Genomic DNA, 115,343 nt, shown 5'->3' on the forward strand with positions numbered 1-115,343 from the left:
CAAACGGGTAATCCATACCACCGCTGATTTTGAATATGCGGATAATCTGATATTCTCCCCCCATGCCGTCAGGGAAGGAATGAGGGCATTAAAGGAAGGCGTCCGAATCATTACGGACACCAACATGGGAATGGCCGGCATTAATAAACCCACCTTAAAACGTCATGGCTGCACCGTCAACTGCTTCATGTCGGATGAGGATGTAGCGGAACAGGCCAAGCTTCACCACACCACCCGTGCCTGTGCCAGCATGGATAAAGCCGCAGGGCTTTCAGAAGATTGTATTTTTGCAGTAGGAAATGCGCCCACCGCCCTGGTACGTCTTTATGAATTGATAAAAGAAGGGAAAATCCATCCCAGGCTTATCATCGGAGTTCCTGTGGGCTTTGTCAATGTGGTCCAGTCAAAGGAAATGATCATGTCCCTTTCCGATATCCCCTTTATTGTAGCCAGGGGAAGAAAGGGAGGAAGCAATGTGGCAGCGGCAATCGTAAATGCCCTGCTTTATCAGATATAGCAGCAGCAACACGGTTTATTGCCCATAGTTCGGGACATAAAGGCACACCCGGAAGGATTTTCAGAGGGGAAGAACAGCATGGAATTATACAGCATAATTTTAGTAGATGACGAAGAAGAAGTGCGTAAAAGCATTATAAAGAAGATTGAATGGCAGGCAGCCGGATTCCGAGTGGTGGGGGATGCGGAAAATGGAGAAGACGCCATGGAAAAGATCGAGGTTTTGGAACCGGATGTAGTCTTAACGGATATCCGGATGCCCTACATGGATGGCCTGGCCCTTGCGGAAAAAGTGAGACAGCGGTATCCTTCCATGAAGGTGGTGATCTTTTCCGGCTACGATGATTTTGAATATGCCCAGAGAGCAATCAAGCTGAATGTAACGGAGTACATTTTAAAGCCGGTCAATGTGGAAGAACTGACCTCCATATTAAAAAGGATCAAGGGGAATCTGGACCAGGAAATAGAAGAAAAAAGGAATTTAAGCCGCCTTAGGGAAAATTACCGGAAAAGCCTCCCCATCATCAGGGAGCAGTTTTTCAATGACCTGGTGCACAAAGATCTTTCAGAGGAGCTGGTAGAACAGAAGCTTAAGGAATATGGCGTGCCAGTCATGGGGGCAAGGAAATGGATCATCGTTGCCATTGATGTGGAAAAGGGAGAGGTCAGGGAAACTCTTTCCCTTCACAATGAGGAGGAGCTGATCCCTATTTCTGTTATGCAGATCGTAAGGGAAAAATTAGAAGGTTATTGTAGGTTTGCCCTTTTCCAGTCTGTTTCAGAGGCGGAAATGGTGGTGATCGTGGCTCTTGATGATGACAACTCCACCACAGGGCTGATCGATGTTCTTGGAGATATCTGCAGAGAAACAAAGAGGATTCTGGAGGTTCCGGTCACCATGGGTATCGGCAAAAGCTTCCGGGAGCTGTCCGGTTTCCGGGAAGCCTACCAATCCTCCATTGATGCCCTGGGCTATAAAGCCATAGCCGGCAGGGGGACCACCATTTATATCAATGATATGGAGCCGGTGGGAGTAGGAAAACTGGAATTTGACAGTGTGACAGAAGCGGACCTGATCTCAGCCATAAAATTCGGTCCCAGCGAAAAGATCGAAGCAGCGGTTACCAGGATCATTGAAAAGATGGAATCAGCAAAAGTACATTACCGCCAGCAGCAGGTGTATATGTTCGGCGTTTTAAACAGTGTCCTTCAGATGATGCAGCAGTATGACCTGGCCCCCACGGACATTATGGGCGGGGAACTTAAGGGCATGGAGATCTTTGACAAGATTAAGAAGAAAGAGGAGTTCGGTCAGTGGATTTATAAAATTGCAGGAAAAATGAACCAGTTCATTAATCAGGAGCGCGATTTTACCACACGCCAGGTAATCCAGGAAGCAAAGCAGTATATTATGGACCACTACCAGAATCCGGATTTGTCTGTGGAAATGATATGCCGCCACCTTCATATGAGCCCTGCATATTTTTCCACCTTGTTTAAAAAAGAAACCGGGCAGGCTTACATCGCATATTTAACAGATGTCCGTCTTAATAAAGCGGTGGAACTGCTTAATAAAACCGATGATAAGACCTATGTGGTGGCAGCAAAGGTGGGGTACCAGGAACAGAACTATTTCAGCTATGTATTCAAGAAAAAATTTGGAGTATCACCGACTAAATTCCGCGGAGCCAGGTAATGGAAACACCCTCCGGGTATCCCTTTACACCCGGTGCCCGATAAAGTGGGGCAGGCTCTAAAGCGGGTGGCCCTGTCCAAAAGGATGGACGATAATATGGAAAGAAAGAATATCAGCATTCGTTATACTATTTTTGTATATTTTACCGTGACTGCCTTAGCAGCCAGTCTTTTGATCACTTTTTCCTTATACCAGCGCCTTTCCACCCAGGTGGGGGAGATGGTGCAGGAGGAAAACCAGAGCCTCATTCACCAGGTAGCCAGGTCCGTGGAGTCCTATCTGCTTACGGTCATGAAGCTGTCGGATTCCCTGTATTACGGAGCCGTGAAAAATGCCGATTTATCCTCGGAATCCATTAATAACGAAATCACGCTCCTGTATGATAACAACAAGGATAATGTGGACAACATCGCACTCTTTACCCAATCAGGCACTATGGTGGAAGCGGTTCCTGCGGCAAGACTTAAAAGCGGTCTTGACGTGACCAGGGAGAACTGGTTTTTAAATGCTTTGGAGAAGACGGAAAACCAGCATTTTTCCTATCCCCATGTCCAGTATATTTTTGACAGCAACGAAAACCAGTACCGGTGGGTGATATCCTTATCAAGAGCCGTGGAGCTGACAGAGGGCACCTCTACCACCCAGGGCGTGCTATTGGTTGATTTAAGCTACTCCAGCCTGGAACATCTTTTTGACGGGGTGACCACAGGAAAGGGCGGCTATGTCTATTTAATCAGCAATGACGGGCAGATCCTGTACCATCCCAAGATCCAGCTCATCGACTCCGGGCGGATGCAGGAGAACAATATGGTGGCAGCCGGCTATAAGGACGGAAACCACCGGGAGGAATTTCAAGGGGAGACCCGGATCATTACAGTAAAATCCATTGGTTATACAGGCTGGAAGATCATTGGAGTGACACCTAAAAATGTGGTTTCCTTAAATTCCATTAAGACCAGGCTTTTTATCGTCTTCCTCATAACCCTGATCCTGTTCATACTTGCCCTGATCAACTCCTATATTTCATCCCGTATCACCAATCCCATCAAGGAGCTGGAAAAATCTGTGGGAATTCTGGAAGAAGGAAATTTGGAAACCCCTATTTCCATCGGGGGTTCCTACGAAATCCAGCATCTGGGGAATTCTATTAAAAATATGGCAAAACAGATCCGGGTTCTGATGGATGATATCGTGGCAGAGCATGAGGCGAAGAGAAAACAGGAATTTGACACCTTACAGTCACAGATCAATCCTCATTTCCTTTATAACACCCTTGATATAATTGTATGGATGATTGAAAACGAGCAAAAGACAGAGGCTGTCAAAGCTGTGACGGCCCTGGCCCGGTTTTTCCGGATCAGTTTAAGCAAGGGAAAGAGCGTTATCACGGTTAAGGATGAATTGGAGCACGTGCGGAATTATCTGATGATCCAGCACATGCGTTTTAAGAATAAGTTCTCCTATGTGATCGATGCATCTGAGGAATGTATGGAGCTTGCAAGCTTAAAGCTGGTATTGCAGCCCCTTGTGGAAAATGCCATTTATCATGGAATGGAATTCATGGATGGGGACGGAGAAATTATTTTAAAGGTCTGGAAAGAAGGAGATGACCTGTGCTATATGGTAAAAGACAATGGCCTTGGAATGACAGAAGACCAGGTGGCAGGCTTATTTTCCGATCAGGTCCATGTCACTTCAAAAAAGGGCTCAGGGATCGGCGTAAAAAATGTCAATGAGAGGATCAAGCTGTATTTTGGAGAAAAGTACGGCCTGACTATTGAGTCAGAGCCTGACGAAGGAACGGTGATCACCATCCGCCTTCCTGCGGTTCCCTATAGCACTGCCTCTGTGCCCGTTGAAACGGGGCGGACCCTGCCCGAAAAGCATGGGCAATGAAAAGGAAACACCCTACGGGTATACCTCTATGCCCAAAGGACATGGGCAATGAAAAGGAAAGTAGATTATGACAAAACAGGAAAAATTATTGTGGACACTGCTGGCGGGAGTGCTTGTGTTCCTGTTTCTTTTATCCTCCACAGATTTGATCATCAAGGAGAAGAAAACAGAAATATATCCGGTTTCCGTCATCATCGGGGATACCTCCGATGACTATTATGTAAATTTCAGAAAGGGTGTGGATAAGGCAGCTGAAGAATACAATGTAGATGTCAGCTTTATTACACTCTATGAGAAGGGAGATGCCGATCAGCAGATAGAACTGGTTCAAAGGGAAATAGGTGATGGTGCATCAGTAGTGGTTCTGATCCCCGTAAAGCCGGTGGAATGTGTAAAAAGGATGGATGATATGGTTTTAAACAGCCCTGCCATCATTCTGGGAAGCTTACCTCCCAATGACCAGGTAAAGAGCGGCATATCACCGGATTATGAAGAGGAAGGAAGATTGCTGGGGCAGGCAATTGCAGCGGAGAATTCCCCGGACATTCCAGTATGGATCTTTACAGACGGGCTTGAGTACGGGTATAACAGGGAGGCATATGACGGGCTGGTATCTGTTCTTTCAAAATCCGGATTTTCCATGAAGCTTTATGAGAAAAAAGCAGAAGGGATCTTCCGGGAGGCCATCCAGGGCATGGTTTATCCCGGAAGCCAAAAAGCGGTCATTGCAGCGATTGATGTCAGAAGCCTTGATGAAGCCGCTGATATCATTTCCGGCAGCACGGTATATGGCAATGCAGTGAAAGGGCTTTACGGAATCGGCAGCACGACCAAACTTTTAAAGGAACTGGACAATGGAATCATTAAGGGACTGGTTGTAAGCGACCAGTTTGATGCGGGCTATATGAGCATCGAAAAGTCCGTGGAAGCGGTCCATGGGGGACTTCAAAGAACACAGATAGTTTTAGATTCTTACTATATTCAGAAGGCCAATATGCGGGAAAGCAAATTTGAAAGGATTTTGTATCCAATTGATTGAGATGGGGGATGGAACATGAAGAAACGATATGGTATTCTGGCAGCGGCGGTTATTCTGCTGCTGGCACTTTGGGGAGTGTTTTATCAGAGTCGTAAGGAGGGAGAAAAGGAAGAAAAAAAGTCCATACGCATTGGAGTGACCTTATACCGTGGGGATGATTCCTTTATCAATACGCTCAGGGGAAATATTGAGGAACAGGCCAAGGAATATGAAAAGGAAACAGGCATTAAGGTTGTCATGGAAATTGTGGATGCCAAGGGGAACCAGAATACCCAGAACAGTCAGGTAGACCGTTTCATTTCTCTGGGCTATGATGCCATCTGCGTGAATATTGTGGACCGCTCCGTGGCCTCCAACATCATCAGCAAGGCAATGGATGCCAGCCTGCCGGTGGTGTTCTTTAACCGGGAGCCGGTGGAGGAGGATATGCGCCGCTGGGAAAAGCTTTACTATGTGGGAGAAAATGCAAAAGAGTCTGCAACCCTTCAGGGAAACATTCTGGTGGAGGCTTATAAAACAGATCCCGCCTCCCTTGACTTAAATGGAGATGGAAAGGTCAGCTATGTTCTTTTGGAAGGTGAAAACAGCCATCAGGACTCCTTGATCCGCACGGAATGGTCCATTCAGACCTTAAAGGATGGCGGAGTGCCCTTAGAAAAGATCACCGGAGGAATTGCCAATTGGGACAGAAGCCAGGCATCCGCCTGGATGGAGCAGTGGCTTTTGGAGTACCCGGATGAGGTGGAAGTGGTGATCTGCAACAATGATGACATGGCTTTGGGAGCGGCCGATGCACTGGAACGGAAAAGGGACATGAGGCCGGTTAAAATTGTAGGGATTGACGGTACGCCCCAGGGGCTTGAAGGGCTGCGTACGGGAAAGCTGTTTGGAACGGTTCAATGTGACAGCCAGGAATATGCAAATGTTATTTTTGAAATCGCTGCAGCGGAATCTCTTGGTCAAAATGTACAGGAAATTGTAAAATTGGACAGGGATAAGTATTATGAATGCAGACAAAAGGCTCTGACCGCCCAGTAATGGGCGGTCAGTTGTGCATTGTGAGTAAAAATATCGAATTTTTTTGATGGAAAAAGGAACAATCTAAAAAAATCGATACATATCCAAAAAAAATTATATGGAAAACTGCACAAAAGAAAGCTATAATGTGCATATCGGTAAGGTAAAAACACCAATCGATAACAATATAATGATAAGGGAGGATTTATCATGAGATTACTCAAAAAAGTATTAGCAGTAGGCCTTGCGTCAGCAATGGTATTTTCCATGGCAGGCTGTGGAGCAGGTGCCAAGGAAACAACGGCGGCCGCAACAGAGGCTTCTACGGCAGCAGAGACTAAGGAGGAGGCAGGGGCAGAGACCACCGCAGAAGCAGTAAAAGATGCTGTTGGCGGAGATGTAGCGGACAAGAAAGTCGGTATCTCAATTTACAAATTTGATGATAACTTTATGACACTTTACCGTACAGAACTTCAGCGCTATTTGACAGAAGACTTAGGCTTTAAAAAAGAAAATGTTGTAATCCAGGATGGTAAGGGTGATCAGGCTGAACAGACCAACCAGATCCAGAACTTCATTACCCAGAAATACGATGTATTGATTTTAAATCTTGTTCAGGCTTCTTCTGCTCCGGAAATCACAGATATGTGTAAGGAAGCAGGAATCCCGGTTGTTTTCATCAACCGTGAGCCAGATGCCCAGGAAGAACAGAGATGGAAAGATGAAAAAATTAACGCTACTTATGTAGGTTGTGACGCAAGACAGTCCGGTACCTATCAGGGAGAAGAAATTCTGGAAACTTCTACCAAGGGCGATATTAACGGTGACGGCGTTGTTTCTTATATTATGATCCAGGGTGACCCGGAGAACGTAGATGCTCAGTACAGAACAGAATTCTCTGTTAAGGCTCTTACTGATTCCGGTATGCAGGTAAAAGAACTGTTAAAGCAGCGTGGTGACTGGGATCAGGCGAAAGCTCAGCAGATCGCTCAGGATGCTTTAACACAGTATGGTGATCAGATTGAAGTAATCTTCTGCAACAACGATGCTATGGCACTTGGTGCTCTTCAGGCAATCGAGGCAGCAGGACGTACCGTAAACAAAGACATCTATTTAGTAGGTGTTGATGCTCTGACAGAGGCTGTTCAGAACGTTCTCGACGAAAAGCAGACAGGTACTGTATTCAATGACCACTTCTCACAGGCTCGTACAGCAAGCGATATGGCTGTTAAGTACATCATGGGTGAATCAGTTGATAATGTAAATATGGTAGACTATATCAAGGTAACTATGGATAATGCTCAGGAAGTTCTTGATAAATTAAAATAATTTCCAGCAGCCGGTAAACGAAGAAAAACACGGGTGTGTCAGTAAGGCACACCCGATTTTTAAAGGTATCTGCAGACATGGGCAATAAATAGGAAACACCTTAACAGGTATCCCTTTATGCCCAGAAAGCATGGGCAATAAATAGGAAAGGAGAAACGGGATGGCAGAGGAATACAGACTGGAAATGATAGGGGTCAGCAAATCCTTCCCTGGCGTTAAAGCGCTTGACAAAATCAACTTAAAAGTACGTCCCGGTACCGTTCACGCCTTAATGGGTGAGAACGGAGCAGGTAAATCGACCCTTATGAAATGCCTTTTCGGCATTTATAAAATGGATGAAGGAAAGGTTCTTATTGACGGGAAAGATGAGAACATCGCAAATCCCGATGATGCCCTTCACAAAGGGCTTGCCATGGTGCACCAGGAGCTGCAGCCCGTTCCGGCGCGTTCCATTGCGGAAAATATGTACCTTGGAAGGTATCCCTTAATAAAAATAGGTCCTTTAAAGATTGTTGACCATAGGACCATGAACCTGGAAGCGGAAAAGTGGTTAAAAGATGTAAAAATGAATTTTAATCCCAGGGCAAAGCTTGGGACACTATCAATCGGACAAATGCAGTCAGTGGAAATTGCAAAGGCAGTGAGTCAGAATGCAAAGCTGGTAATTTTGGATGAACCGACCTCATCACTGACTGATAATGAAGTGGAAGCGCTGTTTCGAATTATCAGGGATTTGAAAGCCCGGGGCGTTTCTATGATATATATCAGCCATAAGATGGCAGAGATCCGGCAGATTGCTGATGACATAACAATCATGCGTGACGGAACATATGTAGGTTCCTGGGAGGTAAAGGACATTTCAGATGATGAAATCGTTAAGCAAATGGTCGGCCGGGAATTAAGCAACGTTTATCCGCCAAAAGAAGATTTCAGGACAGATGAGACGATCTTAAAAGTAAGCCATGTAAGCAGCATCCACCCGCGCTCCTTCCGGGATTGTTCTTTTGAATTAAAGAGAGGAGAGATTTTGGGATTTGGAGGCCTGGTAGGCGCCCAGAGAACAGAATTGATGGAAGCAATTTTTGGAATGCGCCACATTGCAAGCGGGGAGATTGAGGTTCTGGGTAAAAAGGTGACGATCAAACGTCCCCAGGATGCCATTAACGATTCTGTGGGAATGATCACAGAGGACAGACGGGGGACCGGCATTATAGGATGCTTGAGCATTGCGGATAACACGGCCATTGCCTCTTACCGGAATTATACCAAACTCGGAACCATTAACAGCAAAAAGGTGGGCCAGGTAGTAAAGGACAGCATCGCAAAGCTGAGTATCAAGACACCAAATGACAGGACCCTGATACAATCTTTATCAGGAGGAAACCAGCAAAAGGTGATCATTGCCAGATGGCTGGCTAATAACCCGGATATTCTGATCATGGATGAACCCACCAGAGGAATTGACGTTGGTGCAAAATATGAGATATACCAGATCATGATAGATCTGGTAAAACAAGGAAAATCGATTATCATGATTTCTTCCGAAATGCCGGAACTGATCGGTATGTCAAACCGGATTATCGTTATGTGTAACGGCCATATTACCGGAGAGCTGGAAGATGATGAGGCAACTCAGGAGAGGATCATGGCATTTGCCACTAAATTTGATTTAGACGATAAGGTAACAGAAAATTTCACACAGGAGGTTAAATCATGACATCGAAGAAGGCTAACGCCAAGGATTTACCTATGCAAACAAAAAAAGTTAATATGAAGGATTTACTTATTAATAATGGAATCATCGTTGTTCTCATCATGCTGGCGATTTTTACTGTAATTAAGCGGCCGGCCTTTGGTTCCTTTGATAACCTGAAAAACATTGCTTTAAACGTAGCGCCCCGCTTTATCATTGCCTGTGGTGTATCCGGGTGTCTGATCACCAGAGGTACGGATCTTTCTGCCGGACGTATGGTAGGTCTTTCTGCCTGCCTTGCAGGTACTTTGCTTCAAAAGCCCGGGTACAGCGGAAAGTTTTTCCCCAATCTTCCTGATTTCGGAATCTGGTGGGTATTTGTGGTGCTGTTGATCTGTATCGCTGTTTGTGCAATTTTCGGTCTCATCAATGGTATGGTCATTTCTTTTCTTCAGGTTCCGGCCTTTATCGGAACCCTGGGCATGCAGCTGATCGTTTACGGTGTCTGCCTTGTTTATACCAATGCAACCCCCATCGGCGGTTACCGCGCTGCTTATACAGAGGTGGCAAAGGGCAGGCTTTTAGGAGCCATCCCTTATCTGTTCTTAATTGCTCTTGCAATCGGGCTTGTGATCTGGTTTGTCTATAACAAAACACCTCACGGCAAATATATGTACGCTATTGGAGGAAACGAACAGGCAGCGGAAGTTTCCGGCGTTAATACGAAGAAAACGAAAATCATTATTTATGTAACAGCAGCAGCGCTTTATGCGTTGGGAGGTTTCCTTGTAGGCGCGAAATCCGGAGGTTCCTCCGTTAATATGGGAATGGGCTGGGAGCTGGAAGCCATTGCAGCATGTACCATCGGAGGTGTATCCGTTAACGGCGGTATTGGTAAGGTATCCGGTGTCCTGATTGGTGTACTGGTATTTGAGATTCTAAAGACCTGCCTGCAGTATCTGGGCGTTGACCCCAACTATCAGTATATTGCGCAGGGAGTTATTATCGTAGTTGCCATTGCGCTGGATATCAGAAAGTATATTGCAAAGAAGTAATTCCTCTTCAGATTGATGTTATTTATTTTTTAAAAGGAAAAATGAAAAGGCGAGCCGTAAGAGTCTGAAAAAAGGGTATTTTTTTGGACTCCTGCGGCTCGTCTTTTCCGGATGTTATGGAAGCTGGCTCAGCCTGCTGTTTTGATATTCTCCTGAAAAGGTTACATCTTCTCCAAACCAGGAAGGAGGGGTGAAGCATTCAGCTTCTTCTCTTTTTGGAAATTCCACTTCAGCCAATATAAGCCCTTTAAAACGCCCTTCAAAAACATCCAGCTCTATGGTCAGATGGTCAGAACCTTCCAGGGGAATCAGATACCGCCTTTTCGTAAGGATATGGCCGTCCGCCTTTTTGATCAGGTGTTCATAGGATTCTGGCGTCAAAGGGAGATTATATTCCTCCCGTTCTAAAAGCCCCTTTGATTTGTAGGTAAGGTAAAAGGATTCATCCTCCCTGCGGATGCGGACAACAGGGTCTGTTGACAGATATCCCTGCTCTATTAAGTGATAGGGGTATGCGGTGTAATCAGCCGGCGGCTGGGATATGAGATATTTACGTTCTATTTCCATGAAAAATCCTCCTGCTTTCATATTTTGTATTGCTGTATGTGTCAGTATATCACATATAAGCAAAAATAGAAGGCTCACCTTTTTTGTTTGTGAATCAATGGGGTATGAAGACGGATCCTGTTGATTCATTAGTATACAAAAAAGGGAAAACGTGGTAATATGGGGAAAACAGTGAAAATTCAGGAGATTAAGGACATGAGACGGTTTAGTAAACGGATGTTTGTGTTTTTTCTGATCCTCTGGACTGTTTTCCTGGTTCATGGCTGTGCTCCCCGGGAGCAGGCGGAGGATACCAGGGAAAGCTCCAAATCAGAAGCAGGCACGGAGGGGGTCCGTGAGGAGAGAGGACCAAAGATCGGGGTAAGTATCTACCGCTATGACGATACATTTATGAAGCTGTATCGTTCCCAACTAAAGCAATACCTGGAAGAAACTTACCACGCGGAGGTGATCATGCGCAATGCCGGGGGAGATCAGGAAGAGCAGAACCGGCAGATCAGCCAGTTTATTTCAGATGGGTGTGACGGGATCATTGTAAATCCGGTGGAGGTATCTGCTGCGGCCGGGCTTGTTAATACCTGCGGCCAGGCGGGGATTCCTTTGGTTTTCATTAACCGGGAACCAAAGGAAGAGGAACAGAGGCGGTGGCATGAAAACAACATGGCAGTGTCGTGCGTTGGAACGGATTCCAGGCAGGCCGGGACTTATCAGGGAGAGATTATACTGGAACTGCCTGATAAAGGGGACATAAACGGCGATGGGGTAGTGTCTTACGCTATGCTCATGGGAGAAGAAGGCAATGAGGACAGCCGTTACCGGACGGAATATTCCGTAAAAGCCCTGGAAGAAGGGGGAATGAAGACGGAAAAACTGTTTTCCGGCAATGGAGACTGGAGTAAGGACAAAGGGAAAAAGCTTGCCCAGGAGGTACTGACTACCTATGGCAGCAGAATTGAGGTGATATTCTGCAACAATGATTCCATGGCAAACGGCGCTTTGGAAGCTGTGGAAGAGGCAGGCCGTGTGCCTGGAAAGGATATTTATCTTGTAGGGGTAGATGCCCTTCAGGATACGGTAAAATATATAAAAGAGGGAAAAATAGCCGGGACTGTTTTAAATGATCATGAGGGACAATCCCAAACAGCTGCCGATACTTTGACAAAAATGATTGACGGGGAAGATGTGGACACAAGGTATCTGGTGGATTATATCAAGGTTACTGCAATCAGTACCTTTCAAACGTTAAAAGGAGAGGATTAAAATGGGAAAAGTATTTGCGTTTTTAGCTGACGGATCAGAGGAAGTGGAGTTATTGGCTGTTGTGGACATTTTAAAAAGGGGTGGCCAGGAGGTGACCCTTGTTTCTGTTACAGGAAAAAAAGACGTGGTAGGTGCCCATCAGATAAAAATCCAGGCGGATTTTGAATTCTCAGAGGTTGACTGTAAAAATGCCGATGTTCTGTTTCTTCCAGGCGGGATGCCGGGGACCAGGAATTTAGGAGCTCACGGGGGACTGATAAATTCTTTAAAGGAAGCCTATGGAGAAAACAGGAGAATCGCTGCAATCTGTGCGGCACCAAGCATTTTGGGAAGGCTCGGTATGCTGGAAGGGAGAAAAGCAACCTGCTTTCCAGGCTTTGAACCGGAGCTTAAGGGAGCCTTGTATACAAAACAGGGGGTAGTTACGGATGGGAATATAACGACTGCCAGAGGTCTTGGCTATGCACTGGATATGGGGATTGAACTTCTGGGTCTTCTGACGGATGAGAATCATGCCCGCCAGGTAAAGGAGGCCATCCAGTACGATCATATTTCCGTGTAATGGGCAGGTGATTGTATGAAAAGGAGATGGGTGTTATCGTTTCTTGCGGTTGTTTTTATCAGCCTTCTTACCGGATGTGAGAAGAAAGATCCGTACGGATTGTCGGAAAAGAATCCGGTCACCATTACCATCTGGCATTATTACAATGGCGTCCAGAAGGAGGAATTCGACCGCCTGGTGCAGGAGTTTAATGAAAACGAAGGAAGAGGAAAAGGGATCATCGTCAAGGCCTTTAATAAGGGGAGCATTGATGAATTAAGTACTCTGGTCAATGAAAGCATCGAAAAAAAGATTGGATCAGAGCCTCTGCCTGATGTATTTTCCGCTTATGTGGATAAGGTTTACGAAGTGGATCAGATGGGACTGGCGGCAGATTTAAGCAGCTATCTGACCTCGGAGGAAATATCGGAATATGTGGATGCCTATATAGAAGAAGGCAAATTTGACAGCACCGGAGCAATCAAGGTGTTTCCCATCGCCAAGTCTACGGAGATCCTTACGGTGAACAAGACGGACTGGGACAAGTTTGCAGAGGCAACAGGAGTGACAGAGGAGGCCCTTTCCACCTGGGAAGGGATTACCCGGGTGGCGGAGTCCTACTATAAATGGACAGACAGCTTGACAGAGGCACCGGATGATGGAAAGGCTTTTTTTGGAAGGGATGCCTTTGCTAATTATATGATCATCGGCAGCCTTCAGCTTGGCCATGAAATTTTTAAGACAGAGGATGGAAAGGTTGTCCTGGATTTTGATAAGCAGATCATGAGGAAGCTGTGGGAAAATTATTATGTACCCTATGTAAACGGGTATTTTGGTTCCTACGGGAAATTCCGGAGCGATGATGTAAAGACAGGACAGCTGGCGGCTTTTGTTGGGGCGACCAGCGGAATTGCTTACTTTCCGGCTTCAGTGACCCTTGAGGATGGGACCAATTATGCCATAGAGAGCAAGCTTTACCCTCTTCCCAATTTCCAGGGCACCGTTCCATGTGCCGTTCAGCAGGGAGCCGGCATGATGGTGTTTAAATCTGAGGAAAAAAGGGAGTATGCTGCTACTCTTTTCTTGAAATGGTTTACAAGCGTGGAGCAGAACATGGAATTTGCCATTGGCTCCGGTTATCTTCCGGTAAAGAAGGCTGCCGGAAATCAGGAAATGTTAAAGCCCTTCCTGGAGGGAACCGGTGAAAACAGCGGAGCATCACAGAATCTTTTAATAGGGCTTGATACAGCCAATGAATACAGGCTATATACTTCTAAACCATTTAGAGGCGGGGACCGTGCCAGAAGCGTGCTGAATTTAACAATGGTTTTAAAAGCAAAGGAAGATTATGAAGAGATATGTGCCCTTATGGCACAGGGAGTCAAACGGGAAAATGCAGTTGCAAATTTTGTGACAGAGGAAAATTTTAATAACTGGTACAAGGATACAATGGAGCAGTTGGAAGCGATTGTTGGAGAGTGATTTATGAAGAACAAGAGAAGTGAATCCATTCGCACCCAGCTTCTGGGACCATTGCTTATCCTGCTGGTCTTACAGGCTGTGGTCATTGCAGGGCTGGTACTGTTTGGCGGAGTTTCCATTAAGCTGAAAAATAATGAGATACATATATTAAGTGAAAATACGGAAAGCACAAAGCTGAGCCTTGAAAAGGAAACCATTCACCACTGGATCGTTATGTTTAACAATTCCGACTTCATAACTGCCGGAATCCAGCAGGTGCTGGATATTGAGAAGCGCCGGCCAAAGGATATCTCTACGGATTATGTCCTAAATAGGAAAATCGTTGAAGCGGTTATGGAAAAGTCCATAGAAATGCTCCACCTAAGCCATGCAACAGGCGTCTTTATGGTCTTAAACGGCCCTGCGGCCAAGAACAGTCCGGTTGATATGAAGGCAGGCTTTTATGTCCGGAATTCCAATTCAGGAGGGTATTTAAAGGATAATTCTTCTCTTCTTATGGAGAGAGGATTGCCATCCATAGCGGAAAAGTATGACATCCCTTTGGATTCCTTCTGGGAGCTTGGCTTTCAGGAAAGCGAGGATAAGAAAGCCTTCTCTTTTTATAAAAAGCCGTATCTTATAGCAGTTCAAAACCAGGCGTCCCATGATGATGTTATGAAATATGCTTATTTAAGCCCTCCCTTCCGCTTAAGCCCCAGGGATATGGAGGTAGTGACCTACTCCATCCCAATCATCCTTAATGACGGGACTGTTGTGGGAGTATGCGGGCTGGAACTAACCTTAAACCAGCTTGAGCAGATTATGGGAGATGACCACACAAGCGGCAGCTATGAAGAATGCTGGCTTTTAGGCATACGGAACAAAGGGACAAAGACCATTGTTCCAGTGGCGTATTCCGGATATCTGTATAACCAGTATTTTAACGAGAGCCAACGAATCAGTTATGTGGATAATGAGGAAGAAAACATCAGTGAGCTGACGTCCTCGGAAGGAACCAGGTGGTATGCCAGCATAAAAAGTCTTGATGTCTATGGAACCAACGGGCCCTTTGAGGGAGAAGAGTGGGTATTGGCAGGTATCGCACGTCAGAAGGATCTGCTGTCTTTTTATAATGCAATCCGGCGCATGCTTCTCTGTTCCATGGCAATCCCGCTTATATTCAGCCTGTTGGGAGCGTTTGTCATAGGAAAGATCATGACAGAGCCTATCCGCAGGCTGGTCACGGAGTTAAGAGGGCAATCAGGAAGAAGTGGACTCTCTCTTAACAGAGTATATATCAGAGAAATCGATGAGCTGACAGAAACCATTGAACAATTAAACCGGGATGTAGAAAGAGCGTCGTCAAAGATTTCAAGCATCCTGGAACATGCCAATGTCCTGATCGGCGTATTTGAATACGAGGAAGAGGCTGACCGTGTGTTCTGCAGCCGGTCTTTGTTCGAGATGCTGGGCTGGGGGCATATGGAGGAACCCTACTGCTACATAAAAACGGCAAAATTCAAGAAATACATGGAGAAGACTTTTATCGGGATTAAAATAAAAGGAGACCGTATTTTGCAGTCCCTGGAAGGTCCCCAGGGAACGCGGTGGGTGGAATTTATTCTGGACGGATCAAAAAAAGGGACCATACTCGGCGTGTGCTCGGATGTGACTGCTGATGTAGAAGAGAAGGAAAAGCTGGAGAGGGAGAGAAATTATGACCTGCTGACGGATATTTACAACCGGAGGGCATTTCGAGAGCAGGTCGTAGCTGCCATGAAGAGGCAGAAAGGAAAGGTCTCTGCACTGGTCATGTGGGATCTGGATAATTTAAAATATATCAATGATACCTACGGGCATGACGAAGGAGACCGCTACATTGTCCTCTTTGCCAGCTGCTTAAAGATATTTTCAGAAAAGGGAGGAATTGTAGCCAGATATTCCGGAGATGAATTTGTTACCTTTCTGGAAGCAGATGAAAAAGAAGAGATCAGAAAGAAAATCCAGGAATTCATGAAGCATATTCAGAAGTTTTCACTGAATACGGGAGGGGGATACCAGTTCCCAATCCGTGTGTCAGGAGGGCTTTCCTGGTGCCCTGATGATGCAAAAGACTTTGATACCCTGTTTAATCATGCGGATTTTGCAATGTATATGGTGAAGCACAGCGTAAAAGGGATTGTTAAGGAATTTGATTTCAACGAATATACCCATAATTCCTATATGCTTGCCGGCAGTGAAGAATTTAACCGGATGCTGGACAAAAAAGAGGTTCGTTTTGCGTTTCAGCCCATTGCAACAAGGGAAGGATCTATCTATGGCTATGAGCTGCTGATGCGTCCGGACTTTGCCAATATGAAGGGGATCAGTGAGGTCTTAAATCTGGCAAGAGCTCAGGCAAAGCTTCCCCAGATGGAGGCTCTCACCTGGTTTTCAGGCCTTAAGGCAGTTATGGAACAGGCTTTGGCCGGGCAGCTGGGACCGGATGAAAAGCTGTTCGTCAATTCCATTGCCAGCGTATGCTTAACAGAAGCAGAGCAGAGGGAACTGGAAGAGAACTATGGAGAGCTGCTCCACCGGATCGTCATTGAAATGACAGAAGGCGAACCGGCAAGCCATGACTTCATGCACCGCAAGATCGATATGGCGAGACAGTGGAAGGGGCAGGTCGCTATTGATGATTTCGGAACAGGATATAACAGTGAGGCCATTCTCCTGCGCATGAGGCCGGATATCATTAAGGTGGATACCAATCTGGTAAAACGGATCCATGAAGATCCTAACCGCCAGATCATTTTAAGGAACCTTTTGGATTTTGCAGTGCAAAATAACATCACTGTTCTGGCAGAGGGAATAGAGACTCCGGAAGAGCTGGAATTTCTCATGAATTGCGGGGTTTCCCTGTTCCAGGGATATTATATTGCCAGGCCTCAGATGGAGATCAGACCCCTTGACCCCTACATCGTGAAGCGATTGCAGGAGTTTTCAGGAAAAACCTGATTTAATCATAAATAATACTGGAATTTGCGGGACGAGTATGTTATAATGCTAAATTGAAGTGTAACGCCCTGTTGATTTGGCGGTTCACATATATTTCAAGGAGGAACCCTTTAATGAGTTTACAAGTAGAAAAATTAGAAAAGAACATGGCAAAATTAACGGTAGAAGTGTCGGCGGAAGAGTTTGACAAGGCTCTTACCGCAGCTTACAATAAGAATAAGGGCAGATTCAATATCCCTGGTTTCAGAAAAGGGAAAGCTCCTCAGGCCATGGTTGAAAAGATGTATGGAGCAGGCATTTTATATGAAGATGCAGTAAATGAGGCTCTTGACGCAACCTATGGTGATGCAGCAGAAGAAAGCGGACTGGACATTGTTTCCAGACCTGAAATTGACATTGTACAGGTAGAAAAGGGAAAGACCCTGATCTATACTGCAACTGTTGCTGTTAAACCGGAAGTGACTCTTGGCGAGTATAAGGGATTAGAAGTGACCAAGTCAACTGCTGAAGTGACAGAGGAAGATATTGATGCTGAATTAAAGAGAGTTCAGGAACAGAATTCCAGACTGATCACCGTAGAGGACAGAGCCGTAGAGGATGGCGACCAGACTGTTATCGATTTTGAAGGCTTTGTAGACGGAAAGCCATTTGAAGGCGGAAAGGGTGAGGATTATCCTCTTACCATTGGTTCCCACTCTTTCATTGATACCTTTGAAGAGCAGCTGATCGGCAAGAACATCGGCGAAGAGTGTGATATCAACGTAACCTTCCCAAATGAGTATCATGCAACAGAACTGGCAGGAAAGCCTGCATTATTTAAGGTGACTGTAAAGGAAATCAAGAAAAAAGAACTTCCTGAGTTAAACGATGAGTTTGCAAGCGAAGTTTCTGAATTTGAGACATTGGAAGAGTACAAGAACGACATCAGGGAAAAGGTTTCTTCTAGAAAAGAGAAAGAAGCGGCAACAGAGAACGAAGACCGTGTGGTAGAGAAGGTTGTTGAAAATGCCGCCATGGAGATTCCTGAGCCGATGATCGACAGCCAGGTGAACAACATGGTCAATGACTATGCAAGAAGAATGCAGAGCCAGGGCCTGTCTCTTGACCAGTATATGAAATTTACAGGTATGACTCTTCAGTCCTTAAAAGAGCAGATGAAGCCACAGGCTCTTAAGAGAATCCAGACAAGACTGGTACTGGAAGCAGTTGTAAAGGCAGAGAACATTACAGCTTCTGACGAAGCGGTTGAGAAAGAAATTGCTGGCATGGCAGAAGCTTACAAGATGGAGGTCTCACTGGTGAAAGAATCTCTTGGAGAGAACGGCATCCAGCAGATGAAGGAAGATCTGGCAGTTCAGGAAGCAGTAGATTTTCTTGTTGCAGAAGCAAAATTAGTTTAAAAAGTATTACCTGAATAGATTCCTGGCATTTTTGTCCGGAGTCTATTCCGCTTTGATAAGAGATATCCTGGGGGTATCCCTTTATGCCCGGAAAACGTGGGCAGAATATAGGAAAAAACAGACAGGAGGAAGACAGATGAGTTTAGTACCTTATGTCATTGAATCAACCAGTAAGGGCGAACGTTCTTACGATATTTATTCCAGACTTCTTAAGGAGAGGATTATTTTCCTTGGGGAAGAGGTATCCGATGTATCAGCAAGCCTTGTTGTGGCCCAGCTGTTGTTTTTAGAGGCAGAGGATCCCAATAAGGATATCAACCTCTACATCAACAGCCCCGGCGGTTCCGTTACCGCAGGCATGGCAATTTATGATACCATGAACTATATTAAATGTGATGTTTCTACTGTTTGTATGGGCATGGCAGCCAGCATGGGAGCATTTTTGCTGGCCGGCGGAGCAAAGGGAAAACGGTTCGCTCTTCCAAATGCGGAGGTTATGATTCATCAGCCATCCGGCGGAGCAAAGGGCCAGGCCACTGAGATCCGGATCGTAGCTGAGAATATACTGAAGATAAAGAAGCGTTTAAATGATATCCTGTCAGCAAACACTGGTCAGCCTTATGAGGTCATTGAACGTGATACGGAACGTGACAATTATATGAATGCGGAAGAGGCAAAGGCATATGGCTTGATCGATGATATCATCTACAGCCATGACCGATAAACCTTTACGCCTAAGCAGCCAGGACGATTGATAGAAAACACCCTGCGGGCATACCCTTATCCCCGATGAAGCGGGGGGCACTTTGCTCAAAGGGTGTGGGCAAGAATTAGGAAAGAATGAGGTGTGTATATGCCGGTCAGAACAGACGACAAGATCCGATGCTCTTTTTGCGGAAAGACCCAGGACCAGGTAAAGAAACTCATTGCCGGTTCCAATAATGTCTACATCTGTGACGAATGCATTGATTTGTGCGCGGAGATATTAGAGGAAGAATTTGACAGCCGTGAGGAAGAAGGACCTGATTTTGGTGATATCAACCTGATGAAGCCAAAGGAAATCAAGACTTTTTTAGATGATTATGTCATTGGTCAGGACGACGCAAAAAAGGTATTGTCTGTAGCAGTCTATAACCACTACAAGAGAATCACTTCCAGAAAGAAAATGGATGTGGATGTGCAAAAGAGCAATATTCTGATGTTAGGTCCTACCGGCTCCGGTAAAACCTATCTTGCACAGACATTGGCAAAGGTCTTAAATGTTCCGTTTGCCATTGCAGATGCCACCGCTCTTACAGAAGCCGGTTATGTGGGCGAGGATGTGGAGAACATCCTTTTAAAACTCATTCAGGCGGCTGATTATGACATCAGCAGGGCAGAATATGGAATCATCTATATTGATGAGATTGATAAAATAACAAAGAAGTCGGAAAATGTTTCCATTACCAGGGACGTTTCCGGTGAAGGCGTACAGCAGGCTCTTTTAAAGATCCTGGAAGGTACGGTTGCAAGCGTTCCGCCTCAGGGTGGAAGAAAGCATCCCCACCAGGAACTTTTACAAATTAATACGACCAACATTCTGTTCATCTGCGGCGGTGCCTTTGATGGATTGGAAAAAATCATTGAACGCCGGTTAAGCGCTGGTTCCATCGGCTTTAATGCGGAAATTGTAGATAAGAATAAGATGGATATTGATGATCTTCTGAAAAAGACCCTTCCTCAGGATCTGGTGAAATTCGGATTGATACCGGAGTTTATCGGCCGGGTGCCGATTACCGTATCCCTGGAGCTCCTGGACCGGGAAGCACTTGTGAAGATTTTAACAGAGCCGAAGAATGCCCTGGTCAAACAGTATCAAAAGCTGTTTGAACTGGATGATGTGAAACTTGAGCTGACAAAAGAAGCGGTTGAGCGGATCGCTGAGCTGGCAGTGGAGAGAAAAACAGGCGCCAGAGGCTTGCGTTCCATTATGGAAAGCGTAATGATGGAGTTGATGTACGAAATTCCATCTGACAGCAGCATTGGAATCTGCACGATTACCAGGGAAGTTGTAGATAAAAAGGGTGAGCCGGAGCTGATTTATCGGGATACGGCAGTTCCCAGAAAATCACTGGCTCAGAAATTAAGAAAAGATAAGACAGGCGAGATCGCATAGGTCCCTGCATGAGTCGGGAAGGTGTTACAGCGAGAAAAATCTGCTGGAACACCTTTTTGAATGCAAAGGAGAGAACACAATGGTGGATAAGACAATCACAATGCCAGTTATCGCCCTGCGAGGCATGACTGTTCTTCCCAAAATGATGCTGCATTTTGACATCAGCCGGACAAAATCCATTGCGGCTGTGGAGAAGGCGATGGTAGGAGAACAGAAAGTATGTCTGGTTACCCAGAAGAATTCTGAGGAAGCTGACCCTGGAATCGAAGATTTGTATCAGGTCGGCACAGTGGCTCTCATCAAGCAGCTTGTAAAGCTGCCTGGTAATGTGATCCGCGTTATGGTAGAAGGCGTGGAACGGGTGGAGCTCTTAACTCTTGACAGTGAGGAACCCATGCTGGTGGGAGAGGTTATAAAGACCCTGGAAGCAGATGATTCCATTGAATATATCACCAAACAGGCTATGATCCAGATCATTCAGGAAAAGCTGGAGGAATACGGCAAGGAGAACCCCAGGATTGCAAAGGAAGTACTTCCTAATCTTATGGTGCTTACAGACCTTGGCGAGCTTTTGGACCAGATTGCCGTACAGCTTTCCTGGGATTACCGGGTACGCCAGCAGGTGCTTGAAAGCATTCTTTTGGAGGACCGGTATGCGCTGGTCATGAAGCGGCTGATAACGGAGATCGAGGTCACAAAGGTAAAGCGGGAATTACAGTCCCACGTAAAGGAACGGATCGACAAGAACCAGAAGGATTATATCTTAAGGGAACAGCTTAAGGTGATCCGGGAGGAACTGGGAGAAGACAACCCTCTGTCCGATGCAGACGATTATTTGAAAAAGCTTAAGGCTTTAAAGGCAGATAAGGAGACTAAGGATAAGATCCAGAAGGAAATTGACCGCTTTAAGGCCATGCCTGGCGGAAGTCAGGAAGCCAATGTGGTCCGCATGTATCTTGAGACAGTCATGGAACTTCCGTGGAAGAAGCTTTCTAAGGATAATAACAGCATTACTCATGCAGAGGAGATCTTAAATGAGGATCATTACGGCCTTGAAAAGGTAAAGGAGCGGATTCTGGAGTATCTGGCAGTCCGCGTGCTTACAAAGAAAGGATCCAGCCCAATCATCTGCCTGGTAGGACCTCCTGGAACGGGAAAAACTTCCATAGCCAGATCCGTGGCAAAGGCCTTAAATAAGGAGTATGTAAGAATCAGCCTGGGAGGAATCCGGGATGAAGCGGAGATACGCGGACACCGGAAAACCTATGTGGGCGCCATGCCAGGCAGGATTGTGGAGGCCTTTAGGCAGGCCGGAGTCAGTAATCCATTAATGCTTCTTGATGAAATCGACAAGGTCAGCAGTGATTATAAGGGTGATACTTCTTCCGCCCTTCTGGAAGTGCTTGACAGCGAACAGAATGTGAAATTCAGGGACCATTATGTAGAGATTCCCATTGATTTATCCAATGTGCTGTTTCTTGCAACGGCTAATACCACGACCACCATACCGGGGCCGCTTCTGGACCGTATGGAAGTAATTGAAGTAAATAGCTATACGGAGAATGAAAAATTCCATATTGCAAAGAATTACTTAGTAAGAAAGCAGCGGGAAAAGAATGGACTTACTGAAAAGCAGGTGTCCATATCGGACAAGGCTCTTGAAAAGATCATTCACCACTATACCAGAGAGGCCGGAGTCAGGAATTTAGAAAGACGGATCGGAGCTGTTTTCAGAAAAGCAGCAAGAGAATTTCTGGAAGATGAAAAAAGTACGATAGAGATTTCGGAAAATAATCTGGAGAAATATTTAGGCAAAGAAAAAGTACAATTTGAAGATGTAAACGAGGAAGACCAGGTGGGAATCGTAAGAGGCCTTGCGTGGACCAGCGTCGGAGGAAATACTCTTCAGATCGAAGTCAATGTCATGCCGGGAAAGGGAACCCTTCAGATGACCGGACAGATGGGCGATGTCATGAAAGAATCCGCCCAGACGGCTTTAAGCTATGTCAGGTCGGTTTGCCCGGAATTTAAGGTGAAGGATGATTATTTTGAAAAACATGATATCCACCTTCACATTCCGGAAGGAGCCGTACCAAAAGATGGCCCGTCGGCAGGAATCACCATGGCAACGGCCATGCTGTCCGCAGTTACCAATAAGAAAGTAAATGCCAGGGTGGCCATGACCGGAGAGATTACACTTCGCGGCCGTGTTCTGCCTATCGGAGGCCTTAAGGAAAAGATCCTGGCTGCCCGTATGGCCCACATAGAGAAGGTCCTGGTTCCGGACAGGAACCGCCCGGATATTGCAGAACTGTCAGAGGAGATCATCGGAGACCTTGAAATCATATATGTGAAGAACATGTCTGAGGTTTTAAAAGAAGCCTTCATCCAGAAATAGAAATGCCTTTACAGGTATGTCACTATGCCCTAAAAGCGGCTTTTATGCCCAAAAAGCATGGGCAGGAAAGAGGAATCATATGATCATTAAAACAGTAGAACTGGAGACTGTGTGCGGAATAACCAGCAAGCTTCCGGAGAATACAAAGCCGGAGTTTGCCTTTGTGGGCAAGTCCAATGTGGGAAAATCTTCTCTCATAAACGCCCTGATGAACCGCAAATCCTTTGCAAGAACCTCGTCCCAGCCGGGAAAGACCCAGACCATTAATTTCTATAACATCAACGATGCTTTATACTATGTGGATCTTCCGGGCTACGGCTATGCCAAGGTATCCGTGGAAGTAAAGGCAAAATGGGGGAAAATGATAGAAAACTATCTTCATAAGTCCCCCATGCTCCGGTGCGTGTTTTTGCTGATTGATATCCGCCACGAGCCTTCTGAGAATGATAAGACCATGTACGACTGGGTCGTATACAACGGCTATCAGCCTATCATCATTGCCACCAAGCTGGACAAGATCAAGAGGAGCCAGGTACAGAAATCCTTAAAGACCCTTCGCACAGGGCTTGGAATCGGAAGTGATGTTATTGTCATTCCCTTTTCTGCTGAAACCAAGCAGGGCAGGGAAGAGATATGGGAGATAATTTCAGAATCCGTAAATAGTCTTGACAATGAGTAAAAATCTTTTTATAATGAACCTATTTATTACATAGAGTTCATTTTAGCAGGAAGAGGAGAAAACAGTTATGAAAAAGACAATAAGAAAAATCGTATCAACTCTTATGGCAGCAACCCTGGCAGCGTCCTTTCTGACTGCCTGCGGAGGCGGAAATGCCGCCACAGGCACGTCTGCGGCAGCCGGCAAGGAAGCAGGAGATAAAAAGGTGTTAAAGGTTGCCATGGAGTGCAGCTACGCACCATACAACTGGACTCAGCCCACAGATGCTAACGGAGCCGTTCCTATTTCAGGAAGCTCTGATTACGCTTATGGCTATGACGTTATGATGGCTAAGAAGATTGCGGATGAGCTGGGCTATGGACTGGAAATTGTTAAGCTGGACTGGGATTCTCTTGTTCCTGCAGTTCAGTCCGGAAAGGTTGATTGTGTCATTGCCGGTCAGTCTGTTACAGCAGAACGTATGCAGTCCGTTGATTTTACAGATCCTTACTACTATGCAACCATTGTTACTCTGGTGAAAACCGGAGGCAAGTATGAGAATGCAAAGAGCGTTGCCGATTTTTCCGGGGCAACCTGTACTTCCCAGTTAAATACCATCTGGTATGATAACTGCCTGCCTCAGGTTCCTGATGCAGATATTCAGCCTGCCCAGGAATCCGCACCGGCCATGCTGGTATCTTTAAGCTCCGGCAGATGCGACCTGGTGGTAACAGACAAGCCTACCGGTCAGGCAGCGCTGGTTGCTTATCCTGACTTCAAACTCCTTGATTTCACCGGAACAGAGGGCGGGTTTAAGGTTTCTGATGAAGATATCAACATCGGCATCTCATTGAAAAAAGGAAATACGGAATTAAAGGATGCCATGAACGGAGTACTTGCCAAAATGAGCAAGGATGATTTTGACCAGATGATGGAAGAAGCAATATCCGTTCAGCCATTATCAAAGTAATTCGGGTAAATACCTACAGGCAGCAGCCACAGTCAAGCAGGCTTGACCTTGGCTCTTTGCCTTTACGGGAATAAAGAATAGAATCAGGGCTTGCGCAGGCACGGAACAAGAGTGTTCTTATTTCGTGCCGCTTGTTCTGTTTCCACGAAGTACGAGAAGGAGAAGGTAGTATATGTCTTTGCCATCAGATTTTTTTGGAAGAATTGTATTTATACTGCAGCATTATGGCCCTTCCTTTTTAAGCGGGGCAGGAAAGACGATGGCAATTGCCATTGTCGGTACATTCATCGGCTGCATCATTGGTTTTGCCGTAGGAATTATCCAGACAATTCCGGTATTAAAAAGTGACAATCCCATAAAAGGGTTTTTATTAAAACTAGTAAAAGTAATTTTAAATATTTATGTAGAGGTATTCCGCGGAACTCCTATGATGGTTCAGGCCATGTTTATATTCTACGGCTCTTCCGTGCTCTTTGGCATTAACATGTCCATTGTTTTTGCTGCCTATTTTATTGTATCCATTAATACAGGAGCCTATATGGCTGAGACCGTGAGAGGCGGAATCCTTTCCATTGATCCGGGACAGACCGAGGGCGCAAAGGCCATTGGCATGACCCACTTTCAGACCATGGTCAACGTTATCATGTCTCAGGCGCTGCGCAATATCATGCCTCAGATCGGCAATAACCTGATCATCAACATCAAAGATACCTGCGTGCTTTCTGTTATCGGCGTAGTGGAGCTGTTCTATGCCACAAAGGGCGTTGCAGGTGCGTATTATACCTATTTTGAAGCATTTGGCGTTACCATGGTCATTTATTTTATCCTGACCTTTACCTGTTCCAGAATTCTCCGTTACTGGGAGAAGAGGATGGATGGTCCTGACAGCTACGATCTGGCGACCACGGATACTCTGGCTTACACCAGCGGCCTGGTAAAATTCCCAGATCCCAAAGAGAAGGAGGATAAATAAATGACAGGCGGAAAAGTTTTAGAGATTCATCATTTAAGCAAGACCTTTGGGACCAATGTGGTGTTGCGGGACATTGATTTTTCTGTTAATGCCGGGGATGTGACCTGTATCATCGGAGCCTCAGGTTCCGGAAAGTCAACGCTGCTGCGCTGCATCAACTTACTGGAGACTCCTACCACAGGCGAGATCCTGTACCACGATGTAGACATTACGGACCGGAAAATGAACGTTCCTTCCTACCGTACCAAAGTAGGCATGGTGTTCCAGAGCTTTAATCTGTTTAATAATATGACTGTTTTGGAAAATTGTCTGGTAGGCCAGGTCAAGGTGCTGAAAAAAGATAAGGAAGAAGCCAGAAAGAAAGCGATGATGTATCTGGAGAAAGTAGGCATGGCTCCATACATCAATGCAAAGCCAAAGCAGCTTTCCGGCGGACAGAAGCAGAGGGTGGCCATTGCAAGAGCTCTGGCAATGGAACCGGAGATCCTCTTGTTTGATGAGCCGACCTCCGCACTGGATCCTCAGATGGTAGGAGAAGTGCTTGCGGTTATGAGGACTCTGGCAAAGGAAGGCCTTACCATGATCATCGTGACTCATGAAATGGCATTTGCCAGGGACGTATCTAACCGAGTGGTCTATATGGCAGACGGTGTTATTGAAGAGGAAGGCGCTCCGGCCGATATATTTGGCAATCCAAAGAAAAATTCAACAAAAGAATTTTTAAACCGGTTTATGCAGGGATAAGAAAAAGCTGATTCAGGATTATGACACTGGATCAGCTTTTTGCAATTCCGTATAAAATACCATTTCATACGGCCTTTTTCCTATCAATTAAAGTGAGAACCCTTTGACAAAATCCTTTCATCAATACGGCGCACAACGCCATGGGTATAAGCTGTAAAATATTTTGACCAAAAACCATATGCAGCTGGATTGATGCTCTCAAAGTCTACGCCGAGGTGGGTGTAACCCTCTGCTTTCAAAGTTTTTATTACATAATTCAGAAGACTCTGATATACTCCTTTGCCTCGATGTTCCTCAAGACAGAAGGCACCGGTGATGTGGCGGTAATTTGGATTTTCAGTGATAAAGGTTTCACCAGATTCCGATATTTTTAAATAAGCGCATATTTTGCCTTGGTATTGAGAAACAAAACATCGTTCATGATCCCTTACACAGGTTTCACAAAATGTTTCACATGTTTCTTGTTTTCGGTTCATAAAAAAAGGGCTGTTATTATAATGTTTGTTTAACAATAAATCAAGTGAATATGCTAAGGAATACTCACTTGATGCAAGTTCTGAAAACTTATATTCTTCACAAGTCCTGCAATGAAATGGTTCCATAGGGCGGATTGAATCGATGCAGCGCAGGCCAAAGCCGTATTTGAAAAATTGCTGTTGGGCAATTTCGTCATGGGCATATAGGCAAATACCATGACTGACTGCACCTGCACCCACCCACTTGCGGGCAGCAGCCTGATACATGGCAGCATAAATATCTGCTCTGTTCTTAAGCGTTGCCGCATTGGCCCACATGGGAGAAAACACACCTCTCACGTCAGTAGATTGAAACGCATTGTCAAATGGCATAATGCTGCACAGAAATCCAACCATTTCACCATTTTCAAATGCTGCAACACCCAGACCGTTATCAGCAAAATGGGTCAAGTCAGGGAATGCATTGACATTTGGCAGAGCCGGTACCTGACAACGTTCTTCTTTGTAGCTGGCAAGTGCCAGGTCGTTTGCCTTGTTAATATGTTCCCTGGTAAAATCAACTACAATCATCTTTTCATTACTCCTCTTTTCGTTATGGGTAATGGACACTGGTATAAATTTATTTGGGCGCATCGGAAACCCGCTGCGGATGAATCATTTCCTCTTCAACCGGCACTCCCTGAATGGGAACCGGCACTTCCGGCTTCTCGGATACACTGTCATGAACCGGTTTGGCAAAAAGATTTCGTACTTTGATCCGGATAAAGGTTTTTGCCACTTTGATGGATATTGCAAAAATAATAAATGGAAGAATGATGGTTAAAAACAGCCTTACCTTAAAACGGAACTTTTTTTTCTTAAATTGTTTTATATGGAGCTGATATTGGTCATTTATTTTTGGAAACAATGTTTTCTTTGTCTGAATTTTATTCAAGATGAATCCCCCTTATGTTTCTGCTGGATGAAATATTAAGAGCCGCTCATCAGTGCCTTCATGGCAAATGCATAAATTTCCTGACTCCTTGACTTCCAGTGATCACACATGATTTCCGCCTGATCCTTGTCCGGTACAGACAGTTCTAAGTTTATCAGGCAGCTTTTTCCTTCCCGGACCTGGCAGTGGACAATGTAGTCATGGCTGGTGGACTTATAGAAATCAGCAGTTACGCCTACCTCATTGCGTAGCCGGAACTTGTTCTCCTTTAAATATTCATCCATATCATTGATGATTGCCGGTGAAATTTTGCTACCGAAAAAGGAAAGGGTTTCTTCCCCTTCCTTGGTAATTTCGTACCGGCTGCTGTTATGGTTAGTTTCCACATTAAGTAGTCTGGCCTCCAGCAGTTCATTCAATGCCTGATTGAGCGTAAAATATGTGGTATATTCGTGCTCCAGAAAAAAGTTTGACAGTTGTGCGCTTGTCAGGGGGAAATTAACCTGTTTAAGCATGTATAAAATCATAAGTTTGTACAGGGTCATAGGTTCTGACAGCATAGTTACCTCTTTCCTGCCCACGCTTTTTGGGCATAAAGGTATACCCGTAGGGTGTTACCTCTTTCCTGCCCACGCTTTCTGGGCATTAAGGTATCCCTGTAAGGGGATACCTCAAGTGATGCGCTTGCTGCGCCGTAAATTCAAGGATAGTGAAAGCAGTTTTTCACTGGATCCTCCATGTTTATTACTGCCGGATAAGGTTTTTGACTGCCTGGCTCACGACAGACGCAACACGGGGGTCAAAGGCTTCAGGCAGGATATTGTTTTCGTTCAGTTCTGAAGGCGGTACCAGGTCAGCAATGGCAGATGCGGCAGCAAGCTTCATTTCTTCCGTAATAGCGGCAGCCCTTCCTTCCAATGCACCTTTAAAGATGCCGGGGAACACAACCACATTATTGACCTGGTTTGGAAAATCCGATCTTCCGGTTCCAACCACTTTTGCCCCGGCAGATTTTGCAAGATCAGGCATGATCTCAGGAACCGGGTTTGCCATGGCAAACAGGATGGCATCAGAATTCATGGAAGCGACCATCTCCTTTGTAACGATTCCAGGGGCGGATACTCCTACGAAAATATCGCTGCCCTTCATGGCATCAGCCAAAGAACCACGTATTCCTTCCAGATTCGTCACATCCATCATCTTTTCCTGCATCCAGTTCAAGCCTTCCATGCCCTTTGCCAGGATTCCCACCCGGTCACACATGGTGACATGGGTAAAGCCATAGGTCAGAAGAAGCTTTGTAATGGCGATTCCGGCAGAGCCTGCACCGTTTACAACGACCCTGCATTCCTCTTTTACCTTTCCGGTCACCTTTAAGGCGTTTATAATGCCTGCAAGAACTACTATGGCTGTACCGTGCTGGTCGTCATGGAATACAGGGATATCAAGAAGCTCTTTCAGCCGTTCTTCGATTTCAAAACAACGGGGAGCGGAGATGTCCTCCAGATTGATCCCGCCGAAAGCAGGCGCAATATTTACCACGGTCTTTATGATCTCCTCAGTATCCTGGGTATCCAGACAGATCGGGATGGCATTGACTCCCCCGAACTCCTTAAACAGCACTGCTTTTCCTTCCATGACCGGCATGGCGGCCAGGGGACCGATGTTGCCAAGTCCAAGAACTGCGCTTCCGTCAGAAACAACAGCAATGGTGTTTGATTTGATGGTATACTTGTAGGCAGCCTCTGGATTTTCGGCAATAACCTTGCAGGGTTCCGCTACGCCTGGCGTGTAGGCAAGAGCCAGATCTTCCCTGCTTTTTACCTTTGCTTTGGAAGTTATTTCCAGTTTTCCCTTCCATTCTTCGTGCAGCGATAAAGCTTTTTCATTGTTTGTCATGATCGTTCATCCCTTTTTCACAGTTTTTATTTTATCATACCAATTTTAGGGTTTTAAATCAATAGAAAATATGTTAGAATACAACTTATCTGGACTTGCAGCGCAGGTGAAGATAAAATTGAATTCAAACAAGCTAATAAGATAAGGAAATTAAAGATACAGGTGGTACTATGAGAGAACGGATCAACAGGCTGGCAAAGGGCATCATTGATTCAGAGATTCCAAAGATTAAGGTTACGCCGTGGGAAATTGATGATGTGGTCCGTTCAGGCGGAGCCACCAGGCGGGAACTTGTCGTTACCAGTGAGAATAATTTACATATAAAAGGACTTGCATATTCCTCCAACTTCCGTGTCAGGCTCATAAGCGGAGCGTTTGGCGGAACATATAACCATCTGGTCTATGAGATAAACAGTAGTTACCTGGAAGATGGAGATGTGATTAAGGGCTCTTTTTATCTGGTTACCAATGGCGGCGAGAGAGAAGTCCCTTATTCTTTTTGCGTGGAACTAAGTACATCAGGGAAAGCGCTGAGTGATTTAAAGACAGCAGAAGATTTTGCAGATACTGCAAAAAAAGATATGGACACGGCTCTTCGTTTGTTTGAGTACCGGGATTTTGCCACGGCTCCCTTTATGCAGGACCTCCATGTAAGGGCGGTCTACGACGGATTAAAAGGAAGGCCTGACAGAAGAAAGGAACTGGAAGAGTTTCTGACCGCTTTAAAGGTAAAAAAGCCGGTCCAGCTATGGGCGGAAACCGGGGAGCGGAGATTTGGAGAACTGGAGGAAGTTGTAACAGACTGGGTGGTCATAAAGCGAAGCGGCTGGGGCTATGTGAACCTGGAAGTTACAACGGATTGTGATTTTATAGAGCTGCCAAAGAAAAACATCGGGGAACAGGATTTTGAAGGAGAGGAATGCAGGGCAGCCTTTCTGGTCCATCCCGAACGCATGCATCAGGGAGAGAATTCCGGAAGAATTCTCATAACCGGAATCGAAGAACGCTTTGTTATCCCTGTTATGGCGGTCAACAACCCTGGAGGAGGGGTATCCGCAGAAAATGCTTTTGCAAAAGAAGCTTTTAGCCGGTTTTTGCGGCTTCGCCTGGAAGAAGAATACGGGCAGAAGGACATAAATAGTTTATATGATGAGATGGGAAAGGCCCTTGATGAGGTAGAACTGATGAAGGGTGAAAGCAGTCTCCTTAAGCTGCTACGCACTGAGATATTCCTTGGCCAGGGAAATCCTTCCAAGGCGGCGCTGCTCCTTGACGAGTGCAGGGATGAAATCCTTAAGGAACGTCAGGAAAAAAGGGAGATTTACTGTTATTACCAGTACCTGCGTTTAAAGGTACAGCCGGATGAGTACCAGAAGGAATCCCTGATCCGCCTCATGAAAAAATATCTGGAAGAAGACAGACGGCTCTTCTGGCTTTTTTTGTTGCTTATAGAATTGGATGACAAGCTGTTTGAGAACCTGCCGGCCTTGCTGTCCATGATGAAAAAGCAGTTTCATATGGGCGTCAGAAGCCCGTTTTTCTATGTCTGGGGCTGCAGGGTGCTAAACCGTTCACCGGAGATCATAAGGGCCATAGGTCCTATGGAGCTTCAGATCCTTTCCCACTGCGCCGGAAAAGGGATTGTGGATCAAAAGCTGGCTGTGGCTATATCCAGGCTTACCCTGGCGGAAAAGCATTTTAACAGGCTTCAATACCGGATGCTGGTTAAGCTTTATGAGGAGCATCCCATAAAAGAGGTCCTTGAGGCGATCTGCGCCCTGCTGATCAAAGGGGAATGCCGCATGGCAGAGGCTTTTGCCTGGTACGAAAAAGGGGTAAAGGCCGGAATCAGCCTGACCCGTCTGTATGAATATTATTTGTATGCTCTGCCGGGAAATTACTGTTATCTTCTTCCAAAGGAAGTGCTCCTTTATTTTTCCTATGGAGGAAATGAGCTGGATCTTCACAGCAGAGCAGTCCTTTATAAGAATGTCCTGGTTTATTTAGAGCCGACCGACCCGCTGTATCAGGCCTATGAGCGGACCATCGAGAAGTTTGCTACGGAGCAGCTGTTTGAATCACGGATCGACAAGCAGCTGGCCGGGATTTATGAACGGATGATACTAAAGGATGTGATCGACCTTCCCATGGCAAAGGTGCTGCCCTCTATTCTCCGGTCCTACCGGGTGGAATGCAGCAATAAAAACATGAAGTATGTCATTGTCTGCTATGAGGAAATGACAGAGGAGGATGCATTCCTTCTTGATAATGGTGTTGCCTATGTGCCCTTGTTTTCGGAACACAGCATATTGCTTTTCCAGGATGCCTTTGGCAACCGGTATGCCACCATTCCCTATAAAAAGGAGCCGGTCATGGACCGTCCGGAACTGGAAGAACGCTGTTTTGAAGTGTATCCGGAGCATTCCATGCTCCGGCTTCGGGCATGTGAAAGGATTCTGGCTGACGGAGCTTCGGATTTGGAAGAAGTAAAGATCCTGGAAGGCACATTGGATGATAAGAAGCTGCGGCCTCTTTATCAGAAACTCCTTCTTTCCAAGGTCATTGAATTTTACAGCAGACAGGCTTCTGACGGCCAGGAGGGAGAGGAAGGAGCCGGGTATCTGCTTAAGCTGGATAAAAAAGTTCTTTCCAAAAAAGAGCGGATAAGCGTCTGCGATACGCTCATCCATAACAACCACATGGAAGAGGCCTTCTTAATGATCCGGGAATTCGGCAGCGAAGGAACCGGGACGGAGCGGCTTTACGAGCTGTGTACGAAAATGATACTTAAGAACCTCTTTGACGAGGATCCTTTGCTTTTACATCTGGCTTATGATGTTTTCAAAGAAGGAAAAAGTGACGGCGTGATCCTTGATTACTTATGCGAGCATTTTAACGGCTTAACGGAGCAGATGTATCAGGTGCTTATGAAGGGCGTTTCCGAGCATGTGGAAACATACGATCTGGAAGAACGCCTGACGGCTCAGATGATGTTTTCCGGATGCAGTTCAAAGCTTGACAAGGTATTCGGCCTTTACCGGAACCGCAAGGAAACCGGTGATATGATCGTAAAGGCTTATTTTACCATAAAATGTACAGAGTACTTTATGGAGGACAAGGAGCCGGAGGAAAAGGTTTTTGCATATCTAGAAGGAACGGTCAAGGCAGCTTCTGTAAAAGGCCGTCTCCCCACCATTTATTTGCTGGCCATAACAAAGTATTATTCTGAACTTCCTGCTCTTGATGAAGAGCAGCAGGAGCTGTGCCGGAATACGGTTTCCTTCCTTTTGGAAGAAGGTCTTGTGTTCCCGTATTTTAAAGCCCTGTCAAAATATGTTCCCATGCCGGAGGATATTATGGATAAAGCCATGGTCCAGTACTGTGGTGACCGGGATTCCAAGGTGGAGTTGCAGGTCAGAATTCTTCCTGATGAAGAGGAATTCCACAGTGAGGATATTCCCCGGATGTACCAGGGGATTTTCGTCAAGCAGAAGATATTGTTTGAAGGCGAGATCATGGAATATCAGGTGAGAGAGCTGATAGAAGAAGCATGGGTCTTAAAAAAGGAAGGCAGCGTCAGCTGCGATACAGGAGTCTCCCGGGAGGCTTTAGACAGCAGGTTTGCCTGCTTAAATGAAATGAGCCTGTCCTTAAGCTTAAAGGATGAAAACGGGCTCAAAAATCGGATGCAGGAGTATTTAAAGAAGAATGCTGCTGCGGAAGAATTATTTCCACTGATGTAAGATAAGGGGGCTGTCAATGGACGGACTGATAATAGGGCTTGACCTTTGCGATGCCTATACCCGCATATGCTGCCATGACAGGGAAAAATCATGGTGTTTTCCTACAGTGATCTGCAGGAAAAAGGATGAAGATGCCTGGTTTGTAGGAGAAGAGGCTTATGCCTATACTCTTGTAGGCGAGGGCATCATTGTAGACAAGCTGATAAAAATGGTTAGGAAAGAAGGAACCGCGACCCTGGGCGGAATCAAATATGAAGGTCTTGACCTTCTGAAAATGTTTTTAAAGAAAATATTAAAGCTTCCCATGGAAGAGTTTTTCTGCGATGAGGTGAAACAGCTGGTGATAACCTTGCAGAAGGTGGACGCAAAGCTGATGGATGCCCTTATGTATTGCGCGGATTACCTGGAGATTCCCAGGGAACGGGTGCACATCATAAGCCATACGGAAAGCTTTGTATACTATGTCCTCAGCCAGAAAAAAGAGGTTTGGAGCAATCAGGTAGGTGTATTTGACTTATCGGAAGACTCTTTTCACTATCATGAACTCAAGGTACAGAGAGGCCTTCGGAAGATGGTGGTGATTGCGGAGGATGAGGCTTTGGAGGAAAGCTTTAATCTGGATATTTTAGAAACGCCTTCCGGAGGAAAGCTGGCGGATAAGATCTTAAGCTCCTGCGTGGACAGGCTTCTCCAGAAGAAATTATTTTCATCTGTATTTCTGACGGGAAAGGGCTTTGAGCGCCACGACTGGGCGGGAGATTCCATGAAGATACTCTGTTCCCGGAGGAAGGTATATATGGAGCCGGAGCTGTTTGCCAGGGGCGCGGCTTTTAAGGGAATGGATTACCTTCAGGATAAGACCTCCTATCCCTTTACCTGCATCTGCGAGGGGCGGCTTCATTCCACCATTTCCATGAAGGTGCTTCATAAGGAACGGGAAACCCAGCTGGTTGTAGCTGCTGCTGGGGACAGCTGGTATGAAGCAAAGAGCAGCGTGGATTTAATTGTGGATCATCAGGATTACGTGGAATTCATGGTAACGCCCATGGACCCAAAGCAGAAACGGCTGGTAAAGATCCCGCTGGAAGGATTTCCGGACCGGAAGGACAAAAACCTGAGGATAGGGATCAGTTTTGGGTTTCTGGATGAAAAAACCATGGCAGTAGTACTAAAGGACAAGGGCTTTGGTGAAATATTTCCGGCCACGGATGCCGTCATAAGGCAAGAGGTTATGCTATGAGTCTGATTCTTTGCCGGCAGGAGCCGGTCAAACACCCCTTTTATTTTGAAGGCCTGGGAATCCGCCTGTTTTCCTCCCAGGAGCTTTGCTATGTGATTTATAATAATCCCCTTTTGGTCATGGATCAATTTGTGGATAATAGTCTGATTCAGTTTATCAGAGAGGATCTGGATATGGCTTTTCTGGCTGCCAAGCTGGAAAAATGGCAGGAAAGCGGAGAGGAACCGGATGAGCTTCTTGTCACGATCCTTCACGAATGTGATTACTATACTGCTTCTGAGGTCGGCCGGTTCCGGCAGAGTCTGACTGCATACCGCCGGATGCCTGCCCAGGAGTTTTTAAAGACAAAGGCGGATTACCTGTTCTCCAGAAAACAATATGGAAAGGCTATCGCAGAATACGGTCAGATCCTGGATCTTCCAAAAGGGAACCGGGGGGATGACGCCTTTCGGGCTAAAATCTATAATAATCTGGGAGCGGCCTATGCCAGGCTGTTTATGACTGATAAAGCCTGCCAGGCCTACCAAAAATCCTTTGATCTGGTGAAAAATGTTGAGATTTTAAAAAGAATATGCCATCTGGCCCAGTGGAATCCGGGCCTGATGTTAAATGAACGGTTTCAGGCTCTTATTACAGATGAAATGAGGCAGGAATGCGAAACAGAAAAGGAAAAGGCAGAAGCGCTGGCGGCTGAGGCAGACAGCTTAAAAGAGCTTGAGCAGCTGTTTCAAAAGGACCCGATCAAACGTTTACAGGGAGCCGGCGAGCTTATCCAGAGATGGAAACAGGAATACCGGAATATTATGTCTTGACAAATCTGTAAAAAGCCACTATCATTACATGGTATAAAGAAACACCCTGTATGCCAAAAAGCATGGGCAGGAATAAGGAAAAGGTAGAGAAGAAGAGGAGTACGCTTATAACCCTGAAAGAGAAAACCGTTCACCGGCTGAAAGACGGTTAAGGAAGTGTATGCGGAAGGTAGCTTCAGAACCGGAAGGCTGAAATTTAAAGTTCAGTAGGCTTTCACGCGTGGCTGCGTTACAGGCTATATGAGATATGGCAAAATCTGCCATATGAATAAAGGTGGTACCGCGTTGATTCGCCCTTTGCATCCTGGTGATGCAGAGGGCTTTTTGTATACCTGGAAGTTTCTTTGAAATGCCCTGATATACGAAGGCGTTCCATATGGATGCGCAACTCCGCCCATGGGTAAAATTTGAAACCCGGAACGCACGGTGGTGAGAAGGAAGGAGAACATGATGAAAGAATTAGAGAAGACCTATAATCCGGCAGGGATTGAAGGCAAGCTTTATGAGAAATGGCTGGATAAGAAGTATTTTCATGCAGAACCAAATAAGGATAAAAAGCCCTTTACCATTGTAATGCCGCCTCCCAATATTACGGGACAGCTTCATATGGGGCATGCCTTAGACAACACCATGCAGGATATTCTTATCCGCTATAAGAGGATGCAGGGTTACGAGGCCTTGTGGCAGCCGGGTACGGATCATGCGGCCATTGCGACAGAAGTCAAAGTTATTGAGAGCTTAAAGAAACAGGGAATTGACAAGGAGGACCTTGGCAGGGAAGGCTTTCTGGAGAAATGCTGGGACTGGAGAAAGGATTATGGCGGCCGGATCATCAACCAGCTTCATAAGATGGGATCCTCTGCTGACTGGGACAGAGAGCGTTTTACCATGGATGAAGGCTGTTCGGCAGCCGTACAGGAAGTTTTTATCAGGCTCTATGAAAAAGGTTATATTTATAAAGGCTCCCGTATTGTAAACTGGTGTCCGGTATGCCAGACTTCCATTTCTGATGCGGAAGTGGAGCATGAGGACCAGAACGGCTTCTTCTGGCACATCAATTATCCCATCGCAGGAGAAAAAAGCAGGTTTGTGGAGATTGCAACCACCAGGCCTGAAACCCTTCTTGGAGATACTGCTGTGGCAGTAAACCCGGAAGATGAGCGCTATCAGGACCTTGTCGGCAAGATGTTGGAGCTTCCCCTTACAGGACGGGAAATACCGGTGGTAGCAGATTCCTATGTAGATAAGGAATTTGGAACCGGCTGTGTGAAGATCACCCCGGCCCACGATCCCAATGACTTTGAGGTGGGAAAGAGACACAGCCTTCCTGAAATCAACGTCATGAATGACGATGCCACCATCAACCTTCCCGGCAGCAAATACCATGGCATGGAACGTTATGAAGCCAGAAAAGCTATTGTAAAGGACCTTGAGGAGCTGGGCCTTTTGGTAAAGGTGGCTCCCCATACCCATGCGGTAGGAACCCATGACCGCTGTAAGGCCACAGTAGAGCCTATGGTAAAGCAGCAGTGGTTTGTCAAGATGGAAGAGATGGCAAAGCCAGCAATTGAGGCGCTGAAAACGGGAGAACTGAAATTTGTTCCGGAAAGATTTGATAAGACCTACCTTCACTGGCTTGAAAATATCCGTGACTGGTGTATTTCCAGACAGCTTTGGTGGGGACACCGCATACCGGCCTATTATTGTGACCAGTGTGGGGAGATTATCGTGTCAAAAGAAGTTCCCACAGTATGTCCCAAATGCGGTGGAACCCATCTGATTCAGGATGAGGATACCCTTGACACCTGGTTTTCCTCTGCTCTCTGGCCTTTCTCCACCTTAGGCTGGCTGGAGGAAACAGAGGACTTAAAATACTTCTATCCAACCGATGTGCTGGTTACAGGCTATGACATTATTTTCTTCTGGGTAATCCGCATGGTATTTTCCGGTATCGAGCATACCGGAAAGCTTCCCTTCCACACGGTGCTGATGCATGGCCTGGTAAGGGATTCCGAAGGCCGTAAGATGAGTAAATCCTTAGGAAACGGAATCGATCCTCTGGAGGTCATCGAAAAGTACGGTGCCGATGCCCTGCGCATGACCCTGATCACCGGCAATGCCCCTGGTAATGACATGCGTTTCTACTGGGAGCGTGTGGAAGCCAGCAGAAATTTTGCCAATAAAGTATGGAATGCTTCCCGTTTCATTATGATGAATATAGAGAAAGCGCCGGAGGCAAAGGCAGAGCTTTCAGAACTTACTCTTGCGGATAAATGGATCTTGTCCAAGGTTAACTCTCTTGCAAAGGATGTAACTGAAAACCTGGATAAGTATGAACTGGGAATTGCACTTCAAAAGGTTTATGACTTTATCTGGGAGGAATTCTGCGACTGGTATATTGAGATGGTAAAGCCAAGGCTTTGGGACGATCAGGACAAGACAAAGGCAGCGGCCATCTGGACCCTTAAAACCGTGCTTATTAACTCCTTAAAGCTTCTTCATCCTTATATGCCGTTCCTCACCGAGGAAATCTTCTGCAACCTTCAGGATGAAGAAGAGTCCATTATGATTTCCAACTGGCCGGAGTACCGGAATGACTGGAACTTTGAAACTGAGGAGCATGCGGTGGAGACCATCAAGGAGGCTGTAAGAGGAATCCGGAACGTACGGACTTCCATGAACGTTCCGCCAAGCAGGAAAGCAAAGGTTTATGTTGTTTCTGAGAATCAGGAGATTCTTGATATCTTTGAACGCAGCAAGGTATTTTTTGCTACTCTGGGTTATGCCGGTGAAGTATATTTGCAGAAGGATAAGAATGGAATAGCAGAAGATGCAGTATCAGCGGTTATTCATCAGGCTGTCATCTACATGCCTTTTGCTGAACTGGTGGATATTGAAAAAGAAATAGAACGGTTAAAGAAGGAAGAAGAGCGCTTAAGCAAGGAGCTGGCCCGTGTTGAGGGTATGCTTAGCAACGAAAAGTTCGTAAGCAAGGCTCCGGCGGCCAAGATCGAAGAGGAAAAGGCAAAGCTTGAGAAATATGCTCAGATGATGGATCAGGTAAAGGAAAGGCTTTCCCAGCTCTCTTAAATCCCCATCATGAAAAATCGACAATCTTAAATAGAATGTGAAAAACAGTCGAACATGGCAGAATATGCTGTGTCCGGCTGTTTTTTGTTGCACAGCACAGGGAACGCCTCCTTTTCTATATTTGTCCATTTGTCAGGAAGAGAGGAGGAAGGGACAAAAGGGGAACATGCGGTCTGTAAGAATCTGTCGGCAAATGCCGTGTCAGGATGGAAAAAGGCGATAAAAAAATGGAATTATCCCCATGGTTTTGACAAATTCCGAATGGCTTACTGGCTATAATGTTCGTACAGGGCGGGAGGTGAAAGCGGCGACGGAAATAAACCTGTATATTGATGTGTTGTTCTTAACTAATTTTGCCATGGATTTTCTGGTATTATCCATTGTAAGACGGGGGATGAAGTATCGTCTCATATGGTGGAGAATGATTCTTGGGGCTATTTTAGGGGCAGCCTGGGCTGTGTTTGCTGCCGCCTTTCCATTTTTACCCCTGTGGCTTGAGATGGTAATTACCTATCTGTTGGTGAGTACCCTGATGGTAATGACGGCTTTCGACGTAAAAAGACCAAAGGAAATAGGGAAAGCAATAGGAGCACTTTATCTGGCTGCAGTTACAACGGCAGGCATTATGGATGCCCTATATCAACATACGAAGGCCGGCTATTATATAGAACAGATTCTTAGAGGAAATGGTCAGGAAGCCATGCCCTTTTACCGGTTGATTTTTTTAGGAGCGGGTACTTACTTTGGAATCCGCTGCCTTCTGCGACAGATTTCCGCCATGCTAAAGGGAAAGAACAATTTTTATGAAGTTACCATGCATTACAGAGGAAAGAAAAAGGTAGTAACGGCCCTGCTTGATACAGGAAACAGGCTGTATGAACCGGTAAGCCGCCGGGCCGTCCATGTTGTGACCTATGAGGCTGTCCGGGAGCTTTGCGAAAGCGTGTCGGAAGTCGTCTACATTCCCTATGGAAGTGTAGGGAAAAGTGACGGCGTGCTGCCCGGAATCTTTTTAGACGAGATGGAGGTACGTCAAGGGGATGAAGTAAAGGTGATTGAGAGGCCTTTGGTGGCCGTATGCAAAAAAGCATTATCCAGAAGTGGAGAATATCAGATGCTTTTGCATGAAGAGTGAGTGAATGATGTAAAGGAGAGAGTATCGCATGATTATAAAAGTATCCGTACCAAACCGTTTTCAATTTAAGGCAATTCCAACATTTAAAGCGTTGATGATGCCGTCACAGGGGGAGGTCCATTACATAGGAGGAGCAGACATCCTTCCTCCGCCCTTGGACAATGAAAAAGAGGCGCAGATTATTGCACTCCTTGGCAGTGATGAAGATCAGAGAGCAAAATCAGAATTGATTGAACATAATCTCCGTCTTGTAGTATACATAGCGAAGAAGTTTGATAACACCAGTGTTGGGGTGGAGGATTTAATTTCCATAGGTACCATCGGACTCATTAAGGCCATCAATACCTTTAATCCCAATAAAAACATCAAGCTGGCCACCTATGCTTCCCGCTGCATTGAAAATGAAATACTCATGTACCTGCGCCGGAACAACAAGACTAAGATGGAGGTTTCTATTGATGAGCCTTTAAACGTGGACTGGGATGGCAACGAACTCCTTTTATCAGATATTCTAGGAACAGAGGAAGATGTCATTTATAAGGATTTGGAAACCGAGGTGGAACGGAATCTGCTTAATACCGCTATCAGCCGTTTAAGCCCAAGGGAGAGAAAGATCGTGGAACTGCGGTTTGGATTAACGGATGAGGAAGGAGAGGAAATGACCCAGAAGGAAGTGGCGGATTTATTGGGCATTTCCCAGTCCTATATATCCAGGCTGGAAAAAAAGATTATGAAGAGGTTGAAAAAAGAAATTGTACGGTTTGAGTAATGTTTGTGGCTGAAAAAGGGAAGGCTCTGGAGAGTCTTTCCTTTTTTTGTAAAAAATGAAACTTTTTTGAGTTATAATACGTCTAATAGATAGAACCCCAGAGAGGAGGAAGAAATGAAACAAAAGATTGAAGAAGAAGCAGAACGGATCCTTCTTAAAAATTATGAATCCTATTACCGGCTTGCGTACAGTTATGTAAAAAATGAACAGGATGCGTTGGATATCGTTCAAGAAAGCGCATACCGGGTAATAAAGGAATGCAGGAAAATGAGAGAAGAAGTCTATCTCTCGACCTGGATCCACCGGATTGTCATTAATGCCTCCATTGACTTTTTAAGGAAACAGAAAAAGGAAAGCGTGAGCTTTGATGAGGTGGAGATTCCCCATGAAGACAGCTATAAGGAGGATGATCCCCTGGAGCTTTTAAGTTCCTTAGAGGAAAAGGACCGTACAATCGTGATTTTAAAATATATGGAGGAGTGGAAACTGGAAGAAATTGCTGAAATTCTGGAAATGAATGTGAGCACTGTCAAAGCAAGGCTTTACCGGGCCTTAAAGAAACTGAAGATTTTGCTGGAACCGGAGGTTACTTAGGATAGAAAGGAGCTGTTAATATGGAACACAGTGATAAGGAAGAACTGATAAGGATGAAAAACAGATACCATAATATTCCTGTGCCGGAGACTGCCCGTGCAGGTGTGGCGGCAGGAATTGAGAGAGCAAAAACAGAAAAGAGGAGAACACAGATGATGAAAATGACAAAAAGAACAGGAATAACAGCGGCAGCAGCAATGGCAGCAATTGTAATTATGGCAAATGCCAGTCCCGTTACCGCAAATGCAATGGAAGAAATCCCGGTTTTAGGTGCAATCGCAAAGGTTGTTACATTCCGTACCTTTGAGGATGCCAATAACAATTATGAGGCTAAAATAGATATTCCAAAGGTATCCATCAATGAAAAGGATAACTACAAAGTGAACCGTTCCATTGAAGATTATGCCAATCAGCTGATTGCAGAATATGAAAAACAGGTAGCAGAAGACCAGGCAGGCGACGGCCACTATTCCGTGACTTCCAGCTATGATGTTGTGACAGACAATGATCAGTACCTTTCCCTGAGGATCAATACAACGGTTGTCATGGCCAGCGGAGCGGAGTATGTAAAGATCTTTACCATTGATAAGGAAACCGGAAATGTGGTGTCTTTAAAGGATCTGATGAAAGATAAGGCCGACTACATTACTGCGATCAGTGATAACATCAAAAAACAGATGGAAGAACAGATGGCCGCGGATGACTCCAAGATATACTTCTATAATACGGGTGATGATTACGTGGATGAATTCAAGCAGATCACCGGGGATGAAAGCTATTACTTTAATGAGAATGGAGAAATCGTGATCGTATTTGACGAATATGCAGTAGCGCCGGGATACATGGGCGCAGTGGAGTTTACCATACCAAAAGCTGTAACCGGATTTTAAGCGGGAGTTTAACTTGCAGTACCAAACATTTTGACTTAAGTATAGGGATGCTGTACAATGACGCGAAATCTTTATGATTTCCTATCATTGAGCAGCATCCCCTTTGTCTGCCTGCTGCCGGAAGCTCCGGCATGAAGGCCGTCTCCCGCATAAGGATGGTTCCCGTCTTCCGCATTAAGTCTGATGAGCCGTGCAGACTACGGCGTATCGTTTTCCGATACGGCTGTTTCAAGAGTGTGCCACGGCATAGCCGCACATTTTACCCGTGCGGGCAGATTAGAAATACTTTTTAATGCGGCGGCTTCTTCAAGGGGCTCTAGGTCCTGGTCATTTGTTATTTTGCGCTGTATCATCGCGGTAAACAATTCCGCAAGACATTTTGCCTCGGAGAGAGACTTTCCTTTTATCAAGTCAATCATCATTGAGGTTGATGCCTGAGAAATCGCACAGCCTGTGCCGGTAAAGGAAGCGTCCGTGATCCGGCCGTGCTCGATCAGCAATTCGAGTTCTATTTCATCTCCGCAACTGGGATTTTTCCCTGCCAGACTAACGCTGGCCTGTTCCAGATGATGGCGGTTTCTAGTGGAAGTGCTGTGTTCGGTAATGATTTCTGTATAAATCTCATTTAGCTCCAAGTTTCAACACCTCCCTGACCTTGCATATGGATTCAATCAAAACGTCTATATCGTCTTTGGTATTGTAAAAACATAAGCTGGCCCGGCAAGCAGCGTTCACGCCCATATGCCGCATAAGCGGATGAGCGCAATGATGCCCTGAACGTATCGCCACGCCGTCTGCGCTTAAGATTGTAGAAACATCATGAGGATGTGCTCCGTCAATATTAAAGGAAATGACACCCGTGCGGTCATGGCCGTTTTCCTGACCGTAAATGGTAACATGCGGAACGGAATGAAGCCGTGCAAGTGCATACTCAGTCAGCTCATTTTCAACCCGCCCAATCTGCTCATAACCGATATTTTCCAGATAATCAATTGCTGCGTGCAGGCCGACCGCACCTTCCACATTTTGCGTGCCGCCTTCGAATTTAGCGGGGCCTTCCGTGTAAGTGGTGGTCTGTTCGCTCACATCGTCCACCATCCCGCCGCCCAACAGCAATGGGCGCATGTTGATCAAATGCTCTTTTTTCGCGTACAATACGCCAATGCCCATGGGAGCATACAGCTTATGGCCCGAAAATGCCAGAAAATCCACATCCAGTGCTTGCACGCCGACTGGCATATGGGGAATGCCCTGTGCCGCGTCCAGTACGACAACTGCGCCGGCCTCATGCGCCTTTTTGACGATTTCTACAATCGGATTAATGATCCCCAATACGTTGGAAACCTGCGCGACAGCAACGATCCTGGTCCGTGCGGTTATTTTTGCGGCAATTTCTTCCGTCGTCAGCTTCCCGTTTGCATCCGTGTAAAGATATTTAAGCTTAGCGCCTTTTGCTTTTGCCACGGTCTGCCACGGGATTAAATTGCTGTGATGTTCCGCAATGGAGATCAAAATTTCATCGCCTTCCTGGAGGTTATCCATGCCATAAGAACCCGCTATAAGATTGAGGGATTCGGTGGTTCCTTTCGTAAACACGATTTCCTCCGGACTTCCCGCACCTATAAAGCCTGCAACCTTTTCCCGCGCGGTTTCATAAGCTTCCGTTGCTTTCTCGCTTAAGGGATATGCCCCGCGGTGGGGGTTGGCGTTGTACTGTTCGTAATAGTTTCTCACGGCTTCAATCACCTGCGCAGGCTTTTGGGTGGTAGCCGCATTATCGAGATAAACCAATCTTTTTCCGTTTTCTGCGCTGTTTTTAAGCAGTGGAAAATCATCTGCGTAGTTAGTCCGCATCGCCCAGCACCTCCTGAATAAATGAGGAAATTTCTTCCTGAAGGCTGTCTGGCTCTATTTTTTCCAAAACAGAATTGAATGACGCCAGCGCAATCAGTTTCCGCGCCTCACTTTTTCTTACCCCGCGGCTCATTAAGTAAAAGAGCTTGTTTTCGTCGAGTTTTCCGGTGGTGGTGGCGTGCTGTCCTTCCACATCATCCTCGCCGCACAAGAGCAGCGGTGCGGAACGGTTGACCGCATCAGAGCCAAGCACCAGTACGCTTTCTTCTTCCCGTCCTTTTGCTCCTGCCGCGCCTGGAAGAAAATCAAGGGTACTTTTTGCCACTTTGCGCGCCTTGTCCAGCAGCACGCCCCGGACGTTTATATTACCCTGGGTGTTTTCCGCCTTGTATTCAATGCGGTAATTAAAATCAAGCTCCCTTTCCCGGTTGACAGCGTAAGCGCCGTCCAAATCAGCGGACGCGCCGTTTCCTGCAAGCTGTATGCTGCAGCTGGAAACGGATTTTTGTGATCCTGCTTCAATCAGGATCACATGTGCGGCTGCCCCTGTATCAACGTTTATCTCTGTCGCGTCAACACCTGTATGATTCTCAGCCAATCGTTGCGCTTTTACCAGTCTGATATTTGCGTCTGCTTTCGCATGAAGCTTTGTGTATCCACAATGGAAACAGTTTGCGTCCTCGTCCGATGCATACCGCAAAACCACTGTTGCGCTGCTTCCGGCTTCCGCGCTGATGAACAGCTGATCCGACAGCAGAGCGCTGCCCGCGCCTAGATGAAAGTCCAGCACAACCGGCTCTTTTGCTGTAAACCCTGCCGGGATCGTAATATGCAGGCGGTAATTGCAAAGCGCCGCCGCGTATTCCCGGATATCCCGAAGGATGACGGGAGAAGTTTCCGTTACCTCCAATGCGGGTTCAAGGCTGAACTGAATCCCTGAATATTCCTTTTGCAGTGGATTCCCGCCATATGCGGGCATTCCGTCAAGATCTATCGTTACGGCTGTATCGTTTATTTTAAGCATGCTCCATGTTGGAAGCTGCAGCCTGTTAAGCTTTTCTAGGGTAGTATTCATGCCAACCTCCTTCTAACCGATGCCGCCCTCAAATTCAAGAGCCACCAGCCTGTTCATTTCCACGGCGTATTCCAAAGGAAGCTCCTTTGTTATGGGTTCCACGAAACCACGGACAATCAGCGCCTTAGCTTCATTTTCGCCAATTCCCCGTGTCATCAGGTAAAAAACAGTTTCTTCGCTGATTCGCCCGATCTTTGCTTCGTGCCCGATATCCACTTCGTCATTGCGTATATCCATCACAGGAATTGTGTCGGAGCGGCTCTCCCGGTCCAGCATGAGGGATTCGCAGCTTACGCTGGACTTGCTGTTTTTTGCTTCGGGCAAGACAGTAACAGCGCTGCGGTAGATGGCCTTCCCGCCGCTTTTGGAGATGGATTTTGACGATACCGTGGATGAAGTATTCGGAGCGGCGTGAATCACTTTCGTGCCAGTATCCAGCTCCTGCCCCGCGGCGGCAAAGGTGATCCCCGTAAACTCACTTCTGGCCCCGTCTCCCCGCAAAATACTGCTGGGATACAGCATGGTGATGTGGGAGCCAAATGTGCCGGACACCCACTCGATTGCACCGTTTTTTTCCACTGCCGCGCACTTTGAATTGAGGTTCATCATATTTCTCGACCAGTTTTCAATGGTAGAATACCGAAGCGTCGCGTTCTCACCCACATAAAGTTCCACACAGCCAGCGTGCAGATTCAGAGCGTTATACCGCGGCGCGGAACAACCCTCAATGAAATGAAGCCGCGCGCCTTCCTCCAGAATAATCAGAGTATGTTCAAACTGCCCGGCTCCCGGCGCATTAAGCCGGAAATAGGATTGCAGCGGCATATGGACCTCCACATCTTTTGGCACATAGACAAAGGATCCGCCTGACCAGACCGCTCCGTGAAGCGCCGCGAATTTATGTGCAGTGGCAGGAAGAAGTTTCATAAAGTGTTTTTTTACGATATCCTCATACTCATGGAGCGCGGTATCCATATCGGTGTAAATCACGCCCTGCTGGCGCATCTCTTCTTTAATGCTGTGATAAACGACCTCAGAATCATATTGTGCTCCCACGCCGGAGAGCGCCAGTTTTTCCGCTTCAGGGATACCCAGCCGGTCAAATGTCTGCTTGATTTCTTCGGGAACCTCGTTCCAATTATCCGTCATCGCCATATTTGGGCGGACATAGGTGACGATATGGTTCATATCCAATTCGTGAAGGCTCGGTCCCCAATTTGGAAGAGGAAGCCGTTCATAAACGGCAAGGGATTGTAACCGGTGTTCTAACATCCAGCCCGGTTCGTTTTTTTCGGTGGAAATATCGGTAACGATTTCCGCAGTCAGCCCTTTATCTACCTTGTACGCGGCGTTTTCCGGGTTTGCAATGTCATAGGCGTCACGGTTGATTTCCTCAACCTGTGTTTTTTTACGTTCCATCATGTCACCTCCTCGATCGCTTTGGCAGGTGAGAGAGAAGTGAAGCCGCAGCGATTCACCTCATCAATCAGCGATTCATCTCCGGTTTTGATAATCTGCCCGTCAATCAAAATGTGTACCATATCAACATTGATATTTTCTAAAATTTTCGTGCTATGGGTGATGATCAGCAGTGCGTTTTCTTCATTTTTATAGCCTCGTACACCCTCAGATACCGTTTTGACGGCGTCAACATCCAGGCCTGAATCGGTTTCATCCAAAATAGCCAGCTTTGGGTGAAGCGCCAGCATCTGCAATATTTCATGTTTCTTCTTTTCCCCGCCTGAAAACCCGACGTTTAAATACCTTGTGGCGTAACTTTCGTCAAAATCCAGACGCGCCATAAGCTCTTTTAATTCCTTGTGGAAGTCCCAGGCCCGCTCGTTGTTACCGGTAACCGCATACCGGGCCGTGCGCAGAAAGCTTTCCACAGTGATCCCGTCTACTTCCTCAGGATTTTGAAATGTCATAAAGATGCCGTTTCTCGCTCTTTCATCTGTTTTGGTATAGGTGATGTCTTTTCCTTCAAATGCGATGCTGCCTCCCGTCACCGTATAGTCCGGATGTCCCATGATGACACTCGCCAGCGTAGACTTTCCTGCGCCGTTTGGTCCCATGATCACATGGGTCTCTCCTGGATTTATTGTTAAATCTACTCCCTTGAGGATTTCGTTATCACCTGCACAAGCCCTTAATTTAGAAATAGTAAGCATGTCTTATTCCTCCTTCCTTTCCATAGCTCTTCCGCAGCTGCCGCCTGATTGACAGGCAAACTCACTGATAGGCATACATTCCTTTACTTTTTCAAAAAAATCCAGAATAACCTTTGCGCTGGCATCGCTGAGAGAACAGAAATATTGACACAGCTTTTGGTTGGCTTCACTATGGTATTCCTGATGTTTCAGCCTTGCCTGCTTCCCCTCCGCTGTAAGCCTGTAATATTTTTCTTTCTTATTCCCGGGCATTTTATATCCTTCAATCAGTTTCTTTTCTGTCAGTTTTACCGTCATCTGAGTAATTGCGCCTTGCGTAACGCCCATAATTTCCGATAACATACGTGCATTTGCATGGGGATGGTCATAAATCGTGTCAATCAGGTTCAGTTCTGCGTGATAAAGCAAATTAGACTCGCTATATATTTGAGGGATTCTCTGCTCATCCGTGATCATAGCTATAACTTCAAATAAGTTACCAATTAATTTACATTCCATGTTCTTTTTCCCTCCAATATTTTACGAAACAATGGCTGATTTTGGTTTTAATTGCGAATTTAGTATAGCACCTAAAGAATCTGCTGTCAATATACTTTAGCTACTAAAGAATATTGGCGGATTCTTATCTGATGGGCGAGGGGATGTGCATCTCTTTATTGTTCTTTGTTAAACCAAATAGTTACAATGCCTTGGCTGCAGCTTCGATTATATAATCATAATACAAAGTGATGAAGCTACACGGAAATGATTATATGCGGATTTAAAAATGTGTAATCTTGTGGAAAATGTATTTTAAGAGATAATAAGTTTTATATAAATGAAAAATATGCATAAATAAATAGTGTAAAAATATATAAAATGCACAAAATATTTAAAACGAACATATAATACATAAACGGTCATTTAACGCTCTTGAAAAACTTGTAATGTAATGATATTATCTAGTTGTAAAGAGAAAATGAACATAATCGATCATAAAACGATCATAAAAAGCAAGGGAGGATGTTTGGATGAGCAAAGTGGAAGAAATCACAAGGGAAAGCTGGATCATGAGTACGTTTCCTGAATGGGGAACCTGGCTGAATGAAGAGATTGAAAATGAGACAGTGGAACCTGGAACAGTGGCTATGTGGTGGCTGGGCTGTACAGGTATGTGGTTTAAGACACCGGGCGGCTGCAATATTACTGTGGATTTGTGGTGCGGCAACGGAAAGCGTACTCATGGTAACGGAAAAATGGCTGTGGGCCATCAGATGGCAAATATGTGCGGCGGAAGAAAGATGCAGCCTAATTTAAGGGCAGTTCCTTTTGTACTCGATCCGTTTGCCGTTAAACATGTAGACGCGGTTCTGGCAACCCATTACCACCAGGATCATATGAGTGCGGAATATGCAGCCCATGTGATCCAAAGCAACATAACAACAGTGGATGAGAATGGAAAAGAAATACCGGTTCCTTTTATCGGTCCTAAGAAATCCGTTGAGCTGTGGCAGAAATGGGGTGTTCCGGCAGACCGCTGCATTACGGTAGTGCCCGGAGACAGCATCAGGATAAAGGACATTGAAATTGTGGCACTGGATTCCTTTGACAGGACCTGTCTTGTAACAACGGATTCCACCGGCCCGGACCGGGAGGAGCTGACAGGAACGTGTCCTATGGATATGGATGAAAAGGCGGTAAATTATCTGATCAAAACTCCTGGCGGAAATATTTACCACAGCGGCGATTCCCATTACTCCATTTATTTTGCAAAGCATGGAAAGGATCATGACATTGATGTGGCTTTTGGTTCTTATGGAGAAAATCCGGTGGGAATGGCTGATAAGATGACTTCCTGCGATATCCTCCGCATGGCTGAGGCCTTAAGATGTAAGGTGGTAATCCCTATTCATTATGATGTTTGGACCAATTTCATGGCGGATGTGAATGAAATCAGGGTACTATATCATATGAAGAAGGATCGGCTGGATTATAAGTTTCATCCGTTTTTCTGGGAAGTAGGCGGAAAATACGTTTATCCCAGAGATAAGGACAAGCTGGCTTATCACCATGAAAGAGGCTTTGAGGATTGCTTTGAAGCACCTCAGAATATTCCGTTCCGTTCACTTTTGTAATCAGGAAAAAGGAGAAAACATGCTGAGAGATTTTGTGGAGAAGAAACATTATAAATTTGCCAGAGAAGCAAAGGATTGGGAGGATGCGGTCCGGATGAGCTGTGAATGCCTGGAGGAGGATGGGACGGTAGAAGGAAATTATAAGGAAGAAATCATTGCCTGTATTAAAAAATACGGCCCTTATATCATTATTTTACCGGACATAGCCATGCCACATTCCCAGGAGGGAGCAGAAGGCGTACACAAGACCAGTATCGCCTTTATGAAACTGGATAAGCCGGTCAGCTTTGATGCGGATGACCCGGAAAAGGATGCACAGCTTTTCTTTACGCTGGCCTCCTGCAATCCGGATCAGCATCTGGATAATATGACCCGGTTATCGGAGCTGCTTAGCAATGAGGAAGTACTTGCTGAACTGAAAAAAGCCAAAAATTCAGAGGATTTGCTGCGGATTCAGGAACGATATTTGGATTAAGAAAAAGGGGAGAATACAATGGATATTTTAATGAAGGTATGGACTTTTTTTGCCACAAACGTATTACAGCAGCCGGCGTTTATGATTGGTCTGATCGTTATGATTGGCTACATCTTACTGAGAAAACCGTGGTATGATATACTTGCAGGAACTTTAAAAGCGATCGTGGGCTATCTGATCTTAATGGTTGGTTCCGGCGGACTGGTCAACAATTTCCGGCCGGTATTGGTAGGCTTAAAGGACAGGTTCCAGATGGATGCCATGGTAATTGACCCTTATTTTGGCCAGAATGCTGTAACAGCAGGCGTAGGGGAAGTGTTTGGAAAAGGCTTTGGCGATGCGATGATCCTGTTGTTCATTGCATTTATCGTCAACATTCTTCTTGTCCGTTTTTCAAAATACACCAAGCTTCGGGCGCTGTTTACCACCGGTAATGTTCAGGTCCAGCAGGCTGCCACAGCATACTGGCTGATCATGTTTGCCTGTCCATTCCTGTTAAATGCAAGAGTTGCCATGCTTGTGGTAATGGCTCTTCTTTTAGGAGCTTACTGGGCAGTAGGTTCTAACCTGACAATCAAGCCATGCCAGGAGGTTACGGATGGAGCCGGTTTTTGTCTGGCCCATCAGCAGATGTTCGGCGTTGCAATCAGCTACTATCTTGCAGGCAGGCTGTTTGGAAAAGAAAACAAGAAAAACAGTGGGAAAGAAATTAAAAAGATTGAAGATATTGAACTGCCTGGCTTTATGTCCATTTTTAACGACAATATGGTATGTACTTCCATCTTAATGGTTATCTTTTTCGGAGCGATCCTCTGTATCCTTGGCAGGGATTACCTGATTGAAGGACAGTTTATGAAAGAGGGAGCCAGCATGTTTTTCTATGTCCTTCAAACCTGCTTATATTTTGCAGTGTACCTGGCAATTCTGCAATTAGGTGTACGTACCTTTGTGGCGGAGCTGACAGCTTCTTTCCAGGGAATTGCAGACAGAATTCTTCCTGGCTCTGTCCCGGGAGTGGACTGTGCCGTAATCTTTGGTTTTGGTGCGGCCAATGCCGTGACTCTGGGATTCTTAGCTGGTTTTGCCGGACAGATTCTGGCCATTGTGGCCCTGATTCTGTTAAAGAGTCCGGTGCTCGTAATATGCGGATTCGTTCCTGTATTCTTTGATAATGCTACCATCGGTGTTTTTGCAAATGAAAAGGGCGGATTTAAAGCTGCTCTGATCCTTCCCTTCGTATCCGGCTTATGCCAGGTATTCGGTTCTGCCTTAATTGCAGGCTGGGTAGGCATGGCAGCCTATGGCGGATACCTGGGAATGTGGGACTGGGCGGTCATATGGCCGGTATTTACCGTTATCATGAAATATTTAAGCTACATTGGTATTGGAATTGTACTGGTTGCACTGCTTGCTATTCCGCAGATCCAGTACTGGAAAGATAAAAAGGGTTATTTCCTTATGACAGAGGATTATGAAGCGTATAAAGAATTAAAGGCAGACAAGGAATAAATGTGATTAAGGAGGGTTATGGTCATGGCTGGTAAAAATTTAAGCTTTTTGGTATGTTGCGCAAATGGGGCAGGCTCAAGCCTGATGGCACAGATGACTTTGGAGAAGGTGCTGAAGAAATTTAATATCAAACCGTCAAAGGTTCATCATTGCGCCCTTTCAGAAGGAAAAGGGTCAGCGCCCCAGTATGATGTGGTGATTTGCGCACAGAACTTTAAGGATATGTTTGCAGATGCCGAGAAAAAAGGCATTAAGGTGGTTGGACTTAAGAATGTGATGTCTGCTCCTGAGATTGAAACCAAGTTAAAAGAGCAGGGAATCATTCAGGAAGGTTAATAAGTAATTTTCGTCTGCCGGATTGTTTTTATCCGGCAGACAGTATCTAATAAACTGTGGATCCAGGCAGTGATCAAATATTGATAAAAGTGCAGGTGAGCCGATGAAAAGAGAATATGCCCTTGTGGAGGAAAGAAGAGAGCGTATATTAGATATTGTAAGAAACAGTCCCAAAGTGTCCGTGAACAGTTTGGCAGAGCAATGCGGGACTTCTGTCATAACAGCCCGGAGAGATTTACAGTATCTGGAAGACAGGAAGCTTTTAAAGCGCTGTCATGGCGGTGCCCTTCCCATTGAAAAAGGCCCTGCGGAAGCAAATGAAATATTACTTTACAGACGGCTGATTGCCAGCTATGCTGCAACGTTGGTAGAAGATAATGACACGTTGTTTATTAACACCAGCAGTACTGCCCTGCAGATACTGGAATACATCAAGAGCAGGAACGTCACAGTCATAACCAACAATGGAAAAGCGATTAGCAGTGAACATGGGTCCGGAGTAAATATCATTCTCACCGGCGGCGAGCTTCGCTATCCCAAAGAAGCTATGGTGGGGGATCTTGCGGTAAGGAATCTTCAGAACATATATGCCAAAAAGGCATTTATGGGGTGTTCCGGCATTTCCGTTATGTCCGGAATGACCACCGAGATCATGAACGAGGTATGCTTAAACGAATTAATGATCGAACACACAAGATCCGAACTGTACATCCTGGCCGACCATACAAAAATAGGAAAGAACAGCAGCTTTTCAAGCTGCAGCATAGGTAAAGTTCAGCATTTGATTACTGATGAAAAAGCGCCTGAAGAGATTTTAAAAGAATTCAGGAAGGCTGGAGTGCAGATCCACCAGGTGAAAAAAGGAGGTTTTTAAATGAAAACCTATACCCTTGGGTTGTATGAAAAGTCAATGCCGGCTGAATTAAGCTGGAAAGAAAAGCTGGAAGCTGCAAAGAACGCCGGTTTTGATTTCCTGGAAATGAGTATAGATGAAACAGAGGAAAAGCTGGGACGTCTTGAAATGACTTCACAGGAACGGCTGGAGCTGCTGGAATTGACAAAGACCGTTGGCATTCCTATAGGTACCATGTGTTTAAGCGGACACCGGAAGTATCCCCTGGGAAGCCATGACCCGGCAATCAAGGAAAAAAGCATGGAAATCATGAAAAAGGCCATAGAACTGGCGTCGGATCTGGGAATCCGGATTATCCAGCTGGCCGGGTATGATGTGTACTATGAAGAATCCGATGATGAAACCAGGCAGTATTTTATCGACAACTTAAAAAAGGCTGCTGAAATGGCCGCATCAGCCGGTGTGGTACTTGGATTTGAAACCATGGAGACCGGATTCATGAATACGGTGGAAAAAGCCATGGAATACGTGAAGCAGGTTTCTTCTGTCTACTTAAATGTTTATCCCGATATAGGGAACATAACAAACGCTGCGTTCACCTATGGAACCGATGTATTAGAGGATTTAAAGCTTGGAAGCGGGCGGTTGGCTGCTATGCATTTAAAAGAGACGAAACCAGGCATATTCCGTGAGGTTCCTTATGGAGAGGGCCATGTGGACTTTAAAAAGGCCATTGAGACAGCCTGGAAGCTTGGAGTAAGGAAATATGTGGCGGAATTCTGGTATACTGGGAACCCCTCCTGGAAAGAAGATCTGGTTACGGCAAATCTTAAAATGTCGGAAATATTGAGGGAACAGGAATGAAAGGGGTAAAACATAATGAAGATTGAAAAAAAGGTGATGGGGAATCTGACGAAGTGCTATTCCATAGCCCCGCTTCGTTACAAGGGAACCGATCACATCCTGGTTGCGGCGGAAAAAGTCGACCGCTGCCTGCTATTTGACACAGAAGGCAATTTAGAAGACACCATTTGGACAGAGCCTGGCGGCGTGATGACCATGGTTCAGGTTCCCGGTTCTGACGGACAATTTCTGGCAACTCAAAAATTCTATTCTCCCAATGATTCCAAAGAAGCAAAAATTGTCATAGTGACTCCTGATGAAGAGAAGGGCTGGGAGGTACGGACTTTGGTGGAGCTGCCCTTTGTCCACAGGTTTCATATTGTGGAACGGAACGGTACCAACTATTTGATTGCATGTACCTTAAAATCAGGCCATGAGTTTAAAGATGACTGGTCTTCCCCGGGAAAGGTATACGGGGCGGTTCTGCCTGAGGATTTAAGCGTATTTAACGAAGAGAATCAGATCCAGCTGAAAGTGATTAAGGATGATATGCTGAAAAACCATGGCTATTATAAGGTGGACGACGGTGGTCTCCAGGCCAGTATCATATCCTGTGACAGCGGTGTATACCAATTTATCCCGCCGGAAAACCCAGCCGGAGAGTGGGAGATTTGCCGGCTGATAAAAGAGGCGGCCAGTGATGCGGTGCTGGTGGATTTTGATGAGGATGGAGAAAAGGAATTAGCCATTATTTCCCCATTTCACGGAGATAAAATCAGTATTTGGAAAAAAACAGACGGGGAATACAAAGAGGTCTATGTGAATGATAAGACGGCTGAGTTCAACCATGCCATTTTCGGTGGAATGCTTTGCGGCAGACCGGCCCTGGTAATCGGGCACCGGAAGGGAGAACGCAATCTTTTAGCCTTTACCTATAATCCGGAACAGGGTTCTTATGAGGTACAGATCATTGACCGGGATTGCGGTCCTGCTAACGTATACAAGTATACAAAAGATGGGAAGGACATCATCATATCCACCAACCATGGGATTGATGAAATTGCCATGTATACACTTATGCCATGAGTGCAAGTGAGCTTATGAGCTTGCTCTTATAGCCAGCGACGAATGTTGATCATGTGCTTTTTTGCACATGATACCATAGGAGGTAAAACATGTTAGAAGCCTTAAAGCAGCTTGTTTACGAAGCCAATATGGAACTTCCCAGGTACGGGCTTGTCACCTTTACCTGGGGCAATGTCAGCGCCATTGACCGTGAAAAGGGCATGTTTGTCATTAAACCCAGCGGCGTGGATTATAGCGAGCTTAAGCCGGAAGATATGGTGGTTATGGATATGGAAGGCAGAAAGGTGGAAGGAAGGTATAACCCTTCTTCTGATACCCCTACCCATCTGGAACTTTATAAGGCATTCCCAAAGATCGGCGGCATCGTGCACACCCATTCTTCCTGGGCAACCAGCTGGGCCCAGTCCGGACGGGGGATTCCCTGCTATGGAACTACCCATGCGGATTACATGTACGGAGAAATTCCCTGCCTGCGCTGCCTGACAAAGGAAGAGATTGAAGAAGGGTATGAGAAAAATACAGGACTTCTGATCGCGGACTATTTTAAGGAGAAAGAATATATGGCGGTACCAGCCTGCCTTTGCAAAAATCATGGTCCTTTTACCTGGGGAAAAGATGCTAAGGAGGCCGTGTATAACGCAGTGGTTCTGGAAGAGGTAGCCAAGATGGCTCTCCGGTGTGAACAGATCAATACGGAGGTTGCTCCTGCACCTAAAGAGCTGCAGGATAAGCATTATTTAAGAAAGCATGGAGCCAATGCTTATTATGGTCAAAAAAATGGATAGCATGGTGAGCGTTCTGAAAATTCTAGGAGGAATGAGAAATGAGATTTTTTTTAGACACAGCAAATGTTGAAGAGATCAGGAAGGCCAATGACATGGGAGTGATCTGCGGAGTGACCACCAATCCTTCCCTGATTGCAAAAGAAGGAAGGGATTTTAATGAAGTGATCAAAGAGATCACCGGGATTGTGGACGGGCCCATCAGCGGTGAAGTAAAAGCAACCACCACCGATGCAGAAAGCATGATAAAGGAAGGCAGGGAGATTGCTGCCATTCATCCCAACATGGTGGTTAAGATACCAATGACTGTGGAAGGGCTGAAAGCCACAAAGGTGCTGTCTTCTGAGGGGATTAAGACAAATGTAACTCTTGTATTTTCAGCCGCCCAGGCTCTTTTGGCAGCCAGGGCAGGAGCTTCTTATGTTTCTCCGTTTTTAGGGCGTCTTGATGATATTTCCATGCCGGGAATTCATTTGATCGAAGAAATTATGGATATCTTTCAGATGCACGATATTAAGGCTCAGATTATTGCAGCCAGTGTGCGCAATCCCATTCATGTCACTGACTGCGCAAAAGCAGGGGCAGACATTGCAACGGTTCCTTACAGCGTCATCCTACAGATGACAAAACACCCTTTAACAGACCAGGGGATTGAAAAATTCCAGGAGGATTACCGTAAGGTATTTGGGGAGTAAAAGCATCAGGGATGTTAAGAATTGATGGGGCTTATGAGATGAATTAGTCTTTTTAATATGGTGTTATTATGTAAAAGCCTGCCTTCCTGGACGGAAAGGTGGGCTTGTATTTTATAAGAAAGTCCGTTTCGCCTGATGGCTTGCCGGTGTCTAAGAAAGGTAATTTTTCATGGTCTTTAACGCATTTTTTTCCAGACGGCTTACCTGTGCCTGGCTGATATGGATTTCTTCCGCTACTTCGGTCTGGGTCTTTCCTTCAAAAAAACGCATGTCAATGATGTGGCGTTCCCTTTCGGGAAGGCGTCTCATGGCCTCATTTAAGGAGATATCCTCCACCCAGTTTTCCTCCAGGTTTTTTTTGTCACTGATCTGGTCCATGACAAAGAGGGGATCACCGCCGTCGGAATAGACCGGCTCATAAAGGCTGACCGGGCTTTGAATGGCATCCAGGGCATAGGTGATGTCCTCTTTGCTGACTCCAATTTCATTGGCGATCTCCATAAGGGTCGGTTCCTTTAAGTTCTTCTTCATTAAATTTTCTTTGGCATAAATTGCCTTATAAGCGGTATCACGCAGGGACCGGCTGACGCGGATGGAATTATTATCCCGAAGATAACGCCGTACTTCGCCCAGAATCATGGGCACCGCATAGGTGGAGAACCGGACGTTCTGCGTAATATCGAAATTATCAATGGCTTTGATTAAACCGATGCAGCCAATCTGAAATAAGTCGTCTACGTTTTCGTTGCTGCCGGAAAAACGTTGTATGACACTGAGAACCAGTCTTAAGTTTCCCTTAATGTAATCTTCTCTGGCCTTTTTATCTCCATCAAGAATCCGTTTGAACAGAACTTCCTTCTCTTCGTTGCTAAGAAGAGGAAGCTTGGAAGTATTGACACCACAAATCTCTACTTTGTATCCAGACATATCTTTCCCTCCGCATCATTCATTATTCTCATAAAGAAATGATGTACTCAATCGAGGGCTTTTATACGATAGCCGGATCAAAATTAATTTCCAGTTTTTAGGGCATTATTAATCCTGCTTATTTTTTTCATAGAGAATCAGCAGTCCCTTTAATAGCAGAACGTCGTCATAATGAATTTTATGACGGCAAAGCGGGACGACGGAGGAAGCCAGACCTCCGGTTGCCACAAGACTGGCAGAAGTACCAAGTTCTTCCTCCATTCGGTCGATGACACCATCGATCATGGCGGCGTTGCCGTAAAGGATTCCGTTTTTCATACAGTCAATGGTATTTTTGCCGATTACCCTGGTGGGTTTGTTTAATCCGATATATGGAAGCTGCGCTGCCCGGCTGCTTAAAGAATCCAGGGATACTCTTAAGCCTGGAAAGATAATGCCGCCGGAGTAGTTTCCCTCCTGGTCAATGACGGACATGGTGGTGGCAGTTCCCATATCAATCACAATGATGGGAGCCGGATATTCCTTTAAAGCAGCAACCGCATCAACGATCAAGTCGCTTCCAACGGTCTTAGGGTTGTCCATTTTAATGTTCAATCCGGTCTTCATTCCGGAGCCAACTACCATAGGTGTTTTTCCTGTTATTTTTTTAACGGCACACAGGACCACTTCCGTAAGAGGAGGAACAACAGAAGACAGGATCGCCCCTTCTATAGAAGAGAGAGGCAGGTTGTGAATTTCCATAATATCTTTTATATTAACCGCATACTCCAGCTCGGTTTTCCCCTGGTTGGTGGTAACTCGTTCTACAAAGTAGATTCCGGTATTGTCGATGCCGCCTATGACAATATTACTGTTTCCTATATCAATGGCCAAAATCATAAAGGGAACTCCTTTCCAACTTTTTTTTCTTGTGCTATACTGTAGAGTATCATATTTTAAGATGAAAAACAACGGGAGGCACTTATGCTGAAAGGAAAAAATATCATTTTGGGAGTAACAGGAAGCATAGCAGCTTATAAGATCGCCGGGCTTGCCAGCATGCTGGTAAAAAAGGGCTGCAAGGTACATGTATTAATGACCCAAAATGCCACAAATTTTATTAATCCCATTACGTTTGAAACATTGACAGGCAATAAATGTCTGGTGGATACTTTTGACCGGAATTTTTCCTTTAACGTGGAGCATGTATCCCTGGCAAAGCTTGCTGATGTTGTAATGATCGCTCCGGCCAGTGCCAATGTGATCGCAAAGCTGGCCCATGGGATAGCGGATGATATGCTGACAACCACTGTTCTGGCATGCAGATGCAGGAAGATCATTTCTCCTGCCATGAATACCAATATGTATGAAAATCCAATCGTTCAGGATAATCTAATGGTTTGTGAATCCTATGGCATGGAAGTAATTAAGCCTGATTACGGATATCTGGCCTGCGGAGATACCGGGGCAGGAAAGATGCCGGATCCTGAAGTGCTTTTTGATTTCATTGAAAGAGAAGTCTGTTTTGAAAAGGACCTGGCAGGAAAGAAAATTCTGGTTACGGCCGGTCCCACCAGGGAAGCCATTGATCCGGTCCGGTTTATCACCAACCATTCCACAGGGAAAATGGGCTATGCTGTGGCAAAGGCGGCTTCTCTCCGTGGAGCGGATGTGACGCTTGTGAGCGGAAGAACGGCTGTGCCAAAGCCCCGGTTTGTACGCCTCATAGAAGTTGACAGCGCAAAGGAAATGTTTGATGCGGTTACGGAGAAAGCAGGAGATCAGGATGCTGTCATTAAGGCCGCTGCTGTGGCGGATTACCGTCCAAAACACGTAGGAACGGAAAAAACAAAGAAAAAAGAGGGAGAAATGGTTATAGAACTGGAACGGACGGACGATATCCTTAAATGGCTGGGAGAACACCGGAAAAAGGGACAGTTTCTCTGCGGCTTTTCCATGGAAACCCAGAACATGCTGGAAAATTCAAGGGTAAAGCTTGATAAAAAGAAAATCGACATGATTGTTGCCAACAACTTAAAAGTGGCCGGAGCCGGTTTTGGAACAGATACCAACGTAGTCACCATCATAACAAGGGAAAAAGAACTGCCGCTAGAGACTATGACAAAGGATGAAGTAGCGCACCGCATTCTGGATGAGATATTTACCCTTCAGAATGATGGGAAGAAGGAGTAGGCATTATGAGAATTGAGAAAAGACAAATTATTGTACCAGGGCAGTTGACCGGTCCTGTATGCCTGACCGGTTATTTACTGGACAGCATAAGCGTAAATCCGGATATGCTCCGCCCTGCTGTTATTGTACTTCCCGGAGGCGGATACAGCCGTAAGTCGGACAGGGAGAGTGAACCAATAGCCCTGCAGTTTATGTCCATGGGCTGCCACAGTTTTATTTTGGATTACAGCGTGGACCCCAATCGCTTTCCAACCTCACTAAGAGAGCTTGGGGAGGCGGTGGCTTTCATCCGGGAACACGGGGCAGAGTGGAAGGTTGATCCCAATAAAATCATTGTATGCGGTTTTTCTGCCGCAGGTCATTTGGCCTGCTGCCTTGGGGTTTTCTGGGAAAGGGATTTTGTCTGGGAAGCCATAAAACGGACTCCTGAGGAGATCCGTCCCGATGGACTGATTTTAAATTATCCTGTGATCACAAGCGGAGAATTTAAGCATGCCGGTTCTATTTTAAGCCTTTTGGGAGAACATGCGACAACGGAGGAAACAGCGGCAGTATCTTTAGAAAACTTTGTAACGGAGAAGACACCGAAGACCTTTCTATGGCATACGTATACCGACAACACCGTTCCTCTTGAAAACAGCCTGCTCCTGGCTGCTGCCATGAAAAGACATGGAGTGAATTTTGAACTTCATGTTTATCCTGCGGGAGGCCATGGCTTATCACTTGCCAACGAGGAAACCGCAGGTACTAATGAGTCCCTCATAGAACCCTCCTGCCAGAGCTGGATTTCCCTTGCAAAAACCTGGCTTTCTAATTTTTAACCCAATCAAGTAAGTCCCCGCTTCAAATGCGAAAAGCATCAAGTGGTGAGTGGGGCCGTGGATTGCAAATATCCGCTTGACTATGAAAGAAAGAATCTTGACTTGTGATTAGAATCATACTACAATAGACAAGATCTAGACGTAAATTTTGGAGGAACTATTTTTGTGAATATAGCGGAAGAAATTAAAAAGAGAAGAACATTTGCCATTATTTCCCATCCGGATGCGGGAAAAACTACTTTGACCGAGAAATTTCTGCTTTATGGAGGTGCCATCAATCTGGCCGGAACCGTAAAAGGAAGAAAGGGTGCCAAGCATGCTGTTTCCGACTGGATGGAGATAGAAAAGGAGAGAGGAATTTCCGTCACCTCCTCTGTTTTACAGTTTAATTACGACGGGTTCTGCATCAACATTCTGGATACACCAGGCCACCAGGATTTCTCTGAGGATACCTATCGTACCCTTATGGCGGCCGATTCCGCTGTCATGGTCATTGACGGTTCCAAAGGTGTGGAGGCTCAGACCATCAAGCTGTTTAAAGTCTGCGTTATGCGTCATATCCCCATTTTTACATTTGTGAATAAGATGGACCGGGAAGCAAGGGATCCCTTTGAGCTGATGGATGAGATCGAGGAAGTCCTTGGGATCAGAACCTGTCCGGTCAACTGGCCCATTGGCTGCGGAAAGGAATTTAAAGGGGTTTATGACCGCTTTAAAGAAACCATAACCACATTCCGGGCTACGGCAAACGGCCAGAAGGAAGTAGAGGCAACAGAAGTCCAGCTGGGAGATGCCCAGGTGGATGGGCTTATCGGAGAAAGCTATCACCAGCAGCTTATGGAGGATATCGAGCTTCTTGACGGTGCCAGTGATGAGTTGGATATGGAACGGGTCGGAAGGGGAAATTTATCTCCCGTATTTTTCGGTTCAGCTCTTACAAACTTTGGGGTGGAGACATTTTTACAGCATTTTCTTCAGATGACCACCTCTCCTCTGCCAAGACTGACAACAACAGGAGTTGTGGATCCTTTTGAAGAAGATTTTTCCGCTTTTGTATTCAAAATACAGGCTAACATGAATAAAGCCCACAGAGACCGTATTGCATTTATGCGGATCGTATCCGGCAAGTTCAATGCAGGCATGGAAGTCAATCACGTGCAGGGCGGAAAAAAACTGCGTCTGTCACAGCCGCAACAGATCATGGCCCAGGACAGGAAGATCGTGGAAGAGGCCTATGCAGGCGATATTATCGGAGTTTTTGATCCGGGTATTTTTTCCATTGGAGACACCCTTTGCAAATCAAATGAAAAATTTGAATATGAGGGAATCCCCACCTTTGCGCCGGAGCATTTCGCAAGAGTGCGGCAGATGGACACCATGAAAAGAAAGCAGTTCATCAAAGGCGTAAACCAGATCGCACAAGAAGGCGCCATTCAGATATTCCAGGAGTTTAATACCGGAATGGAAGAGATCATTGTGGGAGTTGTGGGAGAACTGCAGTTTGAGGTGTTGACCTATCGTCTGGAAAATGAGTACAATGTGGAAGTAAGACTTGAGAAGCTTCCATATGAATATATCCGCTGGATCGAGAACAGGGATGAAATTGATGTGGCTAAGATTCAGGGCACGTCCGATATGAAACGGATCAAAGATTTAAAAGACAATCCGCTTCTTTTATTTGTCAACAGCTGGAGCGTTGGCATGGTATTGGATCGCAATCCGGGACTAAAGCTTTCTGAATTCGGCCGCAACTAGGATGCCGGGAAGCCGGTAACGGTTTAATAAGAATAAAATATAAGGAGGCAGCAGACAATGAGTAAAATTGATGAAGTAAGGGCAGCCATGGTAGAGGCGATGAAGGCAAAGGACAAACAGAGAAAAGATTCCTTATCCATGCTTCTTTCTGCGCTTAAGAATTTTGAAATCGATAAAAAGGATCACACTCCCATTACAGAGGACGAGGCCAATGCGGTAGTAAAGAAGGAAATTAAGCAGACTCAGGAAACTCATGATCTGGCGCCTGAAGACAGGACAGACATCAGGGAAGAAGCTGCGTTTCGCATTTCCGTTTATAAGGAATTTGCTCCGGAGGATATGGGAGAGGAGCAGATTAAGGAGATCATCCGTTCTGTTCTTGCGGAACTTGGAATTGAAGCACCCACTGGAGCGGATAAGGGAAGGATCATGAAGGTCCTGATGCCCAAGGTGAAAGGAAAAGCGGACGGCAAGGCGGTAAATGAAGCATTGGCATCCATGATGAAATAAGAAAAAAGGGGTGTGGATCATGTATAGGAAAGAAATAGAAGAATATATAGAGTCACATAAACAGGAAATGATAGAAGACATCTGTACCCTGTGCCGCATTAACAGCGAAAAGATGCCCTACAGGGAAGGGATGCCCTACGGGCCGGGAGCGTTTGATGCTTTGAACGAAGCTCTGGCTATGGCAGAATCCTATGGTTTTTCCATTACCAATTATGATAATTATGTTGGGACGGCAGACTTAAATCATAAGGAGCACCAGCTTGATATCCTGGCTCATCTGGATGTGGTGCCGGCAGGGGAAGGCTGGAAGGAGACAGAGCCCTTTGAGCCGGTAGTAAAGGGAGATAAATTATTTGGCAGGGGAACATCAGATGATAAGGGCCCGGCTGTTGCGGCGCTTTATGCCATGAGAGCAGTAAAAGAACTGAATATTCCCCTTAAGAAAAATGTACGGCTGATCCTTGGAACTGACGAGGAGTGCGGAAGTTCGGACATTGAGCACTATTATGCCATAGAAAAGGAAGCTCCAATGACCTTTTCTCCTGACGGCTCCTTTCCGGTTGTGAATACGGAAAAGGGCGGTTTAAACGGCCATTTCACTGCAGAATGGACGGCATCCGGCCGGCTTCCAAAGCTGGTGGGCTTAGAGGCAGGAACCAAGGTAAACGTGGTACCTGGAAAGGCCAGTGCAGTTGTGGCAGGCATTGATGCAGAAGCTCTTGAACATGCAGCAGCAGAGTGTGAAAAAAGGACGGGAATCCGTTTTGAACTGAAAATGGATGAGGATACAGCAACCATTACCGCTATCGGTGAAAGCGCTCATGCCTCTCTCCCTGAGGAAGGAAATAATGCCCTGACCGGACTCCTTTTATACTTAACAGAGCTTCCTCTGGCAGAGTGTGGGCAGATGACCATGATCCGCCGCCTTTTGGAGCTGATTCCTCACGGGGATACTTCAGGAGAGGCTTTGGGAATTGCAATGAAAGATGAGCTTTCCGGCAGTCTGACATTGGCATTCAGCCTTTTAAAGATAACGGAATCCGGTCTGGAGGGAACCTTTGACAGCCGGTGCCCGGTCTGTGCCACAGAGGAAAATGTCCTGGAGGTAGTAAGAAGGAACATGGCGGAAAAGGGCTTTACCCTTCACAATGATTCCATGAAGCCTCCTCATCATGTAGATGGAAATTCTGAATTTGTAAAGACCCTGCTGAGTGCTTATGAAAGCTATACAGGCCGTAAGGGAGAGTGTGTATCCATGGGCGGCGGTACCTATGTTCATGCATTAAAGAACGGCGTTGCCTTCGGCGCTTCCATGCCAGGGACAGATAACCGGATGCATGGGGCTGATGAGTACGCAGTCATTGAGGAACTGACTGTAAGCGCGAAAATATTCGCCCAGGTGATTGTGGATTTGTGTTCATAAAAATCGGGGTTTTTGTTTCAAATTTTAAAATTAGTATTGACAAAAACAGGAAGAGAGCGTAAAATACGCCTCATAAAGGAATTCCTAGTTTGCCTATAGGAATCAGAGGGAGGAGTAGCTGCCATGAACCAGTGGAAAGCCATGCAGATGAATATGAACCAGATGAGCGGCATGTGTATGATGATGTGTCGTGTATCAGAGTGCATAAAAATACGATAATCATTTCATTTGTATGGATTGTGATTGGAATTCGCTGAGAGCAGCAAAACGCGGAAATTTTGAGGTCGCAAGTCTGTGCAGGGCTTGCGGCCTTTTTGTACCTTAAAGAAACATCCCTTTATGCCCCGAGAGAGGGGCGGGAATCAAAAGAAATACCCTGCGGGTATACCTTTATGCCCAGAAAGATGGGCAGGAATGAAGAAAGGAAATGGATATATGCAGTCAGCAGAACCTATTATCCAGCTGGTGGGACTTGGAAAAGAGTTTCGTACCGCTAACGGTCCGATTAAGGCCCTGGACGATATCAACCTGTCCATTGAACAGGGGGAGATATTTGGAATTATCGGTTTAAGCGGAGCCGGAAAAAGTACTTTGGTCCGCTGTATCAATTATCTTGAAATACCAACATCCGGAGATGTACTTTTTGAAAACAAGAGCCTGACCGCCATGCGGCCAAAGGAGCAGAGACTGGCCAGACAGTCTATGGGCATGATTTTTCAGCAGTTCAACCTGCTGGCCCAAAGAAACATCTTACAAAATGTCTGCTTTCCTCTGGAAATTGCCAAGGTCCCCAAAAAGGAAGGCTTAAAAAGAGCCATGGAGCTTTTGGAAATCGTTGGCTTAAAGGACCGGGCCAAGGCTTATCCGGCCCAGCTGTCAGGAGGACAGAAGCAAAGAGTCGCTATTGCAAGAGCCCTTGCAACCAATCCAAAGGTTCTCCTTTGCGATGAGGCTACAAGCGCTTTGGATCCTAATACCACAAAATCCATACTTGGACTTTTAAAGGATATTAACAAGTCCATGGGGGTTACCGTAGTTGTTATCACCCATGAGATGTCAGTAATAGAAGCTATTTGCGACCGGGTTGCGATCATTGACCAAAGCCACATTGCAGAGGTGGGAAGCGTTACGGAAATATTCTCTGAGCCAAAGTCGAAGATCGGCAGGCAGCTTATTTTAGGGGAAGCGGCGGAACGGGTTAGCTGTTTCGGCGGTTCCAGAAGGGTCCGGATTTCCTTTGACGGACGGTCTTCCTTTGAACCGGTACTTTCCAATATGATATTGGCCTGTAAGGTTCCGGTAAATATTATGCATGCAGAGACCAGGGATATTAACGGGACCGCTATGGGACAGATGGTCATCCAGCTTCCGGAAGAGGAAGTGGATCAAAACAGGATTCTTAATTATTTAAAGACAGCGGGAATCACTCATGAGGAGGTGAAGGATTATGATCTTTGATGCAACCGTTTTACAGATGCTTAAAACAGGCATATGGGAAAGCTTGTACATGACATTTGCCTCATCCTTTTTTTCATACCTGATTGGAATCCCCTTGGGCATTATACTGGTCGTTACGGATAAAGACGGGATTTACCCCATCCCCTGGTTTCAGCGGATACTGGGGCTTGTTGTAAACCTGCTCCGTTCCGTGCCGTTTATCATCTTACTTATTATGGTCCTTCCTATTACAAAGGCTATTGTAGGCACTACCCTGGGAGCAACGGCTGTAATCCCGCCTTTGGTAATAGCTTCCGCACCCTATGTAGCAAGAGTCGTGGAAGCCTCCTTTAAAGAAGTAGATCCAGGTGTGATCGAAGCGGCAAAATCCATGGGTTCCTCCACCTTTCAAATCATTTGGAAGGTACTTCTTCCGGAGGCAAAGCCTTCCCTATTAGTGGGAGCAACCCTATGTATCACCACCATACTGGCCTATTCAGCCATGTCAGGCTTTGTAGGCGGAGGCGGACTTGGAGATATTGCAATTAAATACGGATATTATCGTTACCAGACGGAGATGATGTTCATTACCGTAGCTATTCTTGTTATCATTGTTCAGGTTATCCAGGAAGCGGGAATGAAATTATCCAGAGTGAGCGACAAGAGAATTAAATAGTAACTGCCTAAGGCGTTACCATAAAAAATTTAAGGAGGAAAAATTATGAAAAAATCACTTTATGTACTTACGGCAGCACTGTTAGCGGCAGGAGCGCTGACCGCATGCTCAGGAAGTAAGGGAGTACCGGAAACAACTGCGGCAACACAGGCTGCATCATCTGAGGAAACAAATGCAGAAGAAACAACGGCAGCAGAAGCTTCCGGCGAACTGGAGAAAATCGTTGTCGGCGCAACTCCTTCTCCTCATGCAGAGATTTTAAATGCTGCAAAAGATATCCTGAAAGAAAAAGGCTATGAGCTGGTTATCAAGGAGTATACGGATTATGTGCAGCCAAACCTGGCTCTTGAATCCGGAGACTTAGATGCTAACTATTTCCAGCACAAGCCATATTTGGATCAGTTTAATGAGGAAAAAGGAACCGATCTTGTAAGTGCGGCAGCCATTCATTATGAGCCTTTCGGCATTTATGCAGGAAAGACCGATTCCATTGATAAGCTTGCTGACGGAGCCCAGATCGCAGTTCCAAATGATGTTTCCAACGAAGCAAGAGCTCTTCTTTTACTGGCAGACCAGGGTCTGATTGAATTAAAGGAAGGCGTAGAGCTTAATGCAACCAAGAATGATATTGTAAAGAATGAAAAGAATTTTAAAATCGTTGAAGTAGAAGCAGCTCAGCTTCCACGTTCCTTAGGCGACGTGGATGTGGCTGTTATCAATGGAAACTATGCCATTGAGGCTGGCTTAAAGGTATCTGATGCTCTGGCTGTTGAGGATGCCAAGTCTGTGGCAGCAACCCGTTACAGTAATATTATTGCAGTACGTGCGGGAGAGGAAAGCAGTGAGAAGTCAAAAGCCCTTGTTGAGGTTTTGACAAGCGATACCATTAAAAAGTTTCTTGAAGATACCTATGGTGGCGCAGTAGTTCCTTCTTTCTAAATAAGAGATTTTTGCAGCAATGATAAATAGCCGTTATGGAGACAGCTTTGTGCCGCTTCCATAGCGGTTTTTTGAGGCAAAAAACTAATGACAGAAAATATTAATTTTACAGATAATGGAAATTATTGTATAATTGCCATATTATGGTTACAAGGACGTGGCCATAATCAGATGAACGGCAGTAAAAAACACTGCCTTTTATCAGAAATCAGAAAAGCGATTTCAGATAAGCTATATTGTGAAAACAAAAAAGTTTTCACAATCGGATGGACGGCAGTAAAAAACACTGCCTTTTATCAGAAATCAGAAAAGCGATTTCTGATAAGTTACATTATGACAAAAAAGGAGATGATAGAAATGGATCAGGATAATCAAGATGGTTCCTGGCAGGAACCCCGGGATTTGGAATATGATGCAGGATATAAGCAGCCAGAGAAGCCAGCCCAGAACAATATGGCACTTGCTTCTCTGGTCATGGGGATTCTTGGGATTATTACCTCCTGCTGCTGTTACGGAGGTTTGATCTTCGGAAGCCTTGGGGTACTGTTTGCCCTGCTTTCTAAGACGGAAGACAGGTTTGATGGCCATGCAAAGGCAGGCCTTATTACTTCTTCCATTGCATTTGTGTTGGTTGTATTAGTTGTTATCATATTTATTGCTGCTGTGGCAGTGAGTGACTTAGGGCTAGGAGGTGTGCTTTCGTGAAAACTTCATCATCAGAACTTAAAATGCGTGCAAAGCGGACCTTAAAAGGCAGATACGGCCTGTGCATTGGTATCCAGTTTATTGAATTTGCCATTGTTCTGGCAATATCTCTAGTGTATATTTTAACGTCATTTTCTATGGGCTTGATGAGAGATCCTTTTATTGACGGCGTACACGGCATATCAGCAGGATATGTGGTCATGAAGGTGGGGGTTTATTTATCCTTCATGGTAATTCTCTCTCTATACGGTCTTTTAAAGCCGGGGGTACTTAAATGTTATGTGAATATGAGCACTGGCCAAACCGCCAGGCTGTCTGACCTGCTCTTTGCATTTCAGAACAAGCCGCATAGGTTTATAGGACTTTATTTTATTAATCTTTTGATAGGATTTGTATGGGGTATTCCGTACTTTGTAGTATTCATTGTAGCGGCCATCACAGATTTTATACCGGTCATGGTGGTATTGCTGGTGCTTACATACCTGCTTATGCTCAGTGGAAGTATCATTACAATGATGTATTTATCACAGTCCATGTTCCTCTTAATCGAGTCTCCGGATCAGAAGGTACTGGGGAGTCTTAAGGAAAGCGCGGCCATGATGAAAGGCAATAAGGGAGGTCTATTTTACCTTTTTATAAGTTTCATAGGGATGATAGTCCTGGGATACTTCTCCATGGGAATCGGCTTTCTCTGGATCAGCCCTTATATTCACGCCACCCTGACAGAGTATTATCTGGATCTTAAGGAGCGGCTTTCCCATAATTCCCTTAGAATAGGAGAAGAAGTCTCCTGCCAGTCCATGTGGAACCAGGAAAATCAGTGGTAGAACCGTGTCATACAAGGGGGCTACGCATAGAATATACTAAGGAGGTGTATCTATGCGAATTTGCGATCTCAAACAAAAAGAAGTAATTAATATCTGTGACTGCAGACGCCTCGGTTATGTTGGTGATGTGGATTTTGACATGGAAACAGGCTGCCTTATAGCCATTATTGTACCAGGACCAGGGTGCTTTTGCGGCTTTTTAGTCAGGGAGAGAGAATATGTGATTCCTTTCTGCGACATAAGGCAGGTAGGGCCGGACATCATCCTTGTAAACGTGGATTTGGAAAAAGCAACGGAAAGATGCGGGATATAGGGAGGATGGGCTTGCAGAACTTTGGATTGTAAGTTATGATATATGCAGGTAATTCGATTCGCCTTTGGCTCATCGAGCGGCTGATTTACTAAATTCCATTTCAATTGCCTTTGCATTTATTAAGTAAATTATGCCAATAATAATACAGTCCGTAAGACAGGAGGACCAGAAACGTGAAATGCCCATTTTGCAATGAAGCAGATACAAAGGTTATTGATTCCCGACCGGCAGACGACAACAGCTCAATCAGACGCCGCAGACAGTGTGAGAAGTGCGGAAAGCGGTTTACCACCTATGAGAAGCTGGAGACCATGCCTCTCATGGTAATTAAAAAGGATAATTCCAGAGAAGTTTATGACCGTTCAAAAATAGAATCAGGGATTCTTCATTCCTGCCATAAGCGGCCGGTATCATCCCAGCAGATTGATTCCATGGTAGATGAAATAGAGACCCAGGTTTTTAACCGTGAGGAAAGAGAAGTGGAAAGCACGGTGATCGGAGAGCTTGTTATGAAAAAGCTGCAGGAAGTTGATGAGGTGGCTTATGTGCGCTTTGCTTCCGTATACAGGGAATTTAAAGACGTGAGTACCTTTATGGAAGAAATAGGAAAATTGTTAAAAAAGTAGGAGATTTATGTTTAAGGTATTTTATCCGGATGAAGATGCAGCTTCTGCATATGACATATCCTTTGAAAAATTATATAAGAACGGGATCAGAGGCGTGATTTTTGATATTGACAATACTCTGGTGCCCCATGATGCGCCTGCAGATGAAAGGGCAAAGAAGCTGTTTTTACGTCTGCATGAACTCGGGATAGAAACCTGCCTTCTTTCTAATAACAAAGAGCCGAGAGTGGCGGCCTTTGCCAGGGCTGCGGGCGGCTCCCGCTACATTTATAATGGAAACAAGCCCGGAAAAAAAGGATATCAAAGAGCGATGAAGCTCATGGGAACGGATGCGAAACATACGGTTTTTGTGGGAGATCAGCTTTTTACCGATGTTTATGGAGCCAAGAGAGCCGGGATCCACAGCATTCTGGTTAAGCCGATTCATCCGAAGGAAGAAATCCAAATCGTTTTAAAGAGATATTTAGAAGCAGTTGTACTATATTTTTACCGCAGAGATAAGAAAAGAAAAAAGTGAACAGTATAACGGTGAAATAAAATTCCTGGCGGGTAAAAGACAACCCGGCAGGTTATAATACGGATGAGACGGTCCGGACAAGCTGGCTGATCCGGACATACAGGAAATTACAATAAGAGATCCATGACTTGCTGACAGGAAGAAACACCTTTGGTATTTTTATGCCTAAAAGCATGGATTGAAAGGTGGTAGAAGGGATATGAAAATTCTTGTATTAAACGGGCCGAATCTGAATTTTTTAGGAATTCGTGAAAAAGGGATATACGGAACAGAGGATTATCATGCACTGGTATCCATGCTGGAAGAGAAAGCGCAGAGAGAAGGTCATGAGCTGGAAGTCTATCAGAGCAATTATGAAGGCGGAATCATTGACAAGATTCAGGAGGCGTATCACAATGGAACAGAAGGGATTATCATCAATCCCGGAGCATTTACCCATTACAGCTATGCCGTAAGAGATGCCCTGGGTTCTGTGGAGATGCCCAAGGTTGAAGTTCATATATCCAATGTCCATAAAAGGGAGGAGTTCCGCCATACATCGGTGACTGCTCCTGTTTGTACCGGTCAGGTGGTTGGCCTGGGGCTTAAAGGATATGCCCTGGCAATGGATTTCTTAACAGGAAAATAACCGTTCCGATTCAAAGAAAAGGGAGATATTTGTAAAAAACGGTTGAAAATGTATTTGTTATAGTATAGAATATAAAAGGTTAAGAAGAGAAATTCAAGGAGGAATATCATTTATGATATCAGCGGGTGATTTTAGAAACGGTATCACATTAGAGATCGAGGGTACTGTTTATCAGATTATGGAGTTCCAGCATGTAAAACCTGGAAAGGGTGCTGCATTCGTAAGAACTAAGATTAAAGATGTGTTAAACGGCGGCATTAACGAGCGCACATTCCGCCCGACAGAGAAGTTCCCACAGGCAAGAATCGATAGATTTGACATGCAGTATCTGTATGCTGATGGAGATCTTCATAACTTTATGGATATGAACACCTATGAGCAGATAGCGTTATCTCCAGATGTGATCGGTGATGCGTTAAAGTTTGTGAAAGAGAATGAGACGGTTAAGGTATGTTCTTATAATGGTAAGGTATACTCTGTAGAGCCTCCATTATTCGTGGAGTTAGTTATCACAGATACAGAGCCGGGATTCAAGGGTGATACCGCTCAGGGAGCTACAAAGCCAGCTACGGTTGAGACTGGTGCAGTAGTATATGTTCCCTTATTTGTAGATCAGGGTGACAAGATCAAGATTGATACACGTACAGGTGAATATCTGTCCAGAGTTTAAAAAGAAAAGGACCGGGCAAACCGCAGGTCCTTTTAATAATTATGTACGATATCGTGAAAACAACGTAGAGGAGATTATTCTCATATTCCTACGTTGTTTTTGTGTTATAAAGTTATATAGCCCTCTGCAGCAATGATTTCCGACATGGAGGCAGTGCAGTTCTGCCGCCCGATATAGGTGAAAAAATAGGTGATCCAGCATAAAAGAAATAGGATACAATGCTTTTTCATTGCTCCTCCCCGGCGGTCCTGGTACAAATCTGCTTAAAATAAAATTCCCGGCTGGTGGCAATCAGACCCAGCACAGATACCTTTTCTCCCAGCCTTGACGGGATGACAGGAACTGGGATAGCGGCATGATTATCAACGATTGATTGTATCCTTGGGATCAGCTGTTCCTCAAAAGCCAGGTAGTCGCCGCCGATGATCACCAGTTCGCAGTCAATGACGGACAAAAGGTTGCAGACCGCACAGCCTAACTCCGTGCTGATAAGATCCACCAGGGCGGTCACCTGAGGATCCTGCAACTGGTAGCGTTTGATTATATCAGGGAAGGTGACGGGCTCGCCCTGGCAGTCACAGTTAAGCTGCCTGAGTATGGAGTCAATGCAGATCCTGTTTTCCAGAGAAGCATTTTTTGTAGTAAGGCTTTCCGGGGTGACGCAAAAACCGATTTCACCTGCCGCCAGATGGTTTCCCTCGTGCAGCCTTCCGTTTAGCAGGATACCCGCGCCAACGCCCTGGCCGCAGCTTATAAAGGCCAAATGGCTGCACCCCTGGCCTCCGCCGCAGCACCATTCCCCCAGAACGGAAGCATTGGCGCTGTTTTTAATCAGGACAGGGACAGGAAAAGCCTCTGTAAGACGTTCCTCTATCAGCCCCACATTAAGATCCCCGTATTTGGAACTGACAATATAATTTTTATCATTGTCATTAAGGATGCCGGGAGCGGATACGGCAATAGCTGCCAGGTCCTGGTGGGTAATGCACTGGGAGGCCAACAGCATGGACACCGCATTGATGCACATGGTGATCCAGGAATTCAAATCAGCGGTGGGGGTCTGCTGGATGGTAAACTGGTTGATGATGGAACCTCTTAAGTCGCTTAAGCAGAAATATGAATGCTGATATTGAAAATCCATTACAATAATGTATTTAAAATTATCGCAGAAACGCAGAAGCGTCGGTTTTCTGCCGCCTCCGCTGGAACAAGCTCCTTCGCCTATCTCATTAATAATGCCGATTTGTAAAAGAGCTGCCACATTGTCGGCCATGGATGGCTTGCTCATGTTCAGCATGCGGGCCAATTGGGCCTTGGAAGTGTCGCCTTTCTGAAAGATGGCGTCCAGAATAGCCCTTTGATTGATTGTGCGGACATGGCTGAGATTTACTGTTTTTTTCATATGCACTCCTATTTATCAGATATGTTTGTCAGCTTAAACACCGGCTTTTTCCCCGGAATCAGGGAAATGCCGTCGGAATAGCCTTCCTCCCGGTCCTTTAAGGCTTCGATGAGACAGCCTCTCAGGCAGTCAATCCGTTCCCCGCAGCCGGGATCATGAATCAGGTCGCAAAGCTCTTTTGGGTCCTGATCCAGCTGGAAATAATGCTCTTCACCGGTCTGGCTGTACCAGATATATTTGTCCGTGGGGGTGACGATAAAATGGTTTGATATCTCCCCGCCGCTGTGTTCGCCGTGTAAGTACTCCCTGTCAAAACCGGTTTCTCCAAACAGAGAGGGGAAAAAGCTTTGCCCATCGGCCTCATCCGGAACAGGAAGGTTCAGGGAATCCAGAATGGTCGGCATGATGTCCCTTAATTCCACCAGATCTCTGGAAATCGGGATCTGGGTCCTTCCTGGAAACAGATTTTTTCCCACACGAACGATCATGGGGATATGGATGCTACCCTGGTAAGGCTGTACTTTCCGAAACAGGCCGTGATCAAACAACAGCTCTCCATGATCGGAGAGGAAGATCAGAATGCTGTCTTCTAAAACCTCCTCTCTGTAAAGAGCCTGCAAAAGCCGTCCGATCTGGTGATCCATATGGGTAATGCAGGCGTAGTAGCCGATCATGGCATCCTGCTTAAGCTTATCATTTTTTGTTCCGTAAGGAGAATCATAAAGCCCTTCATAATCCTTTGCTTTATGGGAAAAATCCTCCCAGGTTCCCATTGCAGGAGATGCCAGCTCCCTGCTCCGGTAGATATCAAAATATTCTGAGGGAGCGTCTAAGGGCGGATGGGGTCTTACAAAGGAGGTCATGAGGAAAAAGGGCAAGTCAGGATCCCGCTTTTCCAGGAAACGGATACTTTCCGTAACCGTCCAGTTGGTGGGATGGGACATGCTGTCGTACACCCAGGGCGAAGCAATGAAGGAATTGCATTCCAGGCCGGTATCATTGACATCCGTCGCATTTCCGTACCGGTCTTTCAGCCATCTTAAATAGCTGTCACCATAAAGCTGGTTCTGCCGGGTTGGAAGGCTGGGCCTTCGGTAAAAGCCGATATATCCGTCATGAAGCGTCAGGTTATGGAAGCCGCAGCGGCGAAGGGGCGGATGAACGTGAAGTTTTCCCACCGCTTCCGTATGATAGCCGTGGCGAGATAAAACCTGGGGAAGCATGTTTGGATAATCCCAGTCAATTCCATCCTGATAGCCCACCCGGCCGTGGCGCTCCTGGCTCATTCCTGTAAACAGGGCGGCTCTGGAAGGGATGCAGCTTGGACAGGAAGCGTAGGCATTGGGGAAATAAGTACCTTCTGCGGCCAGGGAATCCAGATACGGCGTCTGAACATCCGGGTGTCCTGCAACTCCCATACAGTCCCCTCGCATCTGGTCGCACATAATTAGAACAATATTCGGCTGTTTCATAAGCTCCTCCTGAAAATGAAATCTTATTTAGTACATTCCATGGAAAAAGAAAGTAAGGAATAATTACTAATTTCATAAAGGTATTATACGCCATTATGAAATAAATGTAAATATATTTTAAAGTTTTGATAGTGTAGTGGTGAAATGGTACGAATAAAATCAATAATCGGAATGAAAAAGATACAAAATTTACAAAAAACTTCAAATTTCCTATTGACTTGATAAGGAAAACTTGCTAAGATGATGCCATCTACATAAAGTCCATGAAAACCTATCACCAAAAAAGGAGGAGAATCAATCATGAAGAAAAGAATTGGAGTTTTCGCATTATCTTTAGGCCTGGTCTGTTCACTTTTGGCCGGCTGCGGTAAAAGCGAACCAGCACCTGCCAAATCAACTGAGGAGACAGTCACTGCAGCAGGGGAGACGGCTAAGGCAAAGGAAACCAAAGCAGAGGGGGACCGGGTAACCCTGGAGTTATATCTGCAGAAAACAAACGTAGTGGATGTTTTTCAGGAATTGACTACTCGTTTCGAAGAGCAGAACCCTGGAATCAAGATTGAGCTGACAAGCGTACCGGATCCGGAGACAGCTCTTGTTACAAGAATTGCTTCTAATGATTATCCGGACATTGTGACCATCTGGCCGGCGGAAAAATTTTACCGGGATCTGATGAGAGACGGAGCCCTGATGGATATTTCCGACCAGGCGTTCTTAAACGATGTGGCGGACGAAACAAGAGAGATTGCCAAATATGACGGCAAGGATTACGCACTTTCCATGACAATGAGCGCTTATGGCCTCATTGTTAATAATAAGCTGTTTGAGGATAACGGCATTGAGAAGCCGCAGACCTGGGATGAGCTGATTGCAGCAGCCGAGGCATTTCAGGCAAAAGGGATCCAGCCTTTTGCATTTTACGACAAATCCACAGAGCAGCTGGGACAGATGGCAGAGAGACTTATTGGTGTGATCAACAACGACATTACTTCTCAATTTGAGAAGGTGGGCAAGAAGGAGACAACCTGGGAAAATGAAAAGGAAATGAAAGTGCTGGCTGATGCCATGCTAAAGCTTCGCCAATACGGCCAGAAAGATACCCTGGGAGCAGGCTATGAGGACGCGTTCAACGATATTGCCACAGAAAAGGCAGCCATGATCTTTTACGGAAGCTGGGGTATTCAGACGATCCTTAACTTAAATCCGAATCTGGACATTGAAATGATAACCATCCCCAATCCTACGGGAGAAGCCAGCAAGATTCCCGCCAGTATTGATACGGCGCTTTCCATCACAGAAAGCTGCAAGAACAAGGAGGCAGCCCTTAAGTTCCTGGAATTCATGGGCTCTAAAGAGACCGCCCAGTATTATGCAGACACGGAGAAGAATCCATCCGTTATCAAGACCGTAGACTACAAGCGCCCCCAGCTTCAGACCATGAGCGAGAAGCTGAAAGCAGGGGACATGTTCTTCAGTCCATCTGTATATTGGCCGGCAGGCTTCCGCAAGAGCTGGGAAGCTCCCCTGCAGCAGATGATCCTTTCAAAGGATGTGGATGCGTTTTTAAAGGACAGTGATTCTATCAGCATCGAGTATTTTGAAAATGAACAATAAGCAGCCGTAACTGTATTAGTGCCGGTATGTGCTATGTGATGGGGCAGCCGTTTCCCGGTAATTCCCGTAAACGGCTGCCCCACTCTGATAGAGGGAGACAGAAAATGAACAGCCAAAACAAAAGGATGACGTTTTATAAAAAACAGTCCATTATTTTGAGCCTATTTGCAATTCCGCAGGCAATTGTCTATGTGATCTTTTTTATTACTCCGATCATTGGCGGAATTATTTACAGCTTCACCGATTATAACGGAATCAACAAAAAGCTGAACTTTGTGGGGCTTGAGAACTACCGGGCAGTATTCAGCAATTCCCGTTTCTTGAAAACTGTAATGTTCAATGTAAAGTACAGCGCTTTCCTGGTTATATTTATCGTATCTCTGAGCCTGATACTTGCAATTATCTTAAACAGCAGCCTTCAGGGCAAGACCATGTTCCGTTCTGTGTTCTTCTTTCCGGCAGTGCTTCCGCTGCTTACCATGGGGCTGGTGTTCAACAGCATTATCACAAAGGGCCTGCCCCAGCTTGGTGCAAACCTTGGCTTTGAAAGCTGGGAAATAAGTCTTTTGTCAAAGCCGGATACCGCCATGTATGCCATCCTGTTCGTAGCCATATGGCAGGGGCTGGCCATTCCCACGGTACTGTTCCTTGCAGGACTTCAGACCGTTCCCAGGGAGTTGGAAGAATCCGCAAGCCTGGATGGGGCTACGGCATGGAATAAATTCCGGTTTATCACTCTGCCGTTTCTGGTTCCAACCATTACCATGGTATTTGTGCTGACCTTAAAACAGGGGCTCATGGTATTTGATCTGATTATGTCCATGACCCAGGGCGGCCCGGCAGGATCCACGGAGAGCATGGCAATGCTGATCTATAACCATGGCTTTGTGGAACGCCGCCTTAGTGTGGCCATGGCAGAGGCCCTGATACTGGCAGTGATTGTCTGCACTGTTTCATTTATCCAGATTGTCTGGTCCAACAGGAAACGCATCTACTAGGAGGGTATGGCATGAACCAACGTAAAATACTAAATGCAGTGAAATACGGGATCCTGGTGTCAGGCTCTGTCCTGATTTTCCTTCCCATGCTCCTGGTGGTAATGACTGCTTTTAAGTCAAATCTTCAGATCGCAGAAAGCTGGTTTTCCCTTCCGATCCCGCTGTACCTGGATAATTTTAAAACCCTGTTTGCAAAAAATGAGCTGAAATATGCGTTCTTAAACTCTGTTGTGATCGCAGGCGTTTTCCTGTTGATCAGTACGGTGACATTGCCCCTGACAGCCTACGGTGTATCCCGGACCATGGCTAATAACCGTTTTCTCCGTTTTTTTTACTACTTTTTGATTATCGGCCTTTTTGTCCCCTTTCAGGCGAAAATGATTCCCTTAATCATGATCGCCAGCAAGCTTGGAATGATGAACGTGCCGGGAATTATTGTGCTATACATTGCCGGTTCTACCTGTGAGGGCGTATTCCTGTGCGCCGGTTATCTTCAGTCTATCCCACCGGACATGGAGGAAGCTGCCTACATAGACGGAGCAGGTTTTTTTAGAACCTACAGTAAGGTGATTCTGCCCCTTATGAAGCCGATCCTTGCTACGGTGGCAATCCAGAATGCGCTGTGGGTATGGAATGATTTCCAGCTGCCTCTGCTGGTTCTCAATAAATCATCCAGGTTTTGGACGCTGATCCTTTATGTGTATAACTTTAAAACAGCATATCAGACGGATTTCGGTTTGATTTTTGCCTCATTCCTGATCTCCATGCTGCCAATCATGATATTCTATATTCTGATGCAGAAGCAGATTATCGGAGGCTTGACAGCAGGGGCTGTGAAAGGATAAGAAGGAGTTGTGATGAAAAAAAAGAAGCTGATATTGGTATCTTTTGATGCCTTGTCCTGTACGGATTTAGAATATGTAAAAACCCTGCCTCATTTTTCCAGGATCATGAAAGAGGGAGCTTATTGCACCCATGTGCATTCCGTGTATCCCTCCCTTACGTTTCCCAGCCATGCCAGCATTGCCACAGGCTGCCACCCTTCCTCCCACGGAATCGTGAACAATTATTTGCTGGAGCCTTTTGCCCGGATCCATAAATGGAATTTTTATGCCTCCAGCTTAAAGCGCAGAGCCATATGGGACTATGCCGCAGAGAACGGGAAACGGGTGATGAGCATGTCCTGGCCGGTCAGCGCAGGAGCGAAAATGGCCTATTCCATGCCGGAAATGTCTCCGGTCAAGCCTAAAATCTGGAATATGGACAGTTTTATGAGCCAGATGAAAGTGCTCTGCAAGTACGGGACGCCCCGCTTTGCCATGAGGACGCTTTTGTCAGACAGGGAACTTCCAAAGGCGTGGTTTCTGGGAAAGCAGCCCAATCTGGATATGTCCATGATGGACCGGTTCATGGACGCTGTGAACCGGTATGATTTTGATATTGCCATGCTTCATATTTATGGTCTGGATGATGCCAAGCATACATACGGGATCTATTCCAGGAAATGCCAGTATTATCTGAAGGAGTACGACAGATTTGTGGGGCAGCTTATGGATTATGCAAAGCAGTGCAGTGGCCAGGATGTGACGCTCCTGTTCACAGGTGACCATTCCCAAAAGCAGGTGTCCTATGCCATTCACGGCAACATGGTCCTGGAACGTCTGGGCTACTGCACTTATGAAAATCATAGACTTACGGGCTACAGGGCTTACTTAGACTCGGGCGATGGAATGGCTTATATCTACATAAAGGGCGTTGACAGAGAAGAGGTAATCGCCAGAATAAAAGAAGCCTTTGCCGCAAACAGAGGAGTAAGAAGGGTAATGGAGAAAAAGGATTTTGAAAATCTCGGCTGCGACAAAGAGGCGGATCTGGTTCTTGAAGCAAGGGATGGCTATTATTTTGAGTCCGGATATGAAGAAGCAGCGGATGAGGAAGGGATTGTGGACAGCCATTACCAGGGAGTACACGGGTATCTTCCCGATGGAGCGGATTACCAGACCATGATGTTTGCCTGGGGAGAGGATGTGGCACCTGTCCGGGTGGAGACCATGGGAATCATTGATATTCTGCCTTCGGTTTGCCACTTGCTGGATATGAAAACTGATCCGGTGGATGGAACCGCCAGGACCCAGTTGTGGAAGAAAAGAACGGGGGGAGATTTCTGATGGAGATCCGGTATTTAGGTACAGGAGCGGCGGAAGGGATTCCCGCCGTTTTCTGCCAATGCGAAACCTGCAGGAGGGCATCACAGCAGAAAGGAAAGGACATCCGTACCAGGTCCAGCGCCCTTATTAATGGCAAGCTTCTTCTGGATATTTCTCCTGACCTGTATTTTCACAAGCTTCGTTACGATTTGGATTTGTGGAAGGTAAAAGCAGTCTGCGTTACTCACTCCCACAGCGATCATTTTGACGGCGAAGAACTGACACGCCGCAGCAGTATCAATTACTGCCACATCCATGATGAGAAGCCATTGGCAGTCTATGGCAACTCCAAGGTCTGCCGCATGGGCAGGGAACGCTTTAAGGAGGAATTCGGAAAGGAGGAGGATCCGTCCGTGGTATTTCTTCCTGCCCAGCCGTTTACGGAAATCAGGGCCGGGGAATTGACGGTTATTCCCATTCCGGCAAACCATGATCCCGGGGAAATGTGTTTTATTTATCTGATAGAAGAGGGAGAAACCAGGATCCTCTATGCCAATGACACAGGCCTTCTGGGACAGGAAGCTTATGATTTCCTGAAAGGAAAGAGACTTTCTCTTGTCAGCCTGGACTGTACCTTCGGTGCCGGCAAAGATCACGGCAGTTCCCATATGGGAATAGAAGAAAATCTTGCTGTTGTAAAACGCCTGGAGGAAGCAGGCTGCCTGGCCCCCTCCACCGTGATCGCTGCAACCCATTTTTCCCATAACTGCAATATGAGCCATGAGGAGCTGGAACAAAGGCTTGGGGAGGCAGGTATTCATGCAGCCTGGGACGGGATGGAACTTAAATGGAAATAATCGTAACGATGTAACATCGTATATTGGAAGGGGGAATATTGATGCCAAACGGGGATATATTTGAAAGCATTAATCTGGTATCTGTGCTGACCGGCATATTCCTTCTTCTCATCATGTCCCTGATGCAAAAAATAGACCGTTACTTATGCCTGCGCTCCAACCACATCCATTTCTCTGCGGAGTTTAAAACCATGGAGTCCATGGGAAATTTTATCCAACAGCTCCGGGAAATGGGCTGCCAGCTGGATGATCTGGAAGTCAACTCCAGAGAAGGTTATACGGACTATGTGGGCGCCACCTTTTGGGTGAAGATGGATATGCCGGTGAATCATATAGAAGCGATTCAGAAAATGAGCGGAATAAAAGGGGTAAAATATCTGGAGGAGCTGGAATATATGTAAGATGAGAAGCGCTGGCCCGTTATTGCCGGAAATACTGCGGGGAAATGCAATGAGGGAATATTGCAGGGATAAAAGGTAAATATTATAAAATAGTAAAAAGAAAGCACCTTTTTGGGAAAAGATAAGGATTGTGCCATCCTCTTAACTTAAAAAGGCGCTTATTTTATTACCGGATTCCTCTTTCCTGTCCAGGTGGCTGAATACCATGGAGCAGTACGTTTTTGGAAAAGAAAAGGGAAAAGAATTTGATTTTTAAGATTAATTGTAATATAATTAATATTTAGCGTAGAAATATCTGGAATAGAAAAAGGAGACCAGGAACTGATGAAGAAGATTCTTGATTTGATTACAGCAGAGATGAAGGCAGCATTTGCGGACTGCGGATATGATGAGGCTTATGCAAAGGTAACCTTATCCAATCGTCCGGACCTTTGCGAATACCAGTGTAACGGAGCCATGGCAGCAGCTAAGGCTTATAAAAAGAAACCTTTTGACATTGCAACGGAAGCGGTGGCAAAGCTTACGAAAAGCCAGGTATTTGCTGCGGTGGATGCTGTGATGCCGGGATTTATCAATTTAAAGCTTGACTCCGATTATCTGGCAGAATATATGAACGGCATGTCTGATGAAGAACAGTGCGGTTGTGAAAGAACAGAAAATCCCATGACAATTGTGGTGGATTACGGCGGAGCTAATGTGGCAAAGCCTTTGCACGTGGGCCATCTCCGTTCCGCCATTATCGGGGAAAGCATTAAGAGAATGGGCCGTTTTCTTGGCCATCAGGTCATTGGAGATGTTCACCTGGGAGACTGGGGCCTTCAGATGGGACTGATTATTGAGGAGCTTAAGGACAGAAAACCGGAGCTTCCTTATTTTGATGAATCCTATGAAGGGGAGTATCCAAAGGAAGCACCCTTTACCATCAGTGAGTTGGAAGAGATATATCCGGCGGCCAGTTCAAAAGCCAAATCAAATGAAGAATTCAGCGCAAGAGCTCATGACGCCACTTTAAAGCTGCAAAATGGGTTCCGGCCTTACCGTGCCATCTGGCAGCATATTATAGAAGTTTCTGTTTCTGATTTAAAGAAAAATTACGGAAATCTCAATGTTACCTTTGATTTATGGAAAGGGGAAAGCGATGCAGAACCCTATATTGCCGGTTTGATTAAGGAACTGGAAGACAAGGGCCTTGCTTATGAAAGCCAGGGAGCTCTTGTTGTGGATATAGGGGAAGAGGGGGATACCAAAGAGCTTCCTCCCTGTATTGTGAGAAAGTCAGACGGTGCGGCCCTTTATTCCACCTCTGATCTTGGAACCATCATTGAGCGGGAGAAAGAGATTAAACCTGACTGGTACATCTATATTACGGATAAGCGTCAGGAGCTGCATTTCGTCCAGGTGTTCCGTGTGGCAAAAAAGGCTGGCTTTGTATCACTGGATAAGAAAATGTCCCATCTTTGCTTCGGAACCATGAACGGAAAAGACGGAAAGCCCTTTAAGACAAGGGATGGCGGAGTCATGCGTCTGGAGACACTGATATCGGACATCAGTCAGGCAGCTTATGAAAAGATCATGGAGAATCGTACCGTTTCTGAGAAAGAAGCGGAAGAAACATCTAAGATCGTGGGAATGGCAGCCTTAAAGTATGGGGATCTTTCCAATCAGGCTTCTAAGGACTATGTGTTTGACATGGACCGTTTCGTATCTTTTGAGGGAAATACCGGCCCTTACATCCTTTATACCATCGTAAGAATTAAGTCCATTCTTGCAAAATACCAGGGCCTTGAGGACAAATATCAGGGTGAGGAACGGATTCTTGCAGCCGCATCAGAGGCGGAAAAAGATCTGATGCTCCAGCTTTCCAGATACAATGAAATCATGGAAACAGCCTTTACGGAGCTTGCGCCCCATAAAATATGCCAGTACATTTATGAGCTTGCCAATGCATTTAACCGCTTTTACCACGATACCAAGATCATATCCGAAGAGGATAAAAAACGGCAGGCATCCTGGATCCGCTTAATCAGGCTTACTAAGGATGTATTAAATGCATGCATTGGCGTACTTGGAATTGAGGCGCCGGAACGAATGTAAATGGTGAACGGATGTGAGAAACTATGAAAGTATCACACTTGACGACAAATACCTTCTGGAAAGGCGAATCAGGTGTCAGTGCCCTGGTGGAAGATCAGGGAAAAGAATATAAGGCAAATCTGCATATCAAGGGTAGTCAGGTTTTTGACTACTCTTGTTCCTGTGCCCAGGGAAATTCCTACCTCGGCATGTGTCCTCACTGCAAAGTTCTGTTTGATGTGTATAAAGAACTGGAATCAAACTCTGGAAGGCCGGTGACCACTTCCCAGCAGGCGAGAGCCATGATTCGGGAATATACCAATCGGGAGGTGTCCCGGATCATGAGCGAGGGAGAAGAGGAGCAGGTAAAGCTTTCTGTATCTCTCCTGGTCAGCCGAAGGGAAGTGAAGCTGGAGTTTAAGCTGGGTAGGGACCGGCTTTACATGGTGAAGGATCTGGCTGCTTTTGCAAATGCGGTGCAAAATGGAACCTATGTGGAATACGGCAAAAATCTGGCATTTCATCACACACCTTCTGCCTTTGCCAAAGAAAGCCGTCCCCTTCTGGAATTTGTACAGGAGATTGTGAATGCGTATTGTGAGCATTATGAACAGTTCCAGAAAAGTTCCTTTTCCACAAAGCCTGTTCTGCGGCTTTTAAATTTAAGCCGTGCAAACCGGGACCGTTTTTTTGGAATCATGATGGGAGAAACCCTGGAATTTGAGGATTACAAGGGCAAGAAGCGGCAGCTTGCGATCGTTGACCGAAATCCGGACTTAAAGGTTACGGTAAATCGCCAGGGCCGGGATGGGATATTGGTATCCATTGACCGGGAGCTTTTGGTCTTTGAAGGGGAGCACCGTTTATATCTTGCAGATATGAAACACTTATACTGCTGCGACCAGTCCTGCAGCGAGGCTCTTTCCGTATTTTTGGGGCAGATGATGGAAGGGTTTAAACCCTCCTATGAAACGGAAATCAATAACAAGGATATGCCTCTTTTTTATGAACGGGTTTTAAAGAGAATTGCAGGTTACTGCACCATTGATTCCAAAGAAGTGGATCTGGAAGCTTATAAGCCGGAAGAGCTGAAGGCAAGGTTTGATTTTGATTCCGACGGCCAGGGCGGGCTGATTTTAAAACCGACCCTTTCCTATGGGGATTATTCTTTCCAGCCGGTAGAGGACGAGCGCCTGCCCCGTACCGTGTGCCGGGATATACCGGGAGAGTTCCGCATCAGCCGTCTGATTACCCGGTATTTTAAATATAAGGAATATGAATCAGAATATCCGGCTATTCGGGATGATGAGGACGCTGTATACCGGTTACTTACGTCAGGGATGAGTGAGTTCATGGCATTGGGAGAGGTTTATTTTTCTGAATCCTTTAAAAAGATAAAGATCCTGCCTCCTCCCAAGGTATCCATCGGGGTCAGGAGCGTGGGGAACTGGCTGGAACTGGACGTGGATACGGACGGGCTGACAGGAGAGGATTTAAGCAGGCTTTTGGAGGTGTACAGCCAGAAAAAGAAATATTACCGCTTAAAAAGCGGGGAATTTATAAGCCTTGATGACAACGGTCTTATGACCGTTGCAAAGCTGATCGAGGGGTTGTCCGCTGACCCTGATATGTTAAACAAGTCTTTCCGCCTTCCCAAATACAGGGCTCTTTATCTGGACAGTATCCTGAAAGAGGGAAGCGGCATAACCCTTTACCGGGACCAGCTTTATAAAGCGGTGGTCCGGGGGATGAAGTCTGTGGAGGACAGTGATTTTGAGATTCCCCAGTCCCTCCGCCATGTGCTGAGAGGGTATCAAAAGACAGGATACCGCTGGCTTAAGACCCTGGACAGCTACGGCTTTGGTGGAATCCTGGCCGATGATATGGGCCTTGGAAAGACCCTTCAGGTCATGACCCTGCTCCTTGATGAAGCAGAAAAAAAGGAACATACCACCTCCCTTGTGGTTTGCCCGGCATCCCTGGTATACAACTGGGAGAATGAATTTCATATCTTTGCCCCTTCTCTTAAAGTCGCGACAATCACCGGCCAGGCAGGAGAACGGGAAGAGCTGTTAATGGACACGGATGAAAAAGATGTGCTGATTACTTCCTATGATTTATTAAAACGGGATATTGATCTTTATAAGGACAAGTCTTTCCGCTTTCAGATCATTGATGAGGCCCAGTATATCAAAAATGCGTCCACCCAGAGTGCAAGAGCGGTAAAGAGCATTGATGCCGGGAACCGGTTCGCCTTGACGGGCACTCCTATTGAAAACCGTTTGTCAGAGCTGTGGAGCATTTTCGATTTTCTGATGCCGGGATTTCTCTTCACCTACCGGAAGTTTAAAAAGGAGTATGAACTGCCCATTGTCAGGGACCAGGAAAAAACGGCGCTGGAGAGCCTTCACCGCCTGATCGGCCCCTTTCTTTTAAGGCGGCTTAAGAAAGACGTTTTAAAAGAACTGCCGGATAAGCTGGAAACAATTGTTTATTCCGCTTTTGATAAGGAACAGAAGGAGCTGTATACGGCAAATGCATTCCGCTTAAAGCAGGAGCTTGAAAATCTGGCAGACAAGTCTGGACGGGATAACATCCAGATCCTTGGGGCCCTTACCAGGCTCCGGCAGATCTGCTGCGATCCTCAGTTATGTTATGAGAATTACAAAGGGGGATCAGCAAAGCTGGAAACCTGCATTGACCTGATCCGGAACGGGGTAGAGGGAGGACATAAGATCCTGCTCTTTTCCCAATTTACCTCCATGCTGGATGTAATCGCAAAAAGGCTGAAAAAAGAAGCAATTCCTTACTACATGCTGACCGGAGCAACTCCCAAAGAGGATAGGCTTCATATGGTAAATTCTTTTAAAGATGATGGGATCCCCCTGTTTCTTATTTCTTTAAAGGCAGGCGGAACAGGACTTAACCTGACTGCGGCAGACGTGGTCATACACTTTGATCCATGGTGGAATGTGGCGGCTCAGAACCAGGCCACGGACCGGGCCCACCGGATCGGCCAGGAAAAGCAGGTAAGTGTATTTAAGCTGATCACAAAGGGGACAATTGAGGAGAATATTTTAAAGCTGCAGGAATCCAAGAAGGATTTGGCAGAACAGATTATTACAGAGGGAACCGTGTCCTTGAGTAATTTGACCAAAGAGGATCTGTTGGGGCTTTTGGATATTTAGAGAATTTAAATGAAAGGATGGATGAGTGATGAAAGTACTAATGTTAAATGGAAGCCCTCATGAGAGAGGCTGTACCAACCGCGCCCTTCTTGAGGTGGAATGGGCTTTGAATGGGGAAGGCATTGAAACAGAAATTCTTCATGTCGGGAGCCAGTCTGTCCATGGCTGTATTGCCTGTCAGAAGTGTTCGGAAACCGGAAGGTGCGTATTTACTTATGACATGGTTAATCAGGTGCTGGATAAGATGGAAACAGCGGCAGGGCTGATTGTAGGTTCCCCGGTTCACTATGCTTCTCCCAACGGCACAGTGCTTTCCTTCCTGGACCGCTTATTTTATGCGGGAAGAAACTTTGCTTATAAGCCGGGAGCAGCGGTTGTTTCCGCCCGCAGGGCAGGGACCACTGCTTCCCTCGATGTTTTGAACAAATATTTTACCATTGCCCAGATGCCGGTGGTTTCATCCTCTTACTGGAACATGGTTCACGGATTTACGCCTCAGGAGGTGGAGCAGGATTTGGAGGGACTTCACACCATGAGAACTCTCGGAAAGAATATGGCATGGCTTTTAAAATGTCTGGAGGTGGGAAAGGCCGCAGGAATCAGCCTCCCTGCCTGGGAAGAAATTCCCAGAACAAATTTTATCCGCTAAGGTGGAAAAAATCCCCTTTACTTTTTTTATTTGTAGTGTATAATGAGATAGGCACTATATGTAGTGATTCAAATTTCAAAGGTACAAAATATAGAAGAGGTTAAGGTGACAGGGATGATTAAAGTTCAAAAACGTGACGGCAGAATTGTGGAATATGACAGGGAAAAAATCATTACAGCCATTCGGAAAGCCAATGCAGAGGTGGAAGTTTCTGAACGGGCCGGGGAGGAAATGATTGATGCAATCCTGGATCATGTAGAGAAAGAATACGATGGCGTGATCAGTGTGGAAGCCATTCAGGACATGATCGAGAGCAGTCTGGTAAATAAGAACAAATATACGCTTTCCAAAAAATACATCATTTACCGTTACCAGAGGGCCTTGCTTCGGAAGGCAAATACAACCGATGAGTCCATCTTAAAGCTGATTAAGAATGAGAACAAGGAGCTGGCAGAGGAAAACTCCAACAAGAATACCATTCTGGCATCTACTCAGAGAGATTACATCGCAGGAGAGGTGTCCAGGGACTTAACCAGAAGGATGCTGCTTCCAGAGCGGATTTCTCTTGCCCATGACCAGGGAGCCATTCACTTCCATGATACAGATTATTTTGTTCAGCCGATTTTTAACTGCTGTCTGATCAATATCGGCGATATGCTGGACAACGGCACCGTGATGAACGAAAAGATGATTGAGAGCCCTAAGAGCTTTCAGGTGGCGTGTACTGTCATGACCCAGATCATTGCGGCTGTTGCCAGCAATCAGTATGGCGGCCAGTCCGTAGATATCCGGCATTTGGGAAAATATTTAAGGAAAAGCAATGATAAATTCCTTAAGCAGATCCGGGAAGAATTCGGGGATACGGTCACTCCTGAGATGGTGGAAAAAATGGCTGCCGTCCGTCTGAGAGATGAGCTGAAATCCGGTGTGCAGACCATTCAGTACCAGATCAACACCTTAATGACCACCAACGGACAGGCCCCATTTGTGACCCTGTTCTTATTCCTTGATGAAAACGACGAATACATAAAGGAAAATGCTCTGATCGTGGAAGAAGTCCTCCGCCAGAGGCTTGAGGGGATCAAGAACGAAGCAGGCGTTTATGTCACTCCTGCATTTCCTAAGCTGATCTATGTTTTAGATGAGAATAACTGCTTAAAGGGCGGAAGATATGATTACATAACAAAGCTGGCGGTGAAATGCTCCTCCAAGCGCATGTATCCGGATTATATTTCTGCTAAGAAAATGAGGGAAAATTACGAAGGGAATGTATTCAGCTGCATGGGCTGCCGGAGTTTCCTGTCTACATGGAAGGATGAGAACGGCAATTACAAGTTTGAGGGAAGGTTTAATCAGGGAGTGGTAAGCCTTAACCTGCCCCAGATCGGTATCCTTGCAAAGGGAGATGAAGACACCTTTTGGAAGATTTTGGATGAACGTCTGAATCTGTGCTATGAGGCCCTGATGTGCAGGCATAAGTCCCTGGAAGGCACACTTTCTGATGTAAGCCCGATTCACTGGCAGTATGGCGCTATTGCAAGGCTTAAAAAGGGAGAAAAGATCGACCCTCTGCTTCACAACGGCTATTCTACCATATCTCTGGGATACATCGGCCTTTATGAGATGACAAAGCTTATGAAGGGGGTAAGCCAGACAACTCCGGAAGGAGAGGAATTTGCTCTTCGTGTCATGAATCACATGCGGGAGGCTGTGGACCAGTGGAAAAACCAGACCGGCCTTGGCTTTGGCTTATACGGAACACCGGCAGAATCTCTCTGCTACCGGTTTGCCAAAATTGACAGGGAACGATTCGGAAACATACCTGATGTAACGGACAAGGGATATTATACCAACTCCTATCACGTTGATGTACGGGAGTCCATTGATGCGTTCAGCAAATTTTCCTTTGAAAGCCAGTTCCAGAAGATTTCCTCCGGCGGATCCATTTCTTATGTAGAGGTTCCAAACATGCAGAACAATCTGGAGGCAATGGAAGAAGTGGTGAAATTCATTTACGATAACATCCAGTATGCGGAGTTTAATACCAAATCAGACTATTGCCAGGAATGCGGTTTTGACGGTGAAATCATCATCAATGACGATATGGAATGGGAATGCCCTCAGTGCCATAACAAGGATAAGAGGCGGATGAATGTGACCAGAAGAACCTGCGGCTATCTGGGAGAGAATTTCTGGAATACCGGAAAGACAAAAGAGATCAAATCCAGGGTCCTTCATCTGTAGGAGGTGTGCCATGAATTATGCGACCATAAAGCCTACGGATGTGGCCAATGGCCCGGGAGTCAGGGTATCTTTGTTTGTCAGCGGATGTACCCACCGCTGCAGGGAGTGCTTTAATTCCGAGGCCTGGGATTTTCATTACGGTCAGGAATATGGGCCGGAAACCAGATCAAAGATATTGGAATATTTAGACCATACCTACATTGCCGGCTTAAGCCTCCTTGGCGGAGAGCCCATGGATCCGAAAAATCAGAAGGGCATCCTGTCTTTGGTGGAGAAGGTAAAGGAACGTTTTCCGGAAAAGACGATCTGGTGCTACACCGGCTACGATTTTGAAAAGGATATCCTGGGTGACATGGCTTTAAGGCTTCCAGAGACAAGGCGGATTTTAGACTGTCTGGATGTTCTGGTAGACGGAAAGTTTGAAGTGGAAAAAAAGGATTTAAAGCTGCGGTTTAGAGGGTCAGCCAATCAGAGAATCATTAAAGTACAGGAATCCCTTGCTTTGGGTAAGGTTGTGCTTTGGGAATAGAAAGACAGGGTATTTTGCTGCATGCCGTAAAGGCGGAGGCAAAATATCCTGTTTTTTTGATTCATGGGAAATTGTATCCTATGAATCAAGTCCCAATGCTTCTTACCGTTTAAAATCAGCCGCTTACCCATAAACCCTGTGAATACGGATTTAAATGTGATATGATGAATTAGCAGTCAGGAGGAAACAGTATGAAGGTGAATATTAAAACAATCAGCCGTGAGTCGGAAGAATCTGCGGATCTGTACATCCATGAGCGGGATGATACAGTGGACCGTCTTGTGGAATATCTGGAACAGGATTTATTTCAGTCAGTAACGCTCATGTGTCAAAAGGGAGAAAAGATCTGCCGGGTTCCAAGTTCTGAGATTTATTTGATTGAAACGGTAAAAGAAAAGCAGGTGGTTCATACGGAACAGGAAAATTATGAGCTGAATAAGAGGCTTTATGAGCTGGAACGGTTTCTTCCGTCTAATTTTATCCGGATATCCAAGTCTGTGATCATGAACATAGATAAGGTAAGGAACTATACCCCCATGCTGAATGGGCTTATGAAGGTTTCCATGTTAAATTCCCAGGTAACTTATATTTCCAGGAAATATTTAAAAGAAGTAAAAGACAGGATTTTGGAGGTGAGGCATTATGAATAGGAATGAAGGGAAAAGAGAAGCTTTTTGGGAAATTTTGATTTCCGGGGCCGATCTGGGAACGATCTTGTTTGCCGGCGCTTTAATGGGACTTTGGCTCTTTTCAGAAAGACAAGGTCTGGAGATGGTCATGGACCGCCTGGGCCTTATATTTCTTATTTATCTTTTAGCAGGCTGCCTGCTGCAGCTCTTTAAACGGCTGCCGGAAATGGATTTAAGCTGGCTCAGGGGCATGGCTATTATATACTGGTATGAAATTTTGATGATCTTCTTAATAGTCCTTGCTCAATTTCTTCCGGATTATTTAAGATACATGATCGGATCGGATGCTGCCGTTCTTTTTGGAAGGTGGGTGCTTAATTATCTTTATGCAAAGCGCACTGCCAACCAGTTAAATATGGCAAAGGGAGGGCGTACCCTGGTCATTGACTTAAATGAAAAGCCCGGCTCAAAAGAAGAGTTTTTCTCTCTCCTTGATGATTACTGCATCAGGAACCGAATGTGCCTGGAATATATAAAACGGGATATTCCGGCTGAGGTGAAGATTGACGGAGTCCTTCATGAAGTGGATTTGAAAAGTTATTACACTTATGGGGGAGCTGTATACACCATGGACATCACAAGGCTTTAACAGACCGTTTGATGGGAAGCTTCTAAGCCCCGATATCTATGGAAAAAGAACTTGAAATATGATTCAAATCGGTTATCCTGAAAGTAACAGGAATGGATAAGGAGAAGACTCATATGAATGATCGAATGGAAAAGGCTGAATCAGTTTTAGAACTGCTTCCCGGATTTCAGTATCTTTATAAAGGAGAAGTAGATACAGACACTGTGAAGTATCTGATAAAGAAGGGCTGGGCATTGGAGGCGGAAGACTGCGGATCGGTCCGTCTGGCTTCTCTGGCCGGAATGGATAAGAACGACATTTATTACTCAGTTCCTTATAAAGAGCCGGCAGCCATAAAAGCAGCCATTGGAACGTGCAGGTTCGTTGTCTCCAGTTTAAAAGAAATGGAGCTTATCAATGAAGCGGCAGCCGGATATCTGGCTCCGGGACATCTGGAAGTGGTAGGAATTGCCGTGATTCCAAAAGCATATGACAATGGAAAACTGCCGGGGTTCCCGGTGGAGGAGTTATCCCAATTATCCGCAGAAGCCAGAAAATTGCGGTTCCTATCCATACGGGGCTGCTTCATCCGGGGAAATACAAAAGGGCTGTCCGGAGAAAGTCTTGGACGCTATTTGAGGGACTGCTATGAAACAGCCAAACTGGTTACCACAACCATACCCTGCGGCATGTCTTATATAAATGCAGGCAATTTTATGGAACCTGCTGTCCAGACCATGAAATCAGATCAGGAAGCCCTGGAAAAGCTTCAGACTGCTGCTCAGATCATGGTCAACCAGAATCAGACTGCTTTTTATGCGAAACTGCTGCTGTAATAGTAGAAATACCTAATAATAGAAAATCCTCCCCGCTGCGAGAATCTGTATCCGACTCTCATAACGGGGAGGTTTTTCAAAGAGACTATTATTTCTTTCTATAATATGTGCCCTTTAACGGCAGGCTCTGTCTGAATACTCCATCCAGCCTGTAGTAAGCGTGAGCACAGGCGGGAGAGGTAGGGATCATGCACAATTCACCGCATCCTTTGGCACCAAAGGAATAAGGCAGTTTATCCTCTTCCTTTGGCTGGCAGAGAATAACTTCCAGTTCAGGTGCCTCGTCTGCTCTCATAAATCCGATGGTTCCGAATTTACTGACAGGATATCCGTTTTCACATTTAAACTCTTCTGTGACGCCGTAACCGATTCCCATGATCATACCGCCTTCAATCTGGCCTTCTACCGATTGAATGTTTACAGGAGTTCCTACATCAAAGGCAGATACTGCCTTGGTGATCTTTCCTTCTTCATTTAAAATAATGACCTGAGTTCCATAGGAATAAGATACGTGGCTCACAGGATTATCCTTGATCGCTCCCAGAGGGTCTGTTTGTGCAGAATATTCTCCAAAGAATTCCTGTCCTTCTAGGTCTGCCAGACTGTTTCCTCTGTCTAAGGCGCATCTCAGATTTTCACCGGCTCTGCGGGCCGCCTCCCCTGTGACAACCGTCTGGCGGGAAGCAGTGGAAGTTCCGGAGTTAGGTGTCCGTATGGTATCTGCCGCTTCAAAGATAAAAAGGGCAGGATCAAGTCCGGATGCATGACAGATTTCGGTTAATGCCATTTGGCCGATTCCCTGGCCCATACAGGAGGCAGAGGTACGGATGTGAACCTTTCCCTGCTCAATGGAAAGAAGGACACGGCCTACATCCATTTTACCCATTCCGGTTCCGGCATTTTTAAAGCCGCAGGCAATTCCTGCATATGGATTGGAATAATAAATATCCTTTACAGCGTCAAGGCAGGCTTCCATATTGGTATTGGGGTCGGCAGTCTGTCCGTTTGGAAGGACATCGCCTGGCTTGATGGCATTCCGTCTGCGGATTTCCCAGGGATCCAGACCGGCCATTTCTGCCAGCAGGTTGATATTCATTTCTGTTGCAAAGCAGCTCTGGGTTACGCCAAATCCGCGGAAAGCGCCGGAAACCACGTTGTTGGTATAAACGGACATACCAAAGATATCAATGTTCTGATAGTTATAAGGACCGGCTGCATGGGTGCAGGCGCGGTGGAGCACTGGGCCTCCTAAAGAAGCATAAGCTCCCGTATCGGCAATGATTACACCCTTCATGGCAGTCAGACGGCCGTTTTCGTCACAGGCTGTGGTGAATTCCATTTCCATGGGATGGCGTTTTACATGGTAATTTAAGGATTCCTGACGGCTGTATTTGATCTTAATAGGTTTTTTGGTATACCAGGCCATTAAGGCAGCATACTGCTGTACCGACATGTCCTCCTTGCCGCCGAAGCCGCCGCCTACTAAAGGTGCATGGCAATGGATCTTTTCTTTTGGAAGGCCCAGCATCTGGGCGCATTCTCTCTGGACGTCATAAATGGACTGGCTGGTAGTATAAATCAGAAGACCGTCTTCTCCTTCAGGAAGTGCCACGCAGCACTCCGGCTCCATGAAACCGTGCTCCTGCCAGGAGGTTTTGTATTTTCTTGTAACCACATATTTTGAATTTTTAATGGCTTCATCTGCATTACCCCGTATCAGGTTTGCACGGCTCATGATGTTGCCGTCTTCATGAATGAGAGGAGCATCTCCCTTTAAAGCCTCATAAGGGCTGGTGATGGCAGGAAGTTCGGTATAATCAACGTCAATGAGAGCCAGGATTTCTTCCAGGGCTTCTGCACGGGTGGCTGCAATGACTGCCAGGGCATTTCCGACGTAGCGGGTGATATCTCCTTCACCCATGAGAACATCCCAGTCCTGCTTGATGTGGCCGATCTTATTACATGGCACATCCTTTTTCGTCAGGATTTCCACACAGTCCGGGTGCTCCAGCGCTTTTGACACGTCGATCCGGTTGATCATGGCCCTTGGATACTTGGAATACAGGCACTTGGCGTATAGCATGCCAGGCAGATACATATCATCGGCAAAGATTCCGGTTCCATTTACTTTTTCTGCAGCATCAATGCGCTTAAAGTATTCGTTCATGTGCAGGGCAGCAGGCGGAAGAGGAATCTCCATTTTCTCTCTGAAAAAGCCGGCAGCAAGAAGAATGGCATCTTCAATCTTTTTATAGCCGGTACAGCGGCATAAATTGCCCTTGATTGCCTTTTTAACTTCAGCTCTTGTAGGAGTGAGATTGGTATCAAGAAGGCTTTTGGCGGAAATGACCATTCCTGGAATACAGAAGCCGCATTGAACAGCCCCTGCCTCTGCAAAGCAGTGCTCATAAATCTTCATTTCTTCCGGGTCAATTCCTTCTACGGTAAGAATATTTTTCCCCTCCAATGTGCTGATTTTGGGGATACAGGCCTTTACTTTCTTTCCGTCAATAAGAACCGTACAGGTTCCGCAGGCGCCTTCGCTGCAGCCATCCTTTGTAGCGGTCAGATGAAGGTCATCACGTAAAAAGCGTAGCAGCTTTTTGTCGTGGGGCGTTTCGTAGTCCCGCCCATTGATGTGTAATATGTACATGTGTGAACTCCTTTCGGCTAAATGCCTTCTTCTTCCAGGAAATCCTTAAGCAGGTTCATACAGACTGCTTTTCGGTATTCTGCAGATACGCGGCCTCTGGTCAATACAAGGCGCTCCCCGTAAGCAGACAGCAGTTCTTCTTTTAAAGCGCTGGCTTCTTTCAGGGTTTTTCCGGAAAGTCTGGCTTCTAAATCCTGAAAACGGAGAACCGTATCGGATACTGCGCCGAATGCGGCAGCCATTTGCTTAATCCGTCCATTCTCTAAAGTCATAAGTCCTGCAAATGAAACGCGGGAGATGGCAAGAGCGTTTCGCCCGCCGACTTTTTTATAATAATAGTTATCCAGGCCACGTTTGGGGATGAGTATCTCCACGATCAGCTCCTCTGGCTTTAAATCCAGTTTTTTTCTTCCCCGATAAAAGTCTTCCACGTTTACGGTCCGCTGTCCGCTGACAGAGGCAAGACGTATTTTGGCACCGCAGACAAATAGAATCAGCACGGAGTCTGCTTTGGCAGATCCATTTCCGATGTTACCGCCAAAGGTTCCCATATTCCGGATTGCGGGGGCAGCAATTTTTGCCACAGCTTCTTTCATAAGCGGGGGGATAAGACCGGATTCCAGTGCCTCTGTAAATGTGACACAGGAACCGATGGAAATATAATCCTCCTGTTCCCGGATGTGTCTTAATTCATCCAATCCGTTTAAGAAAAGATAGGAGACTTCTTTTCTGTTTTCTACCATAAGGTCTGTGCCGCCTGCATAGGGAACGGCATCTGTAGTTTTCCTTATTTCCAGTGCTTCCTGTAAGGAAGCCGGTCTGTAACTCTTTACCATAATCCATTTCCCTCCTTTGCAGCCATATGAATTGCATTTACGATGGCATTGTATCCGGTGCAGCGGCACAGGTTTCCGGATAAGCCTTCCCGTATCTGGCTGTCCGTGGGATGAGGAATCTTACTTAAAAGGGCCTCAGCCGCCATGACCATTCCCGGAATACAGAAGCCGCACTGCACCGCCGATGTACCGGCAAAGGCTTTATTTAATACGGCGAACCGCCCGGTTTCCCGGAATCCTTCCAAGGTGACAATACTGGCACCTTCCACGGCGCCCATAGCTACACAGCAGGAGTTGACCAGTATTCCGTTCATCAGGACGGAACAGGCGCCGCATTCTCCTTCCTTGCATCCGCATTTGACACTGGTCATACGGAAGTCATCTCTTAACACATCCAGAAGACGGTCAGCGGCACTGCCGTCATAGGCAGTTTCCTTTCCGTTTAACAGAAAATTAATTGCTTCCATTATAACCCCTCCTTCATAATCACGTTCATGGTATCCTCTGCGGTAAATGGGGCGTGATTCAGCCTGACTCCATGCCCCAGGGCCTGCTCCACAGCCTCTACATAAGCGGCAGGAACCCCTACCAGCGGCAGTTCTCCGGCCCCTTTGGCCCCGTAAGGTCCGTCAGGATATTTTTCCACATGGAGCATACATGTTAAGTTTGTCACATCGGCGGAAGTGGGTATTAAATAATCGGAGAAGGAATTGTTCCGGATTCTTCCCTTCTGATCGTAATCCATAAATTCGGTAGAAGCATAACCGAGCCCTTGAAGGAATCCGCCTTCCATCTGTCCCATGACAATGTTGTAGTCAATGGGAGTTCCTACATCAAAATTGCCGTAAGCTCCAAGGACCTTTGTCAGCCCAGTATAGGTATCCACCTCCACCTCTACAGCATTGACACCCCAGGCATAGGTTGGATAGGCATCGCCCTGGAATTTATCCAGGTAGAAGGGAATGACAAAATCAGGTTCTTTAAACCGTTCCTCCACGATCTGATCTTCTCCGTCCTTCCACTGGGTGCGCAGCTTGATCGCACAGCGGCGAAGCAGTTCCCCTACTACCATGAGGGAGCGGGAGGCAACGGTAGGGCCTGAGTCCGGGACACGGGCAGTATCCGGATGATCGTAATAGACCTTATCAAGAGGAAGATTTAATTCCCTTGCAACAATTTTGGGAAAGGTTGTACGCAGTCCCTGGCCGATTTCTCCATTGGAGGCCAGAATTTCCACCGTGCCGTCAGGATATTTGTGAAGCCTGCATACGGCCTTGATGATGTCCCGTTCTCCGGAACCGGTAAATCCTGCGCCATGAAAATGCATGGAAATACCTATCCCTCTGCGGTACCGGCCGGATTGCGGCTTTGCATATTCCCGGTGTTTTCTGCGGAAATCACATGCCTGGTCGATCTCTTCGATCATGGAAGGAATGGGTACAGGAAAATGGTATTTTCCGGAGGTGGAAGTGGAGTCCCCCTGTTTAACCATGTGCTTTTCCTTAAATTCCAGGCTGTCGATTCCAAGATCCATTGCAATGTGGTCCATCATCATTTCAACTGCAAAAAATGTCTGGGGAGCGCCGAAGCCCCGATAAGCTCCTGTAGGAGTGGTGTTGGTTTTTAAGGCCCTTCCCCTTACGTGAAGGTTCTCAATGTTATAGATTCCGTTTGAGCAGATAATACCCCGCTGAAGCACTACGGCAGAAAGGGTGGTGTAAGCGCCGCTGTTGAATTTCACATCAATGTCCATGGCGGTCACTTTGCCATCCTTTAAGGCGACCTTGTATCTGCAGAGGGAAGGGTGGCGCTTGGAGGTAAACTCCAAATCCTCCCGGCGGTCAAAGATGCAGCGGACGGGAGCACCGGCCTTTCTGGCAGCTACGGCTACCTGACAACCGAGGATTGACGGAAATGCCTCTTTTCCGCCGAAACCTCCGCCGGTCACATCCTGTTTGATATGTACCTGATCCGGTCCGCAGCCAAGGGCCCGCATTATGGCTCCGTGCACGTAATAGGCACATTGGAGAGAACCGTGGATGAACATTTTTCCGTTTTCCTCAGGTTCCGCCATCATTCCCTGGGTTTCCAGATAGGTCTGGTCCTGATAACCGGTGGTGAATTCTTCTTCATAGACCTTATCAGCTTCACCAAAGGCCTTCTCCATATCCCCTTTGCCATATTCGTAGTCAAAGAAAACGGTATCCGCATTGCCAAGATCCAGGACAGGTTCCAGTTCTTCATAGGAAACCTGGATCTCAGACAGAATGCGGTCCACCACAGCTTCTTCCGGCCCCACTACCATACCGATGGGTTCTCCGATGTATTCTACCGTTTCCCGGGCATAAACAGGCGTATCATCCATGACGATGTTCACATTGTTGTCACCGGGGACATCAGACTTATCGACGTAAAAATAGCCATCGGGAAGCGGTGGCACATTTACATGGGAAAGCCTTGCGCGGGCAACCTTGGAACGAAGCATTTTTCCTACCAAAACCCCATTATCTTCATAGTCTCCTACATAAACAGAGCGGCCCGTCATCTTTGCTTCATGATCTTTTTTAACTACTGGCTCACTGATGTTTTCCATTGTTTCAATACCTCCTTTTAAATTTTGGCCGGACAAAACCGGCTGATGCAGACTTCATAATCTTCCATGGTATCCAGATCCATCCATACGCCGTCATCATCCACGGATACGTGGATGATGGATTCCTCCTGCTGTTTCCATATCTGCCTCAGACCGCCATCTCCTTCAAATTCCAATATGATATCACGGAATCTGTAATCGATCAGGGGAGGGTGTTTCCGGTAGCCCCCCAGAGTGGGAAAGAGGACAGAAGGCCGGTCGCCCGGCCGGGCTTTTAAGAGTTTAAGGAATGTGTTTTTTTTAACAACCGGCATGTCACCTGGAAGCAGAAAAAAAGCTTTGCAACGGGGCATGGAGCGAAGACCATATTTTATGGAGGCCAGCATATCGGTAGTTTCATAGTGAGGATTGCGGGCATAAATGATTTCTTTCCCATAATGAAGGCGAAGAACTGACTCAATATCATTTCCCCGGTAACCAAGAACGATTACGATCTGTTTCACTCCGGCTGCCAGCATGCTGTCAATGGTGCTTTCAATCAGGGTCTTTCCCTTAAAGGGCATCAGCGGTTTAAAATCACCCATGCGGCTGGATAATCCTGCGGCCAGTATGAGTCCGCAGGCAGAACTGGCTCCAAGCATAAAAAATCCCCCCTTTATAACAACATGATGTTTTATAATGTCATTATAAAAGGGGGGGATGAATGTTTCAAATGCTTCCTGGGAAGCACTTGCTTTACCGGAATAATCCGCTGTCACGGAACAGGACAGAAAATTCCTTTTGCGTAAACTGAAATATGTTGTCTTCCAGCTTCTGCCAGGTCCTTAAGAACTGGAGGCCCTGGGGGGTCAGGGTGGTGTTTCCGCCCCGTTTGCCTCCGTGTTTTCGCTCTGCAATGGGATATCCGGTTTCTGCTTCCAGTTTGTTTAACATATCCCAGGCTTTGCCGTAGGATAAGGCCATTCGGTCACAGGCGCTGCGGACGGAATGAGTGTCAAGGATCAGGTACAGCAGAAGTTTGATTCTTGTGTTAAAGAAAACGGATTCTCTTTGGAGGTTTAGTTGAACCGTTGGATGGAGGAGTGCCCGGTTGTGCTCCGCCAGGTGGGCCTCTAACTGCCGGCAGTCCCGCACGCTGATAAAGATTCCGGGGTCATTGACCGGAAGAAAGATGCGGCGGTCAGCCATGGAAGAAATGGCCGCCTTTAAGCCTCCGCTTCCCGAGTAGGCAATGATTTCAGGAACAACTGCCTCAGACAGAACAATGGGGTGTCCGCCTTTGCCATTGCAGAAAGGTGTTACAATATCCCCCCGGGCGGCCAGCAGGCTGTTTAACGTGACAGGTGTGAACATGGGAACATTCACCGGTGTAAAAACCAACCGGTCACATTTTCCCAGTAAATATTTCAGGCCTATTTTTACGGAGTCAATAAGCTCCGGCTGCTCACAGTTCTCATTGGGGATAAAGATCACACCATAGCTGGACAACTGGTATTTTACTTCATCCTCCTCTGCTCCGGTTACGACTACAATGGGAAAAATGCCTGCCTGCTGAAAGGATATAACAATGCGTTTTATTATGGGGATTGTCCCGATCTGCAGCAATGGTTCCGCATCTTTTTTGCTGGCGGCTGCAATGACTCCCCCAATCCGGCTGATTTTCATATGGGGTCCTCCTCCTTAAGTAAATATCTGTTTCAATCATAGCATGCAGCCAGAAGCCGGGCAAGTTCTTGTAACAAGGATCTTGACAGAATTGTTATAGAACATAAGCCTTATTGGAGGATAAAAAACGCTATTAAAATGGTATTTATTGCTGTTTCAGGAATTCATGGGATAAAACTGGATGCAAAATAAGAAAGATGATGTTATGATAAAACAGGTAAGGAGGCAGTACAAAATGGCAGATACTAAAAATGATTTCTCAAAAGGAAACGTAGTGGGCAGCCCTTGCACTGACCGGACTTTGTTTGTGCCTTCCTATCATTTCCGTAGTCATTGCCTTTGCCAATTTGTTGGGCACGCACGTGTAAACTATTATCTGGCAGGGGAATAAGCTTGTCTTAATAGAGGAGGAACAAAATGTATAATTATATTATATTTGATATTGATGGTACAATTTTAGATACTGAAATTGCAGTTCTTTCGTCACTTCAAAAATTATTGCTGGAAGAACTAAATGAAAAATTCAGTTTCGAAGATTTAAGATTTGCTTTAGGTATTCCAGGAGAAGCAGCATTACGCAAACTTGGAATAACCAATCGTTTAGAGTCAATGGAGAAATGGGATAGATATTTTAAAGAATATTTTCATTATGTGAAAGTTTTTGATGATATCAAGGATACTTTAGTTAAATTAGATGAAATGGGAATTTCACTAGGTATAGTTACCTCAAAAACGAAACAGGAGTTTGTAAATGATTTTGTACCTTTTGGTTTAAACGATTACTTCAAATTCGTTGTTTGTGCAGATGATACAGAAAAACATAAACCTGATCCAGAGCCAATTTTAAAATTTATTGAATTGTCAGGAGCAGATCAATCCAAGACAATATATATTGGAGATACGAAATACGATATGGATTGTGCAGTTGGCGCCGGTATCGATTTTGCATTAGCATTATGGGGTGCTAAATCTTCAACAGGTATTAATGCAAATTATATTTTTGAAAATCCCAGACAAATATTTGAACTGATAAACGTTTGATTTGTATTCTTCTGAAAATGTGAATTAAGGGAAGTTCCCATATGAATTGTCATAGTATTAACACGATTCTAAAACAGAGCCAAAATAAAAGGAGAAGAGTATGAAAACCATAACCAGAGATTATATTACAACTGTACTTTCAAAAGGAAATCCCCCCTGCGGCAAGGTCAGGGCAGGAGAGATCGTGACGTTTGAGACCTATGACTGTTTCACGAATCAGTTTCTTCCGGAAGAGGCGACCTTTGAAAATGTGATAAGGAAGCCGGGGAATCCGGCAACAGGGCCCCTCTATATTGAGGGGGCGATGCCGGGAGATATGCTGAAAATCGATATTCTGGATATTGAAATGGGCCCTGTGGGAATTGTCATGCTTGGGCCTGGAAGCGGAAGCGAAAAAGAGGAATTCCCCAGGAAAGTATTAAAGCGGGTGCCTGTAAGGGGAGGATATGCCTACTTTAATGAAAAGGTCAAAATTCCGGTAAAGCCCATGATCGGCGTCATCGGGGTGGCACCGGCAGGCGAGGGCATTTCCACCATTACCCCCATGGATCACGGCGGAAATATGGATTGTACCCAGATTAAAAAGGGCGCGGCCCTGTATCTTCCTGTATTTGTGGAGGGAGCTCTTTTGTCCATGGGAGATTTTCACGCTGTTATGGGAGACGGCGAAGTGGAGGATTGCGGTCTGGAAATAGAAGGACGGGCTGTTGTACGGGTGAGCGTTGTTAGGAATAAAAACTGTGTTCCCTATCCAATGATCGAAACAGAGGATAAGCTTATTACCATTGCATCCAGGGAACAGGTGGAGGAGGCCTGGCGGGCGGCTGCCAGACAGATGTATGAATTCATGAAGGAGAAGGTGGGCATGGATTATGAAGAGGCAGGCATGCTGCTTACCATGACCGGGGACCTTGCAATCTGCCAGACAGTAAACCCTATGAAGACAGTGAGAATGGAACTTCCACGCCATATAACCCAAAGTTATGGTTTTGTTTCCATTTCGGTAGAGTAAAGAAGGCTGAAATTTCTTGACAGTTACCCCTTTTTGGAAGATAATGATAGATAAATTATAAAAACTGACAGATATGCCGGTAAGGGAAAGGAAGAGTATCACATGCAGACAATCAGAATCGAAAAAACAACTTGCCCGAAAGAAAAACCAGGCAAAGATAATCCGTTGACATTTGGAACCATATTTACGGATCACATGTTTGAGGTGGACTATGAAGAGGGAAAAGGCTGGTATGATCCCAGGGTCGTACCATATCATAAGCTGGAACTGGACCCTTCTTCCATGGTATTCCATTACGGACAGGAGATGTTTGAGGGCTTAAAGGCATATAAGACAGAGGAAGGCCGGGTTTTATTGTTCCGTCCGGATAAGAATATTGAACGTGCCAACAGAAGTAACCGCAGGCTTTGTATCCCGGAGATCCCGGAAGATTTGTTTTTAGAGGGATTAAAAACAGTTGTAAGCGTGGATCAGGACTGGATCCCCACAAAACCGGGAACCTCCCTTTATATCAGGCCTTTTGTGATTGCCACGGATCCCTTTCTTGGGGTCAGACCTTCCAATACCTACAAATTCATGATCATTTTATCTCCTGTGGGGGCTTATTATGCCAGCGGCCTTGATCCGGTCAAGATATGGATTGAGGATGAATATGTGAGAGCAGTAAAGGGCGGCATCGGTGAGGCAAAGACCGGTGGAAATTATGTTGCTTCCCTGGCTTCCCAGGTAAAGGCCCATGACGAGGGCTATTCCCAGGTGTTATGGCTTGACGGCGTTCACCGGAAATATATCGAAGAGGTAGGGGCTATGAACATCTTCTTTAAGATGGGCGGCGTAGTCATTACACCGGAGTTAAACGGAAGCATCCTTCCAGGTGTTACCAGGGATTCTGTTATTGCCATGTGTAAAAAATGGGGAGTGGCTGTTGAAGAACGGAAGGTTTCGGTTGATGAAGTGGTCGCGGCGGCAAGATCCGGAGCAATGGAAGAATGCTTTGGCACAGGAACGGCGGCCGTTATATCCCCGGTTGGTGAACTGCGGTTTGAAGAAGAGAGAATGTCTGTGGGAGGCGGAAGGATCGGAGAACTGACCCAGAAGCTTTATGATGCCATTACCGGTATCCAGTTAGGAAGGATAGAAGGACCGGAAGGCTGGACTGTGGAAGTAAAATAAAATATTTATAAGAATTTACCGGCGGGGCTTTAAAAAGCGCCGCCAAAAGCTTTGAGGAACGACAGAAGAAAAAAGGGAGCCGGATATGACAGCGGTACTGATAAAGGCAGTTGCATTTGTATCAATTATTATATTGGGATACCTGCTCAAACGGGCAGGTTTTTTTCAGGCAAAGGATTTTTACCTGGTTTCCAGGATTGTGATCAAGATCACTCTTCCGGCAGCCATTGTTTCTAATTTCAGCAGGATTACCATGGATTATTCCATTCTTTTTGTATGCATAATTGGATTTTTATGCAATTGTGTGACGGTCGCCGCCGGATATGTGATGAATGCCCGAAGATCAAAGGAAGCAAAGGCTTTTGCAATGATCAACATGTCCGGATATAATGTGGGGAATTTTACCATGCCCTTTGTACAAAGCTTTTTAAGTCCGGTTGGATTTGCGGCAACAAGCCTGTTTGATGCCGGAAATGCCCTGATGTGTACAGGGATGACTTATACCCTGGCCAGCATGGTGATCGGAGAGGAAGAAAAGCCTTCTATAAAAAAGACAGTGCTTAGGCTATTTTCCTCGGCTCCTTTTGATGCCTATGTCATTATGACTCTTTTAAGCATATTAAATATAAAGCTGCCTTCTGTTTTGATCACCATTGCGGATACGGCAGGAGGAGCCAATGCGTTTTTAGCCCTTTTCATGCTTGGCATTGGTTTTGAGATCCGTATGGAAAAGGAAAAGATGAGCCATATTCTAAGAATATTAGGGGTGCGGTATATCATTGCGGTTTTAATGGCAGTCGGATTTTATTTCCTGACTCCCTTTGATTTAGATGTGCGCCGGGCACTGGCGATCGTGTCCCTTGGCCCTGTATCCTCGGTGGCGCCTGCTTTTACCGGTTCTTTAAACGGTGATATCGAGACGGCAAGCGCAATCAATTCCCTGTCAATAGTGATCAGCATAGCTGCGATTACGGCAGCTTTGATCATTCTTTTGTAAAAAAATATTTTTATGACGCTTGACAAACGGTTTAAGAGTGTTATAATCTAAAGCTATAAAGCAATATAGAAAAAGCATTGACAAGACAAGTATCATATCAGGAAAGGCCAGAGAGAGGCGTGTTTGGTGAAAGCGTCTTACGGGAATGATATGAGAAGACCAGCTTGGAGCGTCCCGTAATGGGGAACGGTGATTCCGTTATCATCATAAGAAGTGGTTTGAACGTTTAATTTGTTCACTCAAGTAGGGTGGAACCGCGATTTCTTTTAGTAGAATCGTCCCTTTCTGTATGGAAGCATATGGAAAGGGACTTTTTTTATTGGTGCGGGTTTGGCAAAAAAACATTTCACAATAATATGTAAAGGAGATTATGGCAAATGAAGATTACATTAAAAGATGGATCAGTCAAGGAATATGAACAAGCAATGTCAGTGATTGACATCGCTTCCGATATAAGCGAAGGCCTGGCTAGAAATGCCTGCGCAGGCGAGGTGGATGGAAAGGTTGTGGATTTGAGGACCGTTATTGATGGAGACTGCAGTTTAAGTATTCTCACAGTCAGTGATCCGGCAGGTCTTTCTGCTTACCGCCATACGGCTAGCCATATCCTGGCACAGGCAGTAAAAAGGCTATACCCCCAGGCAAAGCTTGCGATTGGGCCTTCCATTGAAAATGGTTTTTATTATGATTTTGAAACCCCTTCCTTTTCTAGAGAAGATCTGGATAAAATCGAAGGCGAGATGAAGAAAATCATAAAGGAAGGGGCAAAAGTCGAACGCTTCACCCTTCCAAGAGAAGAAGCAATTAAATTTATGGAGGAAAAGGGCGAACCTTATAAGGTAGAACTGATTCAGGACCTTCCTGAGGATTCGGAAATTTCCTTCTATCGTCAGGGAGAGTTTACGGACCTTTGTGCAGGACCTCACCTTATGAGCACCAAATCCATCAAGGCATTTAAGCTAACTTCTTCCTCCGGAGCATACTGGAGAGGCAGCGAGAAAAACGCTATGCTGACTCGTGTATACGGCACTGCTTTTGCTAAGAAGGAAGAGTTAAATGAATACCTGGAATATCTGGCAAACATTAAGAACCGGGATCATAACAAACTGGGCCGTGACATGGAGATTTTCGCAACGGTTGATGTAATCGGCCAGGGACTTCCTCTATTAATGCCAAAGGGTGCAAAGATCGTCCAGACTTTACAGAGATGGATCGAGGATGAGGAAGAGAAGCGGGGCTATATGAGAACCAAAACCCCTCTTATGGCCAAAAAAGACTTATATATCATTTCCGACCACTGGGATCACTATAAGGAAGGAATGTTTGTTCTTGGAGATGAGGAAACAGATGATGAGGTATTTGCCCTCCGCCCAATGACCTGCCCGTTCCAGTACTATGTTTATAAACAGAGCCAGAAATCCTATCGTGACCTGCCATGCAGATACGGCGAAACTTCTACTCTGTTCCGTAACGAGGATTCCGGCGAAATGCACGGATTAACCCGTGTCCGCCAGTTTACCATTTCCGAAGGCCACCTGATCGTGCGTCCTGATCAGATTGAAGAGGAATTTAAGGGCTGTGTGGATCTGGCAAAATACTGCCTCACAACACTTGGCCTGGAAGGCGATGTGACCTACCAGATGTCCAAATGGGATCCAAATAAAGCGGATCACTATCTTGGTACACCGGAGATGTGGGATGAAGTGGAAAGCATGATGCGCAAGATTCTTGACCACATCGGAATCGAATATACGGAAGCCTCCGGAGAAGCGGCGTTTTACGGTCCTAAGCTGGATATTCAGGCAAAGAACGTATATGGCAAGGAAGATACAATGATCACCATTCAGCTTGATATGTTCCTGGCAGACCGCTTTGATATGAGCTTCGTGGATAAGGATGGAACAAAGAAGCGTCCTTATATCATCCACAGAACTTCCATGGGCTGTTATGAAAGAACCCTTGCATGGCTGATTGAAAAATACGAAGGAGCATTCCCAACATGGTTATGTCCGGAACAGGTGCGTGTACTTCCTATCTCTGAAAAATACCATGATTATGCCGGAAAAGTTGCGGCTCAGTTAAAGGAAAATGGCATTCTTGCAACAGTTGATGAGCGTGCAGAAAAAATCGGATACAAGATCCGTGAGGCGCGTCTGTCAAAGCTTCCATATATGCTGGTGGTAGGGCAGAAAGAGGAAGAAGAGGGAGTCATGTCTGTCCGCAGCCGTTTTAACGGTGATGAAGGCCAGCGTCCTCTTTCCGATTTCATTGATGATATCTGCCGTGAGATCCGTACAAAGGAAATCAAAAAGGTAAATGTAACAGAAGAAGCAAAATAAAATTAGTCACGGTTTAAGAAAAAGCAGGTACAATTCTCAAAGCATGGCATGGGGCGGAGGGAATATTCGTGAGAATATTTTCCTTCCGCTACGTGCATACTACTCCTGAAACATTATCTTAGGTAAGAATGCCAGGAGGAAATAAACCATGACAAAATTGGATTGTAATGTTACAAGCTGTCTTCACAATTCCGATAATTATTGCTGCAAGTCCGCCATAGTAGTAGAAGGATCCCAGGCAAAGGACAACTATGATACCTGCTGCGGAAGCTTTGACGAGAATAAGGATGGTTCCTTCCATAACTTATTCAAGACTCCGGAAAGCCGTCTGGAAGTGGACTGCGAAGCTGTCAACTGCGTTTATAATGAAGGCCGCCACTGTTCTGCAGAGCATATCGGAATCGCAGGGGATGGTGCGAGTGCAGCAGAGCATACTGAATGCTCAACCTTTAAAGCAAGATAATCATTCAAAAACAAAATGCGCCAGGAGTTCCTGACGCATTTTGTTTTTGAATGATTATGGTTTACAGGATCATCACAAAGGTTCCGGCCGTAATCAAAAGGATACCAATGAGCTTTTTCATAGTGAATTGTTCATGGAGAATAAGAAATGCCAGGATCACAGTTAAGACAATACTTAGCTTATCTACGGGGACTACCTTGGAAGCTTCTCCCATTTGAAGGGCTTTGTAATAACAAATCCAGGAGAAGCCGGTAGCGAGACCGGACAGGATGAGAAAAAGCCAGCTTTTTTTGCTGATTTCTGAAAAACCGGATTGTGCTCCTGTGAGAAAAACGATGAGCCAGGCCATGAGTACCACGACAACTGTCCGAATGGCTGTAGCCAGATTAGAATTGACTCCTTCGATTCCCATTTTAGCTAGAATGGAAGTGAATGCGGCAAAGACGGAGGAAAGAAGAGCGAAAACAAACCACATAAAAAGCGCCTCCTGATTCATTTATTTTATTACTTACTATTATTGTAGCTTGGTGGCCGGAAAGTTGCAAGATAAACCTTAAAAGGGGAGAATAACAGCATTCTGAAAAAATATGTTGACAGAAAGATTAATATATAGTATTATAATATATGTTGTGAAAACAGCAAACAGGAAAGTAGGTATCCGCCTCACCACGGCACGAGTAAGTGTCCCTGGTTCATAGCCTTTGGTACATAGGTGTACTGTGTAGAGACTTTGGTGGTGGATAGCGTTTGTCTATCTACTTTTTTTATGCCTATGGGCAAGCAATGTGGATTCCAGCCAACACACACTATATGATGGAGGTGCACGACAATTAGCGATTTAATGATTAATGAACAGATCAGAGATAAAGAAGTTCTGTTGATTGGTGAAAACGGAGAAAAATTGGGGATCATGTCTACCAGAGATGCTTTGCAGATGGCAAAGGAAGCAGAACTGGATCTGGTTAAAATTGCTCCGACTGCAAAACCCCCGGTTTGTAAGATTATTGATTATGGTAAATATCGTTATGAACTGGCGAGAAAAGAAAAAGAAGCTAAAAAGAAACAGAAGGTAATCGATGTAAAAGAAGTTCGTTTATCTCCTAACATTGACACAAACGATTTAAACACGAAGATGAGCGCCGCAAGGAAGTTCCTCGAAAAGGGAGATAAAGTTAAGGTAACCTTACGTTTCAGAGGTCGTGAGATGGCGCATATGTCAAAGTCAAGGTATATTCTGGATGACTTCGCTGAGAAGTTAGCAGATATCGCAGTCATTGACAAGCCAGCTAAGGTGGAAGGAAGAAGCATGATTATATTTTTGAATGCAAAACGCCAGTAGAACATTATCAAGGAGGAAAATACAATGCCTAAATTAAAAACAAGCAAATCAGCTGCAAAGCGTTTCAAAGTTACAGGAACAGGAAAGCTTGTAAGAAATAAAGCTTACAAATCTCACATCTTAACTAAGAAATCTACTAAGAGAAAAAGAAACCTTAGAAAAGATATCGTTACCGATGCAACCAATGCAAAAGTAATGAAGAAGATTTTACCATATTTATAGGATCTTAAGTTAAGAAGGAGGAAAAACCGATGGCAAGAATTAAAGGCGGTATGAACGCTAAGAAAAAACATAACAGAGTGTTAAAGATGGCTAAAGGCTACAGAGGCGCTCGTTCCAAACAGTATAGAGTAGCAAAGCAGTCAGTTATGAGAGCATTAACAAGCTCCTATGCAGGCAGAAAAGAGAGAAAGAGACAGTTCAGACAGTTATGGATTGCCCGTATCAATGCTGCAGCACGTATCAACGGCGTATCTTACAGTGTATTTATGCACGGCTTAAAGTTAGCTGGAGTTGATTTAAACAGAAAAGTTCTGGCTGACATGGCAGTAAATGATGCAGAAGGCTTCGCTAAATTAGCAGAACTGGCTAAATCCAAAGTGGCTTAATCGCATATTCAAACCTCGGAGACCTCGTGTTTACGGGGTTTTTTTGTTGCCCGGAAGTGCCGTAAAACAAGTAAGTTTTGATTCGTAATATACGAGCAATATACATATAATATACGCGCAATATACAAACACATTTAGAACTTGGCAGGAATTTTATTAATTTCTGCAAGTAGTTCTTCCGTTGTTTTGTGGGTGTATGTACCTTTGGTTATATCAGAGATAGAATGGCCTGCAATGAGCTTGATACACAGCTCGTTCATACGAAATCTATCTGCAAGAGTAATAAACGTATGCCGGGTATCATGAGGAATATGATTAAGATTCATACGCTTAGCTGCTGGCTTCCAGTAATTTGTTATGAAGTTGGTATAGGATAAGCCTTTTCCCTTTAGGTTTGTAATAAGAAAGTTGTTCCCCTGATTATAATATCGTTTGAAGAAAGGGAGAACCGAATCATGAATGGGTATGGTCCGGTTAATACCGGCTTCAGTTTTCGTGCCACCGATAATGTACTTATCTTTAAGAAAAACATTGAGACGGGATCGCATTGGTATGGGGACGGAGCTGACGGCAGGCGCCAATTTGACAGCAGCCGCTAATGCACTAAATAGCAATTTAGCAAATCACAATATGGAGATCATGCACGTATGTATCCGACTACGGGATGGATATCCGGTATTGTCAACGATTGAATTGCACAAGGGTATAAGGGTGGAGATATACAACTCGTTGGCTATGCCCCGCCTGATAGTTACCTGGGCGATGCATATGGCATTATAAAATGGGTGTTAGTATTTAATGATATCGCACATTTGCAATTCATCAAGGCCAGGGAGAATACTATAGTTACCAGAGCAATCTCCGCTACTGAAGGCCTTGATACAGGCTGGGTGGTTCATTAAAATGATCACTTAATCTTCTATAGTGGGACCTAAAGTTCGAGTTATTAGTGTCCATGAAACAGAAGAGGCAAAGCCAATAAATCCGTTATTTAGGAAGGCACCTTTATCTTATGGCTGGTCATTGGATGTAGATGCTGGATTAATTCAAGGGGTAGATGCAAATGCTGAATCAAGTAGCTTTGTAACTGGAAGCCCAAGTGAATCATATCCTATTGACTATATGTATCTCAAAATTGATATCAAAAGAACGAGTGGGGGATCCTATGATGACACAAGTGATACTAACACGAGTAATCTTTCTTTGTACTTGAATGATGGTAGCGCTGCATCACAATTGAAAACCGCTAAGAGTACCCATACTTTCAAAAATGCGGGTTATGCCGATTCAACAAAGTATGTTACAAAGAATATTCATTAATTAGAGTTTAGGAGAATGAGCATGCCAGTCATACATAACATGCTCATGCCAGTCATACATAACATGCTCATTCTCCTAGAAAAGGATAAAGATGAAAAAACTTATTGTCTTAATAATTATTTGTTCATTTTTAGTTTCATGCGGATTAAATTCCAATACTCCCAAATCAAAATACACAAAATTTGATACTAGCATAGAGAACAAAGATAACATAAAATATTTAGATGTTGCTAAAACCGGAGATAACGTAAGCTATTCTATTTTAAATCAAGAAGGTGAAGTTGAAACGGGATTTACCTACTATTTAAAAGAGAATTCACTGGAAAAATTTATAAATATAGCTAATTTTATAGATACGGATATGGAATATACTCTTTTGACATTTGTTAATTTTAAACAGGTAAATTATGAGGTTGAAGATGAAACTTATAATTCCTTTACAGCTCTAATTGCTCAAAATTCTGATATACAGATACCGATAAAAATTAATAATCTTAATGCAGGAATAAATGATATAATTTTTCTTATTATTCTTAATCCGAATAAAAACTTACCAAAGTCAAGCGATAACATAAAATTCGAAGACGTACTTTATTTAAGGTGTAATGCTATTTTTGGTGATGACAAGATAATAAAAGAATACGAATATACAGATGTATCTTTAGTCAATGGAGCTGAGAGACCTGTACTGTTACAAGAGAAGAGTAATAATAGTATGTTTGAATTAACATCGTATGATCAGGAATTAAACAAATCAAAAGAAGCTATAATATCGGTTGGTAATAGGCAGGAGACTGAAGAAGAGTATGCGGTTATTTTATTAGCAGATTGGAAGCCGGTGCCTATTTCAAAGGAAAATGTAATTTATATTAAATTGGATGCTAAAAGCACAGGACTTATACCTATTAATATTTCTTTTGATGAAGCGGGTTTGCACAAAATTGTTGCAATTGCAATAAAAAAACCCTATCATTATGAAGATTTTCGTTCTATAGATGTTGCATCTAGCCAATGGGTGATTGCCAATGCTTTGGAACCTTAAAAATATTTTGATATTACTCACAAGTACATTACGTTGGCCAGGATTAGCGGTCTGATCAGTAAGCTATGGAACAATCATGGAGTCAGCGGATATACTATAGTGTACTCACATTCATATGTTATTTACCAAAAGAGCCCTGGTGATATGATCCGGGGTTCTTTTTATTGTGTAAGAGATTTTACAATTATAATCCAAGTATATCCAATGGGAGGTGTAGCACATATTCATGCTCGGAGATACCTGCTAATTTATAGAAAAACATCAATAATCATCCTTATTTTTAACGTAATCTGGCACGCTCTGATTGTCTAATCTGATTTTTAATTAAGAGTTAATTAATAATTTCTGAAAAAAATTTTAAATAATTGCCTGTACTTGTAATATTTTAATCAGTAGGTATAATATAATAAAGAAGGGCAATCGCCACAGGGTGGTTGGCTAATTAGAAAGGCAAAAACCTTCCCGACCGGCCAAAGTACAGGGAAGGCTTTTTGCAGTTAGCGACATGTCATAAAGACGAATGTCAGCAGTGCCAGAAGGAACATACCAAAAGACATTAAGTCCTTAAAGTCATAACTCTTCATGAGCAACACCTCCACTCTATGTAGAATCGAGGCCTACCACCCTATACACGATTGCCAGCAGTTTGTACCTGCCAGTATAATTATATGTTCCAAATTGAAAATATACCAATAAAAAATGAAAATATCTGAAAAATTCCTTTGGGACAAAGTCATTGTCTGAGAGGGGGTGTTGGTTAATGGATAAAATAATCGGAAAATGGCGCCAGAGGCTCTGAATCCCTGTTCTCATAAACTAAAATCCTGCATTGCATGCAATATGAGTTCATGACATGCTGCCATAAACGAAAAAATTAGTACCGATGTCCTGGGCTGTCTTTTTTCTAAAATATTTAAGAGGGGTGTTCAATCACCTCTTTTTTTGACAACCAAAACGACACTTATCCACAATAATGTGGAAATAATTGTGGATTGATTGTTAATGTCTGAAAATACGACACTAATCTGCAAATTATTACAGGTTTACGGCCTTTTATTATCCACAGATCAAAAGGCCAGCTAGCAGATTACCATCGGTCATAAGTGCTATTTTAAGCCCGGCTGGTTGCTGCAAGATCCGGGGGAAGCAAAAGTAAAGAGATGGATGGTACTGCGTTTACACACCTTGTCTACCTGTCCCATATAATGTACTGTAATGCGATAAAAAAGAAGTTAAATGAATCTATTCTTTCCTATTGCTAAATAGGTAAGAAGAAATACATACAAATATAAATTTAAAATGGCTTAATAGAGTCTATAAACCGGCGGTCAATAACGCTTTTAGCAGCATTCACAACTTTTCTACTGGTCCCATATAATAAAATATAAAATAATAAAAGAGGTGTAAATATGGGTTGTTTTTGGGGCGGCTGTAATAATAACTGCAGGCGTGGTTGTAACAATAATTGCGGCTGTGATAATAGATTTGATTGCGAAGAAGAGAAAGATAGATGTGAAAAGGAAAGAAGAGAAGCTTACTGCGCAGGTTTTCGTGATGGCTGTAACAGCGCTTCCCGCTGGGGCAACGATGATGATTGCTGTTGAAAATAATGCAGGATAAGTGAAATGCTACAGGAGGCTGAGGGTTTCTGCTTTGGAATGTGTGCCGCAACAGGCGTTTGTATACCATCTTAACGGACCGGTATGTCGCTTAATAATGTGACTGCCTATAGGAAAATGTGATAAAATAATAAAAGTTTTTAACAATAAACCAGCCCCGGGACGTTTGCCTCCGGGGCTATTGTGTTGGAAAGTGTCCCTTGAATTTAATGAAAATGGATTAAAACTATGCATTTTTTGAAATTATTAAAAAATTTTAGGATACCTAAAATAATTTCAGATAGCCAGTAGTTTTATTGACAAATGTGTAAAAAATGATTATAATTTATAGTGATATATCGGTTTTTTTGTAGAGAATGAATAAATTAAATATCTGCCTTATATCTGCCTTGGATCATGGTCCGGTGCCCCTGTTGGGCTTCTGAGATGTCCGGGCAGCAAAGATGGCGTGATTATGCTGCCCTGATATTTCGGGGCTGTTTTTTGCAAAAAAACTGAAATACCATGAAAAGGAGAAGAAATATGAAAAGCAACTCAGAAATCAGCATGAACAATATTTACAGGCTGGATGGGCGCGTGCCCTTGGAAAAGGCCATACCATTTGGCCTGCAGCATGTACTGGCTATGTTTGTAGCCAATTTAACCCCGATTGTCATTGTTACGGCAGCGGCCGGACTAAGTGCTGGGGAAACGGCTATGCTCATCCAGAATGCCATGTTTGTAGCTGGAATAGCCACCTTGATTCAGCTGTATCCGGTATGGAAGATCGGGGCGAAGCTTCCTATCGTCATGGGGGTCAGCTTTACGTTTGTTACGATCTTAAGCTCGGTTGGCGTTAAGTACGGATATCCTGGCATATTGGGAGCCATACTTGTTGGAGGTGCAGTTGAAGGAACTTTGGGGCTTTTCGCAAAATATTGGAGAAAACTGATTTCTCCCATTGTTTCAGCGTGCGTGGTAACTTCCATTGGTTTTTCTCTTTTAACTGTTGGTGCCAGGTCCTTTGGCGGTGGTTACAGTGAATCCTTTGGATCATCAACCAACCTTTTGATAGGATTTGTGACACTTCTCAGCAGCATTCTGTTTAATATCTTCGCCAAATCCTTCTGGAAACAGCTTTCCATACTATTTGGCCTGATGGTGGGGTACATACTTTCTGCTATAATTGGTATTGTGGACTTGTCCGGGTTATTTGCCGGAGGGATTATATCCCTGCCCAGGATTTTACCCTTTATTCCGGAATTCCATTTAGGAGCTATTTTATCAGTTGTGGTAATATTCCTGGTTTCTGCAACCGAGACGATCGGAGACACTACGGCTATGGTAGTTTCGGGTCTTGACCGTGAAATAACTGAAAAGGAGATATCCGGTTCTCTTGCCTGTGATGGTTTTGCCAGCAGCATTTCCTCCCTGTTCGGTTGCCTGCCGGTTACTTCTTTCAGTCAGAATGTAGGACTTATAGCAATGACAAAGGTTGTTAACCGCTTTACAATCATGACAGGGGCCGCCTGTATGATATTGGCAGGTTTATTTCCGCCGATCGGTTCCTTTTTTGCATCTCTTCCTGAGGCTGTGCTTGGAGGCTGTACCATTATGATGTTTGGATCTATCATCATAAGCGGAGTGCAGATGCTGGCCAGGGCCGGATTTAGCCAGAGAAATTCCATTATCAGCTCCTTGTCGCTCAGCGTAGGAATCGGATTTACCCTGGTTCCTGAAATCTTTCACATATTCCCGGAAATCATTCAGGATGTATTTGCGGAGAACTGTGTGGCCGTGGTGTTTGTATTGGCATTGGTGTTAAATTTCATACTTCCGGAAAAAATGGAAATTGAAAAACCGGCTGAGGTGATGGAGTAGAGCGTATATTCCAATGGATAACAGAAAAAACGCAGGCAAAAATGCCTGCGCTTTTTGTTATCCATAATCACATGTGCCAAATATTTTCTGGCAATAAAAAACTCCCCGAGTAGGACTTGAACCTACGACCCAACGGTTAACAGCCGTTTGCTCTACCGACTGAGCTATCGAGGAATACATGGTTTATTATACCCGAAAAGATAAATATGTCAATAGGGAAAATATAGATATTAAAAAAGTGCGGGAGATGGGACTTGAACCCACACGTCTATACAGACACAAGATCCTTAGTCTTGCCTGTCTGCCAATTCCAGCACTCCCGCACAACGAAATTTATCTTAACACTTAATGGCAAAATTGTCAATGTTTTTTGAAAAATATACACAAAAAAAATATTTGAAAAATTTGGAGAAATGTTGTTGACAGATAGGAGCTTGTATACTATAATAACTATTGTTGTTGCGAGAGATAACAACGAAATGCAGAAGTGGCGGAATTGGCAGACGCGCACGGTTCAGGTCCGTGTGGTAGCAATACCTTGAGGGTTCAAGTCCCTTCTTCTGCATGAAGCTATACAGATGGTCATAGCTGTGTAGTTTTCATTTTATATATGACATGCGGGAGTGCTGGAATTGGCAGACAGGCAAGACTAAGGATCTTGTGGTTGTATGATCGTGTGGGTTCAAGTCCCATCTCCCGCATTATTATCTAAACGTGATTGGAATGTCCTGTGGGAAACCACAGGACATTTTCAGTATTTCAAGGGTTTTAAAGAGCTTTTGCTTGTTAAAAAGAAAAATGATTTTATGGCTGTTATTTTCGGAGGAGAGGCTTTATGCTCTCCATTTTTTATGGACAAAAAGCAGCAGACTGTGAATCAAAGCATCGTGGCTATTTATACCCGTTACATTCCTGTCTTTTCATTTATCCTTTTCTTGACTCTATTCTTGATTTTTTCCGCCGAATCGCGCATCAATTTTCAATTACCATAACACCGTTTTTTGCCCCATTTGGATTTTTTCAGGCACTTTAAACCTGGTTTTCTGAGTGAACGCTCTTTTTCATGTACGGATAGAAAGTTGATTAAGTCTTAAAATCAGGAATGTGCACATAAAATGAATTAATTATTATCCTAAAATATAGTGTAATTCGTTGAAAGGGATAAAACGGCATGAAGGATGGGAAGTCGAAAAGAGGAGCAGTAGAAAAGGCGATTATTGTTATTGCTTCAATGGTGCTGGTTTACTTACTTATTTCCTTATATTTTACGAATCATTTCTTCACTAACACTGTAATTAACGGAGTAAATGTTTCCTTAAAGTCTCTGAAAGATGTAGACCAGAGTTTACAAGATCACATAAGAAACTATAAGCTGCAATTGGTAGAAAGAAATGGGGAAATCGAAGAACTATGGGGGAAGGAGATTGGCCTGGAATACAATGACAAAAACAATATTTCAGAAATTCTCCGCCAGCAAGATTCCCTCAAATGGATCATTTTATTATTTAGAAATCATGAAGAATATACCGGAGGGGTATTTTTTTATAATGAAACAGCTCTGGAAGATAAAATAAATAATTTACATTGCATTAATAACCTCAGAATTGAGCCGCGAAATGTGGATTTTAAGTATTCTGGCGGCTCATATGAACTGGTAGAAGAAGTATATGGGAATATTGTCCGGAAAGACCGATTATACATAGCCATCCGGTCGGGAATTTTGATGGGAGAGACTACCTTGGATTTGAATGAAAAACATTGTTACGAAAATCCCCAATACACTTTAATTTCTGACAAAGCGTTTGAAACCAAGAAACTCCTGGATAAGTACGTAACTACCAGTGTTACCTATAGCTTCGACAACTTAAAAGAACAATTAGACGGAAATATGATACACAAATGGCTCAGCGTAGATGATGATCTGGATGTGAAGTTAGACCGGCCCGAGGTAAAGAAATATGTGAAAGAATTAGGGGAAAAATATGATACGGTCGGAATTGCAAGAAATTTTAAGACCTCCACAGGGAAAATTATAGAGGTACAGGGCGGGCTTTATGGCTGGAAAATTGATCAGAAGGCTGAAACGGAAGCACTGCTGGAAAACATAAAAAATGGTCAGATACTTATCCGGGAACCAGTATATGCACAAAGGGCATTGTTCAGGTCTGAAAATGAAATAGGCAATACCTATGTGGAAATCAATATAACCAAACAGCATTTATGGTTTTATAAAGATGGAAAATTGATCATCCATGGTCCTGTGGTAACCGGAAATCCCAATACTGGAAATTCAACTGTGACCGGGACCAATATGCTTAATTATAAACAAAAAGATGCGGTCTTATCAGGCCCCGGTTATCAGGCCCCGGTGACATACTGGATGCCCTTTTATGGGAATATAGGGGTTCATGACGCCAGGTGGAGGCG

The 115,343-nt window shown here is 45.2% G+C and carries 107 protein-coding genes, 4 tRNA genes and 1 other annotated feature (2 of these 112 only partly in view); of the genes, 85 read left to right on the forward strand and 26 right to left on the reverse strand.

Annotated elements, in window-relative coordinates:
- The 8 genes from ABFV83_RS04920 to ABFV83_RS04955 form a co-directional block, all read left to right on the forward strand.
- Positions 1-517, forward strand: the 3' portion of a protein-coding gene (locus tag ABFV83_RS04920) for a precorrin-8X methylmutase (RefSeq protein ID WP_349947825.1). It extends 116 nt beyond the left edge of the window; 517 of the gene's 633 nt are visible here — the last part of the coding sequence; its start codon lies off the left edge, out of view; the stop codon is at positions 515-517.
- A 78-nt stretch (positions 518-595) separates the two neighbouring features.
- Positions 596-2,212, forward strand: coding sequence for a response regulator (locus ABFV83_RS04925; protein WP_349947826.1), 1,617 nt, complete (start codon positions 596-598; stop codon positions 2,210-2,212).
- A 96-nt stretch (positions 2,213-2,308) separates the two neighbouring features.
- Positions 2,309-4,108 (forward strand): sensor histidine kinase, encoded by a 1,800-nt coding sequence (locus ABFV83_RS04930; RefSeq protein WP_349947827.1) that lies wholly within the window; start codon positions 2,309-2,311, stop codon positions 4,106-4,108.
- 67 nt (positions 4,109-4,175) lie between these two features.
- Positions 4,176-5,147, forward strand: a complete 972-nt coding sequence (locus ABFV83_RS04935) for a substrate-binding domain-containing protein (protein ID WP_349947828.1) — start codon at positions 4,176-4,178, stop codon at positions 5,145-5,147.
- 15 nt (positions 5,148-5,162) lie between these two features.
- Positions 5,163-6,185, forward strand: a complete 1,023-nt coding sequence (locus ABFV83_RS04940) for a galactose ABC transporter substrate-binding protein (protein WP_349947829.1) — start codon at positions 5,163-5,165, stop codon at positions 6,183-6,185.
- A gap of 189 nt (positions 6,186-6,374) precedes the next feature.
- A complete protein-coding gene (locus ABFV83_RS04945) occupies positions 6,375-7,493 on the forward strand; it encodes a galactose ABC transporter substrate-binding protein (RefSeq protein WP_349947830.1) in 1,119 nt (372 codons plus the stop codon).
- A gap of 160 nt (positions 7,494-7,653) precedes the next feature.
- Positions 7,654-9,210 carry a sugar ABC transporter ATP-binding protein gene (locus ABFV83_RS04950; RefSeq protein ID WP_349947831.1) on the forward strand — a complete coding sequence of 519 codons (1,557 nt, stop codon included), beginning with the start codon at positions 7,654-7,656 and terminating at the stop codon, positions 9,208-9,210.
- Positions 9,211-9,242: 32 nt separating this feature from the next.
- Entirely contained in the window at positions 9,243-10,241 is a 999-nt protein-coding gene (locus ABFV83_RS04955; RefSeq protein ID WP_349948863.1) for a beta-methylgalactoside transporter, read from the forward strand.
- A gap of 114 nt (positions 10,242-10,355) precedes the next feature.
- Here ABFV83_RS04955 and ABFV83_RS04960 read toward each other — a convergent pair whose 3' ends face one another.
- A complete protein-coding gene (locus tag ABFV83_RS04960; RefSeq protein WP_349947832.1) occupies positions 10,356-10,808 on the reverse strand; it encodes a CYTH domain-containing protein in 453 nt (150 codons plus the stop codon).
- A 195-nt stretch (positions 10,809-11,003) separates the two neighbouring features.
- Between ABFV83_RS04960 and ABFV83_RS04965 the strand changes: the two genes are divergently transcribed.
- The 12 genes from ABFV83_RS04965 to ABFV83_RS05020 all read left to right on the forward strand — a co-directional run bounded on the left by ABFV83_RS04965 (position 11,004) and on the right by ABFV83_RS05020 (position 26,368).
- A complete protein-coding gene (locus ABFV83_RS04965) occupies positions 11,004-12,068 on the forward strand; it encodes a galactose ABC transporter substrate-binding protein (protein ID WP_349947833.1) in 1,065 nt (354 codons plus the stop codon).
- A gap of 1 nt (position 12,069) precedes the next feature.
- Positions 12,070-12,630 (forward strand): DJ-1 family glyoxalase III, encoded by a 561-nt coding sequence (locus ABFV83_RS04970; RefSeq protein WP_349947834.1) that lies wholly within the window; start codon positions 12,070-12,072, stop codon positions 12,628-12,630.
- A 15-nt stretch (positions 12,631-12,645) separates the two neighbouring features.
- Complete coding sequence (locus tag ABFV83_RS04975) at positions 12,646-14,091, forward strand: extracellular solute-binding protein (RefSeq protein ID WP_349947835.1); 1,446 nt, start codon at positions 12,646-12,648, stop codon at positions 14,089-14,091.
- Between the two features lie 3 nt (positions 14,092-14,094).
- Positions 14,095-17,070: an EAL domain-containing protein gene (locus ABFV83_RS04980; RefSeq protein ID WP_349947836.1), complete on the forward strand. Its 2,976-nt coding sequence runs from the start codon at positions 14,095-14,097 to the stop codon at positions 17,068-17,070.
- Between the two features lie 113 nt (positions 17,071-17,183).
- On the forward strand, positions 17,184-18,470 hold the full coding sequence (gene tig / locus ABFV83_RS04985; protein ID WP_349947837.1) for a trigger factor: 1,287 nt from the start codon (positions 17,184-17,186) through the stop codon (positions 18,468-18,470).
- Positions 18,471-18,606: 136 nt separating this feature from the next.
- The gene (clpP, locus tag ABFV83_RS04990; protein ID WP_312448105.1) at positions 18,607-19,194 is read left to right on the forward strand and encodes an ATP-dependent Clp endopeptidase proteolytic subunit ClpP; all 588 of its coding nucleotides are present in this window, start codon (positions 18,607-18,609) and stop codon (positions 19,192-19,194) included.
- Between the two features lie 129 nt (positions 19,195-19,323).
- Positions 19,324-20,625: an ATP-dependent Clp protease ATP-binding subunit ClpX gene (clpX, locus tag ABFV83_RS04995; protein ID WP_349947838.1), complete on the forward strand. Its 1,302-nt coding sequence runs from the start codon at positions 19,324-19,326 to the stop codon at positions 20,623-20,625.
- A 79-nt stretch (positions 20,626-20,704) separates the two neighbouring features.
- Positions 20,705-23,023, forward strand: coding sequence for an endopeptidase La (gene lon / locus ABFV83_RS05000; RefSeq protein ID WP_349947839.1), 2,319 nt, complete (start codon positions 20,705-20,707; stop codon positions 23,021-23,023).
- A 79-nt stretch (positions 23,024-23,102) separates the two neighbouring features.
- Positions 23,103-23,702 (forward strand): ribosome biogenesis GTP-binding protein YihA/YsxC, encoded by a 600-nt coding sequence (gene yihA, locus ABFV83_RS05005; RefSeq protein WP_349947840.1) that lies wholly within the window; start codon positions 23,103-23,105, stop codon positions 23,700-23,702.
- Between the two features lie 67 nt (positions 23,703-23,769).
- A complete protein-coding gene (locus ABFV83_RS05010) occupies positions 23,770-24,651 on the forward strand; it encodes a transporter substrate-binding domain-containing protein (protein ID WP_349947841.1) in 882 nt (293 codons plus the stop codon).
- A gap of 178 nt (positions 24,652-24,829) precedes the next feature.
- Positions 24,830-25,624 (forward strand): amino acid ABC transporter permease, encoded by a 795-nt coding sequence (locus ABFV83_RS05015; protein WP_349948864.1) that lies wholly within the window; start codon positions 24,830-24,832, stop codon positions 25,622-25,624.
- Entirely contained in the window at positions 25,625-26,368 is a 744-nt protein-coding gene (locus tag ABFV83_RS05020) for an amino acid ABC transporter ATP-binding protein (protein ID WP_349947842.1), read from the forward strand.
- An 83-nt stretch (positions 26,369-26,451) separates the two neighbouring features.
- On the opposite strand, the gene ABFV83_RS05025 is transcribed toward ABFV83_RS05020, so the two are convergent.
- The 4 genes from ABFV83_RS05025 to ABFV83_RS05040 form a co-directional block, all read right to left on the reverse strand.
- On the reverse strand, positions 26,452-27,414 hold the full coding sequence (locus ABFV83_RS05025) for a GNAT family N-acetyltransferase (RefSeq protein WP_349947843.1): 963 nt from the start codon (positions 27,412-27,414) through the stop codon (positions 26,452-26,454).
- A 49-nt stretch (positions 27,415-27,463) separates the two neighbouring features.
- Positions 27,464-27,778: a hypothetical protein gene (locus tag ABFV83_RS05030; protein ID WP_349947844.1), complete on the reverse strand. Its 315-nt coding sequence runs from the start codon at positions 27,776-27,778 to the stop codon at positions 27,464-27,466.
- Between the two features lie 35 nt (positions 27,779-27,813).
- Positions 27,814-28,338 carry a DUF4364 family protein gene (locus tag ABFV83_RS05035; RefSeq protein WP_349947845.1) on the reverse strand — a complete coding sequence of 175 codons (525 nt, stop codon included), beginning with the start codon at positions 28,336-28,338 and terminating at the stop codon, positions 27,814-27,816.
- A gap of 184 nt (positions 28,339-28,522) precedes the next feature.
- Positions 28,523-29,677: an NADP-dependent malic enzyme gene (locus ABFV83_RS05040; protein WP_349947846.1), complete on the reverse strand. Its 1,155-nt coding sequence runs from the start codon at positions 29,675-29,677 to the stop codon at positions 28,523-28,525.
- A gap of 170 nt (positions 29,678-29,847) precedes the next feature.
- Here ABFV83_RS05040 and ABFV83_RS05045 point away from each other — a divergent pair, with 170 nt between their 5' ends.
- From ABFV83_RS05045 to ABFV83_RS05080, 8 genes are all read left to right on the forward strand, one after another.
- Positions 29,848-33,420, forward strand: coding sequence for a DUF5717 family protein (locus ABFV83_RS05045; RefSeq protein ID WP_349947847.1), 3,573 nt, complete (start codon positions 29,848-29,850; stop codon positions 33,418-33,420).
- Between the two features lie 16 nt (positions 33,421-33,436).
- Positions 33,437-34,660, forward strand: coding sequence for a DUF5716 family protein (locus tag ABFV83_RS05050; protein ID WP_349947848.1), 1,224 nt, complete (start codon positions 33,437-33,439; stop codon positions 34,658-34,660).
- Positions 34,657-35,472, forward strand: coding sequence for a hypothetical protein (locus tag ABFV83_RS05055; protein WP_349947849.1), 816 nt, complete (start codon positions 34,657-34,659; stop codon positions 35,470-35,472). Before ABFV83_RS05050 ends, ABFV83_RS05055 begins: the two co-directional genes overlap by 4 nt.
- A gap of 77 nt (positions 35,473-35,549) precedes the next feature.
- Positions 35,550-35,773 (forward strand) — a binding site (T-box leader).
- 149 nt (positions 35,774-35,922) lie between these two features.
- Positions 35,923-38,562: a valine--tRNA ligase gene (locus ABFV83_RS05060; RefSeq protein WP_349948865.1), complete on the forward strand. Its 2,640-nt coding sequence runs from the start codon at positions 35,923-35,925 to the stop codon at positions 38,560-38,562.
- A gap of 241 nt (positions 38,563-38,803) precedes the next feature.
- Positions 38,804-39,697: a sigma-E processing peptidase SpoIIGA gene (locus tag ABFV83_RS05065; protein WP_349947850.1), complete on the forward strand. Its 894-nt coding sequence runs from the start codon at positions 38,804-38,806 to the stop codon at positions 39,695-39,697.
- A gap of 28 nt (positions 39,698-39,725) precedes the next feature.
- Positions 39,726-40,466: an RNA polymerase sporulation sigma factor SigE gene (gene sigE, locus ABFV83_RS05070; RefSeq protein ID WP_349947851.1), complete on the forward strand. Its 741-nt coding sequence runs from the start codon at positions 39,726-39,728 to the stop codon at positions 40,464-40,466.
- Positions 40,467-40,580: 114 nt separating this feature from the next.
- Positions 40,581-41,060, forward strand: coding sequence for a sigma-70 family RNA polymerase sigma factor (locus ABFV83_RS05075; RefSeq protein ID WP_349947852.1), 480 nt, complete (start codon positions 40,581-40,583; stop codon positions 41,058-41,060).
- A 20-nt stretch (positions 41,061-41,080) separates the two neighbouring features.
- The gene (locus ABFV83_RS05080) at positions 41,081-41,950 is read left to right on the forward strand and encodes a DUF3298 domain-containing protein (protein ID WP_349947853.1); all 870 of its coding nucleotides are present in this window, start codon (positions 41,081-41,083) and stop codon (positions 41,948-41,950) included.
- A 197-nt stretch (positions 41,951-42,147) separates the two neighbouring features.
- Here ABFV83_RS05080 and sufU read toward each other — a convergent pair whose 3' ends face one another.
- Genes sufU through ABFV83_RS05110 form a run of 6 tightly spaced genes read right to left on the reverse strand, consistent with a single transcriptional unit; the run spans position 42,148 to position 47,548 of the window.
- Complete coding sequence (sufU, locus tag ABFV83_RS05085; protein WP_349947854.1) at positions 42,148-42,585, reverse strand: Fe-S cluster assembly sulfur transfer protein SufU; 438 nt, start codon at positions 42,583-42,585, stop codon at positions 42,148-42,150.
- Complete coding sequence (locus ABFV83_RS05090; protein ID WP_349947855.1) at positions 42,572-43,804, reverse strand: cysteine desulfurase; 1,233 nt, start codon at positions 43,802-43,804, stop codon at positions 42,572-42,574. Before ABFV83_RS05090 ends, sufU begins: the two co-directional genes overlap by 14 nt.
- Positions 43,794-44,879 carry a Fe-S cluster assembly protein SufD gene (gene sufD / locus ABFV83_RS05095; protein ID WP_349947856.1) on the reverse strand — a complete coding sequence of 362 codons (1,086 nt, stop codon included), beginning with the start codon at positions 44,877-44,879 and terminating at the stop codon, positions 43,794-43,796. Before sufD ends, ABFV83_RS05090 begins: the two co-directional genes overlap by 11 nt.
- Before the next feature lie 12 nt (positions 44,880-44,891).
- Positions 44,892-46,298 carry a Fe-S cluster assembly protein SufB gene (gene sufB / locus ABFV83_RS05100; protein WP_349948866.1) on the reverse strand — a complete coding sequence of 469 codons (1,407 nt, stop codon included), beginning with the start codon at positions 46,296-46,298 and terminating at the stop codon, positions 44,892-44,894.
- Positions 46,298-47,050, reverse strand: a complete 753-nt coding sequence (sufC, locus tag ABFV83_RS05105) for a Fe-S cluster assembly ATPase SufC (RefSeq protein ID WP_349947857.1) — start codon at positions 47,048-47,050, stop codon at positions 46,298-46,300. Before sufC ends, sufB begins: the two co-directional genes overlap by 1 nt.
- 3 nt (positions 47,051-47,053) lie before the next feature.
- Positions 47,054-47,548 (reverse strand): MarR family transcriptional regulator, encoded by a 495-nt coding sequence (locus tag ABFV83_RS05110; RefSeq protein WP_349947858.1) that lies wholly within the window; start codon positions 47,546-47,548, stop codon positions 47,054-47,056.
- Between the two features lie 512 nt (positions 47,549-48,060).
- Here ABFV83_RS05110 and ulaG point away from each other — a divergent pair.
- The 9 genes from ulaG (at position 48,061) to fsa (ending at position 55,743) form a co-directional block, all read left to right on the forward strand.
- Positions 48,061-49,164 (forward strand): L-ascorbate 6-phosphate lactonase, encoded by a 1,104-nt coding sequence (ulaG, locus tag ABFV83_RS05115; protein WP_349947859.1) that lies wholly within the window; start codon positions 48,061-48,063, stop codon positions 49,162-49,164.
- A 19-nt stretch (positions 49,165-49,183) separates the two neighbouring features.
- On the forward strand, positions 49,184-49,639 hold the full coding sequence (locus ABFV83_RS05120) for a PTS sugar transporter subunit IIA (RefSeq protein ID WP_349947860.1): 456 nt from the start codon (positions 49,184-49,186) through the stop codon (positions 49,637-49,639).
- Positions 49,640-49,657: 18 nt separating this feature from the next.
- Entirely contained in the window at positions 49,658-51,148 is a 1,491-nt protein-coding gene (locus tag ABFV83_RS05125; protein WP_349947861.1) for a PTS ascorbate transporter subunit IIC, read from the forward strand.
- Between the two features lie 24 nt (positions 51,149-51,172).
- Complete coding sequence (locus tag ABFV83_RS05130) at positions 51,173-51,484, forward strand: PTS sugar transporter subunit IIB (RefSeq protein ID WP_349947862.1); 312 nt, start codon at positions 51,173-51,175, stop codon at positions 51,482-51,484.
- 103 nt (positions 51,485-51,587) lie between these two features.
- Positions 51,588-52,358, forward strand: a complete 771-nt coding sequence (locus ABFV83_RS05135; protein ID WP_349947863.1) for a DeoR/GlpR family DNA-binding transcription regulator — start codon at positions 51,588-51,590, stop codon at positions 52,356-52,358.
- Positions 52,359-53,201: an L-ribulose-5-phosphate 3-epimerase gene (locus ABFV83_RS05140; protein WP_349947864.1), complete on the forward strand. Its 843-nt coding sequence runs from the start codon at positions 52,359-52,361 to the stop codon at positions 53,199-53,201.
- A 15-nt stretch (positions 53,202-53,216) separates the two neighbouring features.
- Positions 53,217-54,266 carry a hypothetical protein gene (locus tag ABFV83_RS05145; RefSeq protein WP_349947865.1) on the forward strand — a complete coding sequence of 350 codons (1,050 nt, stop codon included), beginning with the start codon at positions 53,217-53,219 and terminating at the stop codon, positions 54,264-54,266.
- Positions 54,267-54,355: 89 nt separating this feature from the next.
- The gene (locus ABFV83_RS05150; protein WP_349947866.1) at positions 54,356-55,051 is read left to right on the forward strand and encodes an L-ribulose-5-phosphate 4-epimerase; all 696 of its coding nucleotides are present in this window, start codon (positions 54,356-54,358) and stop codon (positions 55,049-55,051) included.
- 38 nt (positions 55,052-55,089) lie between these two features.
- Positions 55,090-55,743 (forward strand): fructose-6-phosphate aldolase, encoded by a 654-nt coding sequence (fsa, locus tag ABFV83_RS05155; protein ID WP_349947867.1) that lies wholly within the window; start codon positions 55,090-55,092, stop codon positions 55,741-55,743.
- A gap of 150 nt (positions 55,744-55,893) precedes the next feature.
- Here fsa and sigG read toward each other — a convergent pair whose 3' ends face one another.
- Positions 55,894-56,670, reverse strand: coding sequence for an RNA polymerase sporulation sigma factor SigG (gene sigG / locus ABFV83_RS05160; protein ID WP_349947868.1), 777 nt, complete (start codon positions 56,668-56,670; stop codon positions 55,894-55,896).
- Between the two features lie 108 nt (positions 56,671-56,778).
- Positions 56,779-57,549, reverse strand: coding sequence for a type III pantothenate kinase (locus ABFV83_RS05165; RefSeq protein WP_349947869.1), 771 nt, complete (start codon positions 57,547-57,549; stop codon positions 56,779-56,781).
- 84 nt (positions 57,550-57,633) lie between these two features.
- Here ABFV83_RS05165 and coaBC point away from each other — a divergent pair, with 84 nt between their 5' ends.
- The 15 genes from coaBC (at position 57,634) to efp (ending at position 70,689) form a co-directional block, all read left to right on the forward strand.
- The gene (gene coaBC, locus ABFV83_RS05170) at positions 57,634-58,842 is read left to right on the forward strand and encodes a bifunctional phosphopantothenoylcysteine decarboxylase/phosphopantothenate--cysteine ligase CoaBC (protein WP_349947870.1); all 1,209 of its coding nucleotides are present in this window, start codon (positions 57,634-57,636) and stop codon (positions 58,840-58,842) included.
- Between the two features lie 5 nt (positions 58,843-58,847).
- Complete coding sequence (locus ABFV83_RS05175; protein WP_349947871.1) at positions 58,848-59,663, forward strand: alpha/beta hydrolase; 816 nt, start codon at positions 58,848-58,850, stop codon at positions 59,661-59,663.
- A 165-nt stretch (positions 59,664-59,828) separates the two neighbouring features.
- Complete coding sequence (locus ABFV83_RS05180) at positions 59,829-61,418, forward strand: peptide chain release factor 3 (protein ID WP_349947872.1); 1,590 nt, start codon at positions 59,829-59,831, stop codon at positions 61,416-61,418.
- Between the two features lie 57 nt (positions 61,419-61,475).
- Positions 61,476-61,928, forward strand: a complete 453-nt coding sequence (locus ABFV83_RS05185) for a GatB/YqeY domain-containing protein (protein ID WP_054738715.1) — start codon at positions 61,476-61,478, stop codon at positions 61,926-61,928.
- A 19-nt stretch (positions 61,929-61,947) separates the two neighbouring features.
- A complete protein-coding gene (pepV, locus tag ABFV83_RS05190; protein WP_349947873.1) occupies positions 61,948-63,351 on the forward strand; it encodes a dipeptidase PepV in 1,404 nt (467 codons plus the stop codon).
- A gap of 414 nt (positions 63,352-63,765) precedes the next feature.
- Positions 63,766-64,809 carry an ATP-binding cassette domain-containing protein gene (locus ABFV83_RS05195; protein WP_349947874.1) on the forward strand — a complete coding sequence of 348 codons (1,044 nt, stop codon included), beginning with the start codon at positions 63,766-63,768 and terminating at the stop codon, positions 64,807-64,809.
- Entirely contained in the window at positions 64,799-65,464 is a 666-nt protein-coding gene (locus tag ABFV83_RS05200) for a methionine ABC transporter permease (RefSeq protein ID WP_349947875.1), read from the forward strand. The genes ABFV83_RS05195 and ABFV83_RS05200 overlap by 11 nt, the downstream gene beginning before the upstream one ends.
- A 45-nt stretch (positions 65,465-65,509) precedes the next feature.
- Positions 65,510-66,403, forward strand: a complete 894-nt coding sequence (locus ABFV83_RS05205) for a MetQ/NlpA family ABC transporter substrate-binding protein (RefSeq protein WP_349947876.1) — start codon at positions 65,510-65,512, stop codon at positions 66,401-66,403.
- A gap of 357 nt (positions 66,404-66,760) precedes the next feature.
- Positions 66,761-67,108 (forward strand): hypothetical protein, encoded by a 348-nt coding sequence (locus ABFV83_RS05210; protein ID WP_349947877.1) that lies wholly within the window; start codon positions 66,761-66,763, stop codon positions 67,106-67,108.
- Positions 67,105-67,935, forward strand: a complete 831-nt coding sequence (locus ABFV83_RS05215; RefSeq protein WP_349947878.1) for a DUF975 family protein — start codon at positions 67,105-67,107, stop codon at positions 67,933-67,935. The genes ABFV83_RS05210 and ABFV83_RS05215 overlap by 4 nt, the downstream gene beginning before the upstream one ends.
- Before the next feature lie 52 nt (positions 67,936-67,987).
- Positions 67,988-68,248 (forward strand): YlmC/YmxH family sporulation protein, encoded by a 261-nt coding sequence (locus ABFV83_RS05220; RefSeq protein ID WP_054738725.1) that lies wholly within the window; start codon positions 67,988-67,990, stop codon positions 68,246-68,248.
- Positions 68,249-68,421: 173 nt separating this feature from the next.
- On the forward strand, positions 68,422-68,874 hold the full coding sequence (nrdR, locus tag ABFV83_RS05225; RefSeq protein WP_054738727.1) for a transcriptional regulator NrdR: 453 nt from the start codon (positions 68,422-68,424) through the stop codon (positions 68,872-68,874).
- Positions 68,875-68,881: 7 nt separating this feature from the next.
- On the forward strand, positions 68,882-69,391 hold the full coding sequence (locus tag ABFV83_RS05230; RefSeq protein ID WP_349947879.1) for a YqeG family HAD IIIA-type phosphatase: 510 nt from the start codon (positions 68,882-68,884) through the stop codon (positions 69,389-69,391).
- A gap of 199 nt (positions 69,392-69,590) precedes the next feature.
- Entirely contained in the window at positions 69,591-70,019 is a 429-nt protein-coding gene (gene aroQ / locus ABFV83_RS05235) for a type II 3-dehydroquinate dehydratase (RefSeq protein ID WP_349947880.1), read from the forward strand.
- Positions 70,020-70,131: 112 nt separating this feature from the next.
- Positions 70,132-70,689 (forward strand): elongation factor P, encoded by a 558-nt coding sequence (gene efp / locus ABFV83_RS05240; RefSeq protein WP_349947881.1) that lies wholly within the window; start codon positions 70,132-70,134, stop codon positions 70,687-70,689.
- Positions 70,690-70,793: 104 nt separating this feature from the next.
- Here the strand turns inward: efp and ABFV83_RS05245 are convergent, their stop codons facing one another.
- The 3 genes from ABFV83_RS05245 to ABFV83_RS05255 are packed head-to-tail and all read right to left on the reverse strand — an operon-like array spanning position 70,794 to position 73,563.
- Positions 70,794-70,919: a hypothetical protein gene (locus ABFV83_RS05245; RefSeq protein ID WP_349947882.1), complete on the reverse strand. Its 126-nt coding sequence runs from the start codon at positions 70,917-70,919 to the stop codon at positions 70,794-70,796.
- Positions 70,916-72,091, reverse strand: a complete 1,176-nt coding sequence (locus ABFV83_RS05250; protein WP_349947883.1) for an ROK family transcriptional regulator — start codon at positions 72,089-72,091, stop codon at positions 70,916-70,918. The genes ABFV83_RS05245 and ABFV83_RS05250 overlap by 4 nt, the downstream gene beginning before the upstream one ends.
- 8 nt (positions 72,092-72,099) lie before the next feature.
- Positions 72,100-73,563 (reverse strand): arylsulfatase, encoded by a 1,464-nt coding sequence (locus tag ABFV83_RS05255; protein WP_349947884.1) that lies wholly within the window; start codon positions 73,561-73,563, stop codon positions 72,100-72,102.
- 300 nt (positions 73,564-73,863) lie between these two features.
- On the opposite strand from ABFV83_RS05255, the gene ABFV83_RS05260 reads away from it, so the two are divergent.
- The 14 genes from ABFV83_RS05260 to ABFV83_RS05325 all read left to right on the forward strand — a co-directional run bounded on the left by ABFV83_RS05260 (position 73,864) and on the right by ABFV83_RS05325 (position 90,356).
- A complete protein-coding gene (locus tag ABFV83_RS05260) occupies positions 73,864-75,177 on the forward strand; it encodes an extracellular solute-binding protein (RefSeq protein WP_349947885.1) in 1,314 nt (437 codons plus the stop codon).
- A 104-nt stretch (positions 75,178-75,281) separates the two neighbouring features.
- A complete protein-coding gene (locus tag ABFV83_RS05265) occupies positions 75,282-76,175 on the forward strand; it encodes a sugar ABC transporter permease (RefSeq protein WP_349947886.1) in 894 nt (297 codons plus the stop codon).
- Between the two features lie 11 nt (positions 76,176-76,186).
- Entirely contained in the window at positions 76,187-77,020 is an 834-nt protein-coding gene (locus tag ABFV83_RS05270; RefSeq protein WP_349947887.1) for a carbohydrate ABC transporter permease, read from the forward strand.
- Between the two features lie 12 nt (positions 77,021-77,032).
- On the forward strand, positions 77,033-78,343 hold the full coding sequence (locus ABFV83_RS05275; RefSeq protein ID WP_349947888.1) for an ectonucleotide pyrophosphatase/phosphodiesterase: 1,311 nt from the start codon (positions 77,033-77,035) through the stop codon (positions 78,341-78,343).
- Complete coding sequence (locus ABFV83_RS05280) at positions 78,343-79,179, forward strand: MBL fold metallo-hydrolase (protein WP_349947889.1); 837 nt, start codon at positions 78,343-78,345, stop codon at positions 79,177-79,179. Before ABFV83_RS05275 ends, ABFV83_RS05280 begins: the two co-directional genes overlap by 1 nt.
- Before the next feature lie 41 nt (positions 79,180-79,220).
- A complete protein-coding gene (locus ABFV83_RS05285; protein WP_349947890.1) occupies positions 79,221-79,580 on the forward strand; it encodes a hypothetical protein in 360 nt (119 codons plus the stop codon).
- Positions 79,581-79,904: 324 nt separating this feature from the next.
- Complete coding sequence (gene argS, locus ABFV83_RS05290; protein WP_349947891.1) at positions 79,905-81,674, forward strand: arginine--tRNA ligase; 1,770 nt, start codon at positions 79,905-79,907, stop codon at positions 81,672-81,674.
- 23 nt (positions 81,675-81,697) lie between these two features.
- Positions 81,698-84,841 carry an SNF2 helicase associated domain-containing protein gene (locus ABFV83_RS05295; RefSeq protein WP_349947892.1) on the forward strand — a complete coding sequence of 1,048 codons (3,144 nt, stop codon included), beginning with the start codon at positions 81,698-81,700 and terminating at the stop codon, positions 84,839-84,841.
- Between the two features lie 28 nt (positions 84,842-84,869).
- Positions 84,870-85,490: a flavodoxin family protein gene (locus ABFV83_RS05300; RefSeq protein ID WP_349947893.1), complete on the forward strand. Its 621-nt coding sequence runs from the start codon at positions 84,870-84,872 to the stop codon at positions 85,488-85,490.
- 114 nt (positions 85,491-85,604) lie between these two features.
- Entirely contained in the window at positions 85,605-87,734 is a 2,130-nt protein-coding gene (nrdD, locus tag ABFV83_RS05305; protein ID WP_349947894.1) for an anaerobic ribonucleoside-triphosphate reductase, read from the forward strand.
- 10 nt (positions 87,735-87,744) lie between these two features.
- On the forward strand, positions 87,745-88,263 hold the full coding sequence (nrdG, locus tag ABFV83_RS05310) for an anaerobic ribonucleoside-triphosphate reductase activating protein (RefSeq protein ID WP_349947895.1): 519 nt from the start codon (positions 87,745-87,747) through the stop codon (positions 88,261-88,263).
- Positions 88,264-88,454: 191 nt separating this feature from the next.
- Positions 88,455-88,913 carry a LytTR family DNA-binding domain-containing protein gene (locus tag ABFV83_RS05315; protein ID WP_349947896.1) on the forward strand — a complete coding sequence of 153 codons (459 nt, stop codon included), beginning with the start codon at positions 88,455-88,457 and terminating at the stop codon, positions 88,911-88,913.
- Positions 88,906-89,541, forward strand: coding sequence for a DUF4318 domain-containing protein (locus ABFV83_RS05320; RefSeq protein ID WP_349947897.1), 636 nt, complete (start codon positions 88,906-88,908; stop codon positions 89,539-89,541). The genes ABFV83_RS05315 and ABFV83_RS05320 overlap by 8 nt, the downstream gene beginning before the upstream one ends.
- Positions 89,542-89,654: 113 nt before the next feature.
- Positions 89,655-90,356, forward strand: a complete 702-nt coding sequence (locus ABFV83_RS05325; protein WP_349947898.1) for a hypothetical protein — start codon at positions 89,655-89,657, stop codon at positions 90,354-90,356.
- 88 nt (positions 90,357-90,444) lie between these two features.
- Here the strand turns inward: ABFV83_RS05325 and xdh are convergent, their stop codons facing one another.
- The 6 genes from xdh to ABFV83_RS05355 all read right to left on the reverse strand — a co-directional run bounded on the left by xdh (position 90,445) and on the right by ABFV83_RS05355 (position 98,103).
- On the reverse strand, positions 90,445-93,009 hold the full coding sequence (xdh, locus tag ABFV83_RS05330; protein WP_349947899.1) for a selenium-dependent xanthine dehydrogenase: 2,565 nt from the start codon (positions 93,007-93,009) through the stop codon (positions 90,445-90,447).
- A 17-nt stretch (positions 93,010-93,026) separates the two neighbouring features.
- On the reverse strand, positions 93,027-93,845 hold the full coding sequence (locus tag ABFV83_RS05335; RefSeq protein ID WP_349947900.1) for an FAD binding domain-containing protein: 819 nt from the start codon (positions 93,843-93,845) through the stop codon (positions 93,027-93,029).
- Positions 93,839-94,312 (reverse strand): (2Fe-2S)-binding protein, encoded by a 474-nt coding sequence (locus ABFV83_RS05340; protein WP_349947901.1) that lies wholly within the window; start codon positions 94,310-94,312, stop codon positions 93,839-93,841. Before ABFV83_RS05340 ends, ABFV83_RS05335 begins: the two co-directional genes overlap by 7 nt.
- Positions 94,312-96,438, reverse strand: coding sequence for a xanthine dehydrogenase family protein molybdopterin-binding subunit (locus tag ABFV83_RS05345; RefSeq protein WP_349947902.1), 2,127 nt, complete (start codon positions 96,436-96,438; stop codon positions 94,312-94,314). The genes ABFV83_RS05340 and ABFV83_RS05345 overlap by 1 nt, the downstream gene beginning before the upstream one ends.
- Positions 96,439-96,455: 17 nt before the next feature.
- Positions 96,456-97,079, reverse strand: coding sequence for a nucleotidyltransferase family protein (locus tag ABFV83_RS05350; protein ID WP_349947903.1), 624 nt, complete (start codon positions 97,077-97,079; stop codon positions 96,456-96,458).
- 94 nt (positions 97,080-97,173) lie between these two features.
- Positions 97,174-98,103 (reverse strand): NTP transferase domain-containing protein, encoded by a 930-nt coding sequence (locus ABFV83_RS05355; RefSeq protein ID WP_349947904.1) that lies wholly within the window; start codon positions 98,101-98,103, stop codon positions 97,174-97,176.
- Positions 98,104-98,338: 235 nt separating this feature from the next.
- Between ABFV83_RS05355 and ABFV83_RS05360 the strand changes: the two genes are divergently transcribed.
- From ABFV83_RS05360 to ABFV83_RS05390, 7 genes are all read left to right on the forward strand, one after another.
- Positions 98,339-98,494 carry a hypothetical protein gene (locus ABFV83_RS05360; protein ID WP_349948967.1) on the forward strand — a complete coding sequence of 52 codons (156 nt, stop codon included), beginning with the start codon at positions 98,339-98,341 and terminating at the stop codon, positions 98,492-98,494.
- Between the two features lie 26 nt (positions 98,495-98,520).
- On the forward strand, positions 98,521-99,144 hold the full coding sequence (locus ABFV83_RS05365) for an HAD family hydrolase (protein WP_349947905.1): 624 nt from the start codon (positions 98,521-98,523) through the stop codon (positions 99,142-99,144).
- 100 nt (positions 99,145-99,244) lie between these two features.
- Positions 99,245-100,156 carry an acetamidase/formamidase family protein gene (locus ABFV83_RS05370; RefSeq protein ID WP_349947906.1) on the forward strand — a complete coding sequence of 304 codons (912 nt, stop codon included), beginning with the start codon at positions 99,245-99,247 and terminating at the stop codon, positions 100,154-100,156.
- A 102-nt stretch (positions 100,157-100,258) separates the two neighbouring features.
- Positions 100,259-101,329 (forward strand): branched-chain amino acid aminotransferase, encoded by a 1,071-nt coding sequence (locus tag ABFV83_RS05375; protein WP_349947907.1) that lies wholly within the window; start codon positions 100,259-100,261, stop codon positions 101,327-101,329.
- Positions 101,330-101,414: 85 nt separating this feature from the next.
- A complete protein-coding gene (locus ABFV83_RS05380) occupies positions 101,415-102,326 on the forward strand; it encodes an AEC family transporter (RefSeq protein ID WP_349947908.1) in 912 nt (303 codons plus the stop codon).
- A gap of 377 nt (positions 102,327-102,703) precedes the next feature.
- Positions 102,704-104,665 (forward strand): threonine--tRNA ligase, encoded by a 1,962-nt coding sequence (gene thrS, locus ABFV83_RS05385; RefSeq protein WP_349947909.1) that lies wholly within the window; start codon positions 102,704-102,706, stop codon positions 104,663-104,665.
- Positions 104,666-104,813: 148 nt separating this feature from the next.
- Positions 104,814-105,128 carry a DUF1540 domain-containing protein gene (locus ABFV83_RS05390; protein WP_349947910.1) on the forward strand — a complete coding sequence of 105 codons (315 nt, stop codon included), beginning with the start codon at positions 104,814-104,816 and terminating at the stop codon, positions 105,126-105,128.
- 61 nt (positions 105,129-105,189) lie between these two features.
- Here the strand turns inward: ABFV83_RS05390 and ABFV83_RS05395 are convergent, their stop codons facing one another.
- Complete coding sequence (locus tag ABFV83_RS05395) at positions 105,190-105,603, reverse strand: EamA family transporter (RefSeq protein ID WP_349947911.1); 414 nt, start codon at positions 105,601-105,603, stop codon at positions 105,190-105,192.
- Between the two features lie 366 nt (positions 105,604-105,969).
- Here ABFV83_RS05395 and infC point away from each other — a divergent pair, with 366 nt between their 5' ends.
- From infC to rplT, 3 genes are read left to right on the forward strand one after another with little or no spacing between them, the layout of a single operon-like run.
- Positions 105,970-106,467, forward strand: a complete 498-nt coding sequence (gene infC / locus ABFV83_RS05400; protein WP_349947912.1) for a translation initiation factor IF-3 — start codon at positions 105,970-105,972, stop codon at positions 106,465-106,467.
- Between the two features lie 24 nt (positions 106,468-106,491).
- Positions 106,492-106,689, forward strand: coding sequence for a 50S ribosomal protein L35 (gene rpmI / locus ABFV83_RS05405; protein ID WP_013272956.1), 198 nt, complete (start codon positions 106,492-106,494; stop codon positions 106,687-106,689).
- Between the two features lie 29 nt (positions 106,690-106,718).
- Positions 106,719-107,075, forward strand: coding sequence for a 50S ribosomal protein L20 (gene rplT / locus ABFV83_RS05410; protein ID WP_024295099.1), 357 nt, complete (start codon positions 106,719-106,721; stop codon positions 107,073-107,075).
- A 134-nt stretch (positions 107,076-107,209) separates the two neighbouring features.
- On the opposite strand, the gene ABFV83_RS05415 is transcribed toward rplT, so the two are convergent.
- Positions 107,210-107,584: a tyrosine-type recombinase/integrase gene (locus ABFV83_RS05415; protein ID WP_349948867.1), complete on the reverse strand. Its 375-nt coding sequence runs from the start codon at positions 107,582-107,584 to the stop codon at positions 107,210-107,212.
- On the opposite strand from ABFV83_RS05415, the gene ABFV83_RS05420 reads away from it, so the two are divergent.
- From ABFV83_RS05420 to ABFV83_RS05440, 5 genes are all read left to right on the forward strand, one after another.
- Positions 107,531-107,674, forward strand: coding sequence for a hypothetical protein (locus ABFV83_RS05420; RefSeq protein WP_349948968.1), 144 nt, complete (start codon positions 107,531-107,533; stop codon positions 107,672-107,674). The genes ABFV83_RS05415 and ABFV83_RS05420 overlap by 54 nt on opposite strands.
- A gap of 424 nt (positions 107,675-108,098) precedes the next feature.
- The gene (locus tag ABFV83_RS05425) at positions 108,099-108,395 is read left to right on the forward strand and encodes a hypothetical protein (RefSeq protein ID WP_349947913.1); all 297 of its coding nucleotides are present in this window, start codon (positions 108,099-108,101) and stop codon (positions 108,393-108,395) included.
- A 91-nt stretch (positions 108,396-108,486) separates the two neighbouring features.
- Positions 108,487-109,437 (forward strand): hypothetical protein, encoded by a 951-nt coding sequence (locus ABFV83_RS05430; RefSeq protein ID WP_349947914.1) that lies wholly within the window; start codon positions 108,487-108,489, stop codon positions 109,435-109,437.
- A 1,449-nt stretch (positions 109,438-110,886) separates the two neighbouring features.
- The gene (locus ABFV83_RS05435; protein ID WP_349947915.1) at positions 110,887-111,057 is read left to right on the forward strand and encodes a hypothetical protein; all 171 of its coding nucleotides are present in this window, start codon (positions 110,887-110,889) and stop codon (positions 111,055-111,057) included.
- Positions 111,058-111,578: 521 nt separating this feature from the next.
- Complete coding sequence (locus tag ABFV83_RS05440) at positions 111,579-112,916, forward strand: nucleobase:cation symporter-2 family protein (RefSeq protein ID WP_349947916.1); 1,338 nt, start codon at positions 111,579-111,581, stop codon at positions 112,914-112,916.
- Positions 112,917-113,017: 101 nt separating this feature from the next.
- Here the strand turns inward: ABFV83_RS05440 and ABFV83_RS05445 are convergent.
- Positions 113,018-113,090 (reverse strand) — tRNA-Asn (locus ABFV83_RS05445).
- A gap of 65 nt (positions 113,091-113,155) precedes the next feature.
- A tRNA-Leu gene (locus tag ABFV83_RS05450) sits at positions 113,156-113,239 on the reverse strand.
- Between the two features lie 158 nt (positions 113,240-113,397).
- Between ABFV83_RS05450 and ABFV83_RS05455 the strand changes: the two genes are divergently transcribed.
- The 4 genes from ABFV83_RS05455 to ABFV83_RS05470 form a co-directional block, all read left to right on the forward strand.
- Positions 113,398-113,481: transfer RNA gene (locus tag ABFV83_RS05455), tRNA-Leu, on the forward strand.
- Between the two features lie 52 nt (positions 113,482-113,533).
- A tRNA-Leu gene (locus tag ABFV83_RS05460) sits at positions 113,534-113,617 on the forward strand.
- Positions 113,585-113,908, forward strand: a complete 324-nt coding sequence (locus tag ABFV83_RS05465; RefSeq protein ID WP_349947917.1) for a hypothetical protein — start codon at positions 113,585-113,587, stop codon at positions 113,906-113,908. Before ABFV83_RS05460 ends, ABFV83_RS05465 begins: the two co-directional genes overlap by 33 nt.
- Positions 113,909-114,087: 179 nt before the next feature.
- A protein-coding gene (locus ABFV83_RS05470) for a peptidoglycan binding domain-containing protein (RefSeq protein ID WP_349947918.1) crosses the window boundary here: on the forward strand, positions 114,088-115,343 show its 5' portion. Its footprint extends 127 nt past the window's final position; the window shows 1,256 of its 1,383 coding nt (coding positions 1-1,256); its start codon is at positions 114,088-114,090; the stop codon falls past the right edge of the window.

It is taken from the genome of Lacrimispora sp. BS-2 (assembly GCF_040207125.1).
Classification (GTDB): domain Bacteria; phylum Bacillota; class Clostridia; order Lachnospirales; family Lachnospiraceae; genus Lacrimispora.

Bases quoted from the DNA above. Each gene is read 5' to 3' on its own strand.
- ABFV83_RS04925 (WP_349947826.1), top strand. From the start codon at position 596: ATGGAATTATACAGCATAATTTTAGTAGATGACGAAGAAGAAGTGCGT.
- ABFV83_RS04930 (WP_349947827.1), top strand. From the start codon at position 2,309: ATGGAAAGAAAGAATATCAGCATTCGTTATACTATTTTTGTATATTTT.
- ABFV83_RS04935 (WP_349947828.1), top strand. From the start codon at position 4,176: ATGACAAAACAGGAAAAATTATTGTGGACACTGCTGGCGGGAGTGCTT.
- ABFV83_RS04940 (WP_349947829.1), top strand. From the start codon at position 5,163: ATGAAGAAACGATATGGTATTCTGGCAGCGGCGGTTATTCTGCTGCTG.
- ABFV83_RS04945 (WP_349947830.1), top strand. From the start codon at position 6,375: ATGAGATTACTCAAAAAAGTATTAGCAGTAGGCCTTGCGTCAGCAATG.
- ABFV83_RS04950 (WP_349947831.1), top strand. From the start codon at position 7,654: ATGGCAGAGGAATACAGACTGGAAATGATAGGGGTCAGCAAATCCTTC.
- ABFV83_RS04955 (WP_349948863.1), top strand. From the start codon at position 9,243: ATGCAAACAAAAAAAGTTAATATGAAGGATTTACTTATTAATAATGGA.
- ABFV83_RS04960 (WP_349947832.1), bottom strand. From the start codon at position 10,808: ATGGAAATAGAACGTAAATATCTCATATCCCAGCCGCCGGCTGATTAC.
- ABFV83_RS04965 (WP_349947833.1), top strand. From the start codon at position 11,004: ATGAGACGGTTTAGTAAACGGATGTTTGTGTTTTTTCTGATCCTCTGG.
- ABFV83_RS04970 (WP_349947834.1), top strand. From the start codon at position 12,070: ATGGGAAAAGTATTTGCGTTTTTAGCTGACGGATCAGAGGAAGTGGAG.
- ABFV83_RS04975 (WP_349947835.1), top strand. From the start codon at position 12,646: ATGAAAAGGAGATGGGTGTTATCGTTTCTTGCGGTTGTTTTTATCAGC.
- ABFV83_RS04980 (WP_349947836.1), top strand. From the start codon at position 14,095: ATGAAGAACAAGAGAAGTGAATCCATTCGCACCCAGCTTCTGGGACCA.
- tig (WP_349947837.1), top strand. From the start codon at position 17,184: ATGAGTTTACAAGTAGAAAAATTAGAAAAGAACATGGCAAAATTAACG.
- clpP (WP_312448105.1), top strand. From the start codon at position 18,607: ATGAGTTTAGTACCTTATGTCATTGAATCAACCAGTAAGGGCGAACGT.
- clpX (WP_349947838.1), top strand. From the start codon at position 19,324: ATGCCGGTCAGAACAGACGACAAGATCCGATGCTCTTTTTGCGGAAAG.
- lon (WP_349947839.1), top strand. From the start codon at position 20,705: ATGGTGGATAAGACAATCACAATGCCAGTTATCGCCCTGCGAGGCATG.
- yihA (WP_349947840.1), top strand. From the start codon at position 23,103: ATGATCATTAAAACAGTAGAACTGGAGACTGTGTGCGGAATAACCAGC.
- ABFV83_RS05010 (WP_349947841.1), top strand. From the start codon at position 23,770: ATGAAAAAGACAATAAGAAAAATCGTATCAACTCTTATGGCAGCAACC.
- ABFV83_RS05020 (WP_349947842.1), top strand. From the start codon at position 25,625: ATGACAGGCGGAAAAGTTTTAGAGATTCATCATTTAAGCAAGACCTTT.
- ABFV83_RS05025 (WP_349947843.1), bottom strand. From the start codon at position 27,414: ATGATTGTAGTTGATTTTACCAGGGAACATATTAACAAGGCAAACGAC.
- ABFV83_RS05035 (WP_349947845.1), bottom strand. From the start codon at position 28,338: ATGCTGTCAGAACCTATGACCCTGTACAAACTTATGATTTTATACATG.
- ABFV83_RS05040 (WP_349947846.1), bottom strand. From the start codon at position 29,677: ATGACAAACAATGAAAAAGCTTTATCGCTGCACGAAGAATGGAAGGGA.
- ABFV83_RS05045 (WP_349947847.1), top strand. From the start codon at position 29,848: ATGAGAGAACGGATCAACAGGCTGGCAAAGGGCATCATTGATTCAGAG.
- ABFV83_RS05050 (WP_349947848.1), top strand. From the start codon at position 33,437: ATGGACGGACTGATAATAGGGCTTGACCTTTGCGATGCCTATACCCGC.
- ABFV83_RS05055 (WP_349947849.1), top strand. From the start codon at position 34,657: ATGAGTCTGATTCTTTGCCGGCAGGAGCCGGTCAAACACCCCTTTTAT.
- ABFV83_RS05060 (WP_349948865.1), top strand. From the start codon at position 35,923: ATGAAAGAATTAGAGAAGACCTATAATCCGGCAGGGATTGAAGGCAAG.
- ABFV83_RS05065 (WP_349947850.1), top strand. From the start codon at position 38,804: ATGGTTTTGACAAATTCCGAATGGCTTACTGGCTATAATGTTCGTACA.
- sigE (WP_349947851.1), top strand. From the start codon at position 39,726: ATGATTATAAAAGTATCCGTACCAAACCGTTTTCAATTTAAGGCAATT.
- ABFV83_RS05075 (WP_349947852.1), top strand. From the start codon at position 40,581: ATGAAACAAAAGATTGAAGAAGAAGCAGAACGGATCCTTCTTAAAAAT.
- ABFV83_RS05080 (WP_349947853.1), top strand. From the start codon at position 41,081: ATGGAACACAGTGATAAGGAAGAACTGATAAGGATGAAAAACAGATAC.
- ABFV83_RS05090 (WP_349947855.1), bottom strand. From the start codon at position 43,804: ATGCGGACTAACTACGCAGATGATTTTCCACTGCTTAAAAACAGCGCA.
- sufD (WP_349947856.1), bottom strand. From the start codon at position 44,879: ATGAATACTACCCTAGAAAAGCTTAACAGGCTGCAGCTTCCAACATGG.
- sufB (WP_349948866.1), bottom strand. From the start codon at position 46,298: ATGGAACGTAAAAAAACACAGGTTGAGGAAATCAACCGTGACGCCTAT.
- sufC (WP_349947857.1), bottom strand. From the start codon at position 47,050: ATGCTTACTATTTCTAAATTAAGGGCTTGTGCAGGTGATAACGAAATC.
- ABFV83_RS05110 (WP_349947858.1), bottom strand. From the start codon at position 47,548: ATGGAATGTAAATTAATTGGTAACTTATTTGAAGTTATAGCTATGATC.
- ulaG (WP_349947859.1), top strand. From the start codon at position 48,061: ATGAGCAAAGTGGAAGAAATCACAAGGGAAAGCTGGATCATGAGTACG.
- ABFV83_RS05120 (WP_349947860.1), top strand. From the start codon at position 49,184: ATGCTGAGAGATTTTGTGGAGAAGAAACATTATAAATTTGCCAGAGAA.
- ABFV83_RS05125 (WP_349947861.1), top strand. From the start codon at position 49,658: ATGGATATTTTAATGAAGGTATGGACTTTTTTTGCCACAAACGTATTA.
- ABFV83_RS05130 (WP_349947862.1), top strand. From the start codon at position 51,173: ATGGCTGGTAAAAATTTAAGCTTTTTGGTATGTTGCGCAAATGGGGCA.
- ABFV83_RS05135 (WP_349947863.1), top strand. From the start codon at position 51,588: ATGAAAAGAGAATATGCCCTTGTGGAGGAAAGAAGAGAGCGTATATTA.
- ABFV83_RS05140 (WP_349947864.1), top strand. From the start codon at position 52,359: ATGAAAACCTATACCCTTGGGTTGTATGAAAAGTCAATGCCGGCTGAA.
- ABFV83_RS05145 (WP_349947865.1), top strand. From the start codon at position 53,217: ATGAAGATTGAAAAAAAGGTGATGGGGAATCTGACGAAGTGCTATTCC.
- ABFV83_RS05150 (WP_349947866.1), top strand. From the start codon at position 54,356: ATGTTAGAAGCCTTAAAGCAGCTTGTTTACGAAGCCAATATGGAACTT.
- fsa (WP_349947867.1), top strand. From the start codon at position 55,090: ATGAGATTTTTTTTAGACACAGCAAATGTTGAAGAGATCAGGAAGGCC.
- sigG (WP_349947868.1), bottom strand. From the start codon at position 56,670: ATGTCTGGATACAAAGTAGAGATTTGTGGTGTCAATACTTCCAAGCTT.
- ABFV83_RS05165 (WP_349947869.1), bottom strand. From the start codon at position 57,549: ATGATTTTGGCCATTGATATAGGAAACAGTAATATTGTCATAGGCGGC.
- coaBC (WP_349947870.1), top strand. From the start codon at position 57,634: ATGCTGAAAGGAAAAAATATCATTTTGGGAGTAACAGGAAGCATAGCA.
- ABFV83_RS05175 (WP_349947871.1), top strand. From the start codon at position 58,848: ATGAGAATTGAGAAAAGACAAATTATTGTACCAGGGCAGTTGACCGGT.
- ABFV83_RS05185 (WP_054738715.1), top strand. From the start codon at position 61,476: ATGAGTAAAATTGATGAAGTAAGGGCAGCCATGGTAGAGGCGATGAAG.
- pepV (WP_349947873.1), top strand. From the start codon at position 61,948: ATGTATAGGAAAGAAATAGAAGAATATATAGAGTCACATAAACAGGAA.
- ABFV83_RS05195 (WP_349947874.1), top strand. From the start codon at position 63,766: ATGAAGAAAGGAAATGGATATATGCAGTCAGCAGAACCTATTATCCAG.
- ABFV83_RS05200 (WP_349947875.1), top strand. From the start codon at position 64,799: ATGATCTTTGATGCAACCGTTTTACAGATGCTTAAAACAGGCATATGG.
- ABFV83_RS05205 (WP_349947876.1), top strand. From the start codon at position 65,510: ATGAAAAAATCACTTTATGTACTTACGGCAGCACTGTTAGCGGCAGGA.
- ABFV83_RS05210 (WP_349947877.1), top strand. From the start codon at position 66,761: ATGGATCAGGATAATCAAGATGGTTCCTGGCAGGAACCCCGGGATTTG.
- ABFV83_RS05220 (WP_054738725.1), top strand. From the start codon at position 67,988: ATGCGAATTTGCGATCTCAAACAAAAAGAAGTAATTAATATCTGTGAC.
- ABFV83_RS05230 (WP_349947879.1), top strand. From the start codon at position 68,882: ATGTTTAAGGTATTTTATCCGGATGAAGATGCAGCTTCTGCATATGAC.
- aroQ (WP_349947880.1), top strand. From the start codon at position 69,591: ATGAAAATTCTTGTATTAAACGGGCCGAATCTGAATTTTTTAGGAATT.
- efp (WP_349947881.1), top strand. From the start codon at position 70,132: ATGATATCAGCGGGTGATTTTAGAAACGGTATCACATTAGAGATCGAG.
- ABFV83_RS05245 (WP_349947882.1), bottom strand. From the start codon at position 70,919: ATGAAAAAGCATTGTATCCTATTTCTTTTATGCTGGATCACCTATTTT.
- ABFV83_RS05250 (WP_349947883.1), bottom strand. From the start codon at position 72,091: ATGAAAAAAACAGTAAATCTCAGCCATGTCCGCACAATCAATCAAAGG.
- ABFV83_RS05255 (WP_349947884.1), bottom strand. From the start codon at position 73,563: ATGAAACAGCCGAATATTGTTCTAATTATGTGCGACCAGATGCGAGGG.
- ABFV83_RS05260 (WP_349947885.1), top strand. From the start codon at position 73,864: ATGAAGAAAAGAATTGGAGTTTTCGCATTATCTTTAGGCCTGGTCTGT.
- ABFV83_RS05265 (WP_349947886.1), top strand. From the start codon at position 75,282: ATGAACAGCCAAAACAAAAGGATGACGTTTTATAAAAAACAGTCCATT.
- ABFV83_RS05270 (WP_349947887.1), top strand. From the start codon at position 76,187: ATGAACCAACGTAAAATACTAAATGCAGTGAAATACGGGATCCTGGTG.
- ABFV83_RS05275 (WP_349947888.1), top strand. From the start codon at position 77,033: ATGAAAAAAAAGAAGCTGATATTGGTATCTTTTGATGCCTTGTCCTGT.
- ABFV83_RS05280 (WP_349947889.1), top strand. From the start codon at position 78,343: ATGGAGATCCGGTATTTAGGTACAGGAGCGGCGGAAGGGATTCCCGCC.
- ABFV83_RS05285 (WP_349947890.1), top strand. From the start codon at position 79,221: ATGCCAAACGGGGATATATTTGAAAGCATTAATCTGGTATCTGTGCTG.
- argS (WP_349947891.1), top strand. From the start codon at position 79,905: ATGAAGAAGATTCTTGATTTGATTACAGCAGAGATGAAGGCAGCATTT.
- ABFV83_RS05295 (WP_349947892.1), top strand. From the start codon at position 81,698: ATGAAAGTATCACACTTGACGACAAATACCTTCTGGAAAGGCGAATCA.
- ABFV83_RS05300 (WP_349947893.1), top strand. From the start codon at position 84,870: ATGAAAGTACTAATGTTAAATGGAAGCCCTCATGAGAGAGGCTGTACC.
- nrdD (WP_349947894.1), top strand. From the start codon at position 85,605: ATGATTAAAGTTCAAAAACGTGACGGCAGAATTGTGGAATATGACAGG.
- nrdG (WP_349947895.1), top strand. From the start codon at position 87,745: ATGAATTATGCGACCATAAAGCCTACGGATGTGGCCAATGGCCCGGGA.
- ABFV83_RS05315 (WP_349947896.1), top strand. From the start codon at position 88,455: ATGAAGGTGAATATTAAAACAATCAGCCGTGAGTCGGAAGAATCTGCG.
- ABFV83_RS05320 (WP_349947897.1), top strand. From the start codon at position 88,906: ATGAATAGGAATGAAGGGAAAAGAGAAGCTTTTTGGGAAATTTTGATT.
- ABFV83_RS05325 (WP_349947898.1), top strand. From the start codon at position 89,655: ATGAATGATCGAATGGAAAAGGCTGAATCAGTTTTAGAACTGCTTCCC.
- xdh (WP_349947899.1), bottom strand. From the start codon at position 93,009: ATGTACATATTACACATCAATGGGCGGGACTACGAAACGCCCCACGAC.
- ABFV83_RS05335 (WP_349947900.1), bottom strand. From the start codon at position 93,845: ATGGTAAAGAGTTACAGACCGGCTTCCTTACAGGAAGCACTGGAAATA.
- ABFV83_RS05340 (WP_349947901.1), bottom strand. From the start codon at position 94,312: ATGGAAGCAATTAATTTTCTGTTAAACGGAAAGGAAACTGCCTATGAC.
- ABFV83_RS05345 (WP_349947902.1), bottom strand. From the start codon at position 96,438: ATGGAAAACATCAGTGAGCCAGTAGTTAAAAAAGATCATGAAGCAAAG.
- ABFV83_RS05350 (WP_349947903.1), bottom strand. From the start codon at position 97,079: ATGCTTGGAGCCAGTTCTGCCTGCGGACTCATACTGGCCGCAGGATTA.
- ABFV83_RS05355 (WP_349947904.1), bottom strand. From the start codon at position 98,103: ATGAAAATCAGCCGGATTGGGGGAGTCATTGCAGCCGCCAGCAAAAAA.
- ABFV83_RS05360 (WP_349948967.1), top strand. From the start codon at position 98,339: ATGGCAGATACTAAAAATGATTTCTCAAAAGGAAACGTAGTGGGCAGC.
- ABFV83_RS05365 (WP_349947905.1), top strand. From the start codon at position 98,521: ATGTATAATTATATTATATTTGATATTGATGGTACAATTTTAGATACT.
- ABFV83_RS05370 (WP_349947906.1), top strand. From the start codon at position 99,245: ATGAAAACCATAACCAGAGATTATATTACAACTGTACTTTCAAAAGGA.
- ABFV83_RS05375 (WP_349947907.1), top strand. From the start codon at position 100,259: ATGCAGACAATCAGAATCGAAAAAACAACTTGCCCGAAAGAAAAACCA.
- ABFV83_RS05380 (WP_349947908.1), top strand. From the start codon at position 101,415: ATGACAGCGGTACTGATAAAGGCAGTTGCATTTGTATCAATTATTATA.
- thrS (WP_349947909.1), top strand. From the start codon at position 102,704: ATGAAGATTACATTAAAAGATGGATCAGTCAAGGAATATGAACAAGCA.
- ABFV83_RS05390 (WP_349947910.1), top strand. From the start codon at position 104,814: ATGACAAAATTGGATTGTAATGTTACAAGCTGTCTTCACAATTCCGAT.
- ABFV83_RS05395 (WP_349947911.1), bottom strand. From the start codon at position 105,603: ATGTGGTTTGTTTTCGCTCTTCTTTCCTCCGTCTTTGCCGCATTCACT.
- infC (WP_349947912.1), top strand. From the start codon at position 105,970: ATGATTAATGAACAGATCAGAGATAAAGAAGTTCTGTTGATTGGTGAA.
- rpmI (WP_013272956.1), top strand. From the start codon at position 106,492: ATGCCTAAATTAAAAACAAGCAAATCAGCTGCAAAGCGTTTCAAAGTT.
- rplT (WP_024295099.1), top strand. From the start codon at position 106,719: ATGGCAAGAATTAAAGGCGGTATGAACGCTAAGAAAAAACATAACAGA.
- ABFV83_RS05420 (WP_349948968.1), top strand. From the start codon at position 107,531: ATGAATGGGTATGGTCCGGTTAATACCGGCTTCAGTTTTCGTGCCACC.
- ABFV83_RS05430 (WP_349947914.1), top strand. From the start codon at position 108,487: ATGAAAAAACTTATTGTCTTAATAATTATTTGTTCATTTTTAGTTTCA.
- ABFV83_RS05440 (WP_349947916.1), top strand. From the start codon at position 111,579: ATGAAAAGCAACTCAGAAATCAGCATGAACAATATTTACAGGCTGGAT.
- ABFV83_RS05465 (WP_349947917.1), top strand. From the start codon at position 113,585: ATGATCGTGTGGGTTCAAGTCCCATCTCCCGCATTATTATCTAAACGT.